The 115343-nt window shown below is 43.5% G+C and carries 111 protein-coding genes and 1 pseudogene (1 of these 112 running past the window's edge); 74 read left to right on the top strand and 38 right to left on the bottom strand.

What is annotated here, in order from left to right:
- The 4 genes from ACFQ21_RS00560 to ACFQ21_RS00545 form a co-directional block, all read right to left on the bottom strand.
- Positions 1-574 carry the 5' portion of an alpha/beta hydrolase fold domain-containing protein gene (locus tag ACFQ21_RS00560; RefSeq protein ID WP_377573317.1) on the bottom strand. Its footprint begins 323 nt before the window's first position, so the window shows 574 of its 897 coding nt (coding positions 1-574); the start codon lies at positions 572-574; its stop codon lies beyond the left edge, outside the window.
- A gap of 45 nt (positions 575-619) precedes the next feature.
- Positions 620-1327, bottom strand: coding sequence for a DUF6320 domain-containing protein (locus ACFQ21_RS00555; RefSeq protein WP_377573315.1), 708 nt, complete (start codon positions 1325-1327; stop codon positions 620-622).
- A 3-nt stretch (positions 1328-1330) separates the two neighbouring features.
- Positions 1331-2647, bottom strand: coding sequence for a hypothetical protein (locus ACFQ21_RS00550; RefSeq protein ID WP_377573312.1), 1317 nt, complete (start codon positions 2645-2647; stop codon positions 1331-1333).
- A gap of 109 nt (positions 2648-2756) precedes the next feature.
- Complete coding sequence (locus tag ACFQ21_RS00545; RefSeq protein WP_377573310.1) at positions 2757-3152, bottom strand: hypothetical protein; 396 nt, start codon at positions 3150-3152, stop codon at positions 2757-2759.
- A 414-nt stretch (positions 3153-3566) separates the two neighbouring features.
- Here ACFQ21_RS00545 and ACFQ21_RS00540 point away from each other — a divergent pair, with 414 nt between their 5' ends.
- Positions 3567-4535: a sensor histidine kinase gene (locus ACFQ21_RS00540; protein WP_377573307.1), complete on the top strand. Its 969-nt coding sequence runs from the start codon at positions 3567-3569 to the stop codon at positions 4533-4535.
- A gap of 81 nt (positions 4536-4616) precedes the next feature.
- The gene (locus ACFQ21_RS00535; protein WP_377573304.1) at positions 4617-5177 is read left to right on the top strand and encodes a helix-turn-helix domain-containing protein; all 561 of its coding nucleotides are present in this window, start codon (positions 4617-4619) and stop codon (positions 5175-5177) included.
- Between the two features lie 8 nt (positions 5178-5185).
- Here the strand turns inward: ACFQ21_RS00535 and ACFQ21_RS00530 are convergent, their stop codons facing one another.
- Complete coding sequence (locus ACFQ21_RS00530) at positions 5186-5875, bottom strand: hypothetical protein (RefSeq protein ID WP_377573301.1); 690 nt, start codon at positions 5873-5875, stop codon at positions 5186-5188.
- A 239-nt stretch (positions 5876-6114) separates the two neighbouring features.
- Here ACFQ21_RS00530 and ACFQ21_RS00525 point away from each other — a divergent pair, with 239 nt between their 5' ends.
- Positions 6115-8202, top strand: a complete 2088-nt coding sequence (locus ACFQ21_RS00525; protein ID WP_377573298.1) for a PAS domain S-box protein — start codon at positions 6115-6117, stop codon at positions 8200-8202.
- 5 nt (positions 8203-8207) lie between these two features.
- On the opposite strand, the gene ACFQ21_RS00520 is transcribed toward ACFQ21_RS00525, so the two are convergent.
- Both ACFQ21_RS00520 and ACFQ21_RS00515 read right to left on the bottom strand, forming a co-directional pair.
- Entirely contained in the window at positions 8208-8567 is a 360-nt protein-coding gene (locus tag ACFQ21_RS00520) for a cupin domain-containing protein (protein WP_377573295.1), read from the bottom strand.
- 261 nt (positions 8568-8828) lie between these two features.
- The gene (locus ACFQ21_RS00515) at positions 8829-9209 is read right to left on the bottom strand and encodes a hypothetical protein (protein ID WP_377573293.1); all 381 of its coding nucleotides are present in this window, start codon (positions 9207-9209) and stop codon (positions 8829-8831) included.
- A 491-nt stretch (positions 9210-9700) separates the two neighbouring features.
- Here ACFQ21_RS00515 and ACFQ21_RS00510 point away from each other — a divergent pair, with 491 nt between their 5' ends.
- From ACFQ21_RS00510 to ACFQ21_RS00500, 3 genes are all read left to right on the top strand, one after another.
- Positions 9701-10063 carry a hypothetical protein gene (locus ACFQ21_RS00510; RefSeq protein ID WP_377573290.1) on the top strand — a complete coding sequence of 121 codons (363 nt, stop codon included), beginning with the start codon at positions 9701-9703 and terminating at the stop codon, positions 10061-10063.
- A 132-nt stretch (positions 10064-10195) separates the two neighbouring features.
- Entirely contained in the window at positions 10196-10405 is a 210-nt protein-coding gene (locus ACFQ21_RS00505; RefSeq protein ID WP_377573288.1) for a hypothetical protein, read from the top strand.
- A 167-nt stretch (positions 10406-10572) separates the two neighbouring features.
- Positions 10573-10761, top strand: a complete 189-nt coding sequence (locus tag ACFQ21_RS00500) for a hypothetical protein (RefSeq protein ID WP_377573285.1) — start codon at positions 10573-10575, stop codon at positions 10759-10761.
- A 70-nt stretch (positions 10762-10831) separates the two neighbouring features.
- Here the strand turns inward: ACFQ21_RS00500 and ACFQ21_RS00495 are convergent, their stop codons facing one another.
- The gene (locus ACFQ21_RS00495; RefSeq protein ID WP_377573282.1) at positions 10832-11485 is read right to left on the bottom strand and encodes a porin family protein; all 654 of its coding nucleotides are present in this window, start codon (positions 11483-11485) and stop codon (positions 10832-10834) included.
- Positions 11486-12362: 877 nt separating this feature from the next.
- Between ACFQ21_RS00495 and ACFQ21_RS00490 the strand changes: the two genes are divergently transcribed.
- Positions 12363-12572: a DUF2158 domain-containing protein gene (locus tag ACFQ21_RS00490; protein WP_377573279.1), complete on the top strand. Its 210-nt coding sequence runs from the start codon at positions 12363-12365 to the stop codon at positions 12570-12572.
- A 23-nt stretch (positions 12573-12595) separates the two neighbouring features.
- Here ACFQ21_RS00490 and ACFQ21_RS00485 read toward each other — a convergent pair whose 3' ends face one another.
- Positions 12596-13021 carry a response regulator gene (locus ACFQ21_RS00485; RefSeq protein WP_377573276.1) on the bottom strand — a complete coding sequence of 142 codons (426 nt, stop codon included), beginning with the start codon at positions 13019-13021 and terminating at the stop codon, positions 12596-12598.
- A gap of 420 nt (positions 13022-13441) precedes the next feature.
- Between ACFQ21_RS00485 and ACFQ21_RS00480 the strand changes: the two genes are divergently transcribed.
- Together ACFQ21_RS00480 and ACFQ21_RS00475 are read left to right on the top strand one after the other, a co-directional pair.
- A complete protein-coding gene (locus tag ACFQ21_RS00480; protein WP_377573274.1) occupies positions 13442-13825 on the top strand; it encodes a hypothetical protein in 384 nt (127 codons plus the stop codon).
- A gap of 225 nt (positions 13826-14050) precedes the next feature.
- Positions 14051-14158: a helix-turn-helix transcriptional regulator gene (locus ACFQ21_RS00475; protein WP_377573271.1), complete on the top strand. Its 108-nt coding sequence runs from the start codon at positions 14051-14053 to the stop codon at positions 14156-14158.
- Positions 14159-14413: 255 nt separating this feature from the next.
- On the opposite strand, the gene ACFQ21_RS00470 is transcribed toward ACFQ21_RS00475, so the two are convergent.
- From ACFQ21_RS00470 to ACFQ21_RS00430, 9 genes are all read right to left on the bottom strand, one after another.
- Entirely contained in the window at positions 14414-14887 is a 474-nt protein-coding gene (locus tag ACFQ21_RS00470) for an Hsp20/alpha crystallin family protein (RefSeq protein WP_377573268.1), read from the bottom strand.
- A 34-nt stretch (positions 14888-14921) separates the two neighbouring features.
- Complete coding sequence (locus ACFQ21_RS00465) at positions 14922-15488, bottom strand: hypothetical protein (RefSeq protein ID WP_377573265.1); 567 nt, start codon at positions 15486-15488, stop codon at positions 14922-14924.
- 213 nt (positions 15489-15701) lie between these two features.
- A complete protein-coding gene (locus ACFQ21_RS00460; protein ID WP_377573263.1) occupies positions 15702-16757 on the bottom strand; it encodes an ABC transporter permease in 1056 nt (351 codons plus the stop codon).
- Positions 16741-17706, bottom strand: a complete 966-nt coding sequence (locus ACFQ21_RS00455; RefSeq protein ID WP_377573260.1) for an ABC transporter ATP-binding protein — start codon at positions 17704-17706, stop codon at positions 16741-16743. Before ACFQ21_RS00455 ends, ACFQ21_RS00460 begins: the two co-directional genes overlap by 17 nt.
- A 3-nt stretch (positions 17707-17709) precedes the next feature.
- Positions 17710-18867, bottom strand: coding sequence for a COG1470 family protein (locus tag ACFQ21_RS00450; protein WP_377573257.1), 1158 nt, complete (start codon positions 18865-18867; stop codon positions 17710-17712).
- 1043 nt (positions 18868-19910) lie between these two features.
- Entirely contained in the window at positions 19911-21452 is a 1542-nt protein-coding gene (locus tag ACFQ21_RS00445) for an alpha-L-fucosidase (RefSeq protein WP_377573255.1), read from the bottom strand.
- A gap of 36 nt (positions 21453-21488) precedes the next feature.
- On the bottom strand, positions 21489-21824 hold the full coding sequence (locus ACFQ21_RS00440) for an L-rhamnose mutarotase (RefSeq protein WP_377573253.1): 336 nt from the start codon (positions 21822-21824) through the stop codon (positions 21489-21491).
- A gap of 11 nt (positions 21825-21835) precedes the next feature.
- Entirely contained in the window at positions 21836-22852 is a 1017-nt protein-coding gene (locus tag ACFQ21_RS00435; protein WP_377578226.1) for a zinc-binding alcohol dehydrogenase family protein, read from the bottom strand.
- A 34-nt stretch (positions 22853-22886) separates the two neighbouring features.
- The gene (locus ACFQ21_RS00430) at positions 22887-23945 is read right to left on the bottom strand and encodes an aldo/keto reductase (RefSeq protein WP_377573250.1); all 1059 of its coding nucleotides are present in this window, start codon (positions 23943-23945) and stop codon (positions 22887-22889) included.
- 166 nt (positions 23946-24111) lie between these two features.
- Here ACFQ21_RS00430 and ACFQ21_RS00425 point away from each other — a divergent pair, with 166 nt between their 5' ends.
- On the top strand, positions 24112-24981 hold the full coding sequence (locus ACFQ21_RS00425; RefSeq protein ID WP_377573247.1) for a helix-turn-helix domain-containing protein: 870 nt from the start codon (positions 24112-24114) through the stop codon (positions 24979-24981).
- 104 nt (positions 24982-25085) lie between these two features.
- On the opposite strand, the gene ACFQ21_RS00420 is transcribed toward ACFQ21_RS00425, so the two are convergent.
- Complete coding sequence (locus tag ACFQ21_RS00420) at positions 25086-25289, bottom strand: ATP-binding protein (protein WP_377573245.1); 204 nt, start codon at positions 25287-25289, stop codon at positions 25086-25088.
- A gap of 228 nt (positions 25290-25517) precedes the next feature.
- Between ACFQ21_RS00420 and ACFQ21_RS00415 the strand changes: the two genes are divergently transcribed.
- The 7 genes from ACFQ21_RS00415 (at position 25518) to ACFQ21_RS00385 (ending at position 39444) form a co-directional block, all read left to right on the top strand.
- Positions 25518-26558: a glycoside hydrolase family 43 protein gene (locus ACFQ21_RS00415; protein WP_377573242.1), complete on the top strand. Its 1041-nt coding sequence runs from the start codon at positions 25518-25520 to the stop codon at positions 26556-26558.
- Positions 26559-26729: 171 nt separating this feature from the next.
- Complete coding sequence (locus ACFQ21_RS00410) at positions 26730-27260, top strand: RNA polymerase sigma-70 factor (RefSeq protein ID WP_377573239.1); 531 nt, start codon at positions 26730-26732, stop codon at positions 27258-27260.
- A gap of 191 nt (positions 27261-27451) precedes the next feature.
- Entirely contained in the window at positions 27452-28411 is a 960-nt protein-coding gene (locus ACFQ21_RS00405; RefSeq protein ID WP_377573236.1) for a FecR family protein, read from the top strand.
- A gap of 32 nt (positions 28412-28443) precedes the next feature.
- The gene (locus ACFQ21_RS00400; RefSeq protein WP_377573234.1) at positions 28444-31941 is read left to right on the top strand and encodes a SusC/RagA family TonB-linked outer membrane protein; all 3498 of its coding nucleotides are present in this window, start codon (positions 28444-28446) and stop codon (positions 31939-31941) included.
- Between the two features lie 36 nt (positions 31942-31977).
- The gene (locus ACFQ21_RS00395) at positions 31978-33480 is read left to right on the top strand and encodes a RagB/SusD family nutrient uptake outer membrane protein (RefSeq protein WP_377573232.1); all 1503 of its coding nucleotides are present in this window, start codon (positions 31978-31980) and stop codon (positions 33478-33480) included.
- 121 nt (positions 33481-33601) lie between these two features.
- Positions 33602-37120, top strand: coding sequence for a VCBS repeat-containing protein (locus ACFQ21_RS00390; RefSeq protein WP_377573229.1), 3519 nt, complete (start codon positions 33602-33604; stop codon positions 37118-37120).
- A 35-nt stretch (positions 37121-37155) separates the two neighbouring features.
- Positions 37156-39444, top strand: coding sequence for a CRTAC1 family protein (locus ACFQ21_RS00385; RefSeq protein WP_377573226.1), 2289 nt, complete (start codon positions 37156-37158; stop codon positions 39442-39444).
- A 95-nt stretch (positions 39445-39539) separates the two neighbouring features.
- Here ACFQ21_RS00385 and ACFQ21_RS00380 read toward each other — a convergent pair whose 3' ends face one another.
- Both ACFQ21_RS00380 and ACFQ21_RS00375 read right to left on the bottom strand, forming a co-directional pair.
- On the bottom strand, positions 39540-40493 hold the full coding sequence (locus ACFQ21_RS00380) for an alpha/beta hydrolase (protein WP_377573224.1): 954 nt from the start codon (positions 40491-40493) through the stop codon (positions 39540-39542).
- 93 nt (positions 40494-40586) lie between these two features.
- The gene (locus tag ACFQ21_RS00375; protein ID WP_377573221.1) at positions 40587-42509 is read right to left on the bottom strand and encodes an alpha/beta hydrolase-fold protein; all 1923 of its coding nucleotides are present in this window, start codon (positions 42507-42509) and stop codon (positions 40587-40589) included.
- Between the two features lie 354 nt (positions 42510-42863).
- Here ACFQ21_RS00375 and ACFQ21_RS00370 point away from each other — a divergent pair, with 354 nt between their 5' ends.
- From ACFQ21_RS00370 to ACFQ21_RS00345, 6 genes are all read left to right on the top strand, one after another.
- On the top strand, positions 42864-46118 hold the full coding sequence (locus ACFQ21_RS00370) for a SusC/RagA family TonB-linked outer membrane protein (protein WP_377573218.1): 3255 nt from the start codon (positions 42864-42866) through the stop codon (positions 46116-46118).
- Positions 46119-46122: 4 nt separating this feature from the next.
- The gene (locus ACFQ21_RS00365; protein ID WP_377573215.1) at positions 46123-47670 is read left to right on the top strand and encodes a SusD/RagB family nutrient-binding outer membrane lipoprotein; all 1548 of its coding nucleotides are present in this window, start codon (positions 46123-46125) and stop codon (positions 47668-47670) included.
- A 157-nt stretch (positions 47671-47827) separates the two neighbouring features.
- Entirely contained in the window at positions 47828-48832 is a 1005-nt protein-coding gene (locus ACFQ21_RS00360) for an SMP-30/gluconolactonase/LRE family protein (RefSeq protein WP_377573212.1), read from the top strand.
- A 133-nt stretch (positions 48833-48965) separates the two neighbouring features.
- Positions 48966-50093 (top strand): bile acid:sodium symporter family protein, encoded by a 1128-nt coding sequence (locus ACFQ21_RS00355; protein ID WP_377573209.1) that lies wholly within the window; start codon positions 48966-48968, stop codon positions 50091-50093.
- A 10-nt stretch (positions 50094-50103) separates the two neighbouring features.
- Positions 50104-51054 carry an RraA family protein gene (locus ACFQ21_RS00350; protein ID WP_377573206.1) on the top strand — a complete coding sequence of 317 codons (951 nt, stop codon included), beginning with the start codon at positions 50104-50106 and terminating at the stop codon, positions 51052-51054.
- Positions 51055-51075: 21 nt separating this feature from the next.
- Positions 51076-52359: a mandelate racemase/muconate lactonizing enzyme family protein gene (locus ACFQ21_RS00345; RefSeq protein ID WP_377573203.1), complete on the top strand. Its 1284-nt coding sequence runs from the start codon at positions 51076-51078 to the stop codon at positions 52357-52359.
- Positions 52360-52406: 47 nt separating this feature from the next.
- Here ACFQ21_RS00345 and ACFQ21_RS00340 read toward each other — a convergent pair whose 3' ends face one another.
- The 5 genes and pseudogenes from ACFQ21_RS00340 to ACFQ21_RS00320 form a co-directional block, all read right to left on the bottom strand.
- A complete protein-coding gene (locus ACFQ21_RS00340; RefSeq protein ID WP_377573200.1) occupies positions 52407-53723 on the bottom strand; it encodes a gluconate:H+ symporter in 1317 nt (438 codons plus the stop codon).
- A 13-nt stretch (positions 53724-53736) separates the two neighbouring features.
- Entirely contained in the window at positions 53737-55449 is a 1713-nt protein-coding gene (locus ACFQ21_RS00335; protein ID WP_377573198.1) for an IlvD/Edd family dehydratase, read from the bottom strand.
- A 74-nt stretch (positions 55450-55523) separates the two neighbouring features.
- Complete coding sequence (locus ACFQ21_RS00330) at positions 55524-57110, bottom strand: aldehyde dehydrogenase (NADP(+)) (RefSeq protein WP_377573195.1); 1587 nt, start codon at positions 57108-57110, stop codon at positions 55524-55526.
- A gap of 8 nt (positions 57111-57118) precedes the next feature.
- Positions 57119-57715, bottom strand: a pseudogene (locus ACFQ21_RS00325) (fumarylacetoacetate hydrolase family protein); the annotation flags it as partial.
- Positions 57716-57898: 183 nt separating this feature from the next.
- A complete protein-coding gene (locus ACFQ21_RS00320) occupies positions 57899-58888 on the bottom strand; it encodes an XRE family transcriptional regulator (RefSeq protein WP_377573192.1) in 990 nt (329 codons plus the stop codon).
- 85 nt (positions 58889-58973) lie between these two features.
- Here ACFQ21_RS00320 and ACFQ21_RS00315 point away from each other — a divergent pair, with 85 nt between their 5' ends.
- The 22 genes from ACFQ21_RS00315 to ACFQ21_RS00210 all read left to right on the top strand — a co-directional run bounded on the left by ACFQ21_RS00315 (position 58974) and on the right by ACFQ21_RS00210 (position 71434).
- A complete protein-coding gene (locus ACFQ21_RS00315) occupies positions 58974-59231 on the top strand; it encodes a hypothetical protein (protein ID WP_377573189.1) in 258 nt (85 codons plus the stop codon).
- Positions 59224-59694: a hypothetical protein gene (locus ACFQ21_RS00310; protein WP_377573186.1), complete on the top strand. Its 471-nt coding sequence runs from the start codon at positions 59224-59226 to the stop codon at positions 59692-59694. Before ACFQ21_RS00315 ends, ACFQ21_RS00310 begins: the two co-directional genes overlap by 8 nt.
- A gap of 11 nt (positions 59695-59705) precedes the next feature.
- A complete protein-coding gene (locus ACFQ21_RS00305) occupies positions 59706-61967 on the top strand; it encodes a hypothetical protein (protein WP_377573183.1) in 2262 nt (753 codons plus the stop codon).
- Positions 61968-61990: 23 nt separating this feature from the next.
- The gene (locus tag ACFQ21_RS00300; protein WP_377573180.1) at positions 61991-62959 is read left to right on the top strand and encodes an AAA family ATPase; all 969 of its coding nucleotides are present in this window, start codon (positions 61991-61993) and stop codon (positions 62957-62959) included.
- 102 nt (positions 62960-63061) lie between these two features.
- Entirely contained in the window at positions 63062-63262 is a 201-nt protein-coding gene (locus tag ACFQ21_RS00295; protein ID WP_377573177.1) for a hypothetical protein, read from the top strand.
- Positions 63255-63452 (top strand): hypothetical protein, encoded by a 198-nt coding sequence (locus tag ACFQ21_RS00290; RefSeq protein WP_377573174.1) that lies wholly within the window; start codon positions 63255-63257, stop codon positions 63450-63452. The genes ACFQ21_RS00295 and ACFQ21_RS00290 overlap by 8 nt, the downstream gene beginning before the upstream one ends.
- Positions 63445-63777, top strand: coding sequence for a hypothetical protein (locus tag ACFQ21_RS00285; RefSeq protein ID WP_377573171.1), 333 nt, complete (start codon positions 63445-63447; stop codon positions 63775-63777). Before ACFQ21_RS00290 ends, ACFQ21_RS00285 begins: the two co-directional genes overlap by 8 nt.
- Positions 63770-64192, top strand: coding sequence for a hypothetical protein (locus ACFQ21_RS00280; protein WP_377573168.1), 423 nt, complete (start codon positions 63770-63772; stop codon positions 64190-64192). The genes ACFQ21_RS00285 and ACFQ21_RS00280 overlap by 8 nt, the downstream gene beginning before the upstream one ends.
- A 30-nt stretch (positions 64193-64222) precedes the next feature.
- Positions 64223-64534, top strand: coding sequence for a hypothetical protein (locus ACFQ21_RS00275; protein WP_377573165.1), 312 nt, complete (start codon positions 64223-64225; stop codon positions 64532-64534).
- Positions 64527-64997, top strand: a complete 471-nt coding sequence (locus ACFQ21_RS00270; protein ID WP_377573163.1) for an ASCH domain-containing protein — start codon at positions 64527-64529, stop codon at positions 64995-64997. The genes ACFQ21_RS00275 and ACFQ21_RS00270 overlap by 8 nt, the downstream gene beginning before the upstream one ends.
- Before the next feature lie 253 nt (positions 64998-65250).
- A complete protein-coding gene (locus ACFQ21_RS00265; RefSeq protein WP_377573160.1) occupies positions 65251-66129 on the top strand; it encodes a hypothetical protein in 879 nt (292 codons plus the stop codon).
- Between the two features lie 5 nt (positions 66130-66134).
- Positions 66135-66554, top strand: a complete 420-nt coding sequence (locus ACFQ21_RS00260; protein ID WP_377573158.1) for a hypothetical protein — start codon at positions 66135-66137, stop codon at positions 66552-66554.
- A gap of 20 nt (positions 66555-66574) precedes the next feature.
- On the top strand, positions 66575-67084 hold the full coding sequence (locus tag ACFQ21_RS00255) for a host-nuclease inhibitor Gam family protein (protein WP_377573155.1): 510 nt from the start codon (positions 66575-66577) through the stop codon (positions 67082-67084).
- Between the two features lie 24 nt (positions 67085-67108).
- Positions 67109-67258, top strand: a complete 150-nt coding sequence (locus ACFQ21_RS00250; RefSeq protein ID WP_377573151.1) for a hypothetical protein — start codon at positions 67109-67111, stop codon at positions 67256-67258.
- Between the two features lie 335 nt (positions 67259-67593).
- A complete protein-coding gene (locus ACFQ21_RS00245; protein WP_377573148.1) occupies positions 67594-67869 on the top strand; it encodes a hypothetical protein in 276 nt (91 codons plus the stop codon).
- 88 nt (positions 67870-67957) lie between these two features.
- A complete protein-coding gene (locus tag ACFQ21_RS00240; protein WP_377573146.1) occupies positions 67958-68266 on the top strand; it encodes a hypothetical protein in 309 nt (102 codons plus the stop codon).
- A gap of 8 nt (positions 68267-68274) precedes the next feature.
- A complete protein-coding gene (locus ACFQ21_RS00235) occupies positions 68275-68673 on the top strand; it encodes a hypothetical protein (protein ID WP_377573143.1) in 399 nt (132 codons plus the stop codon).
- A complete protein-coding gene (locus ACFQ21_RS00230) occupies positions 68674-69276 on the top strand; it encodes a DUF2786 domain-containing protein (RefSeq protein ID WP_377573140.1) in 603 nt (200 codons plus the stop codon).
- Positions 69277-69289: 13 nt separating this feature from the next.
- A complete protein-coding gene (locus ACFQ21_RS00225; RefSeq protein ID WP_377573138.1) occupies positions 69290-69856 on the top strand; it encodes a hypothetical protein in 567 nt (188 codons plus the stop codon).
- A complete protein-coding gene (locus ACFQ21_RS00220) occupies positions 69759-70502 on the top strand; it encodes a hypothetical protein (RefSeq protein ID WP_377573135.1) in 744 nt (247 codons plus the stop codon). The genes ACFQ21_RS00225 and ACFQ21_RS00220 overlap by 98 nt, the downstream gene beginning before the upstream one ends.
- A gap of 3 nt (positions 70503-70505) precedes the next feature.
- Positions 70506-70754, top strand: a complete 249-nt coding sequence (locus ACFQ21_RS00215; protein WP_377573132.1) for a hypothetical protein — start codon at positions 70506-70508, stop codon at positions 70752-70754.
- 32 nt (positions 70755-70786) lie between these two features.
- A complete protein-coding gene (locus ACFQ21_RS00210) occupies positions 70787-71434 on the top strand; it encodes a hypothetical protein (RefSeq protein ID WP_377573129.1) in 648 nt (215 codons plus the stop codon).
- 389 nt (positions 71435-71823) lie between these two features.
- On the opposite strand, the gene ACFQ21_RS00205 is transcribed toward ACFQ21_RS00210, so the two are convergent.
- From ACFQ21_RS00205 to ACFQ21_RS00165, 9 genes are all read right to left on the bottom strand, one after another.
- Positions 71824-72081: a hypothetical protein gene (locus ACFQ21_RS00205; protein WP_377573126.1), complete on the bottom strand. Its 258-nt coding sequence runs from the start codon at positions 72079-72081 to the stop codon at positions 71824-71826.
- A 64-nt stretch (positions 72082-72145) separates the two neighbouring features.
- Positions 72146-72760, bottom strand: a complete 615-nt coding sequence (locus ACFQ21_RS00200; protein WP_377573122.1) for a hypothetical protein — start codon at positions 72758-72760, stop codon at positions 72146-72148.
- 2 nt (positions 72761-72762) lie between these two features.
- On the bottom strand, positions 72763-72990 hold the full coding sequence (locus tag ACFQ21_RS00195) for a hypothetical protein (RefSeq protein WP_377573118.1): 228 nt from the start codon (positions 72988-72990) through the stop codon (positions 72763-72765).
- Positions 72990-73451 (bottom strand): phage virion morphogenesis protein, encoded by a 462-nt coding sequence (locus ACFQ21_RS00190; RefSeq protein ID WP_377573115.1) that lies wholly within the window; start codon positions 73449-73451, stop codon positions 72990-72992. Before ACFQ21_RS00190 ends, ACFQ21_RS00195 begins: the two co-directional genes overlap by 1 nt.
- A 93-nt stretch (positions 73452-73544) precedes the next feature.
- The gene (locus tag ACFQ21_RS00185; protein ID WP_377573112.1) at positions 73545-74606 is read right to left on the bottom strand and encodes a phage minor head protein; all 1062 of its coding nucleotides are present in this window, start codon (positions 74604-74606) and stop codon (positions 73545-73547) included.
- 251 nt (positions 74607-74857) lie between these two features.
- Positions 74858-76120: a phage portal protein family protein gene (locus ACFQ21_RS00180; protein ID WP_377573110.1), complete on the bottom strand. Its 1263-nt coding sequence runs from the start codon at positions 76118-76120 to the stop codon at positions 74858-74860.
- A 101-nt stretch (positions 76121-76221) separates the two neighbouring features.
- Positions 76222-76707, bottom strand: a complete 486-nt coding sequence (locus ACFQ21_RS00175) for a phage protein Gp36 family protein (protein ID WP_377573107.1) — start codon at positions 76705-76707, stop codon at positions 76222-76224.
- A gap of 154 nt (positions 76708-76861) precedes the next feature.
- Positions 76862-78475, bottom strand: coding sequence for a hypothetical protein (locus ACFQ21_RS00170; protein ID WP_377573104.1), 1614 nt, complete (start codon positions 78473-78475; stop codon positions 76862-76864).
- On the bottom strand, positions 78472-78936 hold the full coding sequence (locus ACFQ21_RS00165; protein WP_377573101.1) for a terminase gpP N-terminus-related DNA-binding protein: 465 nt from the start codon (positions 78934-78936) through the stop codon (positions 78472-78474). The genes ACFQ21_RS00170 and ACFQ21_RS00165 overlap by 4 nt, the downstream gene beginning before the upstream one ends.
- 147 nt (positions 78937-79083) lie before the next feature.
- Between ACFQ21_RS00165 and ACFQ21_RS00160 the strand changes: the two genes are divergently transcribed.
- From ACFQ21_RS00160 to ACFQ21_RS00050, 23 genes are all read left to right on the top strand, one after another.
- A complete protein-coding gene (locus ACFQ21_RS00160; protein WP_377573098.1) occupies positions 79084-80304 on the top strand; it encodes a head maturation protease, ClpP-related in 1221 nt (406 codons plus the stop codon).
- A gap of 33 nt (positions 80305-80337) precedes the next feature.
- Positions 80338-80688: a hypothetical protein gene (locus ACFQ21_RS00155; protein ID WP_377573095.1), complete on the top strand. Its 351-nt coding sequence runs from the start codon at positions 80338-80340 to the stop codon at positions 80686-80688.
- A gap of 34 nt (positions 80689-80722) precedes the next feature.
- Positions 80723-81802, top strand: coding sequence for a hypothetical protein (locus ACFQ21_RS00150; protein ID WP_377573092.1), 1080 nt, complete (start codon positions 80723-80725; stop codon positions 81800-81802).
- Between the two features lie 105 nt (positions 81803-81907).
- Positions 81908-82108 (top strand): hypothetical protein, encoded by a 201-nt coding sequence (locus ACFQ21_RS00145; RefSeq protein ID WP_377573089.1) that lies wholly within the window; start codon positions 81908-81910, stop codon positions 82106-82108.
- Entirely contained in the window at positions 82090-82449 is a 360-nt protein-coding gene (locus tag ACFQ21_RS00140) for a hypothetical protein (RefSeq protein ID WP_377573087.1), read from the top strand. Before ACFQ21_RS00145 ends, ACFQ21_RS00140 begins: the two co-directional genes overlap by 19 nt.
- The gene (locus tag ACFQ21_RS00135; RefSeq protein ID WP_377573084.1) at positions 82401-82931 is read left to right on the top strand and encodes a CHAP domain-containing protein; all 531 of its coding nucleotides are present in this window, start codon (positions 82401-82403) and stop codon (positions 82929-82931) included. Before ACFQ21_RS00140 ends, ACFQ21_RS00135 begins: the two co-directional genes overlap by 49 nt.
- 514 nt (positions 82932-83445) lie before the next feature.
- Positions 83446-84015 (top strand): hypothetical protein, encoded by a 570-nt coding sequence (locus ACFQ21_RS00130; protein WP_377573081.1) that lies wholly within the window; start codon positions 83446-83448, stop codon positions 84013-84015.
- Between the two features lie 6 nt (positions 84016-84021).
- On the top strand, positions 84022-85224 hold the full coding sequence (locus tag ACFQ21_RS00125) for a DUF2586 family protein (RefSeq protein WP_377573078.1): 1203 nt from the start codon (positions 84022-84024) through the stop codon (positions 85222-85224).
- An 8-nt stretch (positions 85225-85232) separates the two neighbouring features.
- Entirely contained in the window at positions 85233-85661 is a 429-nt protein-coding gene (locus ACFQ21_RS00120) for a hypothetical protein (RefSeq protein WP_377573075.1), read from the top strand.
- 104 nt (positions 85662-85765) lie between these two features.
- The gene (locus tag ACFQ21_RS00115; RefSeq protein WP_377573073.1) at positions 85766-86362 is read left to right on the top strand and encodes a hypothetical protein; all 597 of its coding nucleotides are present in this window, start codon (positions 85766-85768) and stop codon (positions 86360-86362) included.
- Positions 86363-86555: 193 nt separating this feature from the next.
- The gene (locus ACFQ21_RS00110; protein ID WP_377573070.1) at positions 86556-88130 is read left to right on the top strand and encodes a tape measure protein; all 1575 of its coding nucleotides are present in this window, start codon (positions 86556-86558) and stop codon (positions 88128-88130) included.
- A complete protein-coding gene (locus ACFQ21_RS00105; RefSeq protein WP_377573067.1) occupies positions 88127-88807 on the top strand; it encodes a DUF6046 domain-containing protein in 681 nt (226 codons plus the stop codon). Before ACFQ21_RS00110 ends, ACFQ21_RS00105 begins: the two co-directional genes overlap by 4 nt.
- An 8-nt stretch (positions 88808-88815) precedes the next feature.
- Positions 88816-89838: a hypothetical protein gene (locus tag ACFQ21_RS00100; protein ID WP_377573064.1), complete on the top strand. Its 1023-nt coding sequence runs from the start codon at positions 88816-88818 to the stop codon at positions 89836-89838.
- Positions 89835-90356, top strand: coding sequence for a hypothetical protein (locus ACFQ21_RS00095; RefSeq protein WP_377573061.1), 522 nt, complete (start codon positions 89835-89837; stop codon positions 90354-90356). Before ACFQ21_RS00100 ends, ACFQ21_RS00095 begins: the two co-directional genes overlap by 4 nt.
- Positions 90356-90661 carry a hypothetical protein gene (locus ACFQ21_RS00090; protein ID WP_377573059.1) on the top strand — a complete coding sequence of 102 codons (306 nt, stop codon included), beginning with the start codon at positions 90356-90358 and terminating at the stop codon, positions 90659-90661. The genes ACFQ21_RS00095 and ACFQ21_RS00090 overlap by 1 nt, the downstream gene beginning before the upstream one ends.
- Positions 90658-90933 (top strand): hypothetical protein, encoded by a 276-nt coding sequence (locus ACFQ21_RS00085; protein WP_377573057.1) that lies wholly within the window; start codon positions 90658-90660, stop codon positions 90931-90933. The genes ACFQ21_RS00090 and ACFQ21_RS00085 overlap by 4 nt, the downstream gene beginning before the upstream one ends.
- Positions 90934-90945: 12 nt before the next feature.
- A complete protein-coding gene (locus tag ACFQ21_RS00080) occupies positions 90946-91353 on the top strand; it encodes a hypothetical protein (RefSeq protein WP_377573054.1) in 408 nt (135 codons plus the stop codon).
- 11 nt (positions 91354-91364) lie between these two features.
- Complete coding sequence (locus tag ACFQ21_RS00075) at positions 91365-92627, top strand: hypothetical protein (protein ID WP_377573051.1); 1263 nt, start codon at positions 91365-91367, stop codon at positions 92625-92627.
- A complete protein-coding gene (locus tag ACFQ21_RS00070) occupies positions 92624-92974 on the top strand; it encodes a hypothetical protein (RefSeq protein WP_377573048.1) in 351 nt (116 codons plus the stop codon). The genes ACFQ21_RS00075 and ACFQ21_RS00070 overlap by 4 nt, the downstream gene beginning before the upstream one ends.
- A gap of 7 nt (positions 92975-92981) precedes the next feature.
- Positions 92982-94997 carry a hypothetical protein gene (locus ACFQ21_RS00065; protein ID WP_377573046.1) on the top strand — a complete coding sequence of 672 codons (2016 nt, stop codon included), beginning with the start codon at positions 92982-92984 and terminating at the stop codon, positions 94995-94997.
- Positions 94994-95845 (top strand): hypothetical protein, encoded by an 852-nt coding sequence (locus tag ACFQ21_RS00060; protein ID WP_377573044.1) that lies wholly within the window; start codon positions 94994-94996, stop codon positions 95843-95845. The genes ACFQ21_RS00065 and ACFQ21_RS00060 overlap by 4 nt, the downstream gene beginning before the upstream one ends.
- A complete protein-coding gene (locus tag ACFQ21_RS00055; RefSeq protein ID WP_377573042.1) occupies positions 95846-96316 on the top strand; it encodes a hypothetical protein in 471 nt (156 codons plus the stop codon).
- Positions 96313-97089 carry a hypothetical protein gene (locus tag ACFQ21_RS00050; RefSeq protein WP_377573039.1) on the top strand — a complete coding sequence of 259 codons (777 nt, stop codon included), beginning with the start codon at positions 96313-96315 and terminating at the stop codon, positions 97087-97089. The genes ACFQ21_RS00055 and ACFQ21_RS00050 overlap by 4 nt, the downstream gene beginning before the upstream one ends.
- A gap of 210 nt (positions 97090-97299) precedes the next feature.
- Here ACFQ21_RS00050 and ACFQ21_RS00045 read toward each other — a convergent pair whose 3' ends face one another.
- Together ACFQ21_RS00045 and ACFQ21_RS00040 are read right to left on the bottom strand one after the other, a co-directional pair.
- Positions 97300-97644, bottom strand: a complete 345-nt coding sequence (locus ACFQ21_RS00045; protein WP_377573037.1) for a hypothetical protein — start codon at positions 97642-97644, stop codon at positions 97300-97302.
- 8 nt (positions 97645-97652) lie between these two features.
- A complete protein-coding gene (locus ACFQ21_RS00040) occupies positions 97653-100208 on the bottom strand; it encodes a glycoside hydrolase family 3 C-terminal domain-containing protein (protein WP_377573034.1) in 2556 nt (851 codons plus the stop codon).
- A 269-nt stretch (positions 100209-100477) separates the two neighbouring features.
- On the opposite strand from ACFQ21_RS00040, the gene ACFQ21_RS00035 reads away from it, so the two are divergent.
- From ACFQ21_RS00035 to ACFQ21_RS00010, 6 genes are all read left to right on the top strand, one after another.
- On the top strand, positions 100478-101356 hold the full coding sequence (locus ACFQ21_RS00035) for an AraC family transcriptional regulator (RefSeq protein ID WP_377573031.1): 879 nt from the start codon (positions 100478-100480) through the stop codon (positions 101354-101356).
- Positions 101357-101376: 20 nt separating this feature from the next.
- Entirely contained in the window at positions 101377-102900 is a 1524-nt protein-coding gene (locus tag ACFQ21_RS00030) for a gluconokinase (protein ID WP_377573028.1), read from the top strand.
- A gap of 274 nt (positions 102901-103174) precedes the next feature.
- Positions 103175-106615, top strand: a complete 3441-nt coding sequence (locus tag ACFQ21_RS00025) for a two-component regulator propeller domain-containing protein (protein WP_377573025.1) — start codon at positions 103175-103177, stop codon at positions 106613-106615.
- Positions 106616-106905: 290 nt separating this feature from the next.
- A complete protein-coding gene (locus tag ACFQ21_RS00020) occupies positions 106906-109347 on the top strand; it encodes a T9SS type A sorting domain-containing protein (protein WP_377573021.1) in 2442 nt (813 codons plus the stop codon).
- Between the two features lie 176 nt (positions 109348-109523).
- Positions 109524-111392, top strand: coding sequence for a sialate O-acetylesterase (locus ACFQ21_RS00015; protein ID WP_377578224.1), 1869 nt, complete (start codon positions 109524-109526; stop codon positions 111390-111392).
- A gap of 561 nt (positions 111393-111953) precedes the next feature.
- Positions 111954-114764 carry a TonB-dependent receptor gene (locus tag ACFQ21_RS00010; protein WP_377573018.1) on the top strand — a complete coding sequence of 937 codons (2811 nt, stop codon included), beginning with the start codon at positions 111954-111956 and terminating at the stop codon, positions 114762-114764.
- Positions 114765-114866: 102 nt separating this feature from the next.
- Here the strand turns inward: ACFQ21_RS00010 and ACFQ21_RS00005 are convergent.
- The coding region (locus ACFQ21_RS00005; protein ID WP_377573014.1) for a GH36 C-terminal domain-containing protein at positions 114867-115343 on the bottom strand (477 nt) is incomplete at its 5' end.

The raw sequence follows: 115343 nt of genomic DNA, 5'->3' as shown, positions 1-115343 counted from the left end.
CACGGTCGATCCTTCGGATAGCCGGATTCTTCAGGGTAATATCAAGCCAGGGAGAAAGTAATATTATTTTGTCTGGTTGTGGCAGCGAATCACGTCTGAGTTTTTGAGCCAGGGCCAGGGCAAAGCCGCCTCCGGCGGAATCTCCCATGAGGATCGTTTGAGAAGCTTCCGACTTTGCTATAATTTCTAGATATAGTGGTACGACAAATTCAAATGCTTGCCGATAGGTATATTCGGGTGCGAGCGGATAATCGGGAGCGGTAACGGTGCAACGCGTATGCTTTACCAGGAATGATAAAAATTTCCAATGTTGTTTTACGAAACTCTGTACATAAGCCCCGCCGTGCAGATATAGTATATAGGTATTGGACTTTTGACCTTTGGGCGTTAAGGTGAAGGTATTGTGACCGTTAATCTGGCGTTTTTCAACGTGACAAATTTTACTTGTTTTACGCGTGGGTTCCTGGCTGGTATTAAAATTAAATCTGCCGAAAGCAAACTGCATGTCAAGGAATTTTTTCTTCTTGATAAGCCTTAAAAGAAAACAGAATAATTTACTTTCAATACTGACCATTCGCAGTTTTGTTTATAAGCAGATCTTGCAGGATGCATTTGCTTTCTAGGTATGAAATATCTTTTGTAACTCTTTATTGTTTCTGGTTCTGGAATACATGAAAAGTATAGTGGTAGTGACCGGTAACAGACAGGCCGCAACAATTATGCTCCATTGTAATTTAATATAGCCATTGAAAAAAAGGGAAATGATCGCGTCAATAGAAATGCAGAACACAGCAATACCCGCAAAAAGTATAGCCACTGTATTCAGACCCCGAAGCTTTATTTGTCTTATCACAAAATAAAGCAACAAACCGATGATGTTTACCATACACAATGTCGGAAGAGCAAGCTGTAAAGGCCATCTTTCATGTGTGTATTCACTCACACCTATCAGTATCAGGGTAGAAATAGACCATCCTGCCAATACCTGAAGTGGTATGGTTACATGCCAGAGTGCCGTTAGCGTAGTGTAGGAAAAAATAATCAAACATATACACACAGGGTATATAGACCAGGTAACAGTACCGTGAATGGCCACATTTATAGCTAATGTTGCCAATACACCGGATAATAATAATACGGAAGTGATCTGCCAGAGTATATGTTGTAATAGATGTTTTTTTTTACCGCCAGTTCCCTGCGTTTGCTTATTGCTCGACCACATTCTTGGTGTTGCGCTATCCATCGTTACGGGAGTATTGCATAGCGGACAGACGCTCATCGTGTCATCCAGTTCAACACCACATACATTGCAAATGACTGGTATCATGACTTAGTATCGGATTAGTCTGACGGGTATAGATTCGCGAACAAGGAACCTAAAGAATTCCCTTTCTAATTCTTTTGAATTCGTAATATTGCCAAAGCAGATAACCAGGTTGTTCCCGAAGCCAAGAACTCCGCAATTTACCTTGAGCGCTTTATTGGGTGGTGGTGGAATAAAAACAAAGTAGTCGATCAGGTGATCTGCTTCCGCCAGGGAAACTTTTCCAAGGTTCGTAATAACTCCACTATAGCGGCTTGTTCCCGCAATTTTATATGTCATATTCAGGATCAGTGATTTTATAAATAGCGGCGTATTTTTTAGCCAGACATTTCGTTCAGCACCGACATTCCTGGCGATTATTTTATTGATTAGTTTTTTATCCGTCTCCAGCTGCATGAAATGGTGTACCGTTTTTACGACTTCCTCAAATGTATATTCTCCCAAGGCTACGTCTATTTCGGGCGTAACGAAAAGCGAGAAGTTTCGCATCGTCTGCGATGGATAGAGCCTTCTCAGGTTCACAGGCACTTGTATTCTGAGGATTTTTCTCGAACGCTGTTTTTGAACATTTGAGAGACGATTAAATATACTTTGCAGGGAGTATAGATATATAGCCACAAGATATTCGGTAACTGAAATCCCATAGGTCTTTGCCTTGCGGGTGACTTCGCTTAAAGACACCTTGCTCACCAGTACATTAAAATGCGCAGGCACGCGAAGCTGAAAAGGAAGATGGAATGACCGGGGCTTCTTGTTAGGTGACGGTATATTTCTTCGGAAATATTTAGCGTATCCGTCTTCAAATTCCTCTAACGCTGGCATATCATCGGGATGGAGGGCTGTAATATTAGTCTCAACGGACTGACCGCAAGCATCGAAATAGGCAAGCACGAGTGTTTTCAGAAACTCCAACCCGCCACCACCATCGGTTAATATATGCGAAAACTCTACACTAACGCGATTGTCACTCACTAACACTCTGAATATCAAATCGTCTTTTTCAAACGCACGGCATGGTATAGATACATCCGGCTGCAGCGGAATCGCTTCATTATGAAAATCAAGGTAATACCAGAAGAACCCTTTTTTGGGTTTTACTTTGTAGTAGGGGAATCGATCCTCAATTCTGTTAATAGCGTCTAGGAAAGGTTTGATTCTGATGCGATCTTTTAATACGCACGACAATCGGAATACAGCGGTGAACTCCTCATTTAGAACGGCCGGGTATATTTTTGCTGCGTTATCCAGTGGCATCCAAAAGAACTTCTCAGCAGGGACCGCGGGACTTTTTTTGAAAGCGAATATCGATTGTTCCGTTAACATATATACCATGGTTTAAGACACACCTGCCTTCAATCCAGTACCCATACAGAATAGTATATATTACAGATTCATCTATTTTATAGGGTAGCTTCCGGGATGGCCATGATTACTACCGCAACATCGATTTTCGAACCTGTACCAGGTCATCTAGATTAATATCAAATCGAGGAATCAGGAATGCCCGATGACGTACAGCACCAATAGATATAGAGATACTTCCCTGGTTTATTTTTGCCATTATGTCTTCGGTGTTTAAAAAAACCTGCCCCAGATCAATCGCCTTCAGCGTATCTCCCCTGAACAATTCGTGGGCGAGATTTTTTACGGCATCATTTGCCGATGCAAAACCTGCAAGTTTTTCCCATTGGTCAGCGACTATATTTTTTAGCCTGTATAGCACAAAGGGATATATAGCATTTTTAAAGGACACAATTTTGTACGTACAGACAGCATCTTCAGCATCATCATCCGTGAAGAAACAATTGAAATATATGGGGTTATTCATACGATGGTGTTTACTTTTTTAACAGGAAGCAATGTAAAGATGGAGATTGCATCTGTGCTTAACGTTATACGCGAAGCAGAAGAAGTTACAATATTTACAGATGTTTGATCCGGAAGCATTTACGCCCTGAATCAGTAAATTTTATAATATGTATCCGTATACGTGTAAATGCAGCGAGGCAACGATTGGGTATTTTTGTGTTGTTTTAAAAGATAGTATCCCTACGAACGCTGAAACGAACGCGTGCCATCTTATAGGGATTAGCTCAACGGAAGCTCAAAATTATGCGCAATTAGTAGCATACAACCCTTCTTGTCCGCGGACGATTAGGTTATTCTGAGTTTATAATGGCTTTATAAATGAAATCATAAGCAGCTCTCGATTGTGATCAAAACTTCACATGACCACAAGTCTATGTACTTATTTGCTTTTCCTATAAAGGATAGAGCAGCAGTGAGGGTAAATGAAATTATGAATTCTGAAGAATCATCAAATACAAGGCTGCCGGAACTTGAACGCCTCAAGCAGGAGCTTGTTAGTGCGCATGCAGAATTGAGAAAAAGAGATCTTGAGCTGCGATATTTACAGGAGGATGTAAAGAGATCGCGGGACTATTTGGAACAGCTTATTTTTATTTCAAATCATAATTTGCAGGAGCCACTGCGTAAAATTGTAACGTTTTCCAATAGGTTGCTGGCACCAGGCGTGAAAATGAGCGAATTCGCCAGGCTCTATGTGCAAAAGATTAATACGTCCAGCCTGCGCATGTCTGCCCTCGTAAAAGACCTGGTACGCTTTTTAAACCTTAAACGCGATGATGCTACAATAGCCAGTATAAACCTTAGTGAAATGTTGGAGGTTGTTATTGCCGACTGTGCAGCGGTGATTCGCGAGAAGAAAGCAATTGTGTCTGGTAATATACTGCCGACTATTTTTGGAAATCCAATTCAGATACGTTGTCTTTTTTATAACTTGTTGAGTAATGCGTTGAAGTTTTCCAGAGAACGTCCCACAATTAGTATTTTCTCCCGAAGGGCAGCGCAAGATGATTACTACAGGCATCCGGAACTAACGGATCATCAATATTTCTGTATACGTATCTGTGACAATGGTATCGGATTCGATGAGAAATATAAAGCGAAAATGTTCATGCTTTTTCAACAAATACATACACCGTGCGATTTGCATGGAACAGGTGCCGGGCTGGCTATCTGCAAAAAAATAGTGGAAGATCATGGCGGTTTTATTTTTGCCAACGGCATAGCAAACAAGGGCGCTGTATTTACCATATTTCTTCCCGTTTACAATTTGTCCGGGGAGCGTCTTGCAGAAAGCATATCGGCAGGAAGCTGCCTGGACCGAAACGACATGGAAGATGTTTAAGGGGATATACATCTGTTTCTACTATTATACCTGCTGCTACATCATTGAGACTCAAAAAATGAATTTACCGGATACAGTTTAATGAAGCTTTATATTAAATATATGGTGAGTCTTCGGTGTAAGATGATTGTAAAGGATGCATTGGAAGCAATGGGCCTGCGGTATACCTCACTTGACTTGGGAGTAGTGGAAACCCTGGAAGATCTTACCCCCGAACAGCTTTTAAAATTTAAGCAGAAACTGTCCTATGCCGGATTAGAATTGCTGGATGATAAAAAGAGCATTCTGATCGATCGTATCAAAACCGTTATTATCGAAATGATACATTACTCCGAAGAAATACCCAAAGTAAACTTTTCAATTTACCTCAGTCAAAAACTGAACTACGACTATACGTACTTGTCGAATATATTCTCGGAAGTAAAAGGAATGACGATCCAGCATTTTATCATTATCCATAAAATTGAACGAGTAAAAGAGTTGTTGTTGTACGATGAGTTAAACCTTACCGAAATTTCATACAAGCTTCATTATAGCAGTGTTGCTCATTTGTCGAATCAGTTTAAAAAAATAACCGGACTCACGCCTTCATTTTTTAGGAAACTGCGGAAGAGGCGTCAGGGCAACCTGGAAGATCTCTGAATATATATCTATACTTTGCCGAGTACCGTTTCATTCATTTTGCCAGCGTCCGTTTTTGTGACCATTACCAAATGCAGAAATGTACCGGTAATAATGCCCTGTATAGCACCCGATACTATACAGGAAAGTATAATTACGAGTACATTAAAAATAAATGAAGTAGTATGTGTAAATACAGATAAGGCAGCGTAAAGAACCATGAACGAAAGCATCCATCCGATGGCGTTGGCCATGATCCATGTTTCGGCATGGCGGTAGTGTTTTCGGATTATGAAAAACTGTGGCGTGCTGATTATGCCGCCAAAGGCCAGACCCGCAAGTCCCGTATAAAGCATCGAATGATAATCACCAATCAGGTCGAAGCTGGAAAGGAAAGCAATAAATACTACAGAAGGAGGCAGTATCGAAAGCCACCCAACGATCACAGCGATGGTCGTTGTCAATATCCAGGCAACAGGTTTAAAGTTCGTGACCAGTAGTGAAATGGATTTCCATTGTGTGTACCCAATGATGAAACCTTCCGCAGCACCTGCAATAAGCAGGATGGTAAACGGAAATAAGGAGGTGTAATCACCGTTGTCGTTGGATAAATTCATAAACATAATTCTTCCGATCGCAGCCGCTGCAGCGATGCCCATCAATTCACCAATGGAATAGTTCATCACCCACTGGAACCAGAATTTTTTATAGATTTTCATTTTTTAAAGTTTAGATGGTATCAGTCGCACGCTAAAGTTCGCATAATATATACTCCGTAATTTTATATAGTTTTGACGATTTGTTGCACGATTCACGGGTGCTTTCATTAATCCGTATTTTTTTTACAGGATATATATGTGTCAACAATTATCTGTAATAAATGCAATTTTTTCTGACATTCCTGTAGCAGGAATCTAACGCGGTCCAGGTAGTTTGGTAGTAAAATGGATTGAGTGTTATGATAAGAGGTATATCTTCCACAATCATTGTATTTGCCAGTACAGCGGTAATAGTAACGGTTTTTCTATTCTACTTGGTAATCCGGTATAGCATGCTTACAACGGGTCCGTATCCGCTTCTGTTCCGGGCGTTTGTCATTACGCTACTTGTTATTTTTACTGTACTGAATGTGTATATATTGGGAAGAATTGTCATGAAAAGCCTTCGTTTTCATGACAAGGTTTTTATCAGCCAGGAGTGGTTCACCAAAATGATGGTAGGCATGGACGAGGCTATCATTGTTACAGATAAGGCGGGCTCCGTTACGTCTATGAATGGAAGAGCAGAAGAGCTTACCGGGTGGACATCCGTAGAATCGATAGGCAAGCCAATCGATATGATCTTCGATATTGTTAACGATCACACCAAACTTCGTGTGGAGAGTCCGCTCAACACAGTTCTGAAAAATAACTGCATTGCACCGCTTGCCAATCATACTATACTCATCAAAAAAGATAAGACACAGCACTATATTGTTGATAGCGCTATCCCGATCCATGATAAGCATTCATCTGTTATAGGAGGTGTGTTGATCTTCCGCGACATTACGGAATTAACGATGAGCCAGCGGACATTAGTGGAAATGGAAGAAATGTTAAATGGCATTATTGAAAACACTCCATTACTATTCACAGTGAAGGACCTGGAGGGAAAGTTTCTCCATGCTAATCACCGGTTTAAAGAAGTTTTTAATGCTGAAGATGTTGAACTAACGGGCAGGAATCATACGAATCATTACCATGGTGAACAAGCTGCCGCCTCTGACAGGATAGATCTTCAGGTCGTAAAGTTAAATCGGTTGATTGGATATGAACAACGAATACATCATGCCGATGGAACCGTTCGTAGTTATCAGACTGCCAAGTTTCCGCTACACAATGAACAAAATGAAATTCGCGCGGTATGCACAGTATATATTGAAGTGACGGATCGGAAGAAAAGCATCGAAATGTATAGTCGTTTGATAAAACAGGAAATCGCGCTTGAGAGTGGAGTATATAATGGCGAACTTATCCGGAGTCTTCCTTGTATGTTCTTCACTTTGGATCGTCACTCCAACATCACCAGCTTTAATGAAGCCTGTGAGAAATTTACAGGGAAGTCGGCCGAGCAAATGCTTGGAAAAAAACTGGACGATGTCTTTGCGGGTATAGGATCAACTTTTTTGAAAGTATACCATGAGGTAAAGCGGACCGGTGTTGACAAAGATTTTACTGTGGATTTTGCGAGTCATGGCAATGTGTACATCTTTCAAGTGAATATATATCGAACGCCGAAAGGGATAGCAATTTTGCTGCAGGATGTAACACCCCACAAACAGGCAGAAGAGAAAGCGCGTTCCCTTACTGAAAAGCTCGAGACTCGTAATGAGGAGCTTCAACAGTTTGCGTATTCTCTTTCTCATGATCTTCGTACGCCCATCAGCAGAATATTGGGACTTGTATCTATATCTGACGTAGATGCATCGTTTAAAATCAAGAATAAAACGATTCTGGAAACCATACGTGAACAGATCATCGATTTGGATAACGTGATAAAAGATATGAATGCTACCATTGCATTACGTGATGCTAAGAATGCTTACTACGTGATGTTTGAAGATGAACTGGTTCTGATCAGGAAAGTACTTGAACATGAAATTGCAGAAGCCAGTGCCGTTATTACTTCTTCCTTTCAGAATGCCGAAGGGCTTGTAACAGTAAAAAGTTACCTGCATAGTATTATGTATAACCTCCTCTCAAACGCATTGAAATATAGGCTCCCCGATATACCCTTGTTGATCGACCTGCACACGCAACGATTGGATCATTTTATTCTTCTCACCGTAAAAGACAACGGGATGGGAATAGATTTGACGAAGAGCGGCAAACAATTATTTGGATTGTATAATAGATTCCATGGAAGTAAAATTGAAGGAAAAGGTATAGGACTGCACTTGGTAAAAACTCAGGTTGAGTTCTTGGGCGGACGGGTAGAGGTGCAAAGCACGTTAGGGGAAGGAAGTATGTTTAAAATATTCTTGCCGGTGCAGTCTGCGTCTGTGTGAATAAATCAAAATGTATTTAGACTCATATCTTCGTAGCCGCTTTTTATAATAGTAGAGATCATCTTAAAACGTACGTTGGCCTTTATGGAGTTTCGCGCATGCGCAGGAATGATAATAGCTTGACCTATTTCAAGTATAGTTGACTCATCGTTGATGACAATTTCAGCTTGCCCGTCAATTACCTGGATAAAGGTGTCGAAAGGAGATGTTTTTTCACTCAATACTTCTCCTGAATCAAATGAAACTACACTGACGTTGCCGGTGGTCTTTTTAATGATCGTTTTGATGACTACTGAATTGGGAACATATTCAATGATTTCAACGATAATAAAGAATTTCGATTTTTCAACTTCACTATTTTCCATCTGTCTTTTTTGATAAAGGATTTACTACAAAGGACTGGCTTTTGAACAACGATATCGTTACAATATATTTCGAGATTGTTGCATACATCTCATGTTGCCCGGCATTGTGGTTAACATTGTAAAAAGTATGATGAGTAGCGAGATTTCGTACGTGCGAACGTTGAATTCATGCCGTGATATCCAACAAGTAAGTATATTTCTGACAGGAATAAAAAAATGGAAGGCCTTCCGACACCTTCCATCAACTCTATCTCAAAGTAACTAGTTGTTATCTGATTTCTCTTTCGCAGCGGCTGCTTTCTTTTTTTGTGCATCTGCTGCTTTACGGGACTTCTGTGCTTTTTTTTCGGCTCGGTAAGCGTTCTTCGATTCTTTCGCTGCGCTATTCGCATCACGCTCTACGCGGCTTGCTTCTTTCGCCTTTACCTGGGCGTCAGATTTTTTAGTTTTAAGATCGGACATCTTCTCCTGGTTTTTGGTATTCTGTTTTTTTACCTGGTCGTTTTTATCAACCTGCGCCAGGCTGTCCATTCTTTCATGCTCCTCTTTGCTCATCAACGGAGGCTCTTGAGCAAATACCCTAGTAGTTAAAAGAAGTGAGCTTGCTAAGGCTAATGTCAAGATAATTTTTTGTGTTTTCATAATGTTTTGCCATGCATAAGAGCATTGACATATATACAACAAGGACGGTCAACGTAACGTTGCAATAGTTCGATATATTATTAATATATATACTATTTACAGGAATGATTTAGATACGGGTATTTGATGCCTTATTATGAGCATATTTATATACAATATATTGAATGGTGATTTCACACCTCTATCGGTTATGTGTTCTCAGCACTGTTCGTGCTGGTCTTTGTATATTATATATATATGTCAGATGAAATTGTTGTTTAGTTTTTGGGAAAGAGTTTAAGCCTTTTTATTTTTTTTATATGCCTGTGCTGCGTTTAATGCAGCGCTCTCATATAATGCGCGTTGGAGTGAGGTGATGGTATAGGCGTTAACTTGATAAATACACCACGCCTGATAGGCCCGAGAGACAAGGATGTACCGATGGGATGAGTGGTGGCACGTTTTTGTCTGACTAGTATAGTATTTCGCGGATACTATAAGAACAAAGAGATATGAAGATAGAGCAAGCACCATTGGTTAAGGTGATACATGTTGTATCCCGCATTGAGCTAAAGCAACTTTTAACAAGTATATTTAAATACAGTGCAGCCGTAGGGTTCCGATATAGGCTCATTGATGATGTGTGGAGACCTGATTTTATGAAAGTGAACCAACTCACCGAAAGAGGTGTAATGCTGGAAACAGACCATGGTAGCAGGCTTTTATTTATTCCGAATCTTTCTGCGATTGCCCAATTTGAATTAGACGATAGCTGGGGACAATTTGAACCTTATTTGCATTACAATGTATTTAGCGGAACTGCGTATATACCTGTGCGGACAAAAACGCAAATCAGGTTGAAGATATTGAAGTAAATATGGCGCGATGCACGAACACGTATATGCGTTGATATGCCTTCTTTATTCCAGTATTGCCGGTGTGCCAATATCCGGTATACGTTACCCGTAAACATTCAGCTGTGGGAGAATCAATGTGACCATAAAATTATGAGCTATAGAACCAACTCAGACAACATTTATCCAGAGGGTACACTAATCACTGCACATGTCAATCCTGCTTTGCAGTTGAAGATTATGAAGTACTACCAGCGCATTTATTACTGCGCTATTGTTGGGAAAGAGACACAAAAGCAACTGGCGTACTTCGAACGTGAGTTGATACCGCCTGCGGGTTTTTCTGAGATTAGAAATCATTAATTAGAAATCATTAGTAGATGTCTATAGGTGATTTAACTATATAAAATCCGCCTGTGCCGTGAACACGATGACAGCGAAGTTTATGCATGCATCGGGTTCTTCACAAAAAATGGGTAGGGTGATGTGCAAGAAGCAAAGTTTAGTAATAAACCTTCAAAACGAATCTTATGAATGATAAAAAAAATCCGGAGGAATTGTGGGCAATGCAAAAAGCGAAACTGAAATTGATATTTGCTCATCTTCATGAGGACGACTTTCAATACGATTATGGAAAGAAAGATGTAATGTTAAAGAATCTTGAATTAAAGCTAGGTAAATCAAGAGAAGAACTTGAGCAACTGCTGTTGGGATTATAGTGCAATGTGAGTTACATCTGTTTTTCTAGGCTTAACGGATATAGGTTAGTATATATCGGATGTGAGTTGGTTAGAAGAATTTGTATCCAACCATAAATTGATAATAGACTAACCGATACCGAGGTGTGGCGCTGGTTTCATTTTGTCTGTTGTCCAGTAAATCGAACGCCAATCTTGGACTAAAGGTAAATTGCTTTTTAGTAATCTCGAAGCCAATTATAGCAGATATCGTGTGTGTACGAAGTGCGTCAAGATTGAATTCGTCCCGTGTCGATTGGGAAGGTTCTCCTGAGAACTGGTCGCGCTGTTTTAGGAGGTACGAATACTGGGGGCCGGCCATAACTTTGAAAAAGCTTGTGGGCTTGAATGCTACAAGCACAGGTACATCAAGGTATGTTGTTGTACGTTTCAGGTTGTAGTTCTCTGCAAAGAGCAGACCACTAGCCTGCACACTGCGTTGTGATAGGTGCACCTCCGGACGCAGTAAAATATATTTGCCCAAAGGTATATCTGCAAACACAGCGATAGCAAGCCCAACCTTAGGCTCTACGTTAAATACTTCGCCTTCTGTACTGTAAGCACTTGCTATATTCATACCTGCCTGTATTCCGATCGACCATGGTGAATTGGCGAAAGAGAACGAGTATAGTGTGCTATCGGTTTGTGCTTTTCCGGCTGGTAGTAACGTTGTACATGCCAGTATTATAAGTAGTGCCTTTTTCATAAGATGATATATTCTAAGATGATATATTCAATGCGTGGTGTTATCTACAAACAGAGAAATCCATTGATATTTCTATGCTAGGAAACATCTCTGGATTTGCACTGTCTCTTAGATAATCTCTTTACAAAGGTCCGGAAACGCTGCGGAACTGTGTTATATCGGAGTGTGATTTTGTTACATATATCCCAGTAGTCAGAAAAGCGTCCGTGATATATATAACTTTTACCTGCTTCAATGTAAAACAAATAAGAATAAAGTGAGTCATCTTTGTGTTAATGATCGAATCTAAAGATCTATCCGCTTGTCGGTAAAGAGAGGTGATGGTAAACGCATCTGTTGGTTTGATGGATGCCCGTCTCTAGAATTCGATAAATGTGAAATAGTATATATATAACCAACTGAAAAAATGATACAAATAATAAGAAAGTTTCTTGATGAAATCGGGCTTATCTGGCCTTTTACATCCACTCCAGCTCCGTTGACATTTACACGGGTTGTTGAGAAATTTGATGCTGCAGATCGGTATCTTCGCCCTCTTAAGCACAAAATATAATCCAATGTCAGTTTATATACTGGCTTTGGGCGTTTAGTGGTAAATGCAGAGACTACTGAAATTACTATGCTGGAGAGGCGTGCTCATAGAAGATCCTTCGCAAGAAGGTATTTTCTAGGAGCACTGCTTACTGTTGAACAGAACGTATATATATAAGATCACTAATAATCTTTTACGAGTGATATAAAGTTCTTTTCCCGCAGGTTTATACAATGCATGCGTTGAGCACGAAGGGAACGATTAGCTACTTATAGGCACACGTTCAAGAGAACCGTTGCCACGATGGTATAGCTTGTTTATGATTTGAACTAAATTATTTTTGTAATGAATACATTTGCAATAGGCGATGTAGTTAAACTTTCATCGGCTGATGTGATGATGACGATTAATTCCGAAGCTGCCAATAATAACTATGTTGAATGTATCTGGTTTAATGCAAAGGGAAAGCCTGTTCGACAGGACTTTCACGTTGATGCTCTCGAATATGTGAGAAGTCGGGTTCCTAATCCGAAGGACGTGACGCAAATTTTGTGACGCCCGGTTTTGTTTTTTTTTATCTATTCATAGTGACTGGGAGCTATACATTCCTGCCAATATTCAATAATTTTTTTTAAGGTCCCTTTTAGTTTATCCATTGTGTTAGGCTTTATGAAAAATCCCTGTATCGACATTGCATAAGCGTCAAGGACTGCCTTCTTTGTTCCACCGGTAGTAAAAAACAGGTAGGGAATACACTTCGTTTGAAGTTGCTCATTCGTGAAGATCTTACTTCTCAATTCAAACCCGTTTATCTTCGGCATATTGATGTCTGAAAGAATGAGAAAAGGTTGCACATCCGTTCGGTTTAAATAGTGAAGCGCTTCATCACCATCAACGAAATAAATAATCTCGTTTTCATATCCCAGTTCGCTGAATATCTCGACCAAGATTGCCTGGTCGTCCATATCGTCTTCAATTACTACTATTGGTCCTGCTTTATTCATAAATTTATATACTAGTGTGAGGGTTTATAAATCAATCCGGGGCAACGATTGGCTGCCAAAGTGAACCGGAAACAATCACCAGGTAGCTTTTGACTCGCGTGGTATTTTGTCTTGTACGATTAATAGTTGAATGTACACATAATTGTTGGACAACAGTGCGAGTTGGGAAAGTTTTCAACGCCTGTCCTTTAGTTGCTTCTATTTACGGAATATATACTTCAACACTGAGACAGTGTTGATTTGCAAACCAAAAGGAATTTTATATTGTTGTAGGAATAGTGACAGGTTATTTGATGAGTAGACGCTGCTACAATCTTTGCCTGTTGATAACTATAATGTACCCGAAATTTGATGCGTTGATGTTTGATAGTTCATTTGTTCGGACATTACGATGCATTATTCCGTATAAAACATCAAATCATGACAACACTCCCAATATATTTGAAATGCCGTTTTTTTGATGCCGAAGATGCAAGTACGGTTTACACATTTAAGATTGGTGCAAGTGGAGTTGAGGCGCATCCATTTCAGTTATATAGATTAAAAGATGATGGTCAGGGTAATTGGGAGAATCTTTCTGTTTATGCATCAGTAGACGATGCAGTGATGGTGTTGTTGAAGGAACTTCTTTCTGCTGAACTGACGGACGAAATATATCATGGGCAGGCGACTATCAATCCCGCTGAAATAATAGAAAAAATAAATTTTGGAGAGCGGGCTATAGCGATTTTTAACGATAAGGCACGAGAGCTCTTCAGACTTGATATTGACGTTAGTTTCAAGGACCTGATAGAACGAAACTGACACATGCCAAGTGTTTTCTGCAAATGGTACGCTATAATACACGTTTGGAATAATTGTACATAGCAAAATACAACGTCTGCCCAATATGCATGTTGAAGGAATGAGCTATATAGTCCCGGCTACTTTGTTCTTCGCTTCGTTTTCCCGTTGCTTTATATAACGCGTTCGCTACAGCTGCGAAGACAGGATGCAGCGAACGCAAAGATCTACGTTGCAAACAAATCTGTGAGTGAAATTGCTTATGAACTTGTTTTAAATCCACAGCATTTCACGCGAGTCTTTAAGCAACGTACAGAAGTTACTCCGCTGGAGTATAGGAGTTCGGTGAACTAATTGTTGCATCATCTTCTGTTGTGGAGAGTCAAAAGCGAACTCAGATTTTGGTTAGGTTCAGTCAAGGTAGCGAAAGTACGGCAAAATGCTTGGTGCTGTTTATTTTAGTGTTCACTGGACTTATGGTATAGGATGGATCGGAAGGAAATAGATTTTTGTTATTTTTTACTAAAGTTTTCATAGCGCAATCCTACTTCTAATTTTAAGCTGAACATATACTATATTTCATCTGTAGAAAAAATATCAGCCGGTTCATTAAGAAACCGGAATTTGCCTTGCCGGCTTTGTACGTGCTTCTTCTTTTTTAGGTAGGGTAAGGTTTAATATACCTCTTTCATAATGTGCCTCAATTTTTTCAACATCTACGGTTTGTGGTACAGCGAAACTCCGGCTAAAAGAATGATAATTATACTCGTGCGTTCTGTACTTCCAATCGCTGCCTTCTTCCGTGCGATTATCCTCGTGGTCGTAGGCAATAGTGAGTACAGCATCCTGCAGTTCTACCCGGAAGTTTTCCTTGCGCATACCCGGGGCTACCATCTCCAGCCGGAAATCATCATTGGTTTCTATAATGTTTACTGCCGGTGTCGATACTCCGGTATGGCTGAATGAAGGCTGCCTTACTTTTTGTGTAACGAAGTTGTCGAACAAAGTAGGTACACTAAATCCGTACTCTACCCATTCAGGTATTTCGTTTCGATAAGCTCTTCTTTTTCTAATCAATAGCATACTGTTCCTCCTTTCTTACGATTCCTATATATACCTAGCGACTGCTAATTCTGTTTTTATTTTTGTCGCTGTTCTCTTTGTAGAATTTGTTTTTGATCGAATCCATACGTTGCATCATACTTCGCATGTAGGCATCGTTCAACTCATACCGTCTCAGGAAATAATCTTTATGAAAGAAATCCGGATAACGCGTTGAGTCGTTAAAGAACAATGGATCGAACTGTTGTCTGAAGAATGAAAAATGATTTCGGTCGAAATAGTGATCAAAGCGATGTATCAGACTGTCCATCTGCATGGTGTCGCCTTTTACGTTGGAGTAATAGGAAGTATAGGTTGAATCAAAGCTCACTACATTTCCCTGATCATCGTAGTGGCGGTTTACCTTGATGTTTACCTGCGGCTTATTGGCGCTATCGGCAGATGCTGTTTTCGTGTCGGCACTGGTTTGTCCGTTAGATTTTTCATTGCATCCTGAAAGAGCCAGACCAACCGTCAGCACGTATATACACCATGTATGCGCTTGTGGTATAAAGTTCATTACTTTTTTTGTGATGGTCCTCTGCCTGGCAGAAAGACCACTGTCATTACGATCAAATTTCATGGCCTTTAAGAATTTAGCACTTTAAAAAAATGCAAGCAATTTCTGTGCGGGGATATATATATCCCGGAAAAGGAGTAAAATAGAACAGCCTGACATGCATATCCGTCAGGAATTATGTCAGGCTGTCTGTGGAGAGTGAAAAAAAATCAGTGTTGGTATATTTTTAAGTTTTCTTTCAGGTTGTCACATGTATACTATAGCTATAGCATGCAATTATCGCGAGCGGATTTCCCTGCGCATGAAGGATGCATACGACAATGCAAAGCACAACACGGTTGCTGCTGCCAAACCCGTAAGCTGTGGCCACACCACCAGCAAACTTTGCCCCAGTGGGAGCGGGCTGGGTATTGTACCATATACTTGTTCCATCGTTAGAGGACTGAGGCTGCGTACGGAAGGCATTAGCAGGGTAGTAGTAGCTTCGTTAAACAGCTGGCTCGGCACAATACGCAGGAGGTTGAATATGAACTGCTGATAACGGATCACTTGCTCGGACGTGGCCATTATAGAGGGCTCCATGTTTTTGGCGATCATGTTTACCAGCAGCTGGTAGAATATAGTAAAGAATAGCCACACTGCTATACCGCATAGGGCAGCCGTTGCAGGCTGGCGGAAACGGATGGAGAATAGAATCGACAGGTTGAGCCAGAACGCCACATAACAAATGCTGATCAGTACGAAGCATAGTATACGCCAGAATTCTTCCGGAGTAGGAGGTATACCGATGCGAATGAGACCAATCCCAGTGACCAGGAGACTCAGGGTAAACAGCATGACACTGATAACAATCAGCGCTGCTGTAAATTTGGCATTGATCACATAGTCGCGATGAATGGGTTGCGCCACCAGACGGCTAAGCGTCCCGCGATTCTGTTCTGAATTGATCGCATCAAAGCCCAGGCTGATGCCCAGGAGAGGTCCTAAAAAACTGATGAACACCGTGAAGGATGGGAGTGTACCATCGGTAAGTGTGAATAGTTTAAGAAACAGAAATGCATCGGTCACGGCATCTGGTTTTGAGCCACGTGTCAGAGCGGTAAGCGAAGTATAGAGTGATCCGAAGCAGGTAAGTGCTATCAGCACAACGAGTATATTAAAACGCCAGCTTCGTACATGATCGGCTATTTCCTTGTGCACAATGACCCAGAAAGGATGTATACGCTTTTCTGCACGCAGGGGCGTAGTTGTATTTCTGACAGTCGTAATGATAGTCTTTGCCTTCATCATGATCGGGTCGGCAATAGCAGTAACATCATGCATAGCTTTCATATTCTTTGAAGTAATGATGATAGATGTCTTCGAGTCCGTATTCTTTTTTGTGCAGGTAATTCAAATCGGCTCCTGCCATTATAACTTTACGTGCTATTTGTGAAGTAACATCACGCGCACAATCTATCTGGAATGTGTTCCCCTGAATCGCTACGGTTAGCACTCCTTCGATATCCTGTAACATGCGTTGCAAGTCATTGACGGTAACAACGGACGTTACCGGGATGGTAATATGGGCTTCAATGGTAAGCGGTTCGCTTGTAAACAGATTTCCGGCCAGTGTATGTACATTCCCTTCTGCCAAAAGCTTCCCTTTAACAAACAGTCCTACCCGGTCGCATATAGCTTGTATCTGTTCAAGGTGATGCGAAGACAATAACACGGTAAGACCTTCTTCACGACTAAGCTGCACAATCAGCGACAAAAATTCCTGCACGCCTTTCGGATCGATACCGAGTGTAGGCTCGTCAAGTATAATTACTTCCGGATTTTTAATGAGCACATCAGCAAGTCCTAAACGCTGGCGCATGCCGCGTGAGTATTTACCAGCTTTTTTATGCGCTGCGTCTGCCAGTCCTACGCGGTTCAGTAACTGTTGTGCGCGTTGTGCGGCTTCACCGCGGCCTATGCCGTTCAGTTGTGCTGTATATACTATATTTTCAAAACCGGTATAGTCTTCGTAGAAACCAACGTCTTCCGGTAAATAGCCTACTCGCTTCTTTACTTCAATCGGATAACGTGTAGCGTCCCAGTTGCAGACACGTACCCTGCCGGAGGTTGGTTCCGTCAGACCTAACATCATCAGGATCGTAGTAGATTTGCCTGCACCGTTTGGTCCCAGCAATCCGAAAATTTCTCCTTTGCGAATGGTAAGATTCAGGTGATCAACCGCAGTATAATTGCCGTACTGTTTGGTCAGATCGGCTAATTCTATAATGTACTCGTTCACGGCTCACCTCCTTCCGTATTTGCGGAACAGGCTATATACCGTGCCGACAGCACCGCCCATAATGAGCACCCCAAGCCAGCCATATACCATGGACGTTTGGACCGAAACACGCAACGAAACCTTGGATGATACTTCGGGCGTTTTAGCTTCGAGGTTGGTAACATAGTCGCCTGCAATGGCCTTATCATCGGCCTGGATGGTGGCATATACTTCGGCTGTCTTTCCGGGTTCAATTACTTCTACCTGGGCTGGCTCGAAAACAACATCCCAGTTGGTGGGGGCCGCATGCGACAATTTGATATTCTTCAGGGGTGAAGAACCGTTGTTGCGCAACTGCAGGGCTATACGCCTGGTGTCACCAACTGTTATAGCAGTGCTGAGTAATCCACTGGGAGTAGTCATCTCCAGGCTATAGGACCCCGTTACAACTACTTCAAGATCAAGATTAGCTGACGTAGAGCTGGTAACAGCGGCTACTGGAATCTTATACGTGCCGGCTTCAATGGCATCCGGTGGATCAACCTCGATGGTGACACTTTCGGTGTGATTAGGCTCGGCCTGTACGGAAGTTACCTGGCGACCACTTACCTTGAAAGCTATATTCCAGCCCGGCGGAGTTTGCGCACGCAACGCATACAATTGTTTTTCTCCGGTGCGGTTTTTTAATTCCGCACTAAAGGTAAATGCAGCGTTGGCATTACCTTCCATGTTAGGTTGTTTGGTAGTGAACTCCGTGCGGTAAGTTCCCTGCTCGGATACGATGACCGTTAATGGGAGCAAAGCTATACCAGGGGCTGCCACCGTAAAGTGATATATACCTTTGTCTACTTTATAAGGCACATCAATATGAAGGTTAACGTTCTTTTTCTCACCCGGCAACACCGACAGCTCGCCAATAGCCCAGCCTCCGGATTTTAAATCATAGCTCCACCCCTTGGGGAGATTGTTGAGCGATACGGATACGTTTTTTACTAGCGATGTGTTGTTGATGATGTCGATTGTATAGTCGATCGATTGGCCGGGTGGAACAGATATTTTTGTGTAAGGGGTATATAATGTCACGCCTGTTCCTTTACCGGCTACGTGACTGGAGAGCATCGTCCCCGCCAGGGATAATATGCCAAGCAGTATTGTACGCAATGGCATGAAAAATTGCTTCATAATTTTTAATGACTTTTGTACAGGCGGCAAATTTAAAAATTGTTATAAAAATCAAAAACATTCGATGAAAAAAGTAGGTATAGTATATATATAGTATACGAATCGTGCTAATTAGCCGCCCCCGATTCTGTCAAGACTGGCAGGATTGACAGCGTTATACGCATCGGCATAAAAGTTGATGTCCGAAAAATTGACAGGGTCGTTGGTGGAGATGTATAGGGTTTCAGATGATTTGCCATGTCATATGCATGCTTGCTATTAACTTTCGTTCAGGCTGCTTTGATTCCTGCTCCAGGCTTTGCTGCAGCCATGGCTTTGGAAAAGATCGGCAATATCACGACTGATTTACACATCCTGGTTAATGGTGCCCGCGGGTGGCTTTGGTATGTTCTTGTTGCAGCTGCTTAAAAGGACAGGAGCAAACACCACAGCAAGTAGTTTGCACAAATGCAATAGCAGTGGCTATGGAATGGGGAACAGCGTCTGTGATCGATTATAAGAAGGAAGATGGCTTCTCCAAAAAAAAGTATTTTATGATGCCATGATTGATCTATCGGGAAGAATACGTTATACAAAGACCAGACAGATCATGAAACCAAAGTCTGTATTTATTAATCCGACTCCTACGCCTGTTGATATACTGACTAGTCCACTGAAAAACTTTTTCAGAGGTAAAAAAGCATATCACACTACTCCGCACGCCATCTGAAGAATATAGCAATGTGCTGCTAAGCGCCATTGACAATGGATTGAAAATTCAAGTAAGGAAAGTATTTCCGTTTGCTCAAAGTAGAGAGGCCTATGAATATGCAGAGCAACGTGGCACTATTGGTAAGAACGCTATCGAGCTGAATAGATTCGAGATTGAGTTCTGATGTAAGGGTAAAAGAGAATGAATAGACTCAAGAGAGATCGGACAGTAAGCAGGAATGATTTTTTCTGAAAATCAAACTGCACTAAAAATAAATAATCTTCCCTATACGTAAGGTACAGGGAAGATCAGATATACTCACTCGTGCTTTAGGAATGTTGTCCTACTTATATTATTCGAACTCAATCCTGAATACTGTTGCGAGCTCATCCATTTTCGTTGCGTCTGGTGTTTGCAACGTGAGTTTATTTCCTGCTAGCGACCATTTCAGTTCTGCATCGCTGCCTACTATCGAGACACGTTTTATAGTTCGATCTATGTCTGTCCGGATTTCAAGAGAAGCATTAGGTGTTGGGAGTCCTAGGGAGTATATATACATATACTTCTTATCTTTCGACACGGTAAAGCGAATATCACTCTTACCATATTTTATGGTTGCCGATTGTCCACCGAAGTGGCCTTTGTCAATTGTAGCGTCTCCATAACCGTAGATTGAGTAAGCCCGTGTCTCATACACGGCCTCTTTATGCTTGCTGATCCATTTTCCTATAGAGGCCAGAATGCTCCGCTGTTCGTTGTTGATCGTGCCATCAGCCATAGGAGATATATTCAGTAATACGATACCTTTCTTGCTCCAGACATCGATCATGTTTCGGATAACGAGTGAAGGTTCTTTATAAGTTTGTCCGTTGATGTAACACCAGCTATCATGACTTAAAGTAATATCGGTTAGCCAGTAATCTTCAGAGATGTCTGTCTTTCCGCCTTGCTCAATATCCAGTATACCTACATTTGCCGGCAAGTCTTCCTGTTTATAGGCAACAATAGGATGCTGACCGCGTGCAGTGGCTGCGTTGAAATGATGCGCCACCATTTTCTGTCGGTAGTTCTCCGGGATGCGATCCAGCCATGAATCAAACCAGATGATGTCCGGTGCATAGTTGTCAACTACCTCGTTTATCTGGTTCAGCCAGTAATCAAGAAATTCGTCTTCAGGCATGTTGCCATACAATAGCCTTAGCTTGGGATCTGTTGTTGATGTGATATAGTCAGGATGATATGGGAAATGGCTATCGTCTCCGGGATCCGGTGTGTTCTGCGCCCACTTAGAAGAGTCCTGCGCATACCGCTGAAGTAATCTTTCGTGGTGAAAGGTCGCGATGGTCTTCATGTTGTTCTTTTTAAGTTCAACAAACAAATCACCCAGTATATCTTTCTTCGGGCCCATCACTTTTGAATTCCACGGGTTTAGTTTACTATCCCACATAGCAAATCCATCATGATGTTGCGCGACAGGTCCGGCAAATTGCGCTCCGGAATTCCTGAATAACTCAGCCCATTCTTTAGCATCGAAGTGCTTCCCGGTAAACATCGGTATAAAATCATGGTAGTTGAATTGTGCGACTGGTCCAAAAGTTTTCTGGTGGTGTTCAAATATATCTCCGCCCCAGTCTTTTCGGCCCGGCACATACATCCATCGGGGATACCACTCGGAACCGTAAGCAGGTACACTGTAAACACCCCAATGAAAATATATACCAAACTTTGCATCCTTGAACCATTCGGGTTCTCTCTCAATCTTCGCGAGTGACTCCCATGTTTCTTCAAACTTTGCTTGCGCGTCAGTTGCTTTTGTATCTGCTGATTCTTTCTTGCACGAAACAAGGGCAGTGCCTAAGACTAAAATTAAAAACAGACGATTTACTTTTATCATAATGCGTTACGTTTTTAGCTGTCGGTATATATATACTTATAAATGGAAGATCTGGTCCATGACAATCCACTTTTGGCCATTTTTTGCCCACGGCAGTGGTTTCTGAAATTTCCACATCAGCTGTTCCCACTCCTGAACTTTAGGATTGTTATCATCCATAGCTGCTTTACCTTCGAAGCTAAAGCTATCTTCGGTCTCCATGATCATGAACAACCGATTCCCGGTTCTATAAATCTCCATGTTGCTGATGCCTGAGTCAGTTATACTTTTGGTGATGGCAGGCCATGCATTTTCTTTTCTGTGCCAATCTTCATATTGGGCAATTAATTCCGGATCATCTACCAGGTCCAGAGCAAGACAGTATTTTTTCATTTTTATTCAGTTCAAGCTATTTCCACCATTGCTTTTATTACGCGATAACCAGGGTTCAACCAATTTTGAAATTCATCTTTAACCTGATCAAAATTTACCCGATGGGTTATAAAAATGGTTGGATCGATTTCTTTTCTTTTAATCAGAGAGATCACATACTCAAAATCAGCTCGTGTTGCATTTCTGCTGCTCATGAGCGTTGCTTCCCTTTTGTGAAACTCCGGGTGACTGAAAGATATATCGCCCTTTTGCAAACCGATCAAAATATAGCGTGCTCCATGCGACATGTAACGAAAGGCATTATTGATCGCTTTCAGATTTCCGGTTGCATCCATAACAACGGTTGGCATATCACCATTCGTAATTGCATTTAGCTTCTCCATAACATCATCGTCTATGGCGTTGATGACGTGCTCTACCTTCAGCGTTTCTTTGCAGAATCGTAATCGATCATTATTGGTGTCGAGCGCAATTACATGTCCTCCTGCGGCACGTACAAACTCCATCGCGCCTAGTCCTATAGGTCCTGCACCGACTACTAAAACAAATTCATCTTTCGCTACCGCTGCTCTCCGTACGGCATGTGCACCAATGGCTAGTGGTTCAACTAAAGCTAAGGCGTCCAGGCTCAGTCCTTCCCCATGAACCAGCGCGTATGCTGGCACGGAATAATATTCCACCATGCCGCCATGTTCGTGAACACCACACACCTTGATCCTGACGCATGCATTTTGTTTCCCTTTACGGCAGGCGATGCACTCACCACAAGAGAAGTAAGGTATAAATGTGACGATTTCTCCAATTGCAAAGTCCGGGCAATCTTCCGCTGAAACTATCTCGCCTGCGAGTTCATGACCTAAAATGCGAGGATATTCGAAATAGGGTTGCGTGCCTTCAAAGGCATGTAAGTCAGTTCCACATATCCCGATCCTCCGGATTTTTACAATGGCATGTCCTGGTGCGGGCGTTGGCTGCGCTGCATTTATATAGTTGAACTCACCGGGTTTGGTGCAGACTAATGTTTTCATCATGGTTGTTGTATTGTCTTAAGTATATATATGGCTACTGCTCCGGGAAAGAAAAATTCACTGCGGTCAGATTCCTGTTTTTTAGTTCGCTCCAAAATGACGTTGGAATAGTTGTTTCTGCCATGGCCAGATTGGACCGCACGCGCGAAGCATTGGTGGTATTCAATGCTATACTTTTTACTCCCGGAACATTGAGTGCAAACTGTACACAGGCTTGCGCGGGACTTACACCGAATTGATTGCATACAGCAAAGAAATCTTCGCGCCATTTGAAAAGTGCATCACTTTGCATACTACCTTTTTCAACGAGACGATAGTCGAAATAATTACTTCCTACGAGAAAGCCTGAATGAAATACCGCTGAGTTGATAACATATATACCCTGGCGACTCGCTTCGGCTATAAAACGCAGGAGTTCTTCGGGATGGCTCTTTATTGTCATGCTGTTCGCAATCATAATCCAATCCAATTCCACATCCTTTGTTATTCGTTCAATGATTTTCCAATCTTTAGCACCAACGCCAACAGATTGTACTTTACCCTGTCTCTTCAAATCGTGCAATGCCCTGTAAGCTTCAAGAACATCGTTATATAATTGCTCTGAATGCCGGGCGCTGCTCGCAGCAGCTATATATTCATCAGGATCATGTACAGAAACCATTTGAGCCGGATAAGCATCCAGCAATGTGTTGCCTTGTTCAAAACATTCCAGTATACCTTCGTAACTTATTTTTTGAACAGCATCATGGTTTAAATTTTTCCATACACCCGGCTCGAACGTTGGTTCATCAGCGGTCAGTTCGGTACGAAGCCAACCAAGTTTATTGCTAATGATTACATCTTCCGGGCGGGCATTCAATTGCTTTAGACATTTGCCAAGTACCTCAAGCGCCAGGCCTGCACCATATTTACCAGCAGAATCAAACACGGCTTTTCCACCTGACAAGCGGAGACATTCGCTTACGATATTCAATTTTTCCTGTTCTTCAAGAGCAACAAATAAGTTACCCAAACCACTGGTTCCAAATACTACACGTGGAAGATCCGTAATTACTGTATCGCGCTGCAGCTTATGAGATTTTTTTATTGCCATCTTACGTTGTTACAATTCCGACCTTGCGAATGAGTTTTAATCATTTATCCGAGCGCTTGAGATTTCGTTTGCGCAATAACAAACTTAGTGTTGGTATTAAAGTTTGTCATTGCATTAAAAAGACTTTAATTTGTCAAAATCCGACTTTTGTAAACTATTCTGGTTCGTGGAGAAAAACCTGTTGAATTATAAGTTCTCGCTTTTGCACGCTGACTATGTGAAGCTGAATAAAAAGTGGAACTACACCAACGTGATAAGTCCATACTATAGAATATACTATATCGATGAAGGCGAGGGATTTATTGTAAGTAAACAGGATAAGGTAAAACTTGAACCGGGTTATTTCTACCTTCTGCCAAGCTTCACCTTGTGCAACCTGTTTTGCAAGGTATATCTGAGCCAATACTTCCTTCATTTTTTTGAAGAATCGGTGGAAGGTCTTTCACTATTTGAAAATAACCGGAGAGTGATCAAAGTATCAGCCAGCGATACAGACATTGCCAATTTTAAAAGGTTACTTGAAATTAATCCCGGGCGAGGTATAAACCGTTCAGATAATCCGAAGGAATATGAGAAGTATACTTATTACAAAAGCTACCAACAACTTAATAAGACGACCAGTGATTCAACCTTCTTCGAAACACAAGGTATAATACTTCAATTTATTTCGCGTTTTTTAAATGAGCGTGAATTTAAAAGCAGCGCCCCGGATCCGATCGCATCCAAAATCCTGGAGGCGATGCGATACATTCAGATGACCAGGGAAAATCTAACCGTTAGTTACCTGGCTGAACGAGCTAATTTACATCAGGATTATTTTTCAAGACTATTTTTACGGTATGCAGGACAACGGCCGTTAAGTTATATACATGAAAAGCGAATTGAACGTGCTCAATATCTGATTGCCACTACGGATTTGTCCTATGCAGCGATAGCGGAAGAAACAGGGTTTGAAACCTTATCTCATTTTTCAAAGGTCTTTAAAAAGGTCACCAATCTCACGCCAGGGGAGTATAAAAAACAGAATAGAGTATAGTTGATCACTTTACCGATGACACTATTCTTGTGATGAACTGCAAGTATATATATTACTCGTAGGGGATCCTGACAGTAACCGTTGTCATTACATCAGGTTTACTGTTAATTTCCATCGTGCCTTCCAGTATCTCCAAGGGCTTTCTTAACCATGAATAGACCGAGCCCATTTCCAATTGATTTTTCCGAGCCGCGATAAAACATGTTTGATATTCGATCGATCGCATAAGGAGGGATGCCCGTTCCGTTGTCGATCACATTTATAACGAGCTGTCTGTTTTCAATGCTCAATGCGTAAAAGAACCTCATGAATGGGTGAATTTTGGCCTGCCGCGGGGTACAGATTGCCATGCCTTGCAGAATAAATACGATCGGATATTGCAATTGTGGTTAATACAATTATTTTTACACAACCGATTGCAAAAGCTTTTTGAGGCGATGGGAACGACACGTGGGAAGCTTCCTTCGGGTATTTTTGTGTCTGAATAACTTATAGTCATAATGACTATAAACAACAACTTAACCCAAACCAGTATTATGAGAACGGTATTCTCGTTAGTCATGCTTTTGGCATTCTCTCTGGCAGCAACGGCTCAAAAGTTTGCCACAACTCCCTTAGTAAATCATATCTACACGGCTGATCCCTCCGCGCATGTATTCAATGGCAGGATTTATATATATCCTTCGCATGATATAGAAAGCGGTACAGCAGAAGACGATGAAGGCGGACACTTTGATATGAAAGACTATCACATTCTATCCATGGACGCAATAGGAGGAAAGGTAACAGATCACGGTGTTGCGCTTGATATAAAAGATATTCCCTGGGCCGGCCGCCAGCTGTGGGCACCAGACGCTGCCTATGCAAATAGCAAATACTATCTATACTTCCCTGTAAAAGACAAAAGCGATGTTTTCCGTATTGGTGTTGCTACCAGCGATAAACCGGAAGGACCGTTTGTTGCCGAGAAGCAACCCATTGCCGGCAGCTATAGTATTGACCCGGCTGTATTCCGCGATGACGATGGCTCCTTTTATATGTACTTCGGTGGTATTTGGGGCGGACAACTTCAACGGTGGAATAACAACAAGTATAACGCAGCCGGGCCGTTAAGACGTCCCGAAGAGCAAGCTGTTCTGCCTCGTGTAGCCAAGTTGGCAAAGGATATGAAAAGCTTCGCGGGCGAAGTAAAAGAGATCAAGCTGGTGGATGAGAACGGAAAGACATTCACGGAGAAACAAAACGATAAACGTTTCTTTGAAGCATCATGGGTACACAAGTACAATGGTAAATATTACTTCTCTTATTCAACAGGCGATACACATAATATTTGTTACGCGGTTGGCGATTCTCCCTATGGTCCCTTTACCTATAAAGGTATAGTGCTTAATCCGGTGAAGGGATGGACAAACCATCACTCGATCGTAGAGTTCAAAGGGAAGTGGTATATCTTCTATCACGATGTTGAACTTTCAGGCAAGACTCATCTTCGTAATATCAAAGTAACTGAAATCAAGCACAACGCGGATGGTACAATCCAGCCGGTGAGTGCTTTTGTGGACGAGACGCCCAAGTGATCTGGTCAGAAATTTCCGGGTAACATTTTTTGTTGCCCGGCAAAAGGATTGAAATATATAGTCTTATGTAGAATATATATACGGGCTGGTTGCTGGAGTATGTCTTGGATTTATCCGGCACTGTGCAACCACGCCTGAATTTGTTCCACTTCCGCATTTAGCAATTTTAGTATGGGGGAGATAAGGTCATTCGAAATATTATCTGAAGCAAAGTTCGCAGAGATCTACCAGGCTTTCTGGAAGAAGCTGTATAGCGTAGCCTATAATCACCTGCGAGATAAAGCGCTCGCGCAGGAAATTGTGCAGGATGTATTTGTGAAGTTGTGGTTAAACAGAGATAAAGTCAAGCAGGTAGAGAATGCAGATGCCTACTTGTTAACAGCAATACGGAATAAAATTTATGATCACTTTGATAGTGTTGCCTGCCGCAAGAAACACTACCAACGCGCACTCGAAGATTTTTCAGAAGAACGTAATGCTGTAGACGACATCATTATATTCAACGAGGGGATGAGTGTTATTCTGGATGAGTTGAAAAAAATGCCCGAAAAAACAGAAGCAGTTTTTCGATTGAGCAAATTTCATAAATACTCCAACGATGAAATTGCAGAAAAGACACAGTTGTCCTCCAAAGCAGTAGAGTACCACATCACGCAGGCTATGAAAAAATTACGCACGCGCCTGGCTATGTTTCTCTCGTAGCATTTTTTCTTATTGCTCTTTATTTAAAGAGTACAAACTTTCTATTAAAGAATACAACTCCCTGTTGCATACCCAGTAAAACCTATTTGGCATTTCTGCTTTCAATTCGTTTTTCATAAACATATTTAGGGATACCCGTTACGGCAGCCGTCTTTGTTTTGAGAAGCCGATTTCTCAATCAACCTCTACCTATGAATCACGAAGAATTAGCAGAACTTATTAAACGTTATAGATCCGGAACCGCCACACCTGAAGAGATAGCCTTACTCGATAAAATCTGGTCTGAATCCCAGACAGATACTTCTATTACTTCTGATCATACAGAAGAACAGTTGCAGGAAATCCAGGGGCAGATGTTTTCCGCTATAAAAAATGAGATCCGAAAGAAGGAACGCGCCCGGGCTAAATCGGTTTCTTATATACCATTACTCTATAAAGTTGCTGCATCTATACTGCTTGTTATGGCGGTTTCATTCTGGTGGTATAGTGCATCCAATCGCCTGCATGAAATTCGTACGGGTTTCGGAGAGCAACGCATTGTCATGCTTCCCGATCAATCCAAGGTAATACTCAATGGAAACTCTGTATTACGATATACACCCGGCTGGGATGACAATACTTCCAGAGAAGTATGGATTGAAGGTGAAGGCTTTTTCTCGGTAATCCACACAAAGAATCATCAGAAATTTATAGTGCATGGCGTTAACCAACTCAACGTTGAAGTATTAGGAACGAAGTTCAATGTAAACACGCGCCATTGCTCCTCTGAAGTGATGCTCACCGAAGGAAAAGTAAAGCTTGAACTTGCGGGAGCCGATAATAAACAACCACTTTTTTTGAAGCCGGGTGAACTGGCCACGGTAACCGATAAGGAGTTGTCTTCACAGAGCGTGAATAAGCAACGCTATACATCGTGGCTCGAAAATAAACTGTTTTTTGAACGCACACCGCTGCGTGATATATCCGGTATATTAAAAGACACCTATGGTCTGAAAGTTACATTTTCAGATCCTTCTCTGGAGACCAGAGAACTCTCTGGAGAAATATCAGCCGCTTCGGTAGACGAGATATTATACGCCATTGGAGAAACCCTGGATCTCACAATTGAGAAAAAGGGACAACAGGTCACGATAACACCAAAACACCAGTAGTATATCTATTGAATAACTAAACAACCCAAACCATGATGAGACACTACTTTATTAACCGTTACTTAAGATGGTGCTGTCTTAGTATAGCACTTCTAAGTTCTGCACACGTGATGAATGCCCAGGGACATTTGTACGCTGACGCGAAAAGAACAAATAGTCTTTCTCCCCAGGCAAAGCGCTCTTTGCACGAAGTACTTTCGGAAATCCAGGCGCATTTTAAAGTCTCTTTTGTATATGAGTCAACCGTGATTGATGGCAAGGAGATAGTCGGTAAAATTACATATAGCAACAATCTTGAAAAGACGCTAAGTGCCGTGTTGGCACCTGTTGGATTAAAGTATAGGAAGATCAACAAATCTACATACTCCATTGTGCCCACTTCCACTTCGCCAGGTATCCGAAAAGAAACGGATACAGTGAAGACCAACAGCAGTGATAGTGACCTTGTTCTGGAAGCTTATACAGAACAAACCCGTAATTCAAATCCGGATACAGATATAGCTATACTTGTTAACGGTCGTGTAACCGATGAGAACGACAGCGCTATACCGGGAGCCAATATCCTGATAAAGGGAACAGCTGTAGGAACTACAACGGACACCGATGGCAGGTTTTCGCTCGAAGTTCCCGATGCTGCTGCTATACTGGTGGTAAGCTTTATCGGTTTTGTATCACAGGAAATTGTAGTCGGTAATCAAACGAACATCGCTATAGCTTTGAAACCCGATGTTCAGCAACTGGGTGAAGTTGTTGTTGTGGGTTATGGTACACAAAAGAAAGCATCGTTAACCGGGGCTATATCATCTGTCTCTGCGAAAGAGATCAGTGCGCAACCCGTAGTAAACGTAGGGCAGGCTCTGCAAGGTCGTATAGCCGGTGTTTCCGTTACCAACAATGGTGCACCGGGTGAAGCTCCGATCATTCGCGTAAGAGGTGTAGGTACCATTAACAACGCCAATCCTTTATTTGTGGTAGATGGATTTCCAACATCCGATCTGAATAGTTTTAACCCGAAGGATATAGAGTCAGTAGATGTATTGAAAGATGCAAGCGCTGCTGCGATCTATGGTTCCAGGGCATCCAACGGTGTTGTGTTGATTACAACCAAAAGCGGATCACTCAATAAAAAGCTCACGGTAAATTTTGATAGTTACTACGGAGTAGAGCAGGCGTGGCGAAAGCTGGATTTGCTGAACACAAATCAATATATAGACTTCGCTACAGAATTAATGACCAATGCAGATATCTATAAGAATGAAACCAACGGCAGCGATCCGGATGTAGTGGTTGGCTCGGGTGTGCCTGACAGAATTGAGTTGGGAGGATTGGATCAACCCATCAACTCACAGACCTCGCAGACCTTCAGACAAACCAACACCGACTGGCAGGATGAGATGTTCCGAACAGGCCGCATTCAGCAGCATAAAGTAGAATTATCAGGAGGCTCCGCGGCATCAAAAATGTTTGCATCCTTCGGCTACTTCGAACAGGAAGGTATTATGCTGGGTACAGGCTATCAACGCGGTGATGTGAGATTAAATACAGATCACAACGTGTCGAAGCGAGTAAAGGTAGGTCAGAATTTTTATGTCGCTTATGACGAGCGTAAAGTAGAACAGCAGTCGGGTGGAAGAACGCAGCTGCAGCACATGTTCAGAAGCTCGCCTTATTTCCCGGTATATAACCCGGATAACTTCGGTGGATTTTTTGGTGCGCAGAGTGTAGATGGTTCCGATCCGGAAAACCCCGTAAGAATTGCTTTACAGGATCAGCAAAATCAACAACGATTAAAGATCCTGGGTAATGCGTATGTAGATGTGAAGATATTCGATTTCCTGACGTACCGCTTCAAGGCAGGTGTTGACTATGTTGCGTATACACAGCGAAGTCACTCGGCAGCTTATAATACAGGAGGATATTCAAACCGCGCAGCAGCATTGGTAAATCAGAATCGCCAGGACTTTACATCTGTACTTCTTACTAACCAGTTAACATTCGATAAAAGTTTTGGAAAGCATTCCATCAATGCAACGGTGGTTGCCGAGCAACAGACTAACAAATTCTCACAGATTACAGGAGCCGGAGAGAATGCGATCTCGAATGATATATATCAACCCGTTGGCTTATCGAAAATAAGTTTTAACGGAGATAAGTCGGAGTCTGCGTTGATCTCCTATATCGGAAGAGTAAACTATGAATATGCAGGTAAATATTTACTCGGTGCTTCGTTCAGACGCGATGGATCTTCACGCTTCAGTCCTGCGAACCGCTGGGGTAACTTTCCAGCTGTGTCTGCCGGCTGGCGCATCAGTGAAGAACCATTCCTGGTGAACAATGATATCGTAAGTGATCTTAAACTTCGTGCCAGCTATGGCGTGACCGGTAATAATAGCAGTGGAGACTATGCATGGATATCCACTATATCCAGCAACCAGATCTATCAAATCGGAGGCGCTGCTGTAACCGGGTATACAATCCGCGCACTTGCTAACTCCAATCTCACGTGGGAGTCAACCTATATGACAAATATAGGTTTGGATATGGGCGTACTCAATAATCAATTGACCTTGTCAGTTGAGTACTTCAACAACAAAACAAAAGACATGATTATATCACGCCCGATTCCGTTGTCCTTCGGCTATGATGTAAATCCGTTTGACAACGTTGGTGAAGTTGAGAACAAAGGTGTTGAAGTTGAACTCGGTTATGAGAAGTCATCCGGTAATTTAACCTTCGGTGTTTCCGGAAATATATCCTTCATCAAAAATGAAGTGCTGAGCCTGGGTGAGAAAGGTACCACCATCGCGCAAGGCGATTGGTATGGCGATAACCTCACGCTCACAAAAGTGGGAGAGCCTATAGGCTATTTCAACGGCTATGTAGTGGATGGTATATTTCAGGAAGGAGAAGCTCACCCGATGCAACCCAATGCAAGAGCCGGAGATATTCGCTTTAAGGACGTTACCGGTGATGGTATACTGAACGCTGAGGATAAAATGAATGTTGGGCACTTCCTTCCCGATTTTTCGTACGGTGTAAATTTCTCTGCCAACTGGAAAGGATTTGATGCTGCACTCTTTTTACAAGGCGTTTCCGGAAATGAAATCTATAGTATCGTAAAGTATGATCTGGAAGGTATGACCAGGTTGTTCAATGCAGGAACAGCAGTGTTAGACCGATGGACTCCCGAAAACCCCAATACAAATGTACCAAGAGCTATATCCGGTGACCCGAATCAGAATGCAAGAGCTTCCGATCGCTTTGTAGAGAACGGTTCGTATTTCAGAATCAAGAACCTGACACTGGGGTATAATTTTTCATCTCCCGGTTCTTTCACAGCTGGAGCTGTAACAAGACTAAGAATATATACCACCATGCAAAACCTGCTCACCATTACAAAGTATAAGAGCGGTTACGATCCCGAGATTGGTAACCGGAACCTGAGCACCAACGGTCTGACAGCCGGAATTGACTACGGCCAGTTTCCGCAGGCAAGAAGCATTGTAGTCGGAATACAAGTAGGGTTTTAAAATCGGTTTTCATTTGATCCATTAATAAGCATTACAATGAAAAGAAAATTAATACTATCACTGATCGGGACATTGGCGTTCGCGTTTTCGTGTAACGACAGTATACTGGACAAGAGTAATCCCAATGAATTCACACCGGATTCATTCTACAAAAATGGTGATCAGATCGTAGGCGGTGTAAATGCAGTTTACTCAAGCCTGCAAAGCCTTGATCTTTTTTGCCGCGAGTATTTCTTCCTGCACGACATGCGCGGTGATGATGTAGCATCGGGCGGTGGCCAGCTTGAAACACATCGTGGACAATTACTGACCGGAACACACGATGCATCCAACGGAGTGCTCATGCAGGTTTGGCGCGGATGGTATAGACTTATTCATCAAGCCAACCAGGTAATTGATAACGCACCGAAGGCTACTGAAAATGTTACCGAAGAATTGAAATTACGTGTGGTAGGTGAAGCCAAATTTTTGAGAGCATTGGCTTACTTCGATCTTGTAACGGTATGGGGCGGAGTGCCTTTAATGGAAACCTACGCGAAAGCAATCGGTGAAGATAAACCTCGTGCATCCGTAGAACAAGTATATACCCTGATCATCTCTGATCTGGAGAACGCTATAGCAAACCTTCCGGTGAAGTCAGCATACAATGCCAGCAACGTAGGAAGGGCTAATAAGGAAGCTGCTCAGAATCTGCTGGCCCGGGTATATATGCAGCGAGGACAGTATAATTTGGCTGAACCGCTCTTAGAGTCCATCATCACAGGTGGGGCCTTTGATAGCTGGGTAGATGTATCATACATCGAGAACTTCAGAGAAGAAAATGAGTTCAATGCCGAGTCACTGTTCGAAGTTGCTTTCACAGAAGCCAACGGTGGGTCTAGCTGGGATGCTTCCGGACAAGGAACGAGCACCGAAGTTACGTTCCGTGGACAAGAGTACGGACCGAACGCATGGCGAAACCTGATTCCATCAACCTCTTTAATGGAAGAGTATGAGAAAGTAGCAGACGGTGATCCGAAGGATGACCCCCGCTATAATTACTCTTTCTATTTCATAGGTGATAAATACTCGAACGATACCAAAGTGCTTGAAAACTGGGGCTGGAAAAAGTATCAGAAAATATACAAGGCCGATAATGAAGATCAACGATCAGGCATCAACATGCGGGTTATGCGGTATGCTGAAGTGTTGCTGAACATGGCTGAAGTTCAGAATGCCCTGGGTAATGATGCCGATGCTATAGCGTACCTCAACGAAGTGAGATCACGAGAAGGTGTTGAAATGCCGCCATACCCAACGGCCAATTACCCGGTGAATACGCCTGCAGAAGTTTTCAGGGCAATTATTCATGAGCGAAGAGTTGAACTGGCAGGCGAGCAGATCCGGAACAGAGATATACTTCGCTGGCGCGCGCTTGGAAAATTAACCTCAGAGCCGCTCGCATATTATTCGGAAAAACATGCATTGGCTCCTATACCGCAGCAGGAAATTAACAGTAATGCTGTGTTAACGGAGGCCGACCAAAACCCCGGTTGGTAGTCTGTTGCCAAGTCAGTTATAGTCATGGAAAGGAGCGAGTTTTTTCTCGCTCCTTTTCGTGTTAAAGTCAATTGAATATATACCCTAGCGTATGATGCCTGTAGAGAAAATATGTAAGACAATGAGCGTTTTGAATGGCGCTTGTATTCGCCTGCTTGCTATAGCAATGCTTGGTTTCCTATTGATAACTTGTAGTCGACAGGAAGAGAAAACATTATTTCAATTGCTGTCATCATCGGATACCGGTATCACTTTTAATAACCGGCTTACCGAATCCGATAGTTTCAATGTGCTAAGTTTTGAATATATCTACAACGGTGCAGGGGTAGGTGTTGGCGATGTAAACAACGATGGACTGACGGATATATTCTTTGCCGGTAATATGGTGCCGAGTACGCTATACCTGAATAAAGGTAATTTCGAATTTGACGACATCAGCGAAAGCGCTTCTATAAAAACCAACGTATGGTGTACAGGCGTGTCCATGGTTGATATAAACCAGGATGGATTACTCGATGTATATATATCTACGATTCAGCCTCATGCCAGCAAGGCAGCTGTGCCGAATCTTTTATACCTCAACAAAGGTGTCAACCAGGAAGGCATTCCGGTATTTGAAGAAGTTGCAGCCAAAGTAGGACTGGCTGATTCGAGCTATGCAACGCAGGCCGCTTTCCTCGATTACGATCTGGATGGCGATCTCGACATGTATATGTTAACCAACGCGCTTGAGTCGTATAACCGAAACCAGATCATGGGACTGCGGAACGATGGTACCGGAAAGAGTGTCGATAAGTTCTATCGCAATGAAGGAGTGGTGAATGGTTTACCCGTTTTTAAAGATATATCCCGCGAGGTTGGTGTACAGGCTGAAGGGTGGGGACTCGGCATTGTAGTGAACGATATTAACCGCGATGGCTATCCAGACCTATATATCGCGAATGATTTCATGTCTAACGATCATCTATATATCAATACAGGTGATGGTAAGTTTGTTAATAACATAGGGGCAATGCTCAAGCACCAGGAGCAGAACGGAATGGGCATCGATATAGCCGACATCAACAACGATGCATTGAATGACATCGTGGTGTTGGATATGTTGCCCGATGACAACCTGCGTCAAAAAACAATGTTCTCAACAGTCGGCTACGATCGCTTCCGCCTTTTTCGTGAGAAGGGATACGAGTATCAATACATCCGGAATGTACTGCAGCTTAACAACGGCAACAACTCGTTCAGTGATATCGGATATTTATCCGGTATATATGCAACCGACTGGAGCTGGAGCAGCTTGTTTGCTGATTTCGACAACGATGGTTATCGCGATCTGTTTGTGGGCAACGGGTATCGCAAGGATGTTACCGATCAGGATTTTATTGCATACGGTAAAGAGCTTGCCATGTTCAGCACCGACAGAAACAGAATGAAACACATTCGCGAAGAAGTGGAAAAGTTACCCGGTGTGCGAAAGCCTAATTTCCTCTTTCGTAACAATGGCGATCTGACATTTACCGATAAGGCTAAAGCATGGGGGCTCGATCAACCATCGTATTCCAATGGTGCTGCTTATGCTGACCTGGATAATGATGGGGATCTTGACCTGGTTACCAACAACATTAACGATGAAGCATTTGTTTATCGCAATGATCTCATCACCGACAAGACGAAAAGTGATTATCATTATCTGAGAATCAAACTGCAGGGAGAAAAAGGCAACCTGGCAGGGTATGGAACAACGATAACCCTATACGCAAATGGAGCGGTGCATTATGCCGAACATCAGACTATACGCGGTTATAAATCTACAGTCGAGAACATCGAGCACATTGGTCTTGGTAAAGTACCTTCGGGTAAAGTTGATTCCATTAAAATAACGTGGGCAGGAGGGAAGCGTCAGATCTTGCGGAATGTTCCCGTCAACCAGGTCATCACGGTGAAGCAGCGCGATGCCGTTGCAACGCGCGAGCAGCGTGCTCCTTTGGTAACTATAGTAACGGAGTCTCATAAGGCCATGGGGATACACTATCAACATCGGGAGGACGAATTTGTTGATTTTCTGGAAGGTCAGTTTTTGTTGCCGCACAAGCATTCACAGGACGGACCCGGTATAACCGTAGGGGATGTTGATGGTGATGGGCTTGATGATTTTATACTGGGAGGATCGGCCGGAAAACGCGCTAAAATATACCTGCAGCAGCAGAATGGTTCATTCAAAACGGACTCTCTTCAGGTAAAAGTAGCAGAAGACGTGGGGATACTTCTTTTTGATGCAGACAATGATGGAGACGAGGATTTATACTGTGTTAGCGGAAGCTCTGAATTTAAACACGACAAAGTAAATTACCAGGATCGGTTCTACAGAAATTCAGGCAAAGGTAAATTCGTGTATGAAGCAAACGCTTTACCAGAACTTACCAGCAGCGGAAGTTGTGTAGTAGCAAGTGACTTTGATCGTGATGGAGATCTCGACCTCTTTGTAGGAGGAAGAGTTGTTCCCATGCGCTATCCGGAAACACCGGACAGTTATCTTCTGGTCAATACAGGCGATGGTAAATTTGAGAATAAGACATCAATATTCTCTTCAGAACTTGGCAACGTTGGTATGGTAACTTCGGCAATTTGGTCTGATGTAAACAATGATGACTGGACTGATTTGATCGTGGTGGGAGAGTGGATGCCAATAACTTTTTTTATCAACGAAAAAGGTAAATCATTTACACCTGTAACATTGCAGAACTCGGCCGGATGGTGGAACAGTATATCCGGTGGCGACTTTGATAACGATGGTGATATAGACTATATAGCGGGCAACCTCGGACGTAATTCAATCTATAAAGCTTCTGTTGAAGAACCCGTAACGGTATATGCAAAAGACTTTGATAACAACGGATCCGTTGATCCAATTCATTGCCGGTATATCCAGGGAAAGGAATACCCGGTGCACCCGCGTGAAGCACTTACCGGCCAGATTCCAGGTCTGCGCGGTGTTGCAACCCGTTATTCGCTATATGGCGGCATGGGTATACGTGATCTATTCTCCAACGAGAAACTTCAGAATGCGATGGTGTTGAAAAGTACGATGCTGTCATCGGTATATATTCAAAACAACGGGAGTCATAAATTCGAAGTAAAACCGCTGCCATCGGAAGCGCAGTTTACACCCATGTTTGGCACGCTGATAACAGACCTGGATGAAGATGGTAATCTGGATATACTCTCCGTTGGTAATTCGTATGCATGCGAAGTCTTATCCGGTTATTATGATGCAGGCATCGGTAATTATCTCCGGGGTGATGGTAAAGGGAATTTTAAAGCAGTTCCCGTTACACAATCCGGTTTTTTTGTTGATGGCGATGCGAAAGCTATAGCGAGGTTGATCTCAACAGAGGGAAGAGAATTATTCCTCGTTACCCAAAACAGGGATAGCCTTAAAGTATTCAGGAAGCCCGCCATAAGTGCAGGTGAGTCGGTTGTCCGACCAAAACCAGGCGATGAATATGCTATCGTTGAACTTGCCAATGGAAAAAAGAGGAAGGAAGAGCTATATATAGGGAGTGGGTATCTTTCATCTTCGGGCAGGGCTTTCGTTAAAAATAGAACTGTCTCAAAGGTGACAACCTCCGGGAGAAGTAAGTGAAAAGCGTGATCATTTGAACGAACACTGAAAATATCATGAAAAAAATTACAGGCATCGGATGTATACTTCTCTGCTGCCTGATTATTTCCTGCGGAAAGGAAGATGCTTCTCATGAAGAGATGTTGAATATCCTGAAACAGTTACAGACAGACTATAGTCGCTTTGATAATTACTATGCTTCGGAAGCGCATGTGCGTTACTATGATTCATTGATCAACGCATCGGGCAGTGCTCAGGATATTATGTTCCTTACGCACAGCAAAGCGAGGGCATTAATTGCCTTGGGACGTGAAGATGAAGCTGTGCAGATTCTCGAACCACAAGTCCGAAAGATCAACGCTGAAAATATTCAGGGCATGGATCGCATGAAAGTACTTTTGGCACTGGCGTATCTGCGCGGTGGCGAAAGAATGAATTGTATCCGCAATCATTCTGCGGAGACATGCATCCTGCCCATTCAAGGCAGCGGCATTCATACATTGCCGGACGGTTCGCGTAATGCCGCGCGTATCTATGAAGAATTACTCCGAGACAATCCGCAGAACCTGGAATACCGTTGGCTTGTTAATATAGCCTATATGACGCTTGGCGAATATCCTGACGGTGTTCCTCCATCCATGGTAGTTCCGGGGCTCGATGTCTCAACGGCACAGATTGACTCCTGCATTTCCATAAAACCGTTTCAGGATATAGCGTCTCCGCTTTCACTGGATATAAATAACATGGCCGGTGGATGCATCATTGATGATTTTGATAATGATGAATTACTGGACATCGTAACATCCGCGTGGGGTATAGATGAGTCAATGCACTACTTCCGGAATAATGGTGATGGTACTTTTACAGACCGATCCGAGCAGACAAGATTAGATCAATTAACCGGTGGTTTGAACCTGATGCAGATGGACTATAATAACGATGGCTTCAAAGATATTTTTGTTTTGCGGGGCGCGTGGCTTCGCGGTAACTATGGCAAACAACCTAATTCTCTTCTTAAAAATAATGGTGATGGTACGTTTATCGATGTTACGATCGAGAGCGGTATAATATCGTTTCACCCAACACAAACAGCAACGTGGAACGACTTCAACAACGATGGCTGGTTAGATGTATTCATCGGCAACGAATCGTGGGAAGGTAATGCAAGCTCCGGCTCACATCCGGCAGAATTGTTTTTGAGCAATCAGGACGGAACATTTACCAATGCAGCTACACAGTCTCGTGTTGACGTAATCGGGTTTGTAAAAGGCGTTACATCAGGCGACTATAACAACGATGGTTGGAAAGATATATTTGTAACCTCACTATCCGGTGAGCGCTTTCTGCTAAAGAACAAAGGCGCATCCGGAAATATACCCTTGTTTGAAGATGTGACTAAACAAGCCGGTGTTGCTGCTGACAGCGTAAGCAGAACATTTCCTACCTGGTTCTGGGACTATAACAACGATGGGTGGCTCGATCTCTTCGTAGGAGATTTTACATTCGATATGCCAATCGCTTCCTATTCAGCCGCTGAAGCATTACATATTTCAACAGGCACTTCCGGTGCGAGTATAGTATATAGGAACAACCGGGACGGAACGTTCACCAACGTTTCGAAAGAAACAGGACTGGCGAAAAAAGCATTCGCGATGGGCGCTAACTTTGGTGATATAGATAATGACGGATACCTTGATATGTATTTAGGTACCGGTAATCCTGAACTCGAATCGATCGTGCCGAATAAGCTTTTTAAAAATATAGGCGGAAAAAGATTTGTGGATGTTACGGCACCTGCACGTGTAGGACACCTTCAGAAAGGACACGCCATTTCATTTGCCGATGTAGATAACGATGGTGATCAGGATATATATATCGAGCTGGGCGGTGCGTATAAAGGCGATGCATTTCATAATGCTTTCTATGCCAACCCCAACCAGGATGAACGAAACCGTTGGATCGTCCTTGATCTGGTAGGTACAAAATCAAATCGTAGTGCAATTGGCACGCGCATCAAAATTACGGTTACTGAAAATGGAGTAAAGCGGAGTATATATCGCGATGTTAATTCAGGCGGAAGCTTCGGTGCTTCTCCGCTCCGAAGAGAAATTGGCATTGGTCGCGCAACGAAGATTGATGAAATAGAAATTCAATGGCATCCGGGCAACAAGCAGATTTGCCGGAATATTGAACCGAATCATTTTCTCCGTATTGTTGAAGGTAAAGATGCAATAGAATATATACCTTCCAAAGAGTTTCAATTTAATTCCGGTCATTCACATCAGCATTCATATCGGGTATTTGATACTTCAAATCCAACTCCGGAAATTCCGCTTTGTGAATAAGGGTCGGTATATTTTGCCTGGTATCAGAACGATTGATGTAAAATAAACTGGTCGACATCTTAAATGTCGACCAGTCATTTCTCTGGTGAGTAACGTTACTTCTTAGCCTTGGCTACCAGAAATTGGTTAACGTCCAGCCAGTGTATAAATGCATCAAACCAGCGATTACTTGTCCGGCCGGGATTTCCAAGTCCGAAGCCGTGTCCGCCATTCTGGTATAAATGAAACTCCACAGGGCGCCCCGCCTTATACCACGAATCAATGACACCAAATTGTCCGCGGAAAAGGAAGTCATCGGTAGCTATAACACTGAACATAGGCGGAGCATTCTTGGGTACATCTACCGGCCCCATACCGCCATATATAGGACCGATGAAGTGCAGTTTCATAGTCTTCGAGTTAAGTGTACAATGCATCGTAAGACCAGCGCCTGCTGAAAAACCGATCATGCCTAATCGCGCTGTATCAACTCCCCATTCGGAAGCTCGCTTCACAATCATTGCATAGGCGGCCTCTGCATCCTGAAGCTGATTCGATAAATCCATACGTGGCGGACTCGCGGGAGCCGCTTCTTTTTTACCATCGTTGGAAGGTGGTGTAGCAGCAGCGAAAGTTCTGTTCATTGATTCCTTGAAACCATCCAATGACTCCGGCGTTGGAAAGAGTCTATACTTGAGTACGAACGCAGCGATACCCTGATCCGCAAGCGCCTGTGCTACTTCCCAGCCTTCATTACCCAACGACAGCCATCGGAAGCCACCACCGGGTGCTACAATAACAGCTGCGCCATTGGCCTTTCCGGGTTTGGGCAGGAAAGGCGTAAGGGTAGCTTTGGTAATGTTTCGAGCCATCGGGTCGCCCCATTGACGAAACCACGTTTCCTGTGCAGGTTGTCCCTGAACACCACCGGTGCCGAGCGGTATAGCGTTAGGTTCAGCTGGCGTTGCCAGCGGATATATAGTGCCGTCCTGCGCCATAGCAAACGTAGTGATGGCGAATAAAGCGATCAGCATGACAATTTTAGTCAGCTTATGTAATGTGTTGTGCATGGTAAGATTGGGTTTGGGTATATATGATTTGAAATAATATTACTTACGTATAGAGCATATATATAGTCCGATGGTGATTCGACTTAACACTGGTTACCTGAACAGCAGCTGCGAAAAGTTATACAGGTTATTCCGCCATACCGGCCATGTGTGGCCTCCCGGATATTCGTTATAGGTATATTTTATGCCCAGCTCATCGAACTTGCTGCACATCGCTTTACAGTTGTTATAGGCAATGTCTTCTTTGCCGCCCATCGCGATCCAAAAGCTTTTCACATTCGTGTTGATGGAAGTTGCGTTGTCTTTCATGTAATCATATTGTGGTTGAGACAAGTTTGGTTGATTGGCAAACCATCCTGAACTGAATACACCGAGGTATGAAAACAGGTTTGTGTTTCGAACACCGGCATGCAAAGTTTGTAGTCCGCCCATGGAAAGACCTGCGAGCGCTCTTTTTTTCTGTTCCGTTTCTGCACGATAATTTTTCTCAACAAACGGAATAGCAACCTGCTTTAATTCATCTTCGAACATGCGCAGCGATTGCTCTCCGAAATTAGCGATACCACCGGTGCCGAGATTACCATCCATCATCACAATGAGCATTGGCTTTGCTTTCTTTTCAGCGATGAGGTTATCCAGGATGAGATCAGTTTTGCCTTGCGTTGCCCAACCCGTTTCGTCTTCGCCACCACCATGAAGTATATATAGCACCGGGTATTTTTCGGTGGTGTGGTCGTACCCGGGAGGAGTATATATATACATCCTGCGCCAGGAACCGGTTACCGTGGAGTAATATCGCCTGGTATGTATATTACCGTGAGGCACGTCTTTCACAGCGTAATAGTCATCACCGGCAAAAGGCATTTCGAGTCCGCTCGCCATCCGGCCCATTCCATAAAATGTCTGGCTCGAAGGATCAGCCACAGCCACGCCATCAATCAACAGCGAGTAATAATGGAATCCTTCCGAGATCGAGTCGGTTGTAACTTCCCAAAAATCATTGGCATCTTTTACCAGGTCGTATTTTTTGCCAAGATCGATCTGCACCTTCTTGGCGTCTGGTGCCTTGAGTCGAAACAACACGCGACTGCCCGGAAGTATACGCGGATATTTTGCAGATCGTACATTGGTAGTGGCAGCTGTTCCCAACACGGTATATTTCTCGAATGACTGCGGATCAGGCGTTTTGAAAAGCAACTGCGAAAACATGTATAGATCGTTTTTCCAAACCTTGAAGTCATGTCCGCCAGGCTCAACGTAAAAGATGTGCGGTATATTTATAGCCTTTGCATAGTCATGCGTGCGCTGGCTGAAGAGCATCAGGTTATCATCAATTCCACAGGAGATCCATAGGAGCTTCAATTGTGCCTTCGCTTTATTGGGAACAGGGAAGAGAGCTTCCGGAACTTTCGTATTGGGCGCAGAAGAGAAACCACCTACCCACGCGAACGTGTCGAGGTTGCCTAGACCAAAGTTAAGCGATTGTCCACCGCCCATAGAGAGGCCGGCAATAGCACGATGCTCCCGGTCTTTCAGTACAGCATACTTCTTTTCCACGAATGGAATCAAGTCGTGCAGCAAGTCTTTTTCAAAGGTTGAAAACGCTTTTACCTTCGCGCTGTCAAAAACATTCCCTACTGCACGATCATCTTTCATCGCGCGTCCGTTGGGCAGCACAACGATCATGGGAGCTAGTTTATTGGCTGCATATAGGTTGTCCAGAATGACTTGTGGAGCTCCGCCCTTTAACCATTCTTTTTCATCGCCACCTATACCATGTAACAGGTATAGCACCGGGTACTTTTTCTTTTTGCTATAGCCGGGTGGTGTATATACCAGGGCTTTTCGCGAAGCACCTACAGTTGTTGAGGGATACGATATCGAATCAATTCTACCCTGTGCAGTTTGATGCTGCGGAACATCAAAACCATCGGGTGCCCGCAAAGCCTGCTGTTGTGCGCTGACTCGCGTGAACATGATGGGTAACAGAAAAATCAGAAGCGTGATTTTTTTCATAACATTTTATTGGGTTGGTGTTTTGTTGAGTTCATTCCAGATTCAGACTTCATCGTTGTATGGCATCACAAATTCGATTTCGGTTGCATCAAGAATTTGAAAATAAAGTGTTGTAAATACAATTAAACAACGACCAGTTATCTGAACTGCCTGAGAGCGGTGGTGAGCGGTTGGAACCCGCCTATTTTAATAAGCGGGTAAATCCTGCTTTTGCAAACGTGTGCAAAATTCATCGGTGGCTTTAATTGGAAGTTCCAGCTTTTAGGATTCTCCAACTTCGATCCTTAAATGTCGGTTGAACACTTAATAAACTGACGGTCGATCTGAGCAAAACATCACCAAACTAACAACTCTATGAGAAAACTTTATGCACTATTAATGAGCATGCTTTCACTGGCATGTACGGATGCGTGGGCGGGGAGTGGTGGACTTTATTTCACGAACCTTCAACAGCAAACTATCAAGGGGCAAGTACTCGATGAAACCAGTACACCACTGCCCGGAGTAAATGTGCTGGTGCGTGGCTCAACTGGGGGCACTGTCACAGATGCTGATGGAAATTTTTCTTTGACCAGCGTAAGCAGCGATGATGTCCTGGTGTTCTCGTTCATTGGGTACAAATCAAAAGAAGTAAATGTCAATGGACAGACGGTTATCAGCGTCACGCTCGAAGCGGATGTTGTTTCCCTGAATGAAGTCGTAGTCACAGCACTGGGCGTTCAGAAGGAATCCAAGAAGCTGGGGTATGCCGTAACATCGGTAAAAACAGATGAGCTTCTCAATAACAGAACAACCAATGTAATGGAGTCGCTCGAAGGTAAAGTTGCTGGCTTGAACATCACGCCTCCTGCTGCCGGTGCAGGTTCGAGTATGCAGATACGCCTGCGCGGACAAGCTGCTTTTGCCGGTGCGAACAATGCACCGCTCATCGTGATCAACGGATTGCCGATCGATCAGGGCGCGCGAGGTGCCAATGGAAATGGAGCAGTAAACCAGCGCGATCGCGGTGACAACCTGCAAAACATAAATCCCGATGACATTGAAAGTATGACGGTGTTGAAAGGTTCAACCGCTGCTGCTATATATGGTGCGCGTGCTGCGAATGGTGCTATTATCATTACCACAAAATCAGGAAGCAAAGACCAGGGTATAGGTGTGGATTATACTTCAAGCTATACCAGTTCGCACGCGCTTAATTTTCTGGGTGAGATTACGCAAACCGAATACGGTATGGGAAGAGGTGGCGTAAGACCACAGACACAAGGTGAAGCACAGTCGAATGGTCAATTTGGTTTTGGTGAGCGACTGGATGGAAAGCCCACTATAAATTTTGATGGTGTGATGCGTCCTTATTCGGCATACGAAGACCGGCTGTTTGATTTTCTTCAGACCGGATCGAATTGGACTAACACATTAGGGATTTCAGGTGGCGGACCCAATGGAAGTTTCCGGATGTCTTTCTCCAATACAGATGCGAAAGGTATCGTGCCAACCAATGAGTATAAAAAGAGAATTTTCAATGTTGGTATCAATCATAATCTATCCAGCAAACTTAGTGTACAATTGAATGTAAACTATGCTTCCGAAGAGAACATCAATCCACCCCAGATCGGAACGCAAGGTGACGGAGCCATTAACTTCTTCGGAAGGATGTCTATATCTACACCGCTCAGCGCTTTTGACGAGAGTGCCATCAACCCGGCTACCAATGCTGAATATCGTACAAATGGATTTCTGGGAACGATAAACAATCCATACTTCCAGATCAAAAAACGTCAGTTCTTTAATGACGACAGAAATCGCCTGTTGGCAACAGCAACACTACGTTACAAGCTCACCGACTGGCTATATATACAGGGCAGGTATAACTATGATCGCGGCTCGAGCTTCATGGAGTGGAATCAATTGAATGGTTCAGGAGCCACATCGACCCTTGATGAGTTCGGCAAGTACAGAGGCCGCTATGATATTCAGCAAGACGAAACACAGGATATCAACGCAGACTTTCTCATTGGTGGTAACAAAGAATTTGGAAAATTCTCGGTCGATGCGAGCTTCGGTGGTAACACCTGGAGAACACGATTCCAGCAACATTCGCAGTACTCACGAAGCTTTACGGTGCCCGATCTATATGCATTGAAGAATGGAACGATCACCTGGCTCAATGAACCCGACCCACTGCTGCAGGGTTTCTCACCCTATAACTTTAGCAAGTCGCGTATCAACTCACTCTATGGCTGGGCTGAATTCGGATACAACGGATTAGTATATATCAACTTCACCGGACGAAAAGACTGGTTCTCGGTATTGAACCCGGACGACAACAGTGTGTTTTATCCATCGGTATCAGGAAGTCTCATTTTCTCGGAATTGTTAGGCGATCAGAACTGGCTCTCTTACGGTAAACTCCGCGCATCGTGGGCGGAAGTAGGAAGTGCCAATGGCGTAAATCCGTACGATGGTGTACTGAACTATATTATCAATCCGCCTTTTAACGGACAGACTACAGCGGGTATATCGGGTACGCTAGCACCGAATCCAACGCTAAGACCTTTCACAGTAGAAGAGAAAGAGATTGGCGTTGAGATGAGACTGTTTAACAACAGGTTGTTGTTGGATATAGGAGCGTTTGATAAAGTTACAACGGACCAGATACTGGAAGTTGCTATATCAAGTGCATCAGGCTATAACAACACCAAACAGAATAAGGCCTCCCTGCAAAACCGTGGTTTGGAAACGCTGATCGAAGGAACACCTATCCAGACGCAGGATTTCAGTTGGACAACTTCCTGGAATAATGCTTACCTAAAGACAGAAGTACTGGATGTTGGAAACGCCAGCGGTACATTGTTAGTACTATATTTCAATGGAACCGGAAATGAATTCCTCGGTGAGCTAAGATATACCGAAGGGATGGCCATGAACCAACTATATACCCGAACGTATCGCAGAGATGCAAACGGGCAAGTCGTTGTTGATAATAACGGAAGACTGCTTGAGACAACCAGCGCAACACCTGGTGCCGAAAAGACAAACGGCTTTCTCCCGGTCGGCAGCTCTATTCCAAAACATGTAGGGGGGTGGAACAACACCTTCCGCTATAAGAACCTCTCACTGGGTATTCACATCGACTACAAGTTTGGAGGCACCGTGTTGTCGTCAACGCATTTGAATATGTTGAGACAGGGCCATTCCAAGCTTTCGCTTGAAGGCCGGAGAGAAGGAGAGAACGGTATAGTATATCCTGCGGTATATGAAAATTCGGGCGAAGCCAATACAACGGTTGTTACCGATCTTCAAGGCTTCTATGCGGATTATCGCAACAAACAGATCGGCGATCCCTTTACCTTCAAATCTGATTTTGTAAAGCTTCGGAATATTTCAGTGTCTTACAACTTTACGAGTGCGCTGCGTAAAATTCCTGCCATGAGTTTCATTAAAGGACTTACGCTCACAGCAGGGTGCCGAAATGTAGCCATACTCTATAAAGATCTGCCGGGCCTCGATCCGGAATCGGTTCAGTCTTCCGGTGATTTCCGTGCCGGTTACGAAAACACAGCGCTTCCTACAACGCGCAACTATAACCTTACCTTAAACGCCAGATTCTAATACTATGAAAATCATAAAGTATAGTATATTTTTCAGCGCAGCACTTTTGTTCGCTACAGGATGCGACAAAGATTTCATCGAGGTGAACACGAATCCTTATGCTGTCTCCGAAATAGATCCTGCACTTCTGTTCGCGGGGGCACAACGTACACACCTGGGTACATGGTCAGCCGAGCACACCATCGTTCAACATTTTGTTTGTCCGTATAACACCGGTGCAAATCTTGGCTTCAACTTTAATGAAGATATAGATCTCATCTGTAATCCGAAGTGGGATCAGTCCTATCCGACTACGATCCGAAACCTGGTTCAGGCCATGAACATTCTCGGAGACGATACCGAGCGTATTAACCTGATGAGTATGATTCGCATCTGGAAGGCGCAAACGTTCATGGGTGTAGTAGATGAATATGGCGATGTACCATACTTCAACGCGGGCAAAGCTGTACAGTTAGAATACTTTCCGGCTTACGATGACGATGCTGCAATCTATGAAGACTTGTACAAAGAGATCAAAGAAGCATTGGCTGCATTTAATACCAGTGCCGATTATGTTCCGGAAGATTTATTTTATGGCAAGAACAGTCTAAGCCCCGCTGCTGATGCACCTGCGCAAATAGCGAAATGGAAAAAGCTTGGCAACTCATTGTTGCTCCGGTTGGGAATGCGATATACCAAAGTAAATCCAGGCAAAGCAGAAAGTATAGTTAAGGAAGCTGTTGCAGGCGGAGTGATGACTTCTAATGCAGACAACGCCTATGTAAAATATGGAAACGGAGCTGTGCATGCTGATAATAATAACCTTCGGAATTTTTCGCAATTCAACTATGCTGCAGAACCATTTGTTGATCAACTTAAGACAACCAACGACCCGCGCGCACAATATATACTCGCCACTTTCCAGGATCCCGGTGCAGTAGTAAACGACACAGATCCGGATACTGAGCTTGCCAACCAGTTTGGTGTTCCCATTGGTAAAACAAGTATAGAGCTCGGTGATCCGAACGGACCTTATCGGGGTGCCAGAGGTGCCGGACTCAATTACTCTCAAATGAACATCTGGATCGTAGCGTCACCATCAGCACCGGAGTTCTATGTAACCTATGCGCAAACATCTTTACTGTTAGCAGAGGCCGCAGCAAGAGGATGGGTTGATGGAGATGCACAGACGTATTATGAAGAAGGTATAAAAGCAGATATAGATACATATTCATTCTATCCGCAAGCCACACCCATTGCCGAAGAGGCAATCGATATATACCTGGCTGAACCCGGAGTAGCCTTTGATGAAGCCAACGCACTTGAACTCATCAACACACAATACTGGGTGGTCAATCTTAGAAACGGTACGGAAGCGTATGCCAATTTCAGAAGAAGCGGTTATCCGGTTTTAAGTCCGAATCTCTTTAACACCAAATTGAATGGCGGCTTTGCCAGAAGAATGTCTTTCCCTGATCGTGAAGCCTCTGCCAATGCAGAAAGCTACGCAGGTGGTGCGGCTGCTATCGGTGGAGATAATTTACTCTCACGGGTCTTTTGGGATATCCAATAGATATATATCCTGAGTATATATAGATATAGCTATAAAACAGGTTTCTTTCATTTAGGTTTGGTTGAAGGCGACTGATGTATGTCAGTTGCCTTTTCTTCACTTCATGTTAACATGATACTGCTTTCCCCTGCAATCAAGACTCTTAAACCACCAACATATGAAACAAAATACCTTCATCATAACTACACTGTTATGGTCTTCTTTGATTTTGATATCGTGCTCCGATGATGATTCAGGTGACGATACGCAAGGTATAATTGCAACCGATGCTCAACTCGTGAACTATGGTACCGGCTACTCGTTCACGGAAGGTCCTGCTGTTGACAAGAGCGGGAATGTTTTCTTTACGGATCAACCCAACGACATCATTTACAAGTGGGATGCAAATACCCGCGTGGTATCACCTTTCCTGGAAGAGACAGGTCGCGCCAATGGAATGGCCTTCGATAAAGACGGCAACCTGATTGCTTGCGCAGATATGCACGGTGAGATTTGGAAAATTGCACCCAATGGAAGTCATACAGTTCTTGCCGATAATTACAATGGTAAACTCCTGAATGGTCCCAACGATGTTTGGATCAACCCGGTAACAGGTGGTATGTATATCACTGATCCGATGTTCCCGCGCGACTATTGGGACGAAGATGATCCGCGCAAGTTCAATAACCCCGCGTGGCCACCAACGCATTCTGAACAAGCCGATGAAGGTAAAGGAGGACATGTATACTACCTCGCACCGGGTGCGACCGAATTGGTGCGCGTAACAACGCAATCAGAATGGGATGCAGACTCCTGGCCCAACGGTGTAGTAGGAACTCCTGACGGAAAAAAGTTATATATAAACAAATGGGCAGGCGATAACATGGGGGGCACGTGGGTGTTCGATATCAATGCAGACGGATCACTGTCAAACATGAAAGAGTTTACGGACATGGGTGGAGATGGTATGTCGATGGATGATCGCGGAAATATATACATCAGCAATGGATTTGGTGTGGTTGTATTCGATTCATCCGGCAAAGAACTCGTCAGGATTTTTACAGGCGGTGGTGCAACCAATAATGTATTTGGCGGAAGCGATGGTAAAACACTTTTCATCACAGGCCCTATCGATAAAGTAAATGGACTGAAGATGAATGTAAAAGGCGTTGAAAAATTCTGAGAGATCGAATCAGTCCTGGGAAGTCGGTTGTATAAAATTCTCCGCTGACTTTTATTAGAAGCCTTCGTTACGTTCTCAGTCGTTATTGCTTTACTCCATATACAAATCACAGACGTTAACTTTTAAGAATAGCATGTCCAGGAATCTTTTATTGATTTTGTTTTCTATAGTGTTGGCCATGGGTTTCATGGTGGTCACACTCATTGATGCACATACCTATGCAGGATGGTTGCTGATGGTATTTTTCGTTTCCGTTGCTGCTATACTCAGGCGTTATGAACTTTTAAAAGGTTACGCATTTACCGTAATGATTCTTGCCGCGGTAAGTTTAGCGATGTACTACCCGCAGTACTTCGTGTCAGTAGGTAATGTCAAGCTTTCTATACTCATTGTTCCGCTTATGCAGATCATCATGTTCGGTATGGGCACCGGTTTAAGCGTGCGCGATTTTGTTGCTGTGATCAAAATGCCGAAGGGTGTTATTGCAGGTGTATCGTGTCACTACCTCATCATGCCGTTTGTTGCTTTTCTCATTACGCGGATCTTTGCATTTGAAGATGAAGTAGCCGCAGGTATAATTCTGATCGGCAGTTGTCCGAATGGACTGGCATCGAATGTAATGACTTACCTGGCACGAGCCAACCTAGCTTTATCCGTCACGCTTACGGCTATATCTACTTTCATCTCACCGTTGGTAACGCCACTGTTCATGCAAGTGTTTGCAGGCCAATATATACATATAGATTTCTGGGCGATGGTATGGGACATCACCAAAATTGTAATTATACCGGTTTGTGCCGGACTTGCTTTCAATAAATTTCTGCACGGACGATTCAAGCTACTGGACGATATCATGCCAACCATTTCCATGATTGGAATCGGGTTGATCATTGTGGTGATCACGGCCGCAGGTCGCGATGCACTGCTGGTCGTTGGTGGCTATCTGATACTCGCGGTACTGATCCATAACCTGAGCGGATACTTCTTCGGCTATTGGTCTGCGCGGATGCTGCGCATGGAGGAAAAGGATTGTCGCACGATCGCGATTGAAGTTGGTCTTCAGAATGCAGGACTTGGTTCAAGCCTGGCCCTGGCAATGGGTAAGCTCGCAACGGTAGGGCTGGCGCCTGCCGTGTTTGCTCCGATCATGAACATCACGGGATCTTCGCTGGCACTCTGGTGGCGCGGACGACCTCTGCCGGATACGAATAAAGTTGAAGAGACCGCAGACGACAATCAAATTCAACATGCCAAAACATAATGAGACAACTATGACGAATACAAAATATATACTTGCTGTCTTTTTAATTCTTACTCATCTTTTACCCGGATATACACAACAGATATCGAAAGATGAACTCATTTTCCTGACTCCCGAATGGAAAGGTGAGCGTTACGCTGATGGCCGGCCGAAAGTGCCGGATGCTATACTGGATCGCATGAAGCTTGTGACGCTGGAAGAAGCGTGGGCCGTGTTGCGTAACGAGAACTACAAATTTCAGTTCGAAGGCGATTGGATGACCATCAATCCGGATAGTGTGTTAGTAGGGAGAGCTGTAACAGCGACTTTTATGCCCGGCCGCCCGGATATACATCGGGCCATTGATGACCGTGGCCACACGCGCGATGGACGAATCAAATCGCAGAACTCATGGCCTATAGATATGCTGACAAAGCGTGATGTATATGTGGTTGATCAGTTTGGTGCCCATGAAGATGGCCCGACTATAGGAGATAACCTGGGTAACTCGATTTTCGCCAAGACGGGTAATGGCATAGTATATAACGGTGCTGTGAGAGACGTCAACGGTTTAAAAGAGATCGGTTCATTTACATCTTTCTTTCGCAGCTACCATCCATCTCATCACCTGAATGATCCGAAGGGACAACTGAACACAACCCTGGTAGGCATCAATACACCCACGCGCATCGGTAAAGCTACCGTTATGCCGGGCGATGTTGTGCTCGGCCGTAATGGTGGTGTCATCTTCATTCCCGCTCACCTTGCAGAGAAAGTCGTGAAGACATCGGAAGTTGTTCGTCTTCGTGATATGTTCGGACACCAGCGACTTCGCGAGCAGAAGTATACCCCAGGTCAAATCGATACACGTTGGTCGGATGAAATTGAAAAGGATTTTTCGCAGTGGCTTCGCGCTAATTCAGACAAGCTCCCAGTGCCGAAAGAACAGATACAGGAATTATTGAAGCAACGTACCTGGTAGATAAAATAAACAATGCTATAGATGTCAACTACAAAATCAAGACGCGCATTCTTCAAGAGTGCCGTGACCGCTGGTGCCATGCTGGCGCCCTTGGGTACAACGTTTGGTAACAGCCTTCTGCAGGCTGTAGACCGAAGTAATACATATTCAAAACCTGCAGACTTAAAAATCACGGAAGTCCAATGCGCTTTTATCAAATATGGAAGCAGCTTGTTTGTGAAGATATATACCGATCAGGGTATATATGGATGTGGGGAAGGTGTTGATGCCGTGGCAGGCACGTATCACTTTGTGAAAGCGTTGGAGTTTCGGTTAAAAGGTAAGAACCCGCTGAACGTTCATCGCATCTTTGATGATCTTCGGAAGTCCGGTATATTTCAGGGCGCACAAGCCGGAATGTACATTGCCGTGCTCTCTGCCGTTGAGACCGCGCTTTGGGACATTGCCGGAAAAGCATTGGGTGTACCGGTATATCAATTGCTGGGCGGAAAGTTCCGTGACAAGATCAGGGTATATTGCGACACCGCGTTGTATCAACGAAACCTTCCAACACCACAAGACTTTGCCAAGTCAGCATTGGAAGCAAAGAAGATGGGATTTAACGCCATCAAGTTTGATCTTGACCAACGAAACGATCCCACGAAATATGATAGCTACAATTGGACGGCAAGCCCCGGAGAATTGAAACGCATGGTCGACCAGGTTACAGCCGCACGTGAAGCTGTTGGACCGGACATCGATATATGTTGTGATATGCACGGACGATACGATGCCGTAACCGGCCAGCAGATAGCCAAGCGACTTGAACCACTTAACCTGATGTGGCTGGAAGAACCTATACCTGCCGAGAATGCAGAGGCCTATAAAATAATTTCAGATTCAACCAGTACACCGATTTGTGCCGGTGAAAATTTATACCTCGCATATGGCTTCAGGCGATTACTTGAACTAGGCGCAGTCGATATCATTATGCCAGACTTGCAGAAAGCAGGCGGACTGGGAGAGGGCCAACGCATTGCAAACCTCGCGAGTCTATATTATGTTCCTTTTGCACCACACATGGTTGCATCGTTTCTCGGGGCGATGGCGTCATGTCATGTTTGTGCGTCCGTTCCGAATTTCATGATCCTCGAATGGCAAATGTATTTTCATACCGATCCGATGTATAAAGAAATTGTGAAGTATGATGGACCGATGGTAGAAAATGGATTCATTACACTCTCGGAGAAACCGGGTATAGGAGTTGATATTAACGAAGAAGGAATGAAGAAATATGCTGCGCCCGGTTATCCATTCTTTAAGTAACAGGTTTACGAATAACAGACGTTGATAGCAATCGCCATCAACGTCAGTTATCGTATCATATAGTCAAGTAATAATACACCAATCAATCCGATGATTGAAACAAGTGTCTCCATCATCGTCCAGGAGCGAAAGGTGTCTTTAATCGTTAATCCGAAGTATTCTTTGAAAAGCCAGAAGGCTGTATCATTTACATGCGAGCAGAATAAACTTCCTGCCCCGATCGAGAGCACAAGTAAATTGGGATCAACGTAGGTTTGTTGTGTTAGCGGATATACCACACCGGCAGCCGTTAGTCCTGCTATCGTAGCGGAACCAAGCGCAAGTCTTAGTACAGCTGTTATCGTCCACGCTAAAATGAGAGGCGGGAAGTCCAGTTGTTTGAATGCATCGGCAATATCTTTACTTACGCCACTATCAAAAAAGATTTGTTTCAGGATACCCGCACTTCCGATGATCAGCAAGACCATCGCTATATCTTTCACCGCTTCTCCATAGATGCTCATGATCGATGATAATTTCTTACCCATGCCAATGCCGAGGCTATACGTCACAATTACAATGGTTAACAGCATGGCTTGATTAGGTTCAGCAACAAACGAAAAAACGCGTTGCGCTATAGCATGCTCAGAAAAGATACGCGACAGGAGTGTAGTTATACCAATCAGTAAAACCGGTAAAAGTGATGAGACTAAACTATTTACTGCGCCAGGCAATTCATGGTGTGGTCTCTCTACGCATAGTGATACCGTTGCAGGTCTCGCAGGAATGTTGCGGATGGTTGTTGCAAACAACGGACCTGCAAGAATGATGGCCGGTATAGCAATGATAATTCCATAACCGAAGGTTGTTGCTATATCGGCATTGAACTGAACCACAAGCGCAATGGGCGATGGGTGAGGGGGAAGGAAACCATGCATCACTGAAAGAGAAGCTAACATCGGAAGTCCTACATAGATCAGCGGCAGCTTGTATTGATAGGCTACTGAAAATATAATCGGAATCATGAGCACGAAGCCAACATTATAGTATAGCGGAATGCCTACGAGAAAACCTGTGATGCTCATGGCCCATACCAAATGCCGTGTGCCGAAGAACTGTTGCATCATAAGTGTGATGCGTTGTGCTGCGCCACTCTCGGCAACAAGTTTCCCGAGCATCGCTCCGAGTATAATAACAATCACGAGCGAGCCCAGCGTATCACCAATCCCTTTGTTTACCGACTTCGATATATCTTCAACCGGCATTCTCAAGAGCAGGGCAGCTGCAGTACCTACCGTGAGAAATGCAAGAAAAGGATTTACCTTCGCCCAGGTAGTGAGCACAACCAGGCTTACAATACACGCAACAAGAATGATGAATGTCATTTGAGACGGGCGATCAATGAGAATCTCTTGTCACCTTCGACCCGGACTTGCCCACCAGGAAATCAAGATCAGCTCCCTTGTCTGCCTGTTGAACATGGTTAACATATAGATTGACGTAGCCACGTTCTGCAATCGCGGAAGGTTGTTTCCAGTGTTGCCGTCTTCTGGCGAGCACTTCATCAGACACATGCAAGTGTATACGTCTTGCTTCTACATCCAGCTCAATGATATCACCATTCTCAACCAAAGCTAAATTTCCACCAATGGCTGATTCGGGCGATACATGTAGCACTACAGTTCCATAGGCAGTGCCACTCATTCTGCCATCGGAAATTCGCACCATATCCGTAACACCTTTATCGAGAAGTTTCGTTGGTAAAGGCATGTTACCGACTTCAGGCATACCCGGATAACCAACGGGACCTACACTCTTCAATACCATAACACATGTCTCATCAATGTCGAGGTTGGGATCGTCTACGCGCGCATGGTAATCTTCTATATTCTCAAACACAACAGCACGTCCTTTATGTTTCATCAATGAAGGTGTTGCAGCAGAAGGTTTGATGACGGCACCGTTCAATGCAAGATTACCTTTGAGTACTACGATTCCTGCTTCTTTTATCAGTGGACTATCATAGCAAGCAATCACTTCGTTGTTGTAGCATTCGATCTTGTCGTGTATATTTTCACGATGCGTTTTTCCGTTTACTGTCATCGTGTTCATGTGCAGCACCGATTGAAGTTCTTTCATGATCATAGGTAATCCACCGGCATAGTAGAAGTCTTCCATCAGAAATTTTCCGGAAGGCATGAGGTTTAGTAACAGGGGAATTTTACTTCCGATCTTGTCGAAATCTTCCAGGTTGAGTTCAACCCCGATTCTTCCTGCTATAGCCGTAAGGTGAATGATGAAATTAGATGATCCTCCTATAGCAGCATTTACTTTGATTGCATTTTCGAATGCTTCGCGCGTTAATATCTTGGAGATCTTCAGATCTTCCTTTACCATTTCTACAATGCGTCTTCCGGATAACTGCGCCAGTACTTTTCTGCGGGAGTCAACGGCAGGTATAGCGGCCGCACCTGGCAGCGTCATTCCCAGTGATTCAACCATGCACGCCATCGTTGATGCAGTACCCATCGTCATGCAATGACCCGGGCTGCGCGACATACAACTTTCGGCATGCGAGAATTCGTCATACGTCATTTTTCCTGTCTTGAGTTCATCGGTAAATTTCCAGACTGCCGTTCCCGATCCTATATCTTTACCGCGATGCTTGCCGTTCAACATCGGGCCGCCCGGCACAACCAGTGTAGGTATATCTACACTGGCAGCCCCCATCATGGTAGATGGCGTTGTCTTATCGCAACCGGTAAGCAGCACAACACCATCAAGCGGATTACCGCGAATGGATTCTTCAGCATCCATACTCGCGAGATTCCGGAACAACATGGCAGTAGGCTTCAGCAGTGTTTCTCCCAATGACATGATCGGGAACTCGAGCGGAAATCCACCGGCTTCATATACTCCGCGTTTTACATATTCCGCTATATCACGAAGGTGCGCGTTACATGGCGTGAGTTCAGACCATGTGTTACAGATACCAATGACGGGCCTGCCATCAAAGAGGTCTTCGGGAAATCCCTGGTTCTTCATCCAGCTTCTGTAGATGAAACCCATCTTGTCTTTTTTACCGAACCATTCGGAACTTCTATAGGTCATAGTGGTCAACTTAGAGGTGAGTGTATTTGCCAGGTGTCATGTATAATGATGATAATGATACCTGGTTAGTATAGTTAGTGTATTGTTTCTTTTGTTCGTGTCCCGTTAACGAGTCGCCAGATACCCAGTGGATTTTCATCTCTGAGTTCAGGTGGCAGCAGAGCCTGCGGCATATTCTGAAGACATACCGCGCGTGTAAAGCGAAATATAGCGGCCGTGCCCACCGATGTACTTCTTCCATCTGTAGTAGCCGGAAAAGGCCCGCCATGCACCATTGCGCTGCAAACCTCTACACCTGTAGGGAATCCGTTGATTACAATCCTTCCGACTTTTTGAGACAATATATCCAGCAGATCCTGATGTGCGACCAGGTCTTCTTCTGTACCCTGTACCGTAGCGGTTAAATGACCGGAAAGATTTCTCGCTGCAGAAAGCATTTCATCTTTACTCTTCATCTCAATGAGTGTGCTTGTAGGACCAAAGATTTCCTCTGCGAGTTGCGGATGACGTTCGAGAACGTCAGCAGTTGTTTTGAACAGTACAGGATGTGCACTGTTATTCATTTCGACTTCTTTACCAAGTGCCAGTACGTCCATCTCAGCTTTATGCCGGGATATACCTTGTGTGTATGACTTGAAGATAGTATCGGTGAGCATGGCACCACCCAAAGTATTTTCAAATTCTGTTTTGACAGATGCTATAAAGTTGTCGGATACACCGTCACGCTGATACATCATCATGCCGGGGTTTGTACAGAACTGTCCAATACCAAGTGTAACGGAGGCCGCAAAACCTTTTGCTATAGCTTCGTAGTTCTTCTTCATTGCTTGTGGTAATACAAATACAGGATTGGTACTTCCCATCTCTGCATATACCGGTATAGGTTGATCCCGTTTTACTGCGGCATCGAAGAGTGCTTTACCGGCAGTAAAGGAACCTGTTAATCCGACAGCTTTGATCAGCTTGTGCTTCACCAGTTGCATCCCCACTATACTTCCTTCACCATGCAAGAGCGAAAAGACACCGTCCGGCATTTTTGTTTTCCTGGCAGCTTCACGAATGGCCCGGGCCACCAGCTCGGCCGTTGCGGGGTGTGCAGAATGTGCTTTGAAAATTACCGGGCAGCCGGCAGCGAGAGCAGACGCAGTGTCTCCACCGGCAACTGAAAATGCAAGCGGAAAATTACTTGCACCAAAAACAACAACCGGTCCTAAGCCGACATGCATATAGCGGATGTCGGGTTTAGGCAACGGTGTACGGAGAGGATCTGCAAGTTCTATTCGTGCATCCAGCCACGAGCCTTCACGAAGCAGAGATGCAAACATCAGCAACTGATTGATGGTGCGACTTCGCTCACCTTCAATTCTGCCTTTCGGCAAGGCGGTTTCCTGGCAACAAATGTCAATCAGTTGATCGCCTAATGTCTCAATCTCTTTCGCGATCGTCTCGAGAAAGACAGCTTTTTCAACTCCTGATTTTTTGCGATATACCTGGAACGCATCGCCTGCTTTTTCGCAAGCAAGTTCTACTTCGGCTTGTGTTGCTTTATGAAATATATAGTTGAGTTGTTCCCCGGTAGCAGCGTGTGTTGAGCGAAACGTTTCGGTTCCTCCTGCATGCTCATCAAACCCGATGAATTGTTTTCCTTCTATTTGTACCATGGTATATTTTAAGCTACCGTGTTTTCAAGTGTACCAATGTGATCGATCATTATTTTGATGACATCTCCTGCGCGCAACGTGAAGTTATCGGGAGGAACAACACCCGTGCCCGTCATGAGTAATGCACCATGCGGAAAGCTCAGCTCCTGAAAGAGATAACTCGCGAGTTCAGTATGTTTTCGTTTCATGCGGTTGATCGATATCTCACCGGAGAAAACAACTTCACCGGCTCGATGAATAGATATACGAATCATCGTGTTCGGATCAATCGGATGCTCGGGTATATATAGGCAAGGCCCGATCGCAGCCGCTCCATCGTAGCACTTCGCCTGGGGCAGATATAGTGGATTCTCACCTTCAATATCTCGTGATGACATATCATTGCCAATGGTATAGCCTTCAATAGTTCCGGATGAACAAATGAACAATACAAGCTCGGGCTCCGGTACATTCCATTTGGAGTCTTTGCGGATTCTTACCTTTCCACCGGTGCCCACGGCTCGGTAAGGTGCTGATTTGAAGAACAATTCCGGACGCGGTGCTTCATAAACACGTGCATAAAAATCTCCACCGCCAGCGTTTTTTGATTCTTCCATTCGCGCTTCGTAAGGGGGCCAAAACAGGGGGTGCATTTTTTTTAAACTGACGGATTTCCGCGAAAAGCCCGAATCCGCTCGGATTTAGCGGATTTCAGGCCGGTGAACACCGAATTGGTTGGGCTTCAAATCATGCATATTCTTTAAAACAGCTTTAACTTTTTAGGTGTGGTTAAGGGCCGTTCTAACGGTTTACTTTAACCGCTTGTTAATATCTGTCATCAGTTCCCGGAGTTCGGCCATTTCATCTTCCAGGCGAGACATACGGTTTATAGCTGTATTTGTGAGGTTCGGCATCTTTGCAGTGAAATACCACTCTACGAACCAAATGTGCTGTATCTCATGGGGATGCAGGTTAAAGTTCGGGTGCGCCATCTTATCCAGGCTATCGCTCATACAGACAATAAAGCCTCCGTCTTCGGTATCCTTAAAGCGGTTTTTTAGCCGTTTTACGTAGGTTTTACCCTCGTTATCGACTATCACATACACGTATTCGTTTCGAATGTGTAACCAATCGGAGCGCTCCAATAACCTGATAACCAGATAGCCGCCATCCTGGAGCGTGGGAGCCATGCTGTGCCCTTTTACCTGGATACACAGGTGAAACCCGGATTTTATCATTTTTTGAGGCAAACGGAGCACTTTTGTTTCGTCTATATGCTCCGCAGCGTTAATATATCCGTCTCCAGCAGCAGCGGAAATATCTACAATCGGCACTATTGACAGGCCGGACGTGTCCACTACAGTAGGTTCCTGTATATCAACCTTCAAAGTACCCTTTTCGGAACTGTACACCTTTTTTGTGTACTTATCTCCAGCGCTATTTTTTGTTGGGTGTACAGTTGGGTGTACAGTTGGGTGTACATCATGGGTAACCTTTTTTGTGTACGATTCAGGGGCTTCTATATCGGTTGGGTTACCCTTTGGGTTACCCTTTAGGTTACCCGTTCCTTCATTTTCAGCGGGGGTAACCTTTTTATCGTTTTCCTTCCCGTCAATCAGCCACGAATAACTTTTGTTATAAATTCTAACAATAGCCGCAATAGCTTCTAAAGATGGCAATTGTTTGCCTACCTCTATTTGTGCGTAATTATCTCTTTTTAAGCCAATTGAGGCCGCAAAATCGGCCTGTGTTTTACCAGACTCCTGCCTGATATGCTTAATACGTTCCTGTATCGTCATAAAATGGATTGTGAAATATTTTCACAATTCGTTTTGCAAATGTGAGGATTTCTCACATACATTTGTTCAATAATCGGAACAAATTATGAGTATTTCGGATGAACTCAAAAAATTAATCAGAACAGGCGACTACACGCTTATTTCTGATTTGTACAAAGAGCTGCACGAACAAAAAGAGGACTTTAAAACCGTTAGCAGCCGATATGTACAGATGGTGATTGACGGAGAGCGGACTGCCAACGAAGGCACCGCAGCCGAAGAGATCATCAGGATTGCTACGAAGGTTCTGACGCACAGACGCGAGTTTATTGATGAACTGTTAACCGCTGACGGCAATGCGTAGAATCACCTTAACCTCCTTTACCCTTTCTCTTTTATTGTTGGCGGGCTGTACTGGTTGTGGCTCTTTCGACTTCGACCAGACATTAGAATATACCATTGACGCAAGGTTACAGAAACATGTAGATGCTTTCTTCCTGGAAGCAGAACAGCGCGGTATATATATACCTAAAGAGAATTTAACAGTCTGTATTGTTGATGACCTGGGCGCTTCAGGTAGAGGTTTCAAGAACGGGCAACAATCTATAGTAAAAATAAGTCGCGATGCCTACGAGTGGTATATAAGTCAAGGCGAAGAGGAAGTAATAGAATTCCTCATGTTCCACGAACTCGGACACGCTGTTCTAAATCGCGAGCACTGCGATCCTAAATACTCAATCATGGCTCAAGGATTATCGATGCACACCTATGAAGGTGATTCGGTAAAACGTGCCGCCTTAGTTGACGAACTATTTTTTAACTACTGATTCCTGACCTGATGCCATTACTAGAAGGTAATAAGATTTGGCTTTTTGTTCCTGAGCTTGACAATAGCACTGTCGGTGTAAGCTTAGGATATATAAAGAAAAAGGTTTCTGAAAGTCGCAAATTATCTCGCCCTACATGGAAGAGTAAAAAGCATGATTTAGATAAGAGAATAATTCTAATTGACTATGATTCTCTTCCAGAAACTACAAAGGTAAAGCTACCGTCACGTGCAGATCTCATTAAACTGAGTCAAGCAGATACAACCGAAGTACAATTAAACAAGCTTCAGGATGCGTGTGATCAGCTCGCAGATCTTCATTCGAAATATACCTTTATATCTGACTATCACTTCTTCCTGAAGCGTACAGAGTCGCAGGTAAAAGCTGAAGATCTAAAGCAGGCCGCTGGATGGTTGAGATTACTCAACGCCTATAAAACACCGAAGGAAACACGCACTATAAATTTCAATAGTAAAGCAGAGTTCCGCACTGCGGTATTAAATAAACTGATTGAGAATTTCCGTGCAGCGAAAGCACACCTATACGGATTCAAAATAACAAACCTTGCTGTACTTCAGCGCAAAGAACTTGAGTGGGCGAAGGCATATAAAGAAGCGTTAGAACTATATTTTAACGAGCCTAAAATAGAGGCTGAAAGGCAGGCTAACGAAGCAGCTCTCGGTACTCTTATACATGAAAACTTCGGCAATAATCACAGACGTGTATTAGGCCGACTGAATGATAATGAAGCGGAGCGTATTCTACTTCCTTCAGGCCGCATTGACTTCAGCGAATGGAATGCCCGCACACTGGTATATCTGTTCATGAATCCAGGTAAGGCGAACAAATTCGATTTCGAAAATATATACCGCAGGTATCAATTCGAATGCAAGAAAGCAGGCCGTAAACCTGAAGTAGAAATATCCGCTATAAAAGATTTTCTCACCTCGAACGAAGTAAACCTCTATACAAAACGTGAGCGTCACGGTTGGGCAGAGTTCGACAAAATGGCTCCGCATGTATATGGTAAGGAGTACGAATATAGTTTCAGCAAAGGAGGTTATGACGGCTTCCAGGTTGACTTCAATTCGAAGATAGAAGGCAAACAATTAATGCTCACTGTAGTTGCTGTGTTCGACTATATGAGCGAGGCGATAACCGGCTTTGATGTTGGTTTTGTTGAAGACGGATTAATGGTAAGGAACATGTATAGAAATCATCTGAACATGTTCGAAGGCAGAAGCTATATCGAGATCGAGAGCGACAGATTTAGCGGAAACTTAGCAGAAGATACTACACAGATCTTTTCAAAGACCTGTCAGAAAATTTCGCGGCCCATCCCGAACGACCCTCAAGGAAAGGCGTCTAACCCCAAATCTCGCTTTGTGGAGCGCCTCCTTCAGGAGTTGAACAGGCTTGCACAAAACTTTCCAGGCTGGAAAGGGACGAACATTACCAGTATAGATAAAAACAGGAAACCGAATCCAGATTATCGCAATGGTAATTATGTAGAAGGCTATGCAGAGAGTGTAAAGCAGATCATCGAGCTGATCAATATATATAATCATGACAAGTACGGTCGCACGAAATCGCGTTGGGAGAAGTGTATAGAGAATATAAATCCTAAGGCTCCGGCTATACCGCGCGAATCTATATCAATGCTGCTCAATCAGAGCACAATGATCGCTGTACGCAATGCCCGTATATCGTTCGAGGTAAATCGCAGAGAATACCACTACGCATTCCCTGAGTACGATCAGTATGTACACATGATGGAGAAAGGCTATCGCGTGAAAGTATACTTTGACGAAACCGATATGAACACTATAGATGTGTTCGGAGAGAACGATCAGTATATAGCTACACTCGGAAAAACTAAACGTGTTGCTCGTGCTAAAGCAGAGCAGACACCCGAAGATCTGAAGCAACTCGGTAAGATGACCAACGACAGAAAGCAATTTGTTGAGCGTGTTCAATCCGTTAGCCGCAAAATGCTGGAGTTTGAAGCTTCACAACTCGGTATAGACATCAGCAACATGAGTTTGCAGGATGCACAGGAAGTAATTGCCGGAATGAAAGAAATATCTCCGGAGGAATTATTCGAAGATGCACTCGCTACCTCTTACGCTGCTCAATCAACAGACTATTACCAGGACAGACTCATACGCTCGAAAGATATAGCGGTGCCCGCGAGTAAGAAGGAGAAGAAAGGATTAGATGATGAACGCAGAGCGCTGGTTAGAGAGCAGGCAAAACGTAACGGACTTATTTAACAAAACCCAATAAAATACCTACCATGATTGACAAGAACACCAAACACCAAATCGTAGAAGCGGCTCGCATCTACATGACCGAGAACCAACTTTCACAAGATGCTTTCACTGAACTTGTGAAGCGCACAAACGGAGGCAATGGTTTCTCTGTGGCATATCTCAATGATATGCTAAAGGGTAAACTTACCACCGGACAGAAGCAGACACCCATCGATGACAAGTATTTCTACCGTATAGCGAAGGCTATAAACTATGCCATACGTAAGAGCTATCGCAAACACCACAATACCGATAATTACTTCGCGTGTATGAACACTTTCAAAGAGGCACGCGAAACAAAATTGCCTCACGCAATTGACGGCCCTACCGGTGAAGGTAAATCTTACACGGCAGCGGAATATATGCGCGAAAATCCACGCAACTGCTATTACGTGCGATGTGATGGAGACCTTACGGCAAAGAGTTTCTTTATGGAGCTTGCACACTCTATAGGTATAAAGGTTTCAGGTGCTATATATGATGTGCGTAAAAACGTTATTCAAAAGCTGAAGAATGAAACCGATGCATTGCTGATCATTGACGAAGCCGAGAACCTGAAAGACCGCGCGTGGGAATCTTTGAAGCGTGTAATGGATGATCTGAAAGGATATACCGGTATAGTATTCATTGGTGCGAATGACTTTGAAAAGCAAATGGAAAAGAAGGCCGACAGAATGAAAGGCTGCTTTCCTCAAGTACTCCGGAGAATTCGGGAAGGTGGTTTCACGCCACTATGGAATCTATCTATAGATGATGCTAAGGATATATGTCAACAGTATGGCATCACAAGTAAAACTCACGTTCGGGCTATGTTCGACAAGTGTCGCAATACAGCTCAACTCACTGCTATGATTGAGCGCGTATTGCGCGAAGCAGACGCTAGCACAGGTAAACGCAACGTGCTTGATCTTATAGAGCTGCACTGTCATGTAACGCTGAAGAAGGCAGCATAAAAGTAAAAGGGACGAGCACGTAAGGGAGTGAGTTTTGAAGTTTAATCATTGACCCGGAAACGTCCCTCAATTTCTACCCTACCATAAACTAATATATATACCATGACCTACGAAGAACTAAAAAAACTGGAGCACAACATCGCAGCAGTACAGGCGAAGCTCGGTGTATTACGTGCTGACTCTAAGCGTCAACAGAACGCTATAGATGGTAAAGAGATTAACGAAGACGTTGATCGCCTGGAGAAAGAAGTAGACGAGCTACAACGCAAGTATATGAGCGGAAAGGAGGCAGTCAATGGATAATGTAAACCTGCCAACAGTTGAAGAGCAAATAAAGTATATCGTGGATTATCGCGATCATTTGCTCGAAGAATGTATAGCGGCTGAAGAGCTGGACGAGACCGATATGGTGCAGTCTTACGCGAAAGAAATCACTATGGTAAGCGCAATTCTAAAGTCACTCAACAAATTTCAGGAGGTGAGCAATGGCTAGTCCTATATCAAAACAGATTGCTACGATTGACGAGCAGATCAGTTTAATAGCTGGAGCAAGAAAGATTCTTGAAGAAACTCCAGGAGCGCAAGTATGCTATAGTGGTTCAGCAGCCTATATCTTCAGAGAGATACAGGAGAACCTACTAACCCTGAAGTTATGGAGAGAATCTTCTGATGTTTTCAAACATGCTGAAGAAGTAATAACCCTTGCGGATGAACTTGAAAAAGGTAAGGCTGATTTGAATAATCATTCGGAACGGAAAAAGGATGCTGCTTTTGCGTTGATCGACTTTATAGCGGAAAAGGAGGTTGATAATGGATAAGGAAAAAGTAATCCTATATCTGTTGGATGTCATAGAGGTTATGACAGAAACAGGCGAAGTTACTCTCGATAGACCTAAGGACAAGAAGATGCTAAATGAGATAGCAAAGTTACTTGTCGGTGCAGATCTTATCGAAGAGCCTGTAGCTTCTCCGACTGATTTACCCAACTGCATTAAGTTTATCCGACACCGGAGAAATACGATTGCTCAACTGTTGGAAAGCTCCACAGACCCGTGGTTCAGAGAGTATAAGAAAGATCAGATGCGTGTATATGGTGCTGTAGAGGAAAACCTTGTTGCCTTCGCCACTGTATGCCAGGGCGTGACTGATGAACTTCTCCGACTGGATTCGAACAAACCTCAAACGCCATTTCCGGAGGAAGAGAATGCACCTTTTATGGGCGCGAGTTACTAGCATTTTTTAAACACTAACTATATATCTACCATGAAAGAACAAGTAAAAACGCCTATCAAGTACGATGTACAGGCACAGAAGAAGTTTATCGATGTACACATCAGAACGATTCAAACCACGCGCAATAGAAGCGCTATACTTTGGGGTGAAGACCTTGAAATGCTTAATAGCATAAGTGAGAGCCTGAAAAGTATACAAAGTGTAGAGATCAAAGACGGTAAGCTTCATCTAACAATAAATGTTAATCGACTTTCACCTGATTCTGAAGCGATACACGCAGCCGTTAGAGAAGCGATGTTGAATGTAATCAATTCAGCGACAAAGGAGGTGGAGAATGTTTAAGGTAATTACGGTTAAACAACCCTGGGCACAACTTATAGTGATGGGGTTAAAGGAGTGGGAAACCAGATCGAAAGGCACTCCGCATAGAGGCGAGTTATATATACAATCTAGCAAAGCCTTCGATGAAGAAGACTGGGAGCTATGTGTAACGAATCCATTCTTTAAGGAAGCTATACCAGATCCAAACAGATTAGTGTGTGGTGAAATCATCGGGAAAGTGGATGTGACAGCCGTACAAAAGACTGAAGTAATTCGGCAATTGCTACGCATGAACGATACCTATAAAGGTAAACGTGAGCTTGCCTTTGGCGATTTCCGGGATGGAAGATTCGGCTATCAATGTAGTAATGCTGTAGAGTTTTCCAACCACATAAAAGTCCGTGGACAGCTTGGTATATGGAATAGTGCTTTACCTCTGGACAAAATTCTAGTACCTAAAGTAAAGGAGGTTGTATATGTATAACATAGGCCCAACCGAAAGGATTATACCGCTATCGGTATATAAGTCATGCAGTGATTGTGTGTATCACAAGTCGCAACTATGGAGAAGTGGTCGCGATCCAGAGTATACACACAACTGCATGCACCCGGATTCTATGAAGCAGTATAGAGGACATTTAGGAAATCTTAATGGGAGTGCTGTAACTCCAGATTGGTGTCCAGTGCTTCTTCAAGCAAAGAAACAATAACCTACATTTTTTTAACGCTACCCTAAAATGGAAAACAACATAGCAACATCAGAGCTTCCGGTAGAAGTAGAAACCGCGAAGCCAAAGAAGACGAAGAAGGCCGCAAGTAAAGGCGGTGCAAAGAAGGTAAGGAACTACGGAGTAAATGACATACTCAACTGGAATTTTAAAGATATAGCTCTGCCACAGGATTGGGCTGATCATTTAGGAGATATATCTGATGGATTTCGAATGATAGTTCACGGTAAAAGTGGACATGGTAAGACAGAGTATATAGCAAAGCTATGTAAGATGTTTGCTATGAACTACGGCAAAGTAAACCTCAATCAAGTAGAGCAAGGTAAAAGTAAAACCTTCAAGACTGCTGCACAACGGAACAACTATGCCGAAATGATGCAGGACACTAAGACACGAGGAAAGTTCACAATGGCCGATCCTTCACAGAGAATTTTTGATGTATGGTTCGATAGACTATGCACACGAAACAGCGGTAGAGTAATTGTATTGGACTCGTTGGACTATATGAAACTTACCGTTGAGCAATTCAAGAAAATGCACGAGAAGTTTAAGCTTAAAGGAATTGTGGTTGTGTGTTGGGATGATCCGTGGGACCCGAATGCAAAGCGCATAAAGTATATGTGTGATATAAAGGTGAAGGTTCACAACTTCCGCGCGAAGATTATATCTCGCTATGGAGGTAACAAGACCTTTGTTATATGGGATAACCCGCACGATGTTAACTACGACTCGAAGCAGCAGGAGAAGATTGACGATAAGTATAAGAGCGAGTACGTGGAAGAGGAAGAAGAAACTATAATAAATGAGTTTCTCAAATCGACTGTAGAGCCGGGCCACAACTTCGCTGATGCTATAATCAACAAGGAAGCTGATAAAGTAAAGCAGTAGGACAAATGAACGCAAACACCATCGACAAAAACGTTCAGTGCATGTTCAATATAACGGAGGAAGAACTATTCTTCCTCCGTTTGGACAACGGTATAGCTTATTTGAATAAGCGTTTCGAATATCAACCTGACATAGTTGAAGCATTGAAGAATCATTCAAAGTTCTGGAAGTGGTGGAATGATCTATGGACAGAACGTGATAAGAATATGCTTGAGAATTGCGAAAGGCGTATGGACGGTATAGTGTTGACTGTAAAGGAGAGGCAACCTATAGGTATATGCGTGATTGATCAGAAATGGATTGATCTAAAAGATTCGTTCGAATTCTATTCGAAGTATCACAAGCCGGAACGTATAAAGTTCTACCCGAATCACGTACTGATTGACGAGTGCGTGAACTCACTCACACCTGAAACTACTTTTTAACCATTAAACACTTATAAACCATGCAAACAAAAACCAAAACACTCACCCCTGAAAAAGCAGCTAAAGAACTCGCAGAAAAGAAGGAATTCGAGAAAGATCTGAAACTCGCTGAACAACTTATGACGGCTTACGCTGAATTCAGCAAAGAGAAAGAAGCTATAGAAGCTGAGAAAGCCGAAAAGATTAAGCCGATCACGGAAGAGTACAACGAGAAGCTTTCGCCTATAATGGTCAGTATGAAAGAGTCAGAAACCAAACTACAGGAGATTGGCAAAAAGCACAAGAAGAAGTTTGTTAAAAACAAACTTGAACTAACGGACGGATATATACTTCTGTCGCTGAAAACCATCGCAGTTACTGGAAAGAATTTCGTACTGGATAAGTTCGTTAAGAATTTCCCGCAGTTCGTTGATGTTAAGTTCAACATTAAAGAACTAAGCAAAGCCTTCACGGACGGAGACGAACGTAAGAAGGTTGCAAGTATGGATATAGACCTGAAGAAAGAAGAGTCTTTCCAGATCAAAATATAGGACTAAACTATAAAGCCTAGACCTATGCAACATATACCAGCTATACTCACTTCAGTAGTTATAGGAATAGTAGTTGTCGTTGTTACTGTTGGCGCAATTGCTGAAGTGAAGAAAAAAGGAAAAGGGCCGCGCCTTCCGGATCTGGATTCAAACGATGATCATTTGTTTATATGAAGAATTATAACACCATTGTTATACATATAGCGATACGCGCTATAGTATACACAGCGCTTGCTACCTTCTTACTTACACACATTTAAGGGGACAGGTGGAAAATGACCAGCTCCCTGTCTGGAGCTGTGAAGGCATGCGATACTACAGAGAAAGTATATATCGATTCATTCTAGTTGCTATATATGGACCGTGCCCCGCTCGTTAACTATTACGGTCTCTCTGGTGTATAAACCGGGCCGCCTGTAGCAATTGACATTACTCGGAATCGCATGTTAGGACTGACAGCCTGGAAAGACAGGCTTTTCTTTAGTATCACTTTTTAAATCACAAACTATATGGACAAAACAAATGCTCCCTTCTCTGTTGCTGTTGGACAAATCGTTCAATACAACCCCGGTAGTATCGAAAGCGAAAGCCACGATTTACCATTGAACAGTAACGTTAAAAGCCAAATCGAAAACCGCGAACCTGTTGCCGCAATGGTGGTAAGAGTTTGGTCAGCTACAACGGTAAACCTTTTAATATTCCCTGACTGTGGCCCTGCTGTGATGCGTACATCTGTACCGGCCAATACTACCGGAGACAGGAGTCCGAGAACATTCACAGTATAGCCCGTTTCGGAAACTAAATGCTATCACTCGGAAACTTTATGCACCTGGAGAAATCCAGGTGCTTTAAATTCAGTAAAAAGCAAAACCCATGAAGAGATTTAAAAAGGAAGAGGTAGGAGAAGTATTTCAGCAACTATACGACAGCGAAATAAATATATACTTGGATAGTTTTTACGATGAAGGATACGACATAAAGTTCCCAAGTATCAATGTCGTAAATAACAAAAAGATAACTGATGCGATTAAGGAGGACAAAGTAATGTCGTTCCCTACATTCGTTATCCCCAACGATATTGATAGTCGCAAAATTGAAGATGTGGTGTCGGTGCTTGCTATGGGTGCAACAATTTCGTATCCGAAGAGCAGGTTTACAAAGTGGTATAAATCTTTAAAGTAAAAAGTTTTATGCCGGTAACACCTATACAGCGTTTCCATGTTCTACTTGCTTTGTTGTGCTGGAAGGCTGATGAATATCACATACTCGGAAAGTATAATGTAACGAGTATAAAACATGTGTCTCCACAACTTCAGCAAAGTATAGTAAACTATCTTCAGGAAGAATGGAATACCAGGAGCAAGCGACCGCGCGGAGCTGTTATACACTATCTCTGCATTATGCCGGGTTATGATTTCAAGACTATATCCGGAGAACCGAACTACGATAAAATAGACGAGTTTGTGAAGAGTATAGGAAGTAACAATCCGAAGAAGAAGCCACTTAACAAACTCAACCTATTAGAGCTTAACAAAGTGGTGACACAGATAAAGGCTATGTATAAAAAGCAACTCAATACAAAGAAGTAAATGGAATCATCAGTTAAGGATAAACTTTCAAAGGTATATGCACTTGTTAACAATGGTGCAACTGAAGGTGAACGAGAGGCCGCAAAGAAAGCTTTAGATCGTTTACTCGAAAAGTATAGCCTGGATGAATCAGTTTTGTCGGGCCTGGAAGTTAGTGAGTATATATTCACTTACACGACTGCTTTAGAGTTGCAGCTACTTACCCGAATCATGGTAATCATGGTCCCCGGTTCAGTTGAATCCTCTTCACGCAGAATGTGGAACAAAAGTATAGTCTCTGATTTAAAGTATATAGATTGGATTACTATAGATTCAGCATACGAGTATTTCCGAAGACACATGAAGGCTGAATGGAAACGTGTTGTTTCCCCTGAACTATCCAAGTGTCGAAAATCAAAAACCAGGAATAGAAGAAGGAAGGAATTACGCAAATACTTCTTTAGCCAGTATGCAATCGCAAGTAAACTATATCGTGAAGACGAATTGAAACCCGTTGACGAAAAGATGTCAGATAAAGAGGCTGCTGATCGGCTACGAATGATCAGCGTCAAAGGAGGTCAGTATAACAAACAGCTAATAGGTTCACTTTTACTAACACAATAAACAAAACTTTACAATGGGAAGAATAAGCTACGAACAAAAAGTAGAACTACTGAACCGGTACAAGTTTCGGCCAATGGCTGTGAACGATCCGGATATACTTGTGGCGATACTTGCTGATGTGGTTAAAGCTAATTCTAACGGCACTCGAAAGGCACGTGTTGAGGGGCCGGAGCAGCAGCAAGACAACAGTATTTATAACCCCGCTATGGGCCTTTACAGGGACTTTATGAAGACTCAGAATAGTTACCTGGATATGAAAGATCCGCGCAAAGCAAAGAAAACAAGCGATGCTATGCGCAAGATTATCGAGTTTATGCAGCGATGGCAACGCGATGCGGGAAAGCCGCATGATGCTGAAGCTGTGTTGAACGGTATACGATTCATGTTCACGCATTGGGATCGCCTCAATGATTACCATAAGAAACGGATTCAACTCCCCGACATCTACAACAATATCGCTGAAATTTTACCAATGATCGCCAATGGAAAAGATGCAAAAACTGCCGCAAAAGATTCGCTCAACAACCTTAAGTCTAGCATTAAAAACAAGCAATACAGCACTAGCGCTACAGAAGCTTAGCGGGCTAACTATCCCTAAGATCCTGGATGCACGCGAAGCGTGGTATAATGTGAGTACAGATTTAGCCAGTAAGCAATCATGGCTGAAGGAACTTGAGGAAGGTCCGGATGGAATGACAAAGAAAGACGCTAAAGCACACATCAAAATCGTGAAGGAAGAAATAGAACAACTCGAAGTGAAACTCTCTAAAACGGTATATCTGCCAATGATAGCAGAGCTTCGGAGACAAAACGAAGAAGAGCTAATAGATACCCTTCAGTTGTTGATTATTGAAGTAGCTGAATTCTATCACACCTCGGAGCGAATGACAAAGAACCAGGTTTTCGAAACAGCTTACCTGATTCTAAACCAGTTCGCGGGACTCACGATTGAAGATGTTGCACTTGCGCTACATAAAGCTAAAGGCGGTGAGTATGGTATAGTATATAACCGCATCGATGGAGCTGTTATCCTGGACTGGTTGCATAAGTATAAAGACAGAATGCAATCTATAGGTATGGAGCGCGAACATCGTAAGCATGTGCAAGGCAAGGGCAATACATACCGAGAAGTGCGAGACCCGCTAACCGGCACAGTACTGAAGCAAGTTGAGCAGGAGATTGATTTAAAGAATACTAAACCTGTTAAGAAGCTAAAAGATATATAGGGTATGGAGTTTAATATAAAAATTCAAGATAAATTAAGTAAGGCTATCGAGAAAATGCGTGCTGCTACTGAACAATTGCAGGAAAAGGAATTTAAAAGAATACTTGTTATTGGTGATATAAATGGTGAACCTCCATATATACTTACTCCCATTATTGATAGTATTAAAAAGTCGCTGGACAGGTCACCACCACAACGAAAGAACCCTTTTGTATATAGTAACTCCGAGTCGTGGAGAAAACGAAGAAAATAAAATACACATCACCTTAACCATTTTACACCTTTATGAGTAAATCATCATCATCCGGAATTAAAATAGGCTTTTACACTGCACTGGCTATACTGTTTATTGCTTTAAAACTCACTCACGTTATAGACTGGTCGTGGGTGTGGGTACTTGCTCCTATATGGATAAGCGCAGGTTTGGCTATAGTTGCAATTGTTGTAGTGGTTATCCTGGCTATAAATAAGGCAAAGAAGGAAGAACATGAGCAACCTGCACAGACATTCGGGAAGCCTTCTAAGTTTCAAGTAAAGTTGAGGGAAGCAATGGAACGTGAAGGGCAAGCTATGCCAGTATATACATGCGTTCGGTGCGGGCACAGGAATATGCGAGACACTGGTCCGTGTACTAATTGTATGTTCCCGTCTTCAGGATCTCGCGGACGTTGGAACCCTGAAGAAGAGAAGAAAAGAAAGTATAGCAATGATGATCACACGACTGATCCGTCAAGGATTTTCGATAGTATACTTCCCGTTAGCAATGATGACAGCTATATAGGGCATCATCATAGTTCTAACGATCATCATTCACATCATCACCATGATTCAGGAAGTGGCGGTCACTTTGGTGGTGGTGGAAGTTCTGATAGCTGGAGTAGTTCGGATTCAAGCTCTTCGGATTCTGGTTCCTCATTTAGCAGCAACGATTAAAACAAAGGGTTATATGAGTAGAGTATCATCTAAACTTGTAGAAGGAACAAGTGAACTAATTGGAGAAATCCTGTTTAATAAGTTAATGGCGTGCTTTGAAAATGCGCCTCAACGACTTATGATATGCCCGGAAGACGATTTAAGGATATATATACCAGAACCTTTAATTGAGCATCTGATTACATATTGTCGAAGGATGCTATATTTAAGAGATCCAGGAGGGACAAAAATTACTCCGGAGAGATTTACTTTTCGAGGTATAAGAGTACTACCGGGATACGAATCAAAGGTAGTTTTAGTCCACAAGGATTATGTATATCAGAAAAGCTTAATAGTATCAGTTGATATAGAATAAAAAAAAGGATCGGGTTCTCCGATCCTTTTTTTGTTTAGCTCTTCATCGCTCGTTCAATTGTTGTCTTCTCCAGGTTGAACTCTTTACAAAGTGTGTCGATCACATCATCAATTCTTTTCCGCTCTACATTATAAAGATAATTGAACCGATCGCGAATGCGTTCGTTACGTTGGCACGTGTTACGCTTGCGCGTAGCTACTTGTTTGTCGAATCGTGTTTGAATAGGGTTCACAGGCAGGTCAAAAAATGTCAACTGCGGTTGTGTAGTGGTGTGCTCTGCGGTTGCTATCATGCTGTAAAGCTCTTGAAAAAAATAGAAACTTTCAAGATTACAACGGAAGCCCTATATATTTGGTTTAATCTCCGAACGAATCATCCCACGAATCATCCCATGTTGTTACGCCTGTGTTGTTGTCCAAATGTATAAGTAAGTCCGCATCGACCTGGAGATCTGGAGTAACCTTCGTGTACTGTTTCAGGGCAGCATGATCCCATACAACGCACCGAAAAGTTTGTGTGCTTTTAACCATTGTTTTACGTGTCGCGTGTGGATTCAGGATACCGACTCTGTTCATGGAATTGAATACAGTTTGGTCCTGATCAGTGCCCGCAAGTGCAGCAAAAGTGTCGAGTTGACTAAGCTTAGCGTTAAAGTTTTGCAGTGTTTTATACACCTTGTCGAACATCGCACTGTGTTCTATTCCTGATTTCAGGATCAGTTTACTGCCTTTGTCGCGTGTATTCTCAGTAAGCAAATGCACCGTAATGTCAACTATTGCCGATTGAATCTCTTTGCCGTGGCTGCGAAGCTCGGAAGACAAGTTAAATTCAAAGTAGACCAACGGAGCGGTATATATAGAAGCATTCTTGTCGGACGTGCTGTCCTGCTGGAGATACCAATCTACCTCTTTGATTTCCGGTATCCTGGTTTTAATCTCTGCTTCGAGAATTTGATATGGGTATGTAAACATGGTTACTTCTTTTTAGGAGTTCGTTCGATGTGTCCACCGGTCCAGCCTTCGAGCTTCACGTATTCATGAAAGCCACAATCGCAGACGACTGAATTATATACCGATCCGTCTTCACGTATTCCATGCGGTGCAATGTCACTCAATAGAAAGCATCCACACATAGGACACTCAATAGTCGGTTTCTTTTCTCCCTCCAGGATTAACCAAAACTCTTTAGGTATAATTGTCATCAATCAAAAATTTTATCCATCTCATTATCTAACCACTTCTCGACCTTTGCATCGAGTTCGTCATTTGCTTCTCCAGGCTTCGGCATGAATTGACGTTGTGGCATATTAAAACCTCTACCTCTTCCGGCTCGCAACCCTTCATTGTGTACCGGTGCATATACTACATCGGTGGAAGCTTTTATGGTTGTTTTTGTGTGTGACACTTCTATCGATCTTCGGAGCTTACCGCTTCCTTTACCGATCAGTAACTTTCTGCCGGGATCTTCTTCTTTGCGATCATCCCATTTACTTGTCCCCTTATCTTTATACTTCTCATTATCGAAACTTTCAATAATGACTTTCTCCAGTTCGACCTCTACCTTTTCAGGCAGACGTCTGCCGACAAGGTCTTCGAACTTGCGGAAACTCTCCTTCATTTCATTGGAGAACTCCTTGCCGTTTTCTATATTCTGTAGTGGCATAAAACCTTATTAAAAAAACGTTCGTATATTTGTATCGGTTAGGGAGAAATCCCTGGCCCCATTGGGGGACGCGAGCATGCTCGGCCCCCTTTTTTATTTTCCTATCTTACCATAGAAGGTCTGGTTAATGATCTCTTCATAGGTCAAGTCGTAAGCAACGTCTTTATACACCACGATCACCCTTTTAATAGCGGTCGTTCTGCGGACACGATTATATATAGCTTGCTCCACCCGCTCCGGATTCATGCTGCTGTTTATGTTGAGCACGATCACTTCAGCTTGCCTTTTAGCCCTGCGGAGCGCACTATCTATAGCGTTGATCGTTGACGTCTCGTTGGTCTTTATCTCGGTTGTAATGCCGCTTAGAATTATATCCGGATTCTTTAACCCGTGCTGTGTAAGTACCTCGCGGATGATTACACTATCGCCACGTCTGGCAAGGGCTTTCGATGCTGCTATATTTTGTGCGAGATCATTCGCACCGGTCTTTATGTGCCGGAAGATGAAACCACCGGTTAAGTTGTCAACGAATGAAAGCTTATAGTTTTTGTCTTCTGACAGAAGACTATATAGCTGCACGTTTGCTTCGTACCTGTCGAGATCTACCGGAGGTTTGAACCCGAATAGTTTCTCCGCTGCTTCTTTGAATGCTCCATCAACGGTAAAGTATGGCGAGTCGTTAAACACAAGTCCGGTTATACCTACATTGTTCTGAAACATTTTCGGCACAGGATCTATATACTTTGCCGGAATGAGTTCACCTTCCGTTCCATCCCAACGAGTAGTACAACGACAGTTCCATCCGTTCGGTGGATAGTGGTTAAGCCAAAACGGATGATCTACCGGATAGCGTGCTCCGTTCATGTTAGCATGATCGTAACGCACACGTTGATCCATCACAGCTACATATCGGATATAGCCTCCCTTGCGTACATAGGTCTGCCATTTACGCGCCATCTGTCCGGAAGCGTATGCAGTGTTATACTCTGTTCGAAGCCAGTTCTTATTATAGTTTGGATCGACTTTGTCTTTAACTGCTTTCTTGAATGCACCGAAGCTTCGTATCTCTCCGTTATCATCAAACAACTCGCGAGCCATATCGAGCGCGAAGTGATGTTGCTTGAATACAGATGTAACAAAAGTATTGTATCGCATTTGTATGAGCAGTCGCTGCTCCTGCGATCCGTACTTTATATTATCACCGCTTGTATTCCATCCCTTCTTTATAGCCTTCCATAATTCGTCTGCTGTAGCGCGGACGAGATCTGCATCGGGTTGACCTGGAGTTGTCTTTCCATCATATATATTTCTGATGGCTTTGTCTACATACTTATCCAGGTCAACCTTTATCGGTTTGTCTTCTGCAACGGGATGGCTGTGTGTTTTACATAAACCATACAGGTGGTTTATCTCCGCGCGAATGTCCTGTGCATGTACTTGTAGAGTGCCGCCCGTTGCTGGGCGTCCGATTTTTTTGCGGGGTTCTGACCTCCGGCACCCTGCTGTTGATCTTCTTTATTTTCTTCTTCCGGATTGGTCTCTTTATAGGTGAGGTAACGGAATTCATAACCTTGCAATGGATAACCGTTTTCAATCAGGAAAGGTATCAACACATCGTTGACGTGATAGGTTACTTTACGCTTACGCCATTCGGTATAGTCGTCCAGTATATCGGCATGAACTTCAGAAGATCCTACAAAAGCTTTTTCGTCACTCGTTCCGGTTTGCCATGTTGTAGCCTTGCTCATTTCATCATTACAGAACAACGCTTTCTCTCTATATATCTGATACGAGTCTTTGAAGCTTGCTTCTTTGATCTCGATCTCATCACTTGAATCACCAATAAACCAAAGGTTACTACCAAAGTTCGCGGCCATCTCTTCCGTTTTCTTCAGCTCGGTCTCGTTGGTTGTATCAGTCTTAATTTGAATGAATGGCATGCCGAATTTTTCCGAGTGACGGGACCAGTCACTGCGGGAGTAATTTTTCCAGATATACTCTTTTGCAATTACTTTGAGCTTACCAAGATTTCGAGGCTTACCTATTTCAATAAGCCGGGCAGCTTTCGCGATGGCAGGATCACGGAAAGGTATGCCCTTTTCATCGCTCACCTCAATTACTATATATCCATCTTCCGGGCGAACGTGTTCACGGTCGATCAGATCTATAGTTGAAAACTCAAACTTTACGCCCTCAATATTTGAGGCAACCATATCAAGAAACTGAATAAGTGAGTGCCCGTAAAAAACTCCCTCTTCGTGGTATGTAACGTACTCTTCGAACCAGTTTCTTTTTAGCAATCTGGTTTTAATTGGATCAGCTTTCGCATCTGCATCGGAGCCGATAGGAAATAGTCCGAACGGTGCCCCGACTACTTTGTTGATAGCCTTTTCGTACTCACCCATGAAGTGCCCGTCACCTTCAACGCAACGTCTGTATATTTCATACAGGAGATCCCTTCGCGGGCGGATTGGATCTTCGGCATACTCTATAGCAAGCTTCAGTTCGTCCTGCTTCATTTCGGCTATATAGTTTCTCCGCTTTACCAGAGCTGCCGAAATACGCTTTGTTTTCTTGAGCTGATCAACTGCTCGTTGCTCGGATGTAAGTGCCTTTGGCAAGAACTTGTCCGGTATAGATTTTAGAATCTGTAATCTGCCTATTCGCATGATTTTGAAAGTCGGTTTTAAATTGAGGGCGACCGGGTTTTGGTGTATTGGTCCGTCTTTAGCCCGATGTATCGTTAGAACTCGTTAGAACTGTGGTTTAACTACCATCTTTTGTCTCGGTAGTTGGCCCCATCGTTGGCGCGTCTCGGAACGCTCCCCCAACGCCTGCGGGTCTTCGGTTCGGATTCTCCGTTTTCTCCAGGCACAGTTTTTACAGGAAGGCCGTCTATATTCTTTGTGCCCTTCTCGATCTGTGCTAAATATCCCTTCTCCGGATTCATTAAATACTCGTAGTTATTTAGCACACGTTCCGGTATTTGTTCATCCGGCACACGCTCATATATAAAGTATATGACAAGCACCTTTGCCCAACGTAATACAGTTTTATGTCGAGCGTTTCCAGTCGCTGAAAAAATCAGATCAGTATCGTACTTCGTAGCGAGTGCGTCTTTAAGAATAGAAACTGCTTCGTTCTCTGCATCATCCAGGATAGCTTCTTCGTCTTCGTCTGCGGCTTCTAATATTTGATCAAGTCGGTACGTCCTGATCTGTGTTTTATAGTCGTCTCTTGAAAGGAATGTGCTCATGTATATTTAGTTACTGTGATACTCGAATGAAATTGTATCGGGATGTATACCACCACAATGTTTACAGGGTATAGGTTGACTGCCGAACACAAGTGAGAGCAATTGCTTTTTTACTCTGGTCGATTCAAGGAATTCCATCAAATCGAAAAAGCGCTTATCCTGCTCGCTCACTTTTTTTGCGATACACACCGGAGTGTGATTTCCTTTGTTTTCCATTTCTGGTTTTGCGTTTGTTAAGTAGATAGATGCCGCCTTCGCATGCGTCCGGCCCGTCATCATGGCCGTTGGGGAATTCGAGAAACTGATCACGTAGCGTAATCATATCCGGATCTTTTTGCAGCTTCCTGTTGAATCGCAGGCAACCAGATTCAGAGATTGGAGAAAGGTCTTCTATACGGCCTTCTTTGTCAGGCTTAGCCCGTTTATCAGGTCGTATCCGAAGCTGCTCCGGCCTACTATCACCCTCCTTTTTGTACTCCTGCATGAAGAGATCTTCTTGTATGAAGTTTGCCTCCATGTAGTGCGGACAGTTTACACCACGCTTGCCGATATTGATTGCCGGGTGCCGTTGTTTGCCCTTCACTATATCATCAGCGAGGTAGTGCGCTTTTACCATTGCTCCACGCGAAGCATGACGCACCCAACACCAAAGTACATCGTAGAATGAGCCAGACTTTCCGATCAGAACTAAACCTTTCGTGTCACCGCTTTCTTTGTAAGAAGGATCGAGGTATGTTATCAGTGCATCGTATCTATCGAGTGGTAAGCAGTCAACCCACGGTAGGTGCTCTTCTTTGAAGATGTTACCTTCTTTAACATCCTTGTGATAGAAGTTTCGCATAGCATTGCGATACCCCATCTTTTTAATTCTGTTGTCAAGGTGAGCAACAGTATATCTTCCCCATGCAGGTTTACCTCCGTCTGCAATGAGTTTCATTTTGCGTGTTACCGGATCTTCTGTTGCATATACTTTGATATGAACAAGCCCTTCGCGAATCGGATCACCTTCATTAACATCACCAACAAGGTGCGCCATTAAATCTTTATCGGCTGTTCTGTTGTTGGCGAAAATCATTTTACTGCCTTTGATGGCAAGACAGCCGAGCAGTGTACCGAGTACATAGTCAACATCTTCTTTGATACGCTCCTGGTTCTTGCTTCGTCTTCTGTTTGCAGCATCATCGACCGAGCAATAATTAGGACGCTTCGCTGCATTACGAACACCGGCAGGGTTCTGTCCTAAACCGAAAGACCAAAAGCCTATACCGTCCGTTGTGGTGAAGTGCCCATCACTCCAGTTACCGATAGTTCGCTGTTCTCCGAAGTCGGCTATATATCTTCTGTTCTCCAGGAGTTCGGCTTGCATGTCTCCAAGTAGTACGGAAGCTTTACTGTCTGTCTCGCTAACGATGATCATTCCGGTTAGCCATTTTGTAGCCTTCAGGAACATCGGGATAAATATATCTGCGAAGACAGATTTGGCGTGCTCGCGTGGCCACTCCAGCGCACAGAGTATATCTTCCTTCGTTAGAATCTCCTTCGCTGCTTTCCTATGAAACCATCCGAAGTCGCTGTCGATATAGTGCGGGAAATAATAGCGACAGAACTTTTCAAAGTTTTGAGGCTTCAATAGTTCGGCTATGCGTTGCTCACGTTGGGCGGCTGTCTCGGTAACCTCTACAGTTACTTCGGTGGCTGAAGAAATTCGAGTTCGGAGGTCGAGCCATGCTTTATACTCTTTACTCTCTGGGCTTTGTTTGATCATCATAAGTTCTTACGCTTATAGTGCATATAGTCGTCCGCTATATCAAGAAGCTTTTTAGCGAGGTCTATATCTCGTTCAGAAACAAAGCCTATAAAATCTTTAGTATTGTTAACAACTACAGACCAATCGAGTTGTTTTGCCTTTACTGTAGTCCACAGTTTTTGGAGCGCATCAATGTCGCCTTTGTCGAGTGTGGGCAACTCGTAATCTTTTTCTTTCTCCGCTCTCAGCTCGGCATCCTTTACCTGTTTGTTGATTACGTTCAGTTGATAGTTTATCAATTTCCAAACGAGATCTTCAGCCGCTTCGCGATTCATTCCTTTTTTAGCTCGCTTCTCTTCCCATCTATACTTCTGTTTCCAGGTGGTTATAGTCTGCTCGCTTACGTCAAGGATTTTCGCGATTCGTTTTTGATCCCATCCGATCTCAAACATCTCCTGTGCGTCCTTCTGTTTGTCTGTCATGGTGCAAAAATGTAAGTAAAAGAGCCGGTTCGAAAGGCGTTGTTTACTCTCACTAACTATATATATACTCTAAGACTGAAGATATATACTGAGAGTGTAGATGCACTTGTGAGGGCCGTTTTATGCCCACACATTTGAACTCGAATTATGTACGAACTCAGAGCGCAATCAGCAAAAGAAACGGACATCCTGATGTATGGAAGCATTGGTGAGTGGGGCCGTGTTCGAGCTGAAGATGTTTACAAAGCTATTTCTGATGCTAAAGCGAAAGGTTATGTAAAGGTTAATCTGAAAATCAATTCTCCAGGAGGATCGATCTTCGAAGGTATAGCTATACTCTCGCAGATGAATGATAAAGACATTGTTATACACGCATGTGTCGAGGGTATAGCTGCATCTATGGCATCTGTGATTCTGCAAGGTGCGCGAAAACGAAGCATGGTAAGAGGTGGTCGCCTTATGATACATGAGGGATCAGGTGGTGTATATGGTAACACTACCGATATAAGAAACTACGCTGACCTGCTCGAATCGCTTAACAAAACGATGGCCGATATATATGCGAAGAGCACGAAGAAAGACGCGAAGTGGATTTTAGAAAACTGGATGGCTGACGGTAAGGATACATGGTTTACCGCTGAACAAGCTTTGAAGGCTGGTCTAATTGACGAGATCGTGGACGACAAAGTAAAGCCAATGCCGAAAGAAGAAGCTTCGCTCGTGGAGATGGCCGCACACTATAATCAATTCTTAAAAACTGACTCAACACAAAATCAAAAGATGGATAAAGAACAACTGATAAAGTTGCTCGGTCTGAAGGCTGACGCAACAGAGGCCGAGATCATGGTAGCTCTGGCCGAAATGAAAGCGAAAGCTACGACCTCTGCTGCACCTGCGGCCACTAAACAAGACCCTCCTGCTGCACCTGCGCCTACCAAACCCGCAGTAGAAGGATCAGCCGAAGACAAAGCGAAGCTGGTTGAAGCTGTTATGGAAATCGCGAAGTCGAAAGGTGTCACAGACGAAAAGCAGTTGGCTGCAATCAAAGTTATAGCGGGCTACGACATTAAAGCGGCTATGGATATACTCCCATCGCAGGCCGCTGCTGAAGCTAAAAAAGAGGAGGACGAAAAACCTCCCGTTGCTGCAAGTATAAATGATCTTCTGACCCTGATGAAGGGCGCAAATGTAGGCAACGGTGCTGCTGCTTCTGGAGATCGTAAAGGATGGAGCTATAGCGAGTGGCAAGCGAAAGATAGTGCCGGTCTTATGACAATGGCCCGCACGAAGCCGAAAGAATTTGCCGCACTCTTCGCTGCTGAACACGGATATACTCCTACTGAGGCAGAAATCAAAGAGCTGGTTTAATACTCAACTACTCACTTAACAAAAAACTCAATCATGAGCTTTTCAGCTATAGAAAAAATCAACTGGCCTCAAGGCGAGGCCGATGCACAGACACTCGCCTATGCAGCAACGCAAGCGGTGACTATCACGAATATGATGACTATTCTCACATTCGCGATTCTAACCGGTGATACTACTCTTAACCTTACTATTGATTCACAAGTGAGAAAGGGTGCAAAGCTTGTTCTGAAAGTTCCGGCTACAAACAACGCTGATGATCTTACTCTCGGCACTGGTATAGATGCACCTGTAATTGTAGGTGTTGCCACAAAAACAAAAACACAGTCATTTACCTACGATGGAACGCTGTTCATTCCGGACGGTGCTGCTGTACAGATCGACTAAACAAAACGGTTACTTAACTCTCCCTTAGATACACATGAAAACTATTTCAAAATTTCTGTATAACCTGATCGCGATTTCTCTTATCGCTTCCATTCTGGTATTCTTCACCGGAAGTATATATTTCGCTGGAGGTATAGCCGTAGCGTTGTTTTTACTTCAGTTTGTGCCTGATAAAACTCCTGCGAATGTGTTGCCTTCAGAAGTTATTCGCAGGCTCTTCTCCAGCGACTTGCAAGAAAGGCTATATCCTGATAACTCATTCTATGCGGGTACGCAACAGGATACTGCTGCTATAGATGTAGAGGAAATCGAGATTCCACAGGATGAAGATGGAGAAGCTGAAGTGGTAGTTAATCCTACACAACTTCCGTTGCCTATATCCATCGAAGAAGACAAGAAGAAAACCTACGGAGCGGATCTTCTTGTAACGAAGCCAACAGCCGTTACCTATAACAATCAGTTACTGGTAAGCTATGACAAGCGTGCGGCTAAACTCCGCAAGCACTTGAATTCTCTCGACCGTCAGTTAGCAGAAAGAATTATGTACGGATGGTCGCCATCTGTCGCGAACTTCATTCGTCAGACTACGGGAGGTACTACACGTGCAGCAACGGCTCCAGGTGCAACCGGCACACGCAAGCGCTCAATAGAGGACGATTGGATGTGGGCGTTTACCCTGTTCAATACGCTAAATATACCCGTTGAGGGAAGACGTGTTGTGGTGCCGCCTACAATGTTGGAAGATATTATCGCTATCAAAAAAGCCTACGGACAGGGTACTGATAGCAATAATCAATTACTCGCGAAGGGTGCAGTTACTGAATTGTTCACTTTCAATGTGTTCGTAAGAAGTAAGACACAGGTATATACCGAAGCTGCAACGCCTGTTAAAAAGGCCATCGGTGCGGCTACGGCTACTACCGACAATCTCGCGGCTATATTCTATCACACTCAAATGGTGCGTCACATTAAAGGTGATGTGCAAGTGTGGATGGACAAAGAGCCACGTGGTGAATACGCAGGTGCAAAAGCCATGAACGCAGGTTTGCGCGGTGGTGGTGCTATCAGCCGTCTGTCTGAGATCGGTGTAGCTGCCCTGGTTGAAGACAACTAAGAGAAACGGTTCCCTAACTTTTATACCCCTGGGTTCGAAGCCTCCTATATATATAGCAGGCTTCACCCTCTACCGAAACTCTAACTTCTAAACACCTTGTCTCACTTGAAAGATAATGCCGCAGGAACTGTAGGGGGATTCCTTACAGTGATGTTGACGGAAGTAAGTCAGCAGCCTATAGTTGATCTAAAGACCCTCATTGGAACGATTATCCTTTCTGCATTGGGTGCCGTTGTCGGTCACTTTGTAAGTAAAGGGTTAAAACTACTCGAAAAGAAATTTTTAGCATGGTGGAACAAATCATAAAGTTCTTTCGCAAGTATAATGAACTTATACTCGGCCCGCTCGGTATAGTGCTGTGGTTTGTATCTGCGCCTATACTACACTATATAGATCCTACCGCTGCGACCTATGATCTCGCGGTATTTCAGAAACTGCTATTTGGTTTGATGACCTTCAATGTGTGTACAGCCAATGCGTTGCTTTTGATTCGTCTCGTTAACCCGTCCGTGTTCAAGTTCTTGACACAGGATTTTGATACAGCCTTTTCAACTCTAAATAACAACTCATGGGAAAAATTAAAATTATCCTTTGCTGTGTGGGCCTGCTTTCTGTTTGGGCTGCTCATGGCTATGCAGGTGCTTTAGACGAACGATGTTCGAATGACGCATGCAGAATAGAAAAACAACTCCTGGTCGCTACGACCTATACCTCTCAGATCGGGGTAAAAGAGAACCTGGGGCCGAACGATAGTAAAGAGATCCGCGCGTATCTCTTAGTTACGGGTGTAAAACATCCTGCTTCCTGGTGCGCGGCATTTGTGGCCTACTGCTTTACTGTAAATGGAGTTGATAATCCGAAGAATGCCTGGAGTCCGTCCTGGTTCGTGGATAAATCGAGGTTGATAAATCCGCAGAAAGTCAAGCCTGAACGAGCCGACACTTTTGCAGTATATCACAGGGAGCTAAAACGGATCGCACATATAGGTTTCGTTGACACATGGCCTCCAGGTGACTACTTCATAACTGTAGAAGGTAATACAAACAATAACGGATCGCGGGAAGGTGACGGAGTATATAGGAAGAGGCGATTAAAGAAAAACGCTTATAAGATTTCGCGGTGGATATAGCCGCATGACAGAATAAAGATAAAGTATATATGATACGTGTAACCTCCTTCTTCGCAGTTCTGATGGTGTTTCTGCTTGTAGCGGTTGGGTGTAGTCGCAAGACTACATCCTCTGTTACGGAAACATTAGATAGTACTCATGTGAAGGAGGTTCCACGTCTTTTACCTATTTCTGTTCCGGGTGCTGCTGTTATTATCAAAAATAAAATAGAATGTGACCCCGCTACAAACAAGCCGAAACCATTTACGCGCGAAAAGAAATCAGGCCATTCTACACTAAAAGAAAAAATGGACACTGACGGTAATCTGACTACCGAATGCAGGTGTGACTCACTTGAATTAAAAGTACAGGTAATGGATAGAGAGATCTTCCGATTAAGACAAAAAACTGTGACTAAAACCGTGATTGTGACCGAATATAAGACCAGGAAGATAGATATAGTCTGTCGATGGTTTAGCGGAATTGTTCTGCTAATTATAGTCGGTCGTATCGCATTAAAATACTATACATTCTCATGGATTCGAAAATAGCATACCCAACGTTCGAAGAGGTAAAAGGATACTTTGATTCTTACCCAAACGAGCAGACTATATATTTTACAAGTGATGGTCAAGCGTTCATGCAAAAGAACGTAAACGATGCAAAGAATCATCAGCGGAGACTCGACCCTGCAAAGGAACTGTTATCTATATCCAGGAAGGAGTATAACAAAGTAGCAGGTATATATACACCTGATGCCTCAAACGAAGATGACGACCTGGACGAAGACAACGATCTGGACAAAGACGAAGATCAAGGTAATACACTTGATGATCAAAGCGGCCAATCGTCAACAGATGAAGAAGCAGAAGGTAAAACCAGTAGTAAGGAAATAACTGTAGAGGTAGGTTTCTCTCCTGATTCAGAGGGTGCATCGACTTCAGAAGTTGTATCTACCGAAGCTCCTGCTTCAGAGACTATATCTACTGAAGCTCCTGTGTCAGAAGTTGTATCTACTGAAGCCCCGAAAACAAAGAAGGCAGTATCAAAGGCTGAAGCTGCCATGAACGACAAGACAAAGAAGAGCGGCAACGCTAAAAAATAACCTGCAATGGCAAGACCTAAAGTATCAATTACCCTTCTTAATAATCAACTCGGACAGCGTGATGCTTCCGAAGACGGTGTCGCTGGGCTTCTGATGACCGGTATCGCAACCGGCAGTATAGCGTTAGGTGAAACTAAACTCATTAAGAGCCTACAGGAAGCAGTCGATTTGGGCTTAACTGCTTCCTACGACACCACCAACACGACCAACGTGTATAAAACCATAAGCGACTTTTATAAAGAAGGTGACGGCCCGGAGCTATATATCAACATCGTTGCTAAAACAACGCTGATGGCGGCAATGGTAAATACATCGAACAACATTCTGAAAAAGTTGCTAAATGATGCCGAAGGTCGTATCCGGATATGTGGCGTTGTGCGTGTGCCTGATGGTGCTTACGTTGCTACCTATACCAATCAGGTGGATGCTGATGTAATCACTGCTATACCTTTAGCGCAAGCCCTTGCCGATGAATTTGCAGCAGCTTTTAAACCCGTTCGAATTATACTCGATGGTCGCGATTTTCAGGGCAACACTACATCGCTCGGTGATTTGAAAACTATGTCAAATAACCGTGTTTCTGTCTGTTTGGTTACCGATGTGGCAAGCAGCAAAAACGCTTCTGTTGGTTTAGTGCTCGGACGTCTTGCTGGACTACCGGTACAACGTAAGATCTCGCGCGTGAAAGATGGACAGGTGGGTGGAACGGTTGGTATAGCAGGCGCATATCTCACTAATCAAAGCGCGAAGATTGATACGCTTACAACTGTAGCGCAAGACGCTGTACATGATAAAGGATATATATCAATGATGAAGTACGCTTCCAAAACGGGCTACTTCTTCACTGGAGATCCTACAGCGACAAGCGCTTCGGACGACTATAATTCTATAGCGCGTGGACGTGTGATTGATAAGGCTATAACTATCGTCAACGAAGTATATACCGAAGAGCTTGAAGACGACCTGGACGTAGATGAAAACGGACGAATCGCTGCCGGAGTAATCAAAGATTACCAAAGCAAGATTAAGAAGGCTATAGATGCAGCGATGACAACTGAAGACGAAATCAGTAGCTGTCGCGTTGTGATCGATCCGAAACAAAATGTACTATCAACTAACAAACTGATTGTGCAGCTATTCATTATTCCGAAATTCTATTCGACTGAGATAGCGGTAACAATTGGTTTCGAAAACCCGGCTAACGCTTAAACGACAACATGGCTACAAAACCTTTTAATTCGGAAGAATACAACTTTAACGACTTGCAGGTTGTAATGCTTGGAAGGCCCGTTGCTGGACTTCGCGGTATACGCTATAAAGTAAGTCAGGATAAAACCAATGTATACGGAGCAGGCTCTAAACCTATAGCTCGCAGACGTGGACAAAAGTCATACGAAGGAACGTTAAAAATTCTTTTGAGTGAACTCCGTTCGCTACTGGAGAGTGCAGGTAATGGTAAGGATGCTACAGATATACCTCCTTTCGATATTACCGCTGCATACGCTCCATCTGTTAGCGATCTGATTACAACCGACCGCTTAGTATATGTGGAATTTACTGAATGTGAAATTGATATTAACACTGGCGATAGCGAGACCGTAGTAGAGCTTCCTATTATCATTGGAGATATAGAGTATAACGTATAAAGAAATAAACCCCCGTAAGGAAAGAGGGCAGCAGGTACGTAAGTCATATCGTAAGGCGTAAGTCCCTCTTAATGTTTTTAACTAAAAAACCATCAGATCAAAGTATGAAACCACGCAAACCCATCAGCGCAAAAGTCACATCAACCTTTAGTCCTACTCCAGAGCAGATTAAAGAATGGAAAGAAAAGCACATACATATATATCAGCTTGATACTGCCGATGGCAGAAGCTGTATCGTGTTTGATCCTACCTTTAACTCGAATCTTGCAATAATGAAACTCATTTTGAAGGCGTTCACGCTGGGAGATTATGAGTATGCAGAAGCAGTAATAAATCAATGCTGGGTTGGAGGTGACGACAGTATAAAAAAAGATCCGCGCGCTATAGAGGGATTCATACCAAAAGTAAAGGATATTATCGAGCTGCCGGATTATGAAGTTATCCAGGATGATGAGCAGGAAACAGCAACGATTATATATGAAGGTCAATCGTTCCGGGTTAAGCAGGCAGATCGTTTAGATACTAAATATGCCGAAGACAGAAACAAAGGTGATAAGCCTCTCGATACGCAGATGTATCTCCTTGAAAGGCTTGCTATAGATGATCTCACTCCCTGGAGAAACACGCGCGGCTATTTAGCGCTACTGTTAGCAATGGGTGACATTAAAAAATCTGTCCAGGTAGCAGTAAAAAAGCTTTAGAAGATGCAGAGTCCGCTCTAGCATCTTCACATATAAGAAAATACGATGCCTTTATATGGTACTATGCTCACATAGATCCCGACACGCTTTCACTTGAAAAGTGGGCACAACTAGCGAAAAGTATTGAGTGGGCAAGAGACCAGGAGCGAATCAAAAGTGACGAACAACTTAACAAGCTACTCTCCACTTAATCATGAAAGTATACGAGTATATTATCCGTCTCAAGGATCAGGCATCGCAGGCACTGCGAAAACTTGCCAACGGATCATCACAGGCTCGTAGTGGATTAAATAATCTCACAAACTCAGCACGCAAAAGTCAAGGTGTATTCAAGCAGCTTGCCAATGAATGGGACTTAATGTCTGTCATTGGCGGGCGGCTTGCAAATATTTTAGGCGCTACAGCCCTTGCCGGTTCCTTACTTCTTTTAGGACAGCGAGCGATAACACTCGCGGCAGATCTCGAACAAACAAAAGTAGGTTTTGAAGTAATGCTCGGAAGTGCGCAGAAGGCTGATACTATGATTAGTCAGCTACGCTCATTCGCGAAAGTTACTCCGTTCGAGACGACTGATCTCGTGAAGGCTACCGAGACTATGTTAGGCTTTGGTATAGCAGGACACAAGGTAATGCCAACGCTGAAAATGTTGGGCGATGTATCGCGAGGTAATGCAGAGAAATTGCGATTAATAACGCTCGCATATTCTCAGATACAGGCAGCGGGTAAATTAACAGGGCAAGATTTACTCCAGCTTATTAACGCAGGGTTTAACCCCCTCCAGGAGATCTCTGCGAAGACAGGTATAAGTCTGGCAGTACTGAAGAAGAGAATGGAAGACGGTGCGATCAGTGCAAAGATGATTGAAGAAGCCTTCCAATCTGCGACTTCTAAAGGTGGTCGTTTCTTTGGTATGATGGATAGACAGTCACGTACATTCTGGGGTGTGTTGTCAACCGTTCGAGATGAGTTTAACGAGTTTTTAACTGATCTCGGAAATAAGGCTCTACCCGAAGCTATGTCGTTGCTGAATAGAACACGAACTATACTCAGTGATATAGCAACGAAAGTAGATTTTGGGCCTCTGATTAAATCATTCCAGGACTTCTTCAATGCTATGGATAGCGCTTTTGGAGTTTTGCGTGAACTGTATGCACTTCTAGGATTTAATACCACGCAAGCCAATGCTATGCAAATTGCTTTCAATGGGTTGGCTTTAGCGATGCGTGTAGCGACAGCTCCTATAAGATATATACTTACCGCATTCAGGTTTATGATTCAGCTCGGTAAGACACTCGTAGAAGTATTTTCCGGTGTGGGTAAAGTATTGGCAGGTGTATTTACTCGTGACCTTAGTCTCATATATGACGGGCTTCAGACCGCAAAGAATGGCTTAAACATGGGAGCTGATCTTGTTAAAAGTGTTGGTGACTTTGTTAAGAATGAGTACGAAGGATACAAGGGTATATTTACTACTGGTAACAAACCTGATCCGCTGGAGATCGTTGCGCCTAAAGGCGGTAAAACGGTTGTAGAAAAAAATGGTGCAAGCGGTGGCGGTGCTGATCTTTCCAAACTCGACAACGGTCTGAATAAAATTGCTGCTGGAGGTAAACAGTCAGTTAACGTAACAATTAATCTTCAGAATCTTATCGGTACACAGAACTTCGATGTTAAAAACATCAAAGAGTCTGTTCGTGATATGGAGAAGATGACAATCGAAGCTCTGCTCCGTGTAATCAATTCAGCTAACTACGCAGCACAACAATGAGTACAGCCGCAGATATAGGGCCTCCGTTCAACGTTGGCGACAATACATATAAGGATTCGAACATACTTCAAACTCGATTCAACTTAAATGAAGTATATCAGGCTGCGTTTGGCACTGTTCGCCCGCCTTATCCAGAGCTGGTTAAAGAAAGCAAGGGTACAGGCTTGTTGCCTTTCGGATCTATAGGAGCGTTAAAGGGATCATTCAAGCTTAAAAGTATATTCAATACAGACTATACTTTGCCGACAAAGATTGATGATTGGCAGATACCGCAGGAACCTGTTATCCGCATACGAGGCGGTGTTAATATAGTAGAGACTTCATTGGTTCGTCTCGATCCCGTTACCAACGCAATACAGCGTAAGAATGTGTTGGAGGAAGCGAACCTCAACAACTACCAAATAACAATTCGGGGTGTAATTCTCAATGAAGAGAACTTCAATTCATATCCTGAAGAAGCTATTAGAAGGCTGAAGGAAATAGTTGAAAAGCCAGGAAGTAGAAGTATAGAAAATGGAATAACAGCACTATGGGGAATTACTAAAATAAAGATTGTCGACTGGGATCTTGACGAAGTAGAGGGATACCTGGGAGCACAGGCTTTTGAATTACAATGCAAAAGTGATGAAGATTTCGAACTCGAAATTAACGAGAATATAGAACGTGTTTACGAATGAAATTGATTATGTCTTTTATTCTTGCTTGTGAGATACTGATTACTCAGCCGACCAGGACAATTAAATTTCGTCAGGTAAACGAGGTTACGATAGAGAAGAGCTGGAGAGAGCTTGCAGACACATGCGAGATAAAACTACCGAAACATGTGTCAGTAAACGGGGAGCTAACAAATACCATCGAAAAGTATATATCTGTTGGCGATGCGGTTTCTGTTAAACTGTGGTATGCGAACAGTCCTATACATGAAGAGTTCAACGGATTTATAAAGTCACTCAAACCAAATATACCTTTTGAGATTCATTGCGAAGATAATATATACTTTCTCCGCAAGACTAAAATAAAGAAGTCCTGGAAGAAGGCAGATAGTGTAACCTTGAAACAGGTTGTTAAATACCTTATCGATCAGGTTAACGCACAGCATCCAACAGCCCGAATTACAATGAGTGGCAACCTTCCTGAAGTAACATTCAGCGAAGGTTTAGTTATTGATGCCGGGAATACTGCTGCTACAGCCCTCGAAAAGATCAGAGAGAACTACGGATTGGTTAGTTACTTCAAAGGCAAAGAGCTATTCACGGGCCTTGCTTATCAGCAAACCTTTGGCGATGTAAAATATAGTCTTGCCTGGAATGTAATCGAGAATGACCTGACCTATAGGAACGAAGATGATGTGAGGCTGAAGGCGAAAGCTATAGGTATACGCAAGGACAATCAAAAAGTAACGGTTGACGATGTAGGAGACGAAGACGGAGAACAGCGAACATTCTATTACTACAATGTAACCGACAAGTCACAACTGAAAAAGCTCGCAGAGGAAGAGCTGAAGCGATTGAAGTTTACCGGCTATGAGGGAGACCTAACAACGTTCCTGTATCCGTATGCTGAACCGTTAATGGTTGCTGACTTGAAAGATCCGAACTACGGTGAAAGCCGGTCCGGTAGATATATAGTGGATAGCGTTAAAACTGTGTTCAGTGCAGAAGGTGGAGCGCGTAGAACTGTAGAGCTAGGTATTAAACTAACGGTATGACAGCACAGGAAGAAAAGTTAATCCGTGGTTTAAGGGGCTTACTAAAGGTGTCCGCGATTGTCGAGATAGCTACGGTTATTTCTGTTGATGCGGAAGGTCTGTCGTGTGATGTGCAGTTAGCCGATGAAACGGATATACCAGACGTAAGACTGAAAGCAGCGCTCGACAATATAACGGATGGCATAGTGGAGTTACCAAAAGTTAATAGCACTGTCCTAGTTTGTTTGATTGGGAATGACAAGCAAACCCGTTTTGTGATTGCATGCAGTGAAGTTGATAAAGTGGTGATGTTTGACGGAACGAATGGTGGAGTCGTGAAGATACAACCGCTTGTAGATCGAATGAATGCTATCGAAGATAAGTTGAATGATCTTATCGGGAAGTTTAAAGAGCACACACATATAGGTGTACAAACTGGAGGGGGAACGTCAGGTATACCAGATCCTTCCTCCATTTTGATTGAAGATATAGATCAGACCGACAGAGAAGATCTTGAAAATACTAAAGTAGAACACTGATGCCGAATGACTATTTATTGGATGCTGATGATGATCTCCGAATAGAAAACGGAGATTTTGTTGTGGGGGAAAGCACCTCTCAGCACCTGAGTTTATTGCTTCGGCTGGAGAAGGGAGAGCTACGGCAATATCCAATCACCGGAGTAGGTATTAACAAATTCCTGGTTGACGATAATCCCGGAGATATATACCTGGAAATTCAGAAGCAGCTCATAGCGGATAACCTTACTATACGTAAGCTGAGGATATTGCTATCCGAATCTGACAATACGTTGCAAACAGATATAGACGCACGGTATCCATGAAAGCAAGAGTAGACCAAAACATAGTAGACTTCGTACTCCAGGAACTTGGATCTGTCGAGGGTTTGGTAGCCTTCGCCCGTGACAATGGAATATCGGTTGACGGCAACCTGGACGAAGTAACGGACTATAAGATACTTGCTTCATCCATCGTTCGGGCTGATATAGTTGCTTACTACGATAACAACGAACTGGAGGTAGCTACAGGTTTTGTAGAGAATACCTTCGATGATAGAACATGGGATGACTCGTTCGATGATTCATTCGGAGATTAAAAAGTAAAGTATATGGCACAAAAGACAGATGCACAGTTAAAGACCGATAACAATGTTATTCGTAACGAGACGGTAAAGAAGGCAAACACAAAGACACGTGTCGCGGATACGTTGGATCATTATGCGGACAGTAAAGTGAACCGCGCTACGATAGCAACAACGGGCACAGTTGTACAATTCGATGTTGAAAGAACTTACGGAGCGGTAAGTCCGGAGACGGGAAATATAACTGTTGATACGGACGGTGCTTGTCTTGGTATGGTTCAGTTGATGCGGCACAATCATCCTTCCACTGAACCGACCTTTTCTTCTCCGTTCAAGAGAGTTTCCGGAGAGTACGTTCCGGGAGTCCTAAACTATATATACATGGAGTATATATCTACTGCGGAGATATTGGTTTCAATCATGCAGCAACAATAGGTAATAAGTAAATGAGACGTAAATCCTTTCTGGCAAGTTTGGGCGGTGCCTCCGGAAATTTACCTCCGGTTGTTTCGGGTATAACTGTCACTGAAACCGGTGGAGTATTAACGCATACTTCAACGTATTTTGATCCTGACGGAGATCTCGAAGACGATCAGGTGCCGCTCGCTATTGGTGTAGGATGTACCGGTATTAATTTGCCGGGCTTTCTAAATCAGGGCGAGATACTTGCCGGCAGCTATACATACGAGCATATCAATCAGAAGGCAGAGGGTACGACTACGTTTAAATTCTATGCTGCTGACGATGCCGTGGGGACGAATGAAACAGTAATCGCCACTACTCAGAACTTTACTTTAACAAGCGCACAACTCGGGAAGCATATAGATTTCGGTGTGCGTCCTGTTACAAGTGAAGGAACGCTCGGTGCTGAAGTAAGGATCGGGTATAGCACAGAGGCAGTAGGCGTAACACTTACTACTATCACTGCACTGATTAAATTCTGTAGAGCTACATTCACAGCAATCACAGGCGATACACGTGCTTGGAATATAGCAAGCTCGGACACTCCAAACGAAAGCTTTGAATTAAATCACCTGATTGCTGCGAACGATAGTACGACAAGTACTTCGAGTAATCCTATACCAACTACACATCCGACAACCGTAACGTTTACCGTTGGTGCGGGGCTGCCTTATGTAGCTGGTAAGAAGATGACGTGCAGAGCTGGAGTTGCTGCATACTTTTGGGGCACTGTCGTTTCATATACCGGTACAACGCTGGTAATATCTTCTGAAGGCAATGTCGGTACAGGAACTTTTACAAGCTGGTTGATTGGATACGATTCTGAAGTAAATCTCGATGTTGATTTGGCTATGTCAAGTCAGGCGGGCCTCGGAGTTACCGTTGCCGGAACGGGAGCTGCCTCAGACTTCCCGGCAGGATCTGGTCGCGACTGGTGGTATACTCCAGCGGGCGCACCTCAAACACGAGGCTTCCAGTTAGAAATCCCTTCGCACCTTCGCGGCAGAACCTGGACAATAACAACGCTCCACAACAGAAGCTCTACAGCTCCGAACGCTATTGACTTAACCGTGGGAGGTGTAAACCAAACTATAGCCGATGTTACCGGTGCTGCCCTCGATGATGTGCTGGTATTCAATATATATGTGGACACCGAAACAACTTCAATAACATTCCGCTTCCTGGACGGTAGCGGTATTTGTATGATTAATGCAATGAAGATTTCAACTAAAGTTTTACCGTCATGATGAAACAGTATACACTCGATAATGGGAAGAGATTATATTCTTTTGACCCGGACGAACTGGTAACAATTCAAAACAACGAGGTAGTTACCGGAGAAGGTATTGCTTTGGGACTTCATCCCGAAGGAAAGAAGATAATGATCATGTTAAGCGGTGAAGATAAGCTCCGACAATTGGGAGTGTTTTCAAAGCTCACCGATGAGATGATCGAGCTATATGTATACCCTGGCGATAAGCCTGTGTTGGCAACTCCAGGGCGTTACTCCAGATCGTTAGCCTATCAAAAGTTGAAAGCAGTTCTAAAGGAAGGTAATGCCTTCCTTGATCCTATTTTAATGGTTTCTAAGTAAAGTATATATGGCAACGACTTACTTTTGGAATAAAGGTTTCACTATTGAAGGGCCGAACAAAACGGCCTACAATCCCGGCCCTATACAATTCAATCTGAATTACCTGGAGGCGCAAGTATCACAGTATGGTACTGTGAAGTGGACGTTTACAAATTCCAAAACAGGCGATGAATTAAAGACCGTTCTTTCTCAAAGTCCCTCTGTAGACTTCACTTACGAAGAAGGTAAAGACGGTGTAGATGTACTACTGGAGATTCGAGTAGGTACACACTTAATTCCTTTCTTCAAAGAGTCCAGGTTCTTTATTACTCAGGATCTATCGGAGGCTGATCATGTTATAAATATGTCTCTCGGGTCAGCCGATCCGTTAATCGATGATCTTACCAATGGACAACAGGAAGTAAATGCCGGTGCTATTGCTCCGGGATCTGTTATATACTTGTCTGGTAATTTAAGTACGGCACGTATTCGCTTTCGAAACGTTGTCGGTACTGCTGAAAATCCAATCTGGATTACAATAGATGATACCGACAATATATATACGCTCGACAAAAGCGGAACGTCATACGATGATGTATTCCAGTTTACTGATAACTGTCGTCACGTTCGACTTGTTGGTAAGAAGAGGGCGGACAGTACCTATAGACTTCGCTTTGTTGATGGCGGTATCAGTTCACAGCAGTTTCTCGGAGCCGCAGAAAGTCATCATGATATACGGGTACAGGATGTGGAAGTAGAGAACCCTCAAAGCTCTGGTATAAAGTTAAAACTCGATACAGTGAACCGGTTTACCGGTGCTTTCGATGACTGCATGGTGATAGGCAACTATATACATGGAGCAGGCAACGAATGTATATACATGGGACACTTTAACGCCAACTTCGATAGTACTTTTAACGGTGGTGATTATCATCACAGGATGAATAATCTTACCATAATTGCGAACCATTGTAAAAACGGTGGATGGGACGGGTTGCAAGCTTCTAACGCTTGGCTGAATTGCAGAATCATTTACAATCTGGTTGAAGAGAATGCGATGACCAGTACTTCCGGACAGAACTTCTCTATAGTTATGAACGGGGGCTTTAGCGGGCGTACAAACAATAATGTTTGCATACGTGAAGGTATGCAGTGTTTCCCCGGTGGATCGTTGGTGAGTATATTTAATAACGTTATCGATGGTTATAACAGCCAGAACGGTATATATGTACGCAGAACAGACAATCCTATGACTGTCGCACCAAACGGAGACAGCTATGTGCATAACGAACCTGATACCTTTTTAAATGTATTTCAGAACTTGATTATATCTATTCAAGATCCTATATACATGGCAGACTTTGACGATGCAGGCTCCGGCATTGTTCCTATATATGCACTCAACTTTGTAAACAATACGTTGTTCTTTTCGTCTCCGGTAGAGGGACAATTCCGCTACAATGAACCAGGAAGTTCACCTCCAGGAGTACAGATAAACAATTATGTAGCGGCAAGTATATCGGGTATTGGTCTGGCTGATCGCGATAACAAGGACTATGATTATTCAGATAGTTCAAGTATACCGAGTCAGACAACGAAAGGAGTTGATACTTCAGGTGCTGAGAATTTTGCTACAGATCTTGGAGGTGTAAGTATCATAACTGACAACACGCTGAAGATAACAGACCTGTTTAAAACTTCATTTGTCACTGACATAAACGATATGTGTGCTCCGCTAAATGGATACTTCGGGTTTGGGCATTCTCCAAGACGTGTAAAGAACCATGAAACGTTGCGAGAACCGGATATTACGAAAAGCTTAAAGTCATGGTATACCACAACGAAGGAATACGGTGTAGATGAATCTTGGAGCAACTTACAAGGCCCTTCCGATAAAGTTCAGTTGCCTGAATGTTATAGTGGGAAGATCAACCGAACGGCCGCAAATAACGGCCTTCGAATCGTAGGTGCAGAGAGAAAGATAGCGAAGACAGGCAAGCGCTACGGCCTGGAGTATTTTGATTTAGAAAGCAAAGCATTATGAGAACTATAGCGGAAATACTTGAGCAAATAAATATAGCAAAGCAACGCATAAACGAAATATACCTCAGCATTACCGGAGAGGTGAATAGTGATGCAACGCTCGCAGGTCTTACCAGTGCTTCCAAAACTGCTGAATTCAAGTTGTGGATATATATATGGGCTTGTATGTCTTATATACAGGAGCAGGTTTGGGAAGAGAAGCGGCTGGAGATAGAAGAAGAGGTTAACAACAGTGTGGCCGGGACTGATCAATGGTTGCAACAGGAACTATTAAAGTTTCAGTACGGTGATGCTCTTCTGATCAACACGACAACAAAGAAGCCGTACTATGCGGTAATAGATGCAACAAAGCAGATCGTTAAAAGATGTGCTGTTGTTTCAAGTGGTGGCGTTACGCAAATAAAAGTTGCGAAAGAAAACGGCTCCGGAGATCCGATTGCGTTGTCGGCTCCTGAGCTATCAGCTTTTGCAAGCTATATGAAGAAGATACAGTTTGCGGGCAGCAACCTGGGTGCTCCTGTTTCACTTGCTTCTGACAAGCTTAATGCGCCAATGACGGTATACTATAACGGTACTGTTGTGCTGGATGATATGAAAGCACTCGTTCAAGCTGCATTCAATAACTATTTGAAGAATCTGCCTTTCAATGCTGAATATAAAATATCTGCACATCAGGACTATATACAGGCTGTAGCTAATGTTAACGATGTTGTAATCGGAGTTGTGCAGGCTAAAGCAAATGCAGGAAGTTACGGCACTGTAAACAGAGTATACTATCCGGCAGCGGGATACCTGGAGCGCGATGCAACGATCGATTTTGATACCATGATAACTTACGTACCTCAGTAAATGGCATTAACAAGTTATTCTCTCGACTTCCTGAAGCTCGTAAAAATTCTTATGGGAACTATTCACCGTAAGACAAAAAGAGTTGCATGGTTAACGGCATCAATGAAGAACCTATCGGATACACACGATAGGTTTTTGGCGTATGCAGATCAGAAGAGCTATGAGATAAAATTCAATGGGCAGACAATCATTCTGGAGCAACTACTTATAGAAAAGTTTGGCAACGGGATATATATCACTAACAACCTGCTGGAGCTTAATGGTGCGTTTGTTGGAGAGGGAGCTGATACTGCTTTCTTTGTCGGTGAGGGTGATGATAATTCACAGTTCATTGACGAGACGTATTCGGTAGATGCTAAAAGCTTTATAGTAAACGTCCCTAGCTCGATCACCTTTGTTACAAGTGAAATGCAGGCATATATCAACAAATACAAAATGTACGGAACAACCTACGAAATAGTAATTATATGAAGAAGATACTTACAGGCAATATTGTCGAGAATGTTAGACGTCAACCATTCAACAAAGCTTCAGTTGATCATATTCAAGAGGCGTACACCGAGATAATTTCAGAGCTGGTTAAAGGTATCGTGAACGATGAAGCTGGAGTGATGTGTATCCGTGGTTGTGTTGATAGCGATGCGGGTGCTACTGCCTGGAATATCAGTGCCGGAGCTGTTGCTTATAATGGTGAGGTGTATTTGGTTCCTGCTTTTGTTGGTTCACACGGTAGTAATGTTCCTGTACTCAGTTTAACGACAACCTATCGAGCAGGAGATCCGGTGAAGTTCTCCGATAACAACGAGTACAATGTACATGAGATTAAGACGGCAGTATGGAGTATGGGTGCAAGTGGCTCCGGGTTGGTCGATTTCTCCGCGCTAAAGAGAATGCGTGATTATACGCGCCCCAATAACTTAAATGCTGGAGGTTTAACGTTGCGGCCTGTTATGCTGAATCCAGGAACGCTTTGGGATATGGATGCAAACGGGGATTATGATGTAGCTCACGGCCTTTCAGATGTTACTAAAATTCGCTCCATTGATGTAATGATAAAAAGCAATGGTGGTGGTATGTTCCCATTAATGCGAGTTTTAACGGGAGGCGCTGTGTGTGGTGGTATTACAAGTATCGATGCGACAAATATTACTCTGTTTAGGATAACAACAGCTAACGGGGGTATATTCGATTCTGCGGGCTTTAATGCATCGACTGTATACGTTACATTGTGGGTTTGGGCATAAAAAAAGATGCCCCTTCGGTCGGGAAGGGGCAACAGCCAGTGAAACATTTAGCATGTAGGGTAATGACGGCTAACATTCCCGACATTTCGAAAGTATATAAGTTTTTTCTTCTTTCCTAAAATATTTTCCGTAATTAGCAGCGCGTCCGCTGGGTATTCTAACGGCATTCTATTCGAGTTCGAGCAGTCGAACGGTCTTTAGCGGTATCAATTAGCTTTCAAATTTTTTTTCAGGTATTAAGCGATTTTTTGAGGTGTCGAAATATGCACTTTTTGAATTTTTTTTTGTGCATGTTCTGAAGTGGCGATTATATTCGCGACTTCGCTGATACGTAACACCTGATGCCCATACTTCCTGTTGGGAAATGGGCGGAAGTAAGTTTGCTTCAGTTATACTTACAAGCGAAGCATCAGCATCAAGCGATCTGATTTCTTCGAGTAACTGTGCGAACAGGTTCGAACGATTGACAACGGCATCCCAATCTGTCTTTTCAGAAAGGAAGTACGCGCCTAAGTGTTCAATGATAATTCCCTTTTTTGTATTATATAGTTTCATACGTGATATTACGGGTTGGATATATTTTGCGTTAGTACATTGGAGGTTGTCTTCAGCAGTGCATCGGGCTGTCCACCGCCAATGCTGATGCTGACAGGCCCCGCTATTGCAGGGAGCTTTACCTTGAACGCTATGTCGCGCGATTCACCAGCGTTCAGATGAATTCGTTTGAATGCCACTAAAGATCGTATGGTAGACTTTTTACCAACTGTATATTTTGATGAAGTATAAACCTGTGCTACTTCATCTCCTTCACGATTACCGGTGTTTGTTACTTTTGCTACGATGCGAAGTGAATCGCCTGCAAATTTTTCAATACTTAGATTGGAATACCGAAATGTAGTATAGCTCAACCCATAGCCAAACGGATAGAGTGGCGTACCTGGAAAGTATCGATAGGTTTGAGTCGTAATATGATAATCATCAAAACCGGGAAGTTGATCGGTGGATTTATAAAACGTTACAGGCAGTCTTCCTCCGGGATTATAGTCACCAAATAAAACATCTGCTATAGCACGACCTGCGGCTTGCCCGGGATACCATGCTTCCAGGATCGCTGTAACATGGTCGTTTTCCCAATTGACTGCGAGTGCACTTCCGTTTAACAATACAAGTATAACCGGTTTGCCGAGCGCGGTAACTTCCTTAATCAATTCTTGTTGAGCGAGCGGAAGATCAATCTTCGTTCGGTCGCCACCACGGAAGCCGTCAATCTTTACATCCATTTCTTCGCCTTCCATGTTGGGTGTAAGCCCCATACACATAATTACTACATCTGCCTGCCGTGCTGCGTTGAGTGCATTTTGTTTGAGGTCAGGTTTTGGAGCTGCCCACACAAGTTGAACCTGCGCATCCGCAAATGTTTCAATAGCTTCAACAACGATCCTATATCTTTTTCCAGCCTCGAGTGTAACAGGAACAGACTTTCGAAGTCTCGGATCGCCATACTCGTCACGAAAGTGGTATACTGTTTTAGCGACAACGCTGTCATTCAAATATAGCTTCGTGTTACAGGTAGATATAATGCCAAGCTGATACGTTCCCGACAGGGTAGGTCGTAGTTCGCCCGTCCAGCGAACACTGAAGTTGTCATCGTTCATTCCTTGTCGTGGTGCTTTATCAAACCAGTTTGCATCGAGTGTAGGTGTTACGTTTGAAAAGAGTGGTGATCCTGTTAATGTAATGTTGTCGAAGAAGTCTGCTTTCAGTCCAGGCTTGTTGTCATTTGTGAAAAGTATATTTCCAGGGATGGGATAGAACATCGGCATCCCGGTAGCAAGCTCTGATCCCTGCTCAAACAATACCTTCGTGTTGGCAGAGACTTTTTCTTTTATACCTTTCAGTGGTGTTATAGGTTGTGAGGGTACACCGTTGTAATTTCCGAGTAGCATCAACCATTGGTCTGCATTGGGTCCGATCACAGCCATGGAGCGAATATCTTTTTTAAGCGGAAGAATGTTGTCTTTATTCTTCAGCAGCACCATTGATTTACGTGCGGCTTCCAGTGCGAGTGCCTGGTGTTCTTTGCTGTCAACAACGGAATAGGGGATCTGCGCAAATTTTACTTTCTCTTTCGGATCAAACATACCAAGTTTAAACCTTGCTGTGAAAAGTCTCTTTACAGCTATATCAATGTCTGCTTCGGTAATAAAATTTTTATGAACTGCTTCTTTTAAATTTTGATATACCTTTCCGCATTCAAGATCAGTGCCTGCTTTCACTGCGATGCTGGCAGCTTCTTCCGGTGTAGGAACAATTTTGTGGTATTTATATATATCGGTGATGGCTTCGCAGTCGGACACGATGAAACCGGTAAAGCCCCATTCGTTACGAAGTATATCACTGAGTAATCGCGGACTGCCACAACAGGCTTCGCCATTGTATCGGTTATAGGCACACATCACCGAGTAAGGTTTTCCATTTTTGATGGCCATCTCGAAATGCGGGAGGTAGGTATCGCGCAGATCCTGCTCGTTCGTCTCGGCATTGAAGGAGTGACGTTCCGGCTCTGGTCCACTGTGTACTGCGAAGTGTTTTACCGTAGCTATAGTCTTGAAATAAGTCGGATCGTTGCCTTGCAAACCTTTAATGAATTCAGTCGCCAGTGTTCCGGTAAGAAGCGGGTCTTCACCGTAGGTTTCCTGACCACGACCCCAGCGCGGATCACGAAACAGGTTAATGTTAGGACACCACAACGTAAGGCCCTGGTAAATGAACCGTTTATCTTTCTCAACAAAGTTGTGATGTTTGGCGCGCGCTTCATCCGCAATTGACGTTGACACGCGGTATATCAACGCATCATCCCAGGTTGCACCCAGGCCTATAGCTTGCGGAAAAACGGTAGCCAGACCCGCACGTGCAACACCGTGCAATCCTTCAGACCACCAGTTATACCGTGGTATACCAAGTCGTTCAACGGCCGGGGCATCGTTCATCATCTGCCCGATCTTTTCATCTAATGTCATGCGTGCTACAAGATCATTGACGCGTTGGTCGATGGATAACCTGGTATCGAGGAATGGATATATGTCTGCGGATTTTTGTGGACGACAATCAGTCGCCAATAAGCAGGATAAGATGAGAACAGTGACAGGGTGTTTTATATACAGGCGACTCACAGGTTTACTGGCTTGTTCGTGCAAACTGTTCAGACCGTTGTCCGCAAACTACCAAAAATCGCCACTGTTGAATTTTAAACACCGATTGCGACAACGATATTATTTATAAAAATTACACGTCACAATGCTTGTTAAGAGCAATGTTTTTTTAAGATTTGTTGTGGAGCCTGTCATGAACTAAAGAGAAAATCCGATTTCTAACAGTCAACTTTTAAATGAACCAGTTTTACTTTCATCACGAACATTCATCGGAACTGGCAGGTTTCCCACACATCAGTGAAATCGGAATTCGGAAAATAACAAACATTCAACTCGACTCACTCGTCACCACCACCACCACGAGCATACGGATATACTATATTCTGGATGGTAAGTTTGAATGGAGTATCAATGATCGTTGCTATGTTCTTTATCCCGGTGATCTGGCCATTATACTTCCCGGTCAGAAGTTCGGGGGGGCAAGAGGTTTTATGGATATAGGCACCGTGTGCTGGCTCTCGCTGGAGGTTAATCAAACGGATCAGCATAAAAAAATGATTGTTGGTAACTGGAGTGGCTTATCCAAAACAGAGCGACTAACCATCAGTAAAATTTTGCAACTTAATAACACCTCCGTTCTGGTGAGAGTGAAGGATGCACATACGATTCTTCAGACGATCAAAGATGAATTATCCCAGCAAGAAGTCGCTTATGCAACGCGCGTGAATCATCTTATTGATGAACTCCTGATATTGATTGTGAGACAGTCAACCTACCAGATGAATTTGAGAAGAGACTTCCCTCAAACATTCACGAAGCTGGAACAGACTTTACGCGAGGACCTGGCGCGCCAATGGACGGTAGAAGAGATGGCTGCACTGATCGGCTTGGGCACAACAGCGTTCTCGGAGAAAGTAAAGAACTATACCGGCTTTTCTCCCCTGAACTACCTGATCAACATTCGTATTTCAGAAGCCATAAAATTATTAAGGCGACAGGAGATGAGTATAACAACCATTGCATTGGAGACTGGTTTTTATTCATCACAGCATTTTTCAACAACGTTTAAAAAGCTTACGGGCTATACACCTATAGAATTCAGAAAGAAGACATGACAACACTAACTCGATCGAACATGGAATGTATAATTACTATAGAGCTGGGAACAAATGCAGTGCGTGTCTTTGCGTTTGATCTGGCAGGAAATGTAGTAGCATCATCGAAGGGATCCTATCCAACGTTTCATAGTCAGCCCGATTATAGCGAGCAGGATCCCGAGCAGATTTTCATCACCATGCTATATGTACTCAAGAATCTGATCACCGAGAAATTGCATCCAAAGAAATATGATATTCGTTCGATCTGCTTCTTAGCTTCGATGCACAGTCTGCTCGCCATAGACAAACACGGAGTTCCGCTTGGAAATCTTATTACGTGGGCTGATAACCGCGGCAAGAGAGAAGCCAATGATCTGAAGAATTCTGATTTTGGTAAAGTGATTTACAATGCAACGGGTACACCTATACACCCGATGTCTCCGCTGGTAAAGATTGCATGGCTGAAAAATCATGATCCGGAACGATTCAACAAGGCATATAAATTCCTGTCGATGAAGAGCTATATAGTGCAACAACTCACGGGCGAATATGTGATTGACTATAGCCTGGCTTCAGCAACGGGATTATTAAATATTCATACCATCGCGTGGGAATCGCAGTCGCTTGACTTTGCAGGCATCACATCAGAACGGTTGCCGCAGCTTATGTCTGTGTTCAGCTCGCCGGGTAAACTTCGAAAGGAGTTTCAGACTTCGTTAGGATTGTCGCCTGATACACGAATCATGATTGGTTCAAGCGATGGTTGTATGGCAACACTCGGGGCTGGTATATGGCGTGAAGACAAAGCGACTGTAACGATAGAAGACAGCGGAGCCGTGCGCATTGTGGGCAAGGAAGTATTGAAAGATGAGAAGCAACGTTTCTTTAACTACCTGATTACAAACAACTGCTATGTTTCCGGTGGACCGACCAATAACGGTGGCGTTGTATTCGAGTGGTTTGCCAAACAATTCGGTGACTTCAGTGTGCCTTTCGATACGGAACAAATCATAGAGGGATTGATCCGCGATGCATCCAATGTAAGCGCAGGCTCTAATGGACTACTATATTTACCGTATCTTCTAGGCGAGCGCGCACCCCTTTGGAATGCCAATGCGCGCGGATCTTACTTCGGTATAAACATCAAACACGAACGGTCACATTTCATTCGTGCAACGATCGAAGGTATACTATACGAGATCTATAGTATAGGAAAAATATTGCAGGAGCATCGTGAGATCAACAGCCTTTCGGTTAACGGTAGTTTTGCAACAATACCTTTCTGTACTCAGCTTATGGCCGATATCTTTAACAAGCCTGTACATACCGTTGCGAATTTTAGCAGCGCAGCAAGAGGAGCGTTCCTGCTGAACGCGATTGACATGGGCATCTATCCGAACCTCGAGGCTGCAGCCGGTAGTACACCTTTCCAGGAAACGATCCAGCCGAGACAGCAGGATCACCAGGTATATGCCCGTTACTTTAAGATCTTCGAAAAACTGAGTGTTAAGTTAGAGGAAGAGTTTGAAGAAATTGCCAATCTGCAACAAGGTGTTGAGTGAGTAATTCAATCACCATGTTCGAAAATTTGCCATGCTTGATTTGAGACACGCCATACAGCGTCTCATTCATATATATAAATCGTCTCACCGTATCACGGGTGCATTAAAATATCAATAAACTGTGCATTTGGAAGCAGATATGCGTGTTGGACGCATTTCTATGTCAGTATTATTACGGAGTCGCAAGTCTATAACCGCAGTCTATCTTCGGCAGTAAATTATCAGTTGCCAAGGCAGCTCAATGTGTACATCATTGCTAATAACAATGGGTTGGATGATAAGAAAGATTGCAGCAGACAAGATTTTATCATTGCGGAAAGATGTATACCTATATTCTTCTGTAAGAGTATGGGCTTACCAGATCTTCGTGCATGTCAGCGTACAAAACATGTTCAGGATTTGTGTTGTTGGTATTCTACTACTGTCATTGTTCCGGAGCACGGAGGCTTTCACACAGTCGCCAGTGGAGAAAGTTAAATTCTCAACGATAACGGCAGCATTGTCAAATCCTCATGTATCATGTATACTCCAGGACTCCCGTGGCTTTCTGTGGATCGGCACTGAAGATGGACTTAACCGATTTGATGGCTATGATGTTACTGTATATAGGAATAACACCAGCGACACAACAAGCCTTTTGAAGAATGCCATTATCAAAATATATGAAGACAGTCGTGGTTTGTTATGGGTAAGCACAGGTAACGGTGGACTTCACGTCTATAATCGCGAACAGGATAATTTTAGAAGACTATCGCAATATTCATTCAATTGTGAAATTACGGAGTTTCATGAAGATAGCACGAGTGTATGGCTTGGCGGTGTACGCAATCATAAAGCTTTTGTGGAGCGAATAGACAAGGCCAATGGACGTAGGCAATACTATAATTTCTTTGATTCCTGTCATCCTGTTCGGTCACTTATTCGGATATCCGATCACGAGTTCTGGGTAGGTATTCATGAAAATGGTCTTTTTCGCTGGGATTTGAATAAGAATACACTCAGCAGGAAAGGCCCTTCGTTAAAATTGCGCGAGGTAATAAAAGGCGGGCCCCGTGATCTATGGATCGCTACTGATGCCGGCCTATATAACTATGATGTATACACCAATAAATATATAGTTTATAATACACACACTATTCCCGCATTGCCGGTAAATAATATACTACATCTTTCGAAGGAACGTAATTATCTCTGGATCGGTACCGAGAATGGCGGGCTGTGCAGATTGAATACCATTACCAATGAATTGTTAACCTTCCAGGCAAACACGAATGACCAGGAATCATTTGTGGATAATTCTATTCATGCGCTCTATAGCGACCGACAGGGCCGGGTATGGATTGGGACTTATTCCAACGGTATAGCTGTAATGGACCGTTTGAATCAGAAATTTATGGGAATAGATATACCCTTGAAGAATGATGTCGTTAATGCGATTCTGCTGGATTCGAAAAAACGGTTGTGGGTTGGTACAGAAGATGGTCTTATTGTGAAGTCAGCGCAAGGTGTAAAGCGTTACAAACATACAGCTGCTAAAGAAAGCCTCGGAGCGAATCCGGTACTGGTAGTTTATGAAGACAGGCAACATCGTGTATGGATTGGTACGTGGGGAGGCGGACTCGACCGTTATGATGAGGTTCACGATCATTTCATCCACTATATGCCGGATGTGAAACGTAAAGACGCTCTTTCCAATCCAAATGTATTTTCAATATCTCAATCAGCTAAAACGCAGGAGTTGCTGGTAGCTACCTACGGAGGACTGAATATACTCTCGGATGTAAATTCCGGATCATTCAAGCACGTTTATGAGAAACGGTTTGGGTTTAATAACTATACGCGCAAGATATACCAAGATAAAAAGGGAAATATATGGGTGGGAACTATTGAAGAGCTGTTGCGATATGATCCTGCACGGAAGGAAATGGTCCGGTTCGAAACTACTACGGATTACGACTCCATACAAGTAGGCGGTTTGTGTAATACCATGCTGGAGGATAGTAAGGGGCGACTCTGGGTAGGTACGCAGAGAGGTTTACACCTTATTGAGGAAGGCAAATTCCGGAGAAGATATACCATTGACGATGGATTGCCGGATAATATAGTGCAAGGTATAGAGGAAGATAAGGCAGGCAACCTGTGGCTAAGTACGCAGACCGGGATATCAAGGTTTAATCCAGCCGGTGGAGCGTTTAAAAACTTCGATGCAGCAGATGGTCTCTCCGAAAATAATTTTAGACCAGGGGTTTGTCTTCAAGATGAGGCGGGGAATATTTTTTTTGGTGGTAAAGGTATCTGCGCCTTTAATCCTGATAGTATACGGAGCAATTCATTTATACCCGAAGTTTTTATTACAGAACTGCGCATCGGCAACCAGCCGGTGAAACCAGGAAATTTTGATGGCATATTAAAGCGGCAGATCCTCGAAACCAGTACGATAACGTTGCCTTCTGACTATAATTTCTTTTCACTAAAGTATGTAGCATTAAACTTTACGGCTACCGATAGAAACCAATACGCTTTTATGCTGGAAGGTTTTCATACCGATTGGAATTATGTTGACGGCCAAAGAACGATGATGTTCACAAACCTCGATCCGGGTACATATACTTTTAAAGTAAAAGCCCGGAATAAAGATGGCGTGTCGAATGAACGAGGAGCAACATTAACAATTCATATCCAGCCACCGTGGTGGCGCACCTGGTGGGCCATGCTGATCGGTATAGTATTATTGATCACGGGACTTATGTCATTCTACAAATTGCGGGTTCGGAGCATTGAGAATCGGAATGCGATACTGGAGCACCAGGTAAAGAGACGAACCGAGCAACTGGAGCATCAAAACAGAAATCTGCTGCATAGTCAGGAAGAACTCCTGCAGAGTCAGGAAGAGATCTCTGCGCAACGGGATATAGTATCAGCACAGATTGTTGAATTGCAGGAAGCGCGACTGATCATTGAGAAACAGAATCGGGAGATAATGATTCGAAATGAAACGTTAGAGGCTGAGGTTGAAGAACGCACACGTGATATAGTGGAGTATAATCAGCAACTCGAGCAGTTCGCATTTATCTCTGCGCACAATTTACGTGCTCCGGTAGCCAGAATACTAGGCCTTGGTAATGTACTGGAGATGTGCAAGAGCGATCTGCAGGAGACACGAATGATTACGGAAAAACTTGTATTCACCGCACGGGAGCTAGACAGGGTCGTTAAAGATTTAAATACCGTTTTGGAGATCCGTAGAGATTCTACATCCGTGATCGTGCCGGTTGACCTTCAGGAAGAATTACATCTTATAAAGATGGAACTCGAGAAGGAGATACAGGACACAAAGACAACTGTCATTGAAAATTTTTCGAAGGGCAGTACGATGCTTGCTGTTAGACCCTATGTGCACAGTATACTAATGAACCTGGTCAGCAATGCAATCAAGTATCGCCATCCCAACCGAAGACCTGTTATAGCGATACATTCTGAAGTAGTTGGCAATCAGTTTAGCTTAACCATTCAGGATAATGGTTTGGGTATGGATTTGAATTTATATAAAGACAAACTCTTTATGCTCTATAGGCGATTTCATTTACATGTGGAAGGAAAGGGTATTGGATTATTCCTGGTAAAGACGCAGGTTTCTGCTATGGGTGGTAAGATTGATGTAATGAGTAGTCCGGGTGAAGGTACTTGTTTTTACCTGTCTTTTAAGCTTGGTTGAGCGCGTGTACTATCAGCTTGCCCGGGAGCATTTGAAATATACCATGCCATGGTATAGCTATTGGGAACAAACTGTTTAAACGGATAATACAATCGTCTTGATTTTAGCTGTAAACTTTATACTATATCAAGCGTGTTCCCGGTCGAACACGCAGATTTTCGCTGGTTTTTATACTCTTGCACCAGTTCTTTGGGACTTTCGATGTCCATCAGACTGGTGTCCGGAACATACATTGCGAATTCGTTTTCCGTGAGCACGGAGGATGTTGAAGACTTTTTATCCCAGACATCATGCGCCTGATTTTTACAACCATGTTGAAGACCTTCGCAGCAATTTTACTCTTTTTAGTTGCTTCGATAGAAGGACGATCTCAAACCGAAACCTATAGCTGGAAGAATGCACCGATTGGAGGTGGTGGATTTGTGACCGGAATCATTACCCACAAAGCATCAGGCGATATGTATTGCCGTACCGATGTAGGCGGAGCTTACCGCTGGGATGCTGCCAACAGTAAATGGGTTCAACTGATGGACTGGATCAATGAGTCGGAGAACGGATTTATTGGCGTTGAGGCTCTGGCATTGGATCCGCAGAATCCCAATAATATATATATGCTCTGCGGCACCTCCTATATCAACAACGGAAGAACGGCTATATTGAAATCCACCGACAAGGGGAATACATTCACGTATACCGATGTTACTTCTAAATTTAAAGCACATGGAAATGGCAGTGGTCGTGGTAACGGAGAACGTCTTGCCGTAGATCCGAAAAACAGTAATATACTTTTCTGTGGAACCAGGGCCAACGGATTATGGAAGAGTATAGATGCCGGTGTTACCTGGAACCTTGCCTGGAGTGGTGTAACGACTACGCCGAATGAAAACGGAATATGCTTTGTCATTTTTGATCCCTCCAGCAACATAGCAGGTGGAGCAACTCAAACTATATATATAGGTGTTTCACGTACAGGGGGCGCAAATATTTACAAGAGCACCAACGGAGGCGCAACCTTTACCGACATTTCGGCAACTACCGGCTTTATGCCGCACCGGGCCGCACTGCAGGGAACTACCCTGTATGTTACTCATGCTGATGATGCTGGTCCGGCATCCAGTGGTGGACTAGGCAAGGTATATAAACTCAACACATCAACAGGCGCGTGGACCAACGTTACGCCTGCTCATTGGCAGGACTATCCATACGGAGGTGTAAGTATAGATCCTAATAATGTTAACAGGGTATTGGTGTCCACGTGTGGCATGTATTGGAACAACCAGTTCGGTACGGGCTGGGGAGATTTTATTTTTCTCTCTACCGATGGAGGATTAACCTGGACACTTAAAAACGGAATCAATGCCACTTATGATGCCAACGGTATGGGATGGACAGAGGGAGGAGCGGTCAACTGGATGGACTGTATTGAGTTCGATCATGCTGATCCGTTAAAAGTGCGTGTGATAGGAGGGGGCGGAGTATATACTTGCTCCAATATTGCAGCAACAAATCCATCCTGGAAATATGATGTGATAGGAATTGAAGAGACAGCTTTCATAGACGGAATAAGCATTCCCGGAGGTCCGCTTATTTCTTCTTTCGGAGATGTAACGGGCTTTGTGCATGAGCCGCTCACTTCGTATCCGTCAAAAAAACTTACACCTTCCGATGGGAATAACCATAGCATCGCGTATGCAGGCAACAACACAAACAAAGTGGTAAGAGCTTCTAACGGAGGCAACGTTATATACTATTCCTCTGATAAAGGTTCCTCATGGACCGGGGCTGCTACGAACAAGGGCTCTGCAGGAAGGGTAGCGATCAGTGCAGATGGAGTTACCATACTGCATTGTCCTGCGTGGTCATCCACAACATACTATACTACCAACAATGGAGGAAGCTGGTCAAGCTGTTCGGGCGTATCGCTGGGAGATGCTATTCCGGTGGCAGACCCGGTAAACGCCAATTACTTCTATATATATAATCCAACGAATGGTCAAATGCTCCAAAGTTCTAATAAAGGAGTCACGTTTACACTTGCAGGTACACCGGGCCGAACAACTGCGAATCATCCTTGGGAAGCAACGTTGATCCGAACCGTGCCGGGTTTTGAAGGGCATGTGTGGGTGCCTCTTGCTTTCAATGGATTAAAGTACTCCACCGACCATGGTGTGACCTATACAACGATAGCGAATGTAACGTACTGCAAATCGATTGGTATCGGAAAAACCATGCAGGCCGCTAACTATCCCACCATTTTTATCTGGGGAACGGTATCAGGTGTAACGGGCCTTTTCAGATCAACAGATCAAGGCACTACATGGCTCAGGATGAACGATGATGCAAATGAATTTGCAGGTGCACCATTTCTGATCGGAGATATGAACGTTGCCGGAAGAGTATATATGAGTGCAGGCGGTGGAAGAGGTATAATTTACTGGTATGATGTAAATGCCAAGCCGGAACCAGAGCCGGAAACTGTTACGAGCATTCATGATGAAGGCCAGGGTTTACTGATGTATCCGAATCCAACAACATCAACCATTACCATTCCGAATGCCGGTACGTTGCGTAGCGTTACACTTCTCGATGAGCGGGGTAAACGGTTAAGCAGTATTCTTATTCAGGGAGATAATGCAATAGTATCCCTGAAAGATTTGCCTGCAGGAATATATCTTATCGAGTTGGTTGATCAGCAGGGCTCTACAACGATCAGAAGAGCCGTTAAGAAGTGATCATCAAATAAGAATTGGAAATATAGGTTGTCAGGTTCCTAAAATCCTGGTGTGAATTTTTTTTTAAACGTATAAAAAGACAATATAAATCAATGAGATTGCCCGTACAGATTTTGCTTTCGTTACTAATTTTTTTTCTTCCCGGATATACTCACGCTCAAATTAGTTTGGCTAAAGTGTTTGGCGATGGTATGGTGTTGCAAAGAGGTATAAGAATTCCGGTGTGGGGAAATTCAACTCCGGGTGCACACATCATTGCCAAACTTGGCAACGTACAGGCAACCACAACAGCAAGCAAAGAGGGAAAATGGCAAATTAAATTTCCAGTATTTAAAGCAGGCGGCCCCTATATACTCGAGGTTGCTGAGTCGGGCAAAACCGATTCTAAAATTAGTTTGAAAGGAATTCTTATTGGTGATGTCTGGGTTGCCTCAGGTCAGTCGAACATGGAGTGGCAGGTACAACAGGCACGCGATGCAAAGAAGGAAATTGCAAATGCTGACTTTCCACAAATTCGTTTCCTGGTTGTTGAACACGATAAACAATTAAAACCTCAATCCGACATTCATGCTGGTAAATGGAAGACTTGTGATTCTGTAAATGTGAAGGAGTGGTCAGCGGTGGCTTACTACTTCGCTCGTAAGATTCATGCCGATGAGAAAGTTCCGATAGGAATTATTCAAAGTACGTGGGGTGGCACACCGGTAGAGGCCTGGACGAGCCGCGACATGTTGCTGACATCACCAATTACCAAAGCAAAAACGCTCAGTAATGATACACTTCATTTGGATCGCGAGGATCTTCTGGCCGATAGCTTGAATTGGATTCGTATCTGGGATATAGTTTACAACCCTCAGCATAATACGGATAAAACAGTTCCGACTATTGACTATAATGATGCTAACTGGCCAACGGTTGACATGCCCAAGGTGGTAAAAGATTTTGGAATTGGTAGTTATGAAGGAATGATTTGGTTGCGAAAAAAAGTCACGTTGCCTGAATCATTCACGAAGAAAGATCTAACGATCAGTCTGGGACATCCTGAGATGAACTATTCATTGTATTTCAACGGACAGGAGATTTGCAAGAATATATGGAATGCTCATGCTACTCATTCTTTTACTATACCGGCACATTTGGTGCAACAAGGCGAGAATACGATAGCTGTGAGAATAGCGATGCTATGGGGTGGTGGTGGCTTGAATCCTCCGGCAGAGGATCTATATATTACCGATGGCACTTCTAAATTTTCTTTGGCGGGAAAATGGTTGTATAAAAAAGACCTTGAACCTGCCTTTCCGAAAATGCTCAACTATCAATATTACCCTACCGTGCTTTTCAATGCAATGATATACCCGCTGATCCCGTACGGCATCAAGGGATTTATCTGGTATCAAGGCGAGTCGAATGCTTACGCAGCTTATGACTATAGAACGTTATTTCCGATGCTGATTACAGACTGGCGGCAACGCTGGCAGCAGGGTAATCTTCCATTCCTGTTTGTTCAGCTGGCAAACTATATGAAAACAAATCCACTTCCATCGGAAAGCTCCTGGGCTGAATTACGGGAGGCACAAACGCTGACGCTCTCACAATCTAATACAGGTATGGCTTGTGCCATTGATATAGGCGAAGCGAATGATATCCATCCGAAAAATAAACAGGATGTAGGATACCGACTTGCTTTAGTAGCCAACAACATTGCCTATAAGCACGAGGGGGTTGCGTGCGGCCCGGTGTATAAAAATTACAGAAAGGAAGGCAATCGCATTCGCATCAGCTTTACAAATACTGGTTCAGGTCTTTCTACAAGAGATGGAAAGGGAGTAACAGGTTTGGCAATAGCCGGTAAAGACAAGCAGTTTTATTGGGCCAACGGAATTGTTGAAGGGAATGAAGTTATAGTATATTCTGATAAAGTTGCCGATCCTGTAGCGGTGCGATATGCCTGGGCGGATAATCCCGAATGCAATCTCATCAATTCAGAGCATTTACCAGCTGTCCCTTTTAGAACCGATGAGTGGAAAGGGGTTACTGAAAAATAGATAATTTTTAATATATATCAGGGATGGGGATGGTTGTGCGAAGGTATTTTTACACGACCATACTTATAATTACACAGGATTGTATAAATCTATATATAGGCTGCCGGCTATATTTTATGTTACACGGCACTGTATCCTTCCAATAATTCTATAAAGGATACGACTGCGATTGATCTAATAATTTCTGTTTGTACGGACTCACCGCTCGCGTTTTAATTACGGTTTATTTTTTTTGCCAGGTGCTACACCCAATTCAGGTTTTTAACCACTTTATAAGACATCTCAATCATGTATATAAATAGTCTCATTGTAACAATTGAGGCGTTGGAATATCTATGCACACAGCCTTAGGAGAGATATCTGCGTGTTCGATGCATTTTGATATCAGTAGTATTACGGAGATTCAAGTTTATAGCCGCAAATTATCTTCGGTCATAAATCAAGGGTGTTATGGCAACTATATATAGGTATACGTCACTCGTAATAACAATTGACTGGACGATGATGCCCGGTTGCCATAGTGGCTTGTTTAAAGATCAGGTAATCATTTAAATTTTAATTATGGCTTTTTCTACTAAATGTACAGAGTGCACGTCTATTGCCATTCGCTGGCAACAGCACGCGGCCTTATTTCGGACACACGTCAAGTTCCGGATGTTTATTTTTTCTATACTGGCAATTTTATCATGTCAGCTAAGTGTAGCACAAAGTTCCCGATTGGTTTCCGGCATAGTAAAAGATACTGCAGGCGTTCCTTTGCCCGGTGTTGCCGTTGCTTTCAAGAGCAAACAAGCAGGAACATATACTGACTCCGATGGCAAGTTTTCGATGCAGGTTCGTAAAACAACCACGCATCTGTCTTTTTCATTTATTGGTTTTGCTACCATTGAAACTGCTATACCGGAGTCTGGCAGTATGACCATTGTGATGGAAGAAGCGGCTGGTCAACTCGATGAAGTTGTTATAGCAGTAGGAAGCCGCGCTGCACAGCGTACCGTTACGGATTCACCACTCCCTATTGATAATATATCCGTTAAAGAACTTCTCGGTACGGGGCAGCTTACGTTTGATAAAGCGTTACAATATAGAGTGCCGTCTTTCAATACCGTGCAGACACCGGTAAACGATGCGACCTCGCTATTAGATCCGTATGAGATCAGGAATATGGGGCCGAGTCGAACGCTCGTTCTTATTAACGGTAAGCGGAAAAATGCAAGTGCCCTGATATATACCCAAACATCTCCAGGACGTGGAGAAAGTGGTGCCGATATATCCGCTATACCAATAGATGCCATTAAGCGCGTTGAAGTACTTCGGGATGGAGCATCTGCCCAATACGGATCAGACGCCATTGCAGGTGTTATGAATGTGGTTCTGAAAGACAATACCGATGGAGGTTCGTTCACATTCAGAACCGGGATAACATCAAAAGGCGATGGTAAAATGATCGGGTTGAGTTTGAATAATGGTATAAATATCTCTGGCAAAGGATACATTAACTATACAATCGATCTGTCAAAAGTAGGTCTTGCTAATCGCCCGGGTACAGTAGATGCAGAAGGTGAAGCGTCTGACTTTGGTGCTGATATAAACCAGGTAAAAACTTTCCTTGCTGTTAAACCGGATGCCGGTAACATCAACGGATCACCGGCAACGGCAGCTTCCAAATTCCTGGTGAACGGAGGATTTGATATCAACGAACATGCAGAGCTATATTTCAATGCAGCCTATATTTACAAAAAGGTAAATAGCTTCGCCAATTATCGAACCCCGTATTGGCGACCTACAGATTATGGTTTGCTAACGCCTGCAGGAGAACAATACGCGGGTTACCTTCCTACATTTGATGGCGACCTGAATGATTATAATAGTACCGTTGGTTTCAGAACGAACAAAAACGGATGGAACACCGATGTGAGTTTTACAACCGGTGGGAACAAACAATTATATACGGTCTCCAATTCCGTTAACAGAAATACAGCAGGGCTTACTGATTCACAGGGAAATGTATTGTATAGAGAAAAGAGTCCGATCATATTCAGAGCGGGCGGGTATAGTTTTTCTCACTATGTAGGCAATGTAGATATATCGAGAACAGTGGCTGAGAAAGTACATATAGCATTCGGTTCTGAATTCAGATCCGAAAATTTTGAGATCATCGAAGGTGATCGTGCATCTTATGAAGGCGGTGGCGCAGACTCGTTCGCGGGGAACAGTGCAGAAAATTCTTTCAAGTCAGACCGATATAACTTTGGAGGCTATGTGGATGTTGGTGTCGACTTAACCGAAAATTTCCTGGTGAACGCTGCCGGACGTTATGAAGATTATAGCGACTTCGGTGATGCCTTTGTGTACAAGTTCAGCTCACGCTATAAATTGCTGGATGACAAGATTACACTGCGAGGTTCCATTTCAACGGGCTTCAGGGCTCCGTCATTACACCAGATAAATGTTCAGAAAACGCAGTATGGTTTTGTCCCGGGCCAGGGTATCCAGGTTTCCGGTCTTGTTAACAACGTGTCGCCTCAGGCTAAACTCGTTGGCGTTCCCAGGCTTGACGCAGAGAAGTCTACCAACCTGACAATAGGTATAGGAGCAAAGCCCGGTGAGAATTTCAATTTTACTATTGATTATTACAACATAAAAGTAAAAAACAGAATTGTATTGGGTAATAATATAGGTCCAAGTGGTAATCCGGATGCCCGTTTAGATCAAGTATTGGCGAGTAATAATATTGTAGGACTTAGTTTCTTTGCCAACGCTCTGGATACACGCACCGCTGGTATTGATTTCGTTGCAAGCTATAAGAACATTGCTGTTGGAAATGGTACTTTGAGATTGAACCTGGCCGGTAACTATACGTTGGAAAACAAAAGAGAAGGCCGTGTAAAAAATCCTGCGATAATTGCTGAAGCGGGACAGACCGTACTGAATGCTACACAGGAAGCATTGATGTTTACATCGCGTCCAAAATACAAGGCGATACTTGGCGCAGACTATACACTTGGCAAGTTTAACTTCACGTTGACAAATACAGCATTCGGACCAACCAAATTCAGAAATGCCGGTATGAATAATAATCTTCAAATAGAGTTTTTAACAAAAGTGGTTACTGACCTCGGCATAAGCTACCAGTTTGATGATGCTGTTTCTGTAACGTTTAATGCCAACAATATTTTCAACGTTTTGCCTGAATGGAAATTTGTTGCGCTCAATGCGGAAGGCAATGCAATTTTGAATGACCCTGCAGCGATCAAGGTTCAGTCTAACCTGGTTACTTTTAATCAGCGATATTCCCGAATGACATACGATGGTTATCATTTTAGTCAACTGGGCAGTATGTTTAATCTCGCGTTAAATGTGAAAATTTAAGAAGTGGTGGAGATACTCGAGGTGCTGTGAAAAGTAACCGCGAGCCCGATAGCAGATATAGTATACCCATGGCAGGTATACTATATCTGTTGTTTTCAGCTTTTACCTAGCGACTTCTTCGATCACCAGCACTACACTTTTTCTTCCACCGTTAACATCGGGATTAAAACCTACTTTCATCAGGAAATCTCCGGAATAGATCTGCTCCGGATTGATTGGCGATTGTGTGCCGGGATATAGATTCGTCTCCCGTATTTTATAGCGTTTGGTTGCGTCCAGACCTTTCAGCTTTACCGGAAGCTTACTCCATTCGCCAAAGCGGTTATTCACCAGGTAGTTGAATACAACAGCCTTGCTTTTATCAGGTTGAACGTAGAGCAAAGATGCCATACTTCCTTCCTTCGGATCAGCCAAACGATACAGATCGCCCTGCCATATAACAGGCTTGAATGCGTTGTAATTTTGTATAGCCTGCTGGCAGAACTTCAGATCTTTCTCCGGCAGATCATGCACTACGATGTCAAAGCCAAGTTTACCCATCATTGCAACATCTACTCTGAACTTCAAAGGCTGCTTGCC

Origin of the sequence: Ohtaekwangia kribbensis (assembly GCF_042676245.1) — a bacterium.
Taxonomy (GTDB): Bacteria; Bacteroidota; Bacteroidia; order Cytophagales; family Cyclobacteriaceae; genus Ohtaekwangia; species Ohtaekwangia kribbensis.
The sequence above is the reverse complement of the archived record's forward strand: the minus strand, read 5'-3'. Positions and strand labels throughout refer to the sequence as shown.

Excerpts from the sequence above, each read along its gene's own strand:
- ACFQ21_RS00055 (WP_377573042.1), top strand. The coding sequence starts at position 95,846 with ATGGCATTAACAAGTTATTCTCTCGACTTCCTGAAGCTCGTAAAAATT.
- ACFQ21_RS00030 (WP_377573028.1), top strand. The coding sequence starts at position 101,377 with ATGGAATGTATAATTACTATAGAGCTGGGAACAAATGCAGTGCGTGTC.
- ACFQ21_RS00345 (WP_377573203.1), top strand. The coding sequence starts at position 51,076 with ATGTCAACTACAAAATCAAGACGCGCATTCTTCAAGAGTGCCGTGACC.
- ACFQ21_RS00225 (WP_377573138.1), top strand. The coding sequence starts at position 69,290 with ATGGGAAGAATAAGCTACGAACAAAAAGTAGAACTACTGAACCGGTAC.
- ACFQ21_RS00350 (WP_377573206.1), top strand. The coding sequence starts at position 50,104 with ATGACGAATACAAAATATATACTTGCTGTCTTTTTAATTCTTACTCAT.
- ACFQ21_RS00420 (WP_377573245.1), bottom strand. The coding sequence starts at position 25,289 with ATGAGGTTCTTTTACGCATTGAGCATTGAAAACAGACAGCTCGTTATA.
- ACFQ21_RS00500 (WP_377573285.1), top strand. The coding sequence starts at position 10,573 with ATGAATGATAAAAAAAATCCGGAGGAATTGTGGGCAATGCAAAAAGCG.
- ACFQ21_RS00480 (WP_377573274.1), top strand. The coding sequence starts at position 13,442 with ATGACAACACTCCCAATATATTTGAAATGCCGTTTTTTTGATGCCGAA.
- ACFQ21_RS00130 (WP_377573081.1), top strand. The coding sequence starts at position 83,446 with ATGGATTCGAAAATAGCATACCCAACGTTCGAAGAGGTAAAAGGATAC.
- ACFQ21_RS00105 (WP_377573067.1), top strand. The coding sequence starts at position 88,127 with ATGAGTACAGCCGCAGATATAGGGCCTCCGTTCAACGTTGGCGACAAT.
- ACFQ21_RS00525 (WP_377573298.1), top strand. The coding sequence starts at position 6,115 with ATGATAAGAGGTATATCTTCCACAATCATTGTATTTGCCAGTACAGCG.
- ACFQ21_RS00535 (WP_377573304.1), top strand. The coding sequence starts at position 4,617 with ATGAAGCTTTATATTAAATATATGGTGAGTCTTCGGTGTAAGATGATT.
- ACFQ21_RS00540 (WP_377573307.1), top strand. The coding sequence starts at position 3,567 with ATGTACTTATTTGCTTTTCCTATAAAGGATAGAGCAGCAGTGAGGGTA.
- ACFQ21_RS00140 (WP_377573087.1), top strand. The coding sequence starts at position 82,090 with ATGGTGGAACAAATCATAAAGTTCTTTCGCAAGTATAATGAACTTATA.
- ACFQ21_RS00460 (WP_377573263.1), bottom strand. The coding sequence starts at position 16,757 with ATGAAAGCTATGCATGATGTTACTGCTATTGCCGACCCGATCATGATG.
- ACFQ21_RS00110 (WP_377573070.1), top strand. The coding sequence starts at position 86,556 with ATGAAAGTATACGAGTATATTATCCGTCTCAAGGATCAGGCATCGCAG.
- ACFQ21_RS00410 (WP_377573239.1), top strand. The coding sequence starts at position 26,730 with ATGGGGGAGATAAGGTCATTCGAAATATTATCTGAAGCAAAGTTCGCA.
- ACFQ21_RS00340 (WP_377573200.1), bottom strand. The coding sequence starts at position 53,723 with ATGACATTCATCATTCTTGTTGCGTGTATTGTAAGCCTGGTTGTGCTC.
- ACFQ21_RS00080 (WP_377573054.1), top strand. The coding sequence starts at position 90,946 with ATGGCACAAAAGACAGATGCACAGTTAAAGACCGATAACAATGTTATT.
- ACFQ21_RS00185 (WP_377573112.1), bottom strand. The coding sequence starts at position 74,606 with ATGCGATACAATACTTTTGTTACATCTGTATTCAAGCAACATCACTTC.
- ACFQ21_RS00390 (WP_377573229.1), top strand. The coding sequence starts at position 33,602 with ATGAGCGTTTTGAATGGCGCTTGTATTCGCCTGCTTGCTATAGCAATG.
- ACFQ21_RS00495 (WP_377573282.1), bottom strand. The coding sequence starts at position 11,485 with ATGAAAAAGGCACTACTTATAATACTGGCATGTACAACGTTACTACCA.
- ACFQ21_RS00065 (WP_377573046.1), top strand. The coding sequence starts at position 92,982 with ATGGCAACGACTTACTTTTGGAATAAAGGTTTCACTATTGAAGGGCCG.
- ACFQ21_RS00555 (WP_377573315.1), bottom strand. The coding sequence starts at position 1,327 with ATGATACCAGTCATTTGCAATGTATGTGGTGTTGAACTGGATGACACG.
- ACFQ21_RS00395 (WP_377573232.1), top strand. The coding sequence starts at position 31,978 with ATGAAAAGAAAATTAATACTATCACTGATCGGGACATTGGCGTTCGCG.
- ACFQ21_RS00380 (WP_377573224.1), bottom strand. The coding sequence starts at position 40,493 with ATGCACAACACATTACATAAGCTGACTAAAATTGTCATGCTGATCGCT.
- ACFQ21_RS00360 (WP_377573212.1), top strand. The coding sequence starts at position 47,828 with ATGAAACAAAATACCTTCATCATAACTACACTGTTATGGTCTTCTTTG.
- ACFQ21_RS00250 (WP_377573151.1), top strand. The coding sequence starts at position 67,109 with ATGCAACATATACCAGCTATACTCACTTCAGTAGTTATAGGAATAGTA.
- ACFQ21_RS00035 (WP_377573031.1), top strand. The coding sequence starts at position 100,478 with ATGAACCAGTTTTACTTTCATCACGAACATTCATCGGAACTGGCAGGT.
- ACFQ21_RS00200 (WP_377573122.1), bottom strand. The coding sequence starts at position 72,760 with ATGTTTACATACCCATATCAAATTCTCGAAGCAGAGATTAAAACCAGG.
- ACFQ21_RS00125 (WP_377573078.1), top strand. The coding sequence starts at position 84,022 with ATGGCAAGACCTAAAGTATCAATTACCCTTCTTAATAATCAACTCGGA.
- ACFQ21_RS00290 (WP_377573174.1), top strand. The coding sequence starts at position 63,255 with ATGGATAATGTAAACCTGCCAACAGTTGAAGAGCAAATAAAGTATATC.
- ACFQ21_RS00300 (WP_377573180.1), top strand. The coding sequence starts at position 61,991 with ATGATTGACAAGAACACCAAACACCAAATCGTAGAAGCGGCTCGCATC.
- ACFQ21_RS00025 (WP_377573025.1), top strand. The coding sequence starts at position 103,175 with ATGATAAGAAAGATTGCAGCAGACAAGATTTTATCATTGCGGAAAGAT.
- ACFQ21_RS00115 (WP_377573073.1), top strand. The coding sequence starts at position 85,766 with ATGAAACCACGCAAACCCATCAGCGCAAAAGTCACATCAACCTTTAGT.
- ACFQ21_RS00270 (WP_377573163.1), top strand. The coding sequence starts at position 64,527 with ATGTTTAAGGTAATTACGGTTAAACAACCCTGGGCACAACTTATAGTG.
- ACFQ21_RS00215 (WP_377573132.1), top strand. The coding sequence starts at position 70,506 with ATGGAGTTTAATATAAAAATTCAAGATAAATTAAGTAAGGCTATCGAG.
- ACFQ21_RS00320 (WP_377573192.1), bottom strand. The coding sequence starts at position 58,888 with ATGACGATACAGGAACGTATTAAGCATATCAGGCAGGAGTCTGGTAAA.
- ACFQ21_RS00210 (WP_377573129.1), top strand. The coding sequence starts at position 70,787 with ATGAGTAAATCATCATCATCCGGAATTAAAATAGGCTTTTACACTGCA.
- ACFQ21_RS00430 (WP_377573250.1), bottom strand. The coding sequence starts at position 23,945 with ATGGCAATAAAAAAATCTCATAAGCTGCAGCGCGATACAGTAATTACG.
- ACFQ21_RS00060 (WP_377573044.1), top strand. The coding sequence starts at position 94,994 with ATGAGAACTATAGCGGAAATACTTGAGCAAATAAATATAGCAAAGCAA.
- ACFQ21_RS00095 (WP_377573061.1), top strand. The coding sequence starts at position 89,835 with ATGACAGCACAGGAAGAAAAGTTAATCCGTGGTTTAAGGGGCTTACTA.
- ACFQ21_RS00090 (WP_377573059.1), top strand. The coding sequence starts at position 90,356 with ATGCCGAATGACTATTTATTGGATGCTGATGATGATCTCCGAATAGAA.
- ACFQ21_RS00275 (WP_377573165.1), top strand. The coding sequence starts at position 64,223 with ATGAAAGAACAAGTAAAAACGCCTATCAAGTACGATGTACAGGCACAG.
- ACFQ21_RS00520 (WP_377573295.1), bottom strand. The coding sequence starts at position 8,567 with ATGGAAAATAGTGAAGTTGAAAAATCGAAATTCTTTATTATCGTTGAA.
- ACFQ21_RS00415 (WP_377573242.1), top strand. The coding sequence starts at position 25,518 with ATGAGAACGGTATTCTCGTTAGTCATGCTTTTGGCATTCTCTCTGGCA.
- ACFQ21_RS00385 (WP_377573226.1), top strand. The coding sequence starts at position 37,156 with ATGAAAAAAATTACAGGCATCGGATGTATACTTCTCTGCTGCCTGATT.
- ACFQ21_RS00050 (WP_377573039.1), top strand. The coding sequence starts at position 96,313 with ATGAAGAAGATACTTACAGGCAATATTGTCGAGAATGTTAGACGTCAA.
- ACFQ21_RS00280 (WP_377573168.1), top strand. The coding sequence starts at position 63,770 with ATGGATAAGGAAAAAGTAATCCTATATCTGTTGGATGTCATAGAGGTT.
- ACFQ21_RS00295 (WP_377573177.1), top strand. The coding sequence starts at position 63,062 with ATGACCTACGAAGAACTAAAAAAACTGGAGCACAACATCGCAGCAGTA.
- ACFQ21_RS00315 (WP_377573189.1), top strand. The coding sequence starts at position 58,974 with ATGAGTATTTCGGATGAACTCAAAAAATTAATCAGAACAGGCGACTAC.
- ACFQ21_RS00010 (WP_377573018.1), top strand. The coding sequence starts at position 111,954 with ATGGCTTTTTCTACTAAATGTACAGAGTGCACGTCTATTGCCATTCGC.
- ACFQ21_RS00240 (WP_377573146.1), top strand. The coding sequence starts at position 67,958 with ATGAAGAGATTTAAAAAGGAAGAGGTAGGAGAAGTATTTCAGCAACTA.
- ACFQ21_RS00020 (WP_377573021.1), top strand. The coding sequence starts at position 106,906 with ATGCGCCTGATTTTTACAACCATGTTGAAGACCTTCGCAGCAATTTTA.
- ACFQ21_RS00205 (WP_377573126.1), bottom strand. The coding sequence starts at position 72,081 with ATGATAGCAACCGCAGAGCACACCACTACACAACCGCAGTTGACATTT.
- ACFQ21_RS00195 (WP_377573118.1), bottom strand. The coding sequence starts at position 72,990 with ATGACAATTATACCTAAAGAGTTTTGGTTAATCCTGGAGGGAGAAAAG.
- ACFQ21_RS00505 (WP_377573288.1), top strand. The coding sequence starts at position 10,196 with ATGAGCTATAGAACCAACTCAGACAACATTTATCCAGAGGGTACACTA.
- ACFQ21_RS00515 (WP_377573293.1), bottom strand. The coding sequence starts at position 9,209 with ATGAAAACACAAAAAATTATCTTGACATTAGCCTTAGCAAGCTCACTT.
- ACFQ21_RS00190 (WP_377573115.1), bottom strand. The coding sequence starts at position 73,451 with ATGCCACTACAGAATATAGAAAACGGCAAGGAGTTCTCCAATGAAATG.
- ACFQ21_RS00070 (WP_377573048.1), top strand. The coding sequence starts at position 92,624 with ATGATGAAACAGTATACACTCGATAATGGGAAGAGATTATATTCTTTT.
- ACFQ21_RS00370 (WP_377573218.1), top strand. The coding sequence starts at position 42,864 with ATGAGAAAACTTTATGCACTATTAATGAGCATGCTTTCACTGGCATGT.
- ACFQ21_RS00075 (WP_377573051.1), top strand. The coding sequence starts at position 91,365 with ATGAGACGTAAATCCTTTCTGGCAAGTTTGGGCGGTGCCTCCGGAAAT.
- ACFQ21_RS00305 (WP_377573183.1), top strand. The coding sequence starts at position 59,706 with ATGCCATTACTAGAAGGTAATAAGATTTGGCTTTTTGTTCCTGAGCTT.
- ACFQ21_RS00230 (WP_377573140.1), top strand. The coding sequence starts at position 68,674 with ATGGAATCATCAGTTAAGGATAAACTTTCAAAGGTATATGCACTTGTT.
- ACFQ21_RS00510 (WP_377573290.1), top strand. The coding sequence starts at position 9,701 with ATGAAGATAGAGCAAGCACCATTGGTTAAGGTGATACATGTTGTATCC.
- ACFQ21_RS00260 (WP_377573158.1), top strand. The coding sequence starts at position 66,135 with ATGAACGCAAACACCATCGACAAAAACGTTCAGTGCATGTTCAATATA.
- ACFQ21_RS00175 (WP_377573107.1), bottom strand. The coding sequence starts at position 76,707 with ATGAGCACATTCCTTTCAAGAGACGACTATAAAACACAGATCAGGACG.
- ACFQ21_RS00490 (WP_377573279.1), top strand. The coding sequence starts at position 12,363 with ATGAATACATTTGCAATAGGCGATGTAGTTAAACTTTCATCGGCTGAT.
- ACFQ21_RS00405 (WP_377573236.1), top strand. The coding sequence starts at position 27,452 with ATGAATCACGAAGAATTAGCAGAACTTATTAAACGTTATAGATCCGGA.
- ACFQ21_RS00235 (WP_377573143.1), top strand. The coding sequence starts at position 68,275 with ATGCCGGTAACACCTATACAGCGTTTCCATGTTCTACTTGCTTTGTTG.
- ACFQ21_RS00435 (WP_377578226.1), bottom strand. The coding sequence starts at position 22,852 with ATGAAAACATTAGTCTGCACCAAACCCGGTGAGTTCAACTATATAAAT.
- ACFQ21_RS00155 (WP_377573095.1), top strand. The coding sequence starts at position 80,338 with ATGAGCTTTTCAGCTATAGAAAAAATCAACTGGCCTCAAGGCGAGGCC.
- ACFQ21_RS00545 (WP_377573310.1), bottom strand. The coding sequence starts at position 3,152 with ATGAATAACCCCATATATTTCAATTGTTTCTTCACGGATGATGATGCT.
- ACFQ21_RS00465 (WP_377573265.1), bottom strand. The coding sequence starts at position 15,488 with ATGAAATTTGATCGTAATGACAGTGGTCTTTCTGCCAGGCAGAGGACC.
- ACFQ21_RS00450 (WP_377573257.1), bottom strand. The coding sequence starts at position 18,867 with ATGAAGCAATTTTTCATGCCATTGCGTACAATACTGCTTGGCATATTA.
- ACFQ21_RS00150 (WP_377573092.1), top strand. The coding sequence starts at position 80,723 with ATGAAAACTATTTCAAAATTTCTGTATAACCTGATCGCGATTTCTCTT.
- ACFQ21_RS00440 (WP_377573253.1), bottom strand. The coding sequence starts at position 21,824 with ATGAAAAAATACTGTCTTGCTCTGGACCTGGTAGATGATCCGGAATTA.
- ACFQ21_RS00255 (WP_377573155.1), top strand. The coding sequence starts at position 66,575 with ATGCAAACAAAAACCAAAACACTCACCCCTGAAAAAGCAGCTAAAGAA.
- ACFQ21_RS00485 (WP_377573276.1), bottom strand. The coding sequence starts at position 13,021 with ATGAATAAAGCAGGACCAATAGTAGTAATTGAAGACGATATGGACGAC.
- ACFQ21_RS00165 (WP_377573101.1), bottom strand. The coding sequence starts at position 78,936 with ATGACAGACAAACAGAAGGACGCACAGGAGATGTTTGAGATCGGATGG.
- ACFQ21_RS00530 (WP_377573301.1), bottom strand. The coding sequence starts at position 5,875 with ATGAAAATCTATAAAAAATTCTGGTTCCAGTGGGTGATGAACTATTCC.
- ACFQ21_RS00265 (WP_377573160.1), top strand. The coding sequence starts at position 65,251 with ATGGAAAACAACATAGCAACATCAGAGCTTCCGGTAGAAGTAGAAACC.
- ACFQ21_RS00100 (WP_377573064.1), top strand. The coding sequence starts at position 88,816 with ATGTCTTTTATTCTTGCTTGTGAGATACTGATTACTCAGCCGACCAGG.
- ACFQ21_RS00045 (WP_377573037.1), bottom strand. The coding sequence starts at position 97,644 with ATGAAACTATATAATACAAAAAAGGGAATTATCATTGAACACTTAGGC.
- ACFQ21_RS00220 (WP_377573135.1), top strand. The coding sequence starts at position 69,759 with ATGGAAAAGATGCAAAAACTGCCGCAAAAGATTCGCTCAACAACCTTA.
- ACFQ21_RS00170 (WP_377573104.1), bottom strand. The coding sequence starts at position 78,475 with ATGATGATCAAACAAAGCCCAGAGAGTAAAGAGTATAAAGCATGGCTC.
- ACFQ21_RS00285 (WP_377573171.1), top strand. The coding sequence starts at position 63,445 with ATGGCTAGTCCTATATCAAAACAGATTGCTACGATTGACGAGCAGATC.
- ACFQ21_RS00180 (WP_377573110.1), bottom strand. The coding sequence starts at position 76,120 with ATGCGAATAGGCAGATTACAGATTCTAAAATCTATACCGGACAAGTTC.
- ACFQ21_RS00330 (WP_377573195.1), bottom strand. The coding sequence starts at position 57,110 with ATGGTACAAATAGAAGGAAAACAATTCATCGGGTTTGATGAGCATGCA.
- ACFQ21_RS00310 (WP_377573186.1), top strand. The coding sequence starts at position 59,224 with ATGCGTAGAATCACCTTAACCTCCTTTACCCTTTCTCTTTTATTGTTG.
- ACFQ21_RS00245 (WP_377573148.1), top strand. The coding sequence starts at position 67,594 with ATGGACAAAACAAATGCTCCCTTCTCTGTTGCTGTTGGACAAATCGTT.
- ACFQ21_RS00160 (WP_377573098.1), top strand. The coding sequence starts at position 79,084 with ATGTACGAACTCAGAGCGCAATCAGCAAAAGAAACGGACATCCTGATG.
- ACFQ21_RS00375 (WP_377573221.1), bottom strand. The coding sequence starts at position 42,509 with ATGAAAAAAATCACGCTTCTGATTTTTCTGTTACCCATCATGTTCACG.
- ACFQ21_RS00355 (WP_377573209.1), top strand. The coding sequence starts at position 48,966 with ATGTCCAGGAATCTTTTATTGATTTTGTTTTCTATAGTGTTGGCCATG.
- ACFQ21_RS00550 (WP_377573312.1), bottom strand. The coding sequence starts at position 2,647 with ATGTTAACGGAACAATCGATATTCGCTTTCAAAAAAAGTCCCGCGGTC.
- ACFQ21_RS00470 (WP_377573268.1), bottom strand. The coding sequence starts at position 14,887 with ATGCTATTGATTAGAAAAAGAAGAGCTTATCGAAACGAAATACCTGAA.
- ACFQ21_RS00365 (WP_377573215.1), top strand. The coding sequence starts at position 46,123 with ATGAAAATCATAAAGTATAGTATATTTTTCAGCGCAGCACTTTTGTTC.
- ACFQ21_RS00085 (WP_377573057.1), top strand. The coding sequence starts at position 90,658 with ATGAAAGCAAGAGTAGACCAAAACATAGTAGACTTCGTACTCCAGGAA.
- ACFQ21_RS00120 (WP_377573075.1), top strand. The coding sequence starts at position 85,233 with ATGGCTACAAAACCTTTTAATTCGGAAGAATACAACTTTAACGACTTG.
- ACFQ21_RS00445 (WP_377573255.1), bottom strand. The coding sequence starts at position 21,452 with ATGATAAAAGTAAATCGTCTGTTTTTAATTTTAGTCTTAGGCACTGCC.
- ACFQ21_RS00400 (WP_377573234.1), top strand. The coding sequence starts at position 28,444 with ATGATGAGACACTACTTTATTAACCGTTACTTAAGATGGTGCTGTCTT.
- ACFQ21_RS00335 (WP_377573198.1), bottom strand. The coding sequence starts at position 55,449 with ATGACCTATAGAAGTTCCGAATGGTTCGGTAAAAAAGACAAGATGGGT.